Annotated in this window: 111 protein-coding genes and 3 pseudogenes (2 of these 114 cut by a window edge); 53 read left to right on the plus strand and 61 right to left on the minus strand. The window is 72.1% G+C overall.

Annotation, left to right across the window (positions count from 1 at the left end):
* A protein-coding gene (gene dop / locus FHU33_RS11870; RefSeq protein ID WP_142025549.1) for a depupylase/deamidase Dop crosses the window boundary here: on the plus strand, positions 1-1,207 show its 3' portion. It extends 299 nt beyond the left edge of the window; only the last 1,207 of its 1,506 coding nucleotides appear in the window; the start codon falls outside the window, past its left edge; its stop codon occupies positions 1,205-1,207.
* A gap of 69 nt (positions 1,208-1,276) precedes the next feature.
* Here the strand turns inward: dop and FHU33_RS11875 are convergent, their stop codons facing one another.
* Positions 1,277-1,909 (minus strand): hypothetical protein, encoded by a 633-nt coding sequence (locus tag FHU33_RS11875; protein ID WP_170182429.1) that lies wholly within the window; start codon positions 1,907-1,909, stop codon positions 1,277-1,279.
* Between the two features lie 329 nt (positions 1,910-2,238).
* Here FHU33_RS11875 and FHU33_RS11885 point away from each other — a divergent pair, with 329 nt between their 5' ends.
* The 7 genes from FHU33_RS11885 to FHU33_RS11915 all read left to right on the plus strand — a co-directional run bounded on the left by FHU33_RS11885 (position 2,239) and on the right by FHU33_RS11915 (position 8,183).
* Complete coding sequence (locus FHU33_RS11885; RefSeq protein WP_142025552.1) at positions 2,239-2,448, plus strand: ubiquitin-like protein Pup; 210 nt, start codon at positions 2,239-2,241, stop codon at positions 2,446-2,448.
* 22 nt (positions 2,449-2,470) lie between these two features.
* Complete coding sequence (locus FHU33_RS11890; protein ID WP_142025553.1) at positions 2,471-3,235, plus strand: endonuclease VII domain-containing protein; 765 nt, start codon at positions 2,471-2,473, stop codon at positions 3,233-3,235.
* Entirely contained in the window at positions 3,232-4,089 is an 858-nt protein-coding gene (prcB, locus tag FHU33_RS11895; protein WP_211355097.1) for a proteasome subunit beta, read from the plus strand. Before FHU33_RS11890 ends, prcB begins: the two co-directional genes overlap by 4 nt.
* A 3-nt stretch (positions 4,090-4,092) precedes the next feature.
* The gene (gene prcA / locus FHU33_RS11900; protein ID WP_142025554.1) at positions 4,093-4,947 is read left to right on the plus strand and encodes a proteasome subunit alpha; all 855 of its coding nucleotides are present in this window, start codon (positions 4,093-4,095) and stop codon (positions 4,945-4,947) included.
* 2 nt (positions 4,948-4,949) lie between these two features.
* Positions 4,950-5,300 carry a hypothetical protein gene (locus FHU33_RS11905; protein WP_211355098.1) on the plus strand — a complete coding sequence of 117 codons (351 nt, stop codon included), beginning with the start codon at positions 4,950-4,952 and terminating at the stop codon, positions 5,298-5,300.
* Positions 5,301-5,382: 82 nt separating this feature from the next.
* Positions 5,383-6,741, plus strand: coding sequence for a Pup--protein ligase (gene pafA, locus FHU33_RS11910; RefSeq protein ID WP_142025555.1), 1,359 nt, complete (start codon positions 5,383-5,385; stop codon positions 6,739-6,741).
* Between the two features lie 5 nt (positions 6,742-6,746).
* Positions 6,747-8,183 carry a hypothetical protein gene (locus tag FHU33_RS11915; protein ID WP_142025556.1) on the plus strand — a complete coding sequence of 479 codons (1,437 nt, stop codon included), beginning with the start codon at positions 6,747-6,749 and terminating at the stop codon, positions 8,181-8,183.
* A gap of 16 nt (positions 8,184-8,199) precedes the next feature.
* Here FHU33_RS11915 and FHU33_RS11920 read toward each other — a convergent pair whose 3' ends face one another.
* A complete protein-coding gene (locus tag FHU33_RS11920) occupies positions 8,200-9,336 on the minus strand; it encodes a DUF3866 family protein (protein ID WP_142025557.1) in 1,137 nt (378 codons plus the stop codon).
* A gap of 69 nt (positions 9,337-9,405) precedes the next feature.
* Here FHU33_RS11920 and FHU33_RS11925 point away from each other — a divergent pair, with 69 nt between their 5' ends.
* From FHU33_RS11925 to FHU33_RS26200, 8 genes are all read left to right on the plus strand, one after another.
* On the plus strand, positions 9,406-10,383 hold the full coding sequence (locus tag FHU33_RS11925; RefSeq protein WP_142025558.1) for a helix-turn-helix transcriptional regulator: 978 nt from the start codon (positions 9,406-9,408) through the stop codon (positions 10,381-10,383).
* The gene (locus tag FHU33_RS11930; RefSeq protein WP_142025559.1) at positions 10,380-11,357 is read left to right on the plus strand and encodes a helix-turn-helix transcriptional regulator; all 978 of its coding nucleotides are present in this window, start codon (positions 10,380-10,382) and stop codon (positions 11,355-11,357) included. The genes FHU33_RS11925 and FHU33_RS11930 overlap by 4 nt, the downstream gene beginning before the upstream one ends.
* 9 nt (positions 11,358-11,366) lie before the next feature.
* Positions 11,367-11,561 (plus strand): hypothetical protein, encoded by a 195-nt coding sequence (locus FHU33_RS11935; protein WP_211355099.1) that lies wholly within the window; start codon positions 11,367-11,369, stop codon positions 11,559-11,561.
* A 90-nt stretch (positions 11,562-11,651) separates the two neighbouring features.
* A complete protein-coding gene (gene tatA / locus FHU33_RS11940; RefSeq protein WP_142025560.1) occupies positions 11,652-11,987 on the plus strand; it encodes a Sec-independent protein translocase subunit TatA in 336 nt (111 codons plus the stop codon).
* Between the two features lie 25 nt (positions 11,988-12,012).
* Complete coding sequence (gene tatC, locus FHU33_RS11945; protein ID WP_246063536.1) at positions 12,013-12,903, plus strand: twin-arginine translocase subunit TatC; 891 nt, start codon at positions 12,013-12,015, stop codon at positions 12,901-12,903.
* A gap of 11 nt (positions 12,904-12,914) precedes the next feature.
* On the plus strand, positions 12,915-13,814 hold the full coding sequence (locus FHU33_RS11950) for a diacylglycerol/lipid kinase family protein (protein WP_142025561.1): 900 nt from the start codon (positions 12,915-12,917) through the stop codon (positions 13,812-13,814).
* A 115-nt stretch (positions 13,815-13,929) separates the two neighbouring features.
* Complete coding sequence (locus tag FHU33_RS11955; RefSeq protein ID WP_142025562.1) at positions 13,930-16,773, plus strand: DEAD/DEAH box helicase; 2,844 nt, start codon at positions 13,930-13,932, stop codon at positions 16,771-16,773.
* Positions 16,774-16,874: 101 nt separating this feature from the next.
* Positions 16,875-17,519 (plus strand): DUF4333 domain-containing protein, encoded by a 645-nt coding sequence (locus tag FHU33_RS26200; protein ID WP_142025563.1) that lies wholly within the window; start codon positions 16,875-16,877, stop codon positions 17,517-17,519.
* Here the strand turns inward: FHU33_RS26200 and FHU33_RS11965 are convergent, their stop codons facing one another.
* Positions 17,520-18,440, minus strand: a complete 921-nt coding sequence (locus FHU33_RS11965) for a 5'-3' exonuclease (RefSeq protein WP_142027117.1) — start codon at positions 18,438-18,440, stop codon at positions 17,520-17,522. It lies immediately after the preceding gene.
* A 177-nt stretch (positions 18,441-18,617) separates the two neighbouring features.
* Between FHU33_RS11965 and FHU33_RS11970 the strand changes: the two genes are divergently transcribed.
* The 3 genes from FHU33_RS11970 to FHU33_RS11980 are packed head-to-tail and all read left to right on the plus strand — an operon-like array spanning position 18,618 to position 22,449.
* Positions 18,618-19,772 carry a M24 family metallopeptidase gene (locus FHU33_RS11970; RefSeq protein ID WP_246063538.1) on the plus strand — a complete coding sequence of 385 codons (1,155 nt, stop codon included), beginning with the start codon at positions 18,618-18,620 and terminating at the stop codon, positions 19,770-19,772.
* On the plus strand, positions 19,747-20,229 hold the full coding sequence (locus tag FHU33_RS11975) for an Lrp/AsnC family transcriptional regulator (protein ID WP_142025564.1): 483 nt from the start codon (positions 19,747-19,749) through the stop codon (positions 20,227-20,229). Before FHU33_RS11970 ends, FHU33_RS11975 begins: the two co-directional genes overlap by 26 nt.
* Positions 20,230-20,271: 42 nt before the next feature.
* Positions 20,272-22,449, plus strand: a complete 2,178-nt coding sequence (locus tag FHU33_RS11980) for an intein-containing Rv2578c family radical SAM protein (protein ID WP_142025565.1) — start codon at positions 20,272-20,274, stop codon at positions 22,447-22,449.
* A 1-nt stretch (position 22,450) separates the two neighbouring features.
* On the opposite strand, the gene FHU33_RS11985 is transcribed toward FHU33_RS11980, so the two are convergent.
* The 3 genes from FHU33_RS11985 to FHU33_RS11995 form a co-directional block, all read right to left on the minus strand.
* Positions 22,451-22,945: an asparaginase domain-containing protein gene (locus tag FHU33_RS11985; RefSeq protein WP_142025566.1), complete on the minus strand. Its 495-nt coding sequence runs from the start codon at positions 22,943-22,945 to the stop codon at positions 22,451-22,453.
* Positions 22,945-24,477 (minus strand): pyridoxal-phosphate dependent enzyme, encoded by a 1,533-nt coding sequence (locus FHU33_RS11990; RefSeq protein ID WP_142025567.1) that lies wholly within the window; start codon positions 24,475-24,477, stop codon positions 22,945-22,947. The genes FHU33_RS11985 and FHU33_RS11990 overlap by 1 nt, the downstream gene beginning before the upstream one ends.
* A 113-nt stretch (positions 24,478-24,590) precedes the next feature.
* Complete coding sequence (locus FHU33_RS11995; protein WP_142025568.1) at positions 24,591-25,436, minus strand: hypothetical protein; 846 nt, start codon at positions 25,434-25,436, stop codon at positions 24,591-24,593.
* A gap of 328 nt (positions 25,437-25,764) precedes the next feature.
* On the opposite strand from FHU33_RS11995, the gene FHU33_RS12000 reads away from it, so the two are divergent.
* Positions 25,765-26,625: a lysophospholipid acyltransferase family protein gene (locus tag FHU33_RS12000; RefSeq protein ID WP_142025569.1), complete on the plus strand. Its 861-nt coding sequence runs from the start codon at positions 25,765-25,767 to the stop codon at positions 26,623-26,625.
* Between the two features lies 1 nt (position 26,626).
* Here the strand turns inward: FHU33_RS12000 and FHU33_RS12005 are convergent, their stop codons facing one another.
* Both FHU33_RS12005 and FHU33_RS12010 read right to left on the minus strand, forming a co-directional pair.
* The gene (locus tag FHU33_RS12005; RefSeq protein ID WP_142025570.1) at positions 26,627-27,160 is read right to left on the minus strand and encodes a GNAT family N-acetyltransferase; all 534 of its coding nucleotides are present in this window, start codon (positions 27,158-27,160) and stop codon (positions 26,627-26,629) included.
* A 48-nt stretch (positions 27,161-27,208) separates the two neighbouring features.
* Complete coding sequence (locus FHU33_RS12010) at positions 27,209-28,618, minus strand: KamA family radical SAM protein (protein ID WP_142025571.1); 1,410 nt, start codon at positions 28,616-28,618, stop codon at positions 27,209-27,211.
* A 123-nt stretch (positions 28,619-28,741) separates the two neighbouring features.
* Here FHU33_RS12010 and kdd point away from each other — a divergent pair, with 123 nt between their 5' ends.
* The 8 genes from kdd to FHU33_RS12050 all read left to right on the plus strand — a co-directional run bounded on the left by kdd (position 28,742) and on the right by FHU33_RS12050 (position 37,567).
* Positions 28,742-29,770, plus strand: a complete 1,029-nt coding sequence (gene kdd, locus FHU33_RS12015; protein WP_211355100.1) for an L-erythro-3,5-diaminohexanoate dehydrogenase — start codon at positions 28,742-28,744, stop codon at positions 29,768-29,770.
* Positions 29,767-31,293, plus strand: coding sequence for an amidohydrolase (locus FHU33_RS12020; protein WP_142025572.1), 1,527 nt, complete (start codon positions 29,767-29,769; stop codon positions 31,291-31,293). Before kdd ends, FHU33_RS12020 begins: the two co-directional genes overlap by 4 nt.
* Positions 31,294-31,327: 34 nt before the next feature.
* Positions 31,328-32,923 (plus strand): lysine 5,6-aminomutase subunit alpha, encoded by a 1,596-nt coding sequence (kamD, locus tag FHU33_RS12025; RefSeq protein ID WP_142025573.1) that lies wholly within the window; start codon positions 31,328-31,330, stop codon positions 32,921-32,923.
* Positions 32,916-33,710: a lysine 5,6-aminomutase subunit beta gene (gene kamE, locus FHU33_RS12030; RefSeq protein ID WP_246063540.1), complete on the plus strand. Its 795-nt coding sequence runs from the start codon at positions 32,916-32,918 to the stop codon at positions 33,708-33,710. The genes kamD and kamE overlap by 8 nt, the downstream gene beginning before the upstream one ends.
* On the plus strand, positions 33,707-34,096 hold the full coding sequence (gene kal, locus FHU33_RS12035) for a 3-aminobutyryl-CoA ammonia lyase (protein WP_142025574.1): 390 nt from the start codon (positions 33,707-33,709) through the stop codon (positions 34,094-34,096). Before kamE ends, kal begins: the two co-directional genes overlap by 4 nt.
* 525 nt (positions 34,097-34,621) lie before the next feature.
* Complete coding sequence (gene lnt, locus FHU33_RS12040) at positions 34,622-36,274, plus strand: apolipoprotein N-acyltransferase (protein ID WP_142025575.1); 1,653 nt, start codon at positions 34,622-34,624, stop codon at positions 36,272-36,274.
* Positions 36,271-37,056: a polyprenol monophosphomannose synthase gene (locus FHU33_RS12045; protein ID WP_142025576.1), complete on the plus strand. Its 786-nt coding sequence runs from the start codon at positions 36,271-36,273 to the stop codon at positions 37,054-37,056. The genes lnt and FHU33_RS12045 overlap by 4 nt, the downstream gene beginning before the upstream one ends.
* A complete protein-coding gene (locus tag FHU33_RS12050; protein WP_142025577.1) occupies positions 37,049-37,567 on the plus strand; it encodes an FxsA family protein in 519 nt (172 codons plus the stop codon). The genes FHU33_RS12045 and FHU33_RS12050 overlap by 8 nt, the downstream gene beginning before the upstream one ends.
* On the opposite strand, the gene FHU33_RS12055 is transcribed toward FHU33_RS12050, so the two are convergent.
* The 7 genes from FHU33_RS12055 to FHU33_RS12085 all read right to left on the minus strand — a co-directional run bounded on the left by FHU33_RS12055 (position 37,564) and on the right by FHU33_RS12085 (position 43,874).
* Positions 37,564-38,121 carry a dihydrofolate reductase family protein gene (locus FHU33_RS12055; protein ID WP_142025578.1) on the minus strand — a complete coding sequence of 186 codons (558 nt, stop codon included), beginning with the start codon at positions 38,119-38,121 and terminating at the stop codon, positions 37,564-37,566. The genes FHU33_RS12050 and FHU33_RS12055 overlap by 4 nt on opposite strands.
* Positions 38,122-38,213: 92 nt before the next feature.
* Positions 38,214-38,558 (minus strand): RNA polymerase-binding protein RbpA, encoded by a 345-nt coding sequence (locus tag FHU33_RS12060; protein ID WP_089336610.1) that lies wholly within the window; start codon positions 38,556-38,558, stop codon positions 38,214-38,216.
* A 191-nt stretch (positions 38,559-38,749) separates the two neighbouring features.
* A complete protein-coding gene (locus FHU33_RS12065) occupies positions 38,750-39,511 on the minus strand; it encodes a thymidine kinase (protein ID WP_142025579.1) in 762 nt (253 codons plus the stop codon).
* A complete protein-coding gene (locus tag FHU33_RS12070) occupies positions 39,508-40,881 on the minus strand; it encodes an MFS transporter (protein WP_142025580.1) in 1,374 nt (457 codons plus the stop codon). The genes FHU33_RS12065 and FHU33_RS12070 overlap by 4 nt, the downstream gene beginning before the upstream one ends.
* A 52-nt stretch (positions 40,882-40,933) precedes the next feature.
* The gene (locus tag FHU33_RS12075) at positions 40,934-41,836 is read right to left on the minus strand and encodes a lysophospholipid acyltransferase family protein (RefSeq protein ID WP_142025581.1); all 903 of its coding nucleotides are present in this window, start codon (positions 41,834-41,836) and stop codon (positions 40,934-40,936) included.
* Complete coding sequence (locus FHU33_RS12080) at positions 41,833-42,609, minus strand: glycerophosphodiester phosphodiesterase family protein (protein ID WP_246063542.1); 777 nt, start codon at positions 42,607-42,609, stop codon at positions 41,833-41,835. Before FHU33_RS12080 ends, FHU33_RS12075 begins: the two co-directional genes overlap by 4 nt.
* Before the next feature lie 68 nt (positions 42,610-42,677).
* Entirely contained in the window at positions 42,678-43,874 is a 1,197-nt protein-coding gene (locus FHU33_RS12085; RefSeq protein WP_142025582.1) for a MalY/PatB family protein, read from the minus strand.
* Positions 43,875-43,977: 103 nt separating this feature from the next.
* Here FHU33_RS12085 and FHU33_RS12090 point away from each other — a divergent pair, with 103 nt between their 5' ends.
* On the plus strand, positions 43,978-44,385 hold the full coding sequence (locus FHU33_RS12090; protein ID WP_246063543.1) for a hypothetical protein: 408 nt from the start codon (positions 43,978-43,980) through the stop codon (positions 44,383-44,385).
* 5 nt (positions 44,386-44,390) lie between these two features.
* On the opposite strand, the gene FHU33_RS12095 is transcribed toward FHU33_RS12090, so the two are convergent.
* Entirely contained in the window at positions 44,391-44,621 is a 231-nt protein-coding gene (locus FHU33_RS12095) for a hypothetical protein (RefSeq protein ID WP_142025583.1), read from the minus strand.
* Between the two features lie 488 nt (positions 44,622-45,109).
* Here FHU33_RS12095 and FHU33_RS25820 point away from each other — a divergent pair.
* Both FHU33_RS25820 and FHU33_RS12110 read left to right on the plus strand, forming a co-directional pair.
* Positions 45,110-45,343 (plus strand): annotated as a pseudogene (locus tag FHU33_RS25820) (VOC family protein); the annotation flags it as partial.
* Positions 45,344-45,567: 224 nt separating this feature from the next.
* Positions 45,568-45,762 (plus strand): hypothetical protein, encoded by a 195-nt coding sequence (locus tag FHU33_RS12110; protein WP_142025584.1) that lies wholly within the window; start codon positions 45,568-45,570, stop codon positions 45,760-45,762.
* A gap of 3 nt (positions 45,763-45,765) precedes the next feature.
* Here the strand turns inward: FHU33_RS12110 and FHU33_RS12115 are convergent, their stop codons facing one another.
* Positions 45,766-46,407, minus strand: coding sequence for a LysE family translocator (locus FHU33_RS12115; RefSeq protein WP_142025585.1), 642 nt, complete (start codon positions 46,405-46,407; stop codon positions 45,766-45,768).
* Between the two features lie 91 nt (positions 46,408-46,498).
* Here FHU33_RS12115 and FHU33_RS12120 point away from each other — a divergent pair, with 91 nt between their 5' ends.
* Positions 46,499-47,206 (plus strand): M50 family metallopeptidase, encoded by a 708-nt coding sequence (locus FHU33_RS12120; protein ID WP_142025586.1) that lies wholly within the window; start codon positions 46,499-46,501, stop codon positions 47,204-47,206.
* Here FHU33_RS12120 and FHU33_RS12125 read toward each other — a convergent pair.
* Together FHU33_RS12125 and FHU33_RS12130 are read right to left on the minus strand one after the other, a co-directional pair.
* Entirely contained in the window at positions 47,199-49,613 is a 2,415-nt protein-coding gene (locus tag FHU33_RS12125; RefSeq protein ID WP_142025587.1) for a glycoside hydrolase family 65 protein, read from the minus strand. The two genes, FHU33_RS12120 and FHU33_RS12125, sit on opposite strands and share 8 nt — an antisense overlap.
* 73 nt (positions 49,614-49,686) lie before the next feature.
* A complete protein-coding gene (locus tag FHU33_RS12130; protein WP_246063544.1) occupies positions 49,687-50,433 on the minus strand; it encodes an HAD family hydrolase in 747 nt (248 codons plus the stop codon).
* Positions 50,434-50,619: 186 nt separating this feature from the next.
* On the opposite strand from FHU33_RS12130, the gene FHU33_RS12135 reads away from it, so the two are divergent.
* Both FHU33_RS12135 and FHU33_RS12140 read left to right on the plus strand, forming a co-directional pair.
* Entirely contained in the window at positions 50,620-51,174 is a 555-nt protein-coding gene (locus FHU33_RS12135) for a YbhB/YbcL family Raf kinase inhibitor-like protein (RefSeq protein ID WP_142025588.1), read from the plus strand.
* Between the two features lie 89 nt (positions 51,175-51,263).
* The gene (locus FHU33_RS12140; RefSeq protein WP_142025589.1) at positions 51,264-52,166 is read left to right on the plus strand and encodes a serine hydrolase; all 903 of its coding nucleotides are present in this window, start codon (positions 51,264-51,266) and stop codon (positions 52,164-52,166) included.
* A gap of 29 nt (positions 52,167-52,195) precedes the next feature.
* Here the strand turns inward: FHU33_RS12140 and FHU33_RS12145 are convergent, their stop codons facing one another.
* Entirely contained in the window at positions 52,196-53,008 is an 813-nt protein-coding gene (locus tag FHU33_RS12145; RefSeq protein ID WP_142025590.1) for a GNAT family N-acetyltransferase, read from the minus strand.
* Positions 53,009-53,129: 121 nt separating this feature from the next.
* Here FHU33_RS12145 and coaA point away from each other — a divergent pair, with 121 nt between their 5' ends.
* Entirely contained in the window at positions 53,130-54,083 is a 954-nt protein-coding gene (coaA, locus tag FHU33_RS12150) for a type I pantothenate kinase (RefSeq protein ID WP_142025591.1), read from the plus strand.
* 215 nt (positions 54,084-54,298) lie between these two features.
* Positions 54,299-54,502 (plus strand): DUF5999 family protein, encoded by a 204-nt coding sequence (locus FHU33_RS12155; RefSeq protein ID WP_142025592.1) that lies wholly within the window; start codon positions 54,299-54,301, stop codon positions 54,500-54,502.
* A 200-nt stretch (positions 54,503-54,702) separates the two neighbouring features.
* Here the strand turns inward: FHU33_RS12155 and FHU33_RS12160 are convergent.
* From FHU33_RS12160 to FHU33_RS12225, 14 genes and pseudogenes are all read right to left on the minus strand, one after another.
* Positions 54,703-55,115 (minus strand): annotated as a pseudogene (locus tag FHU33_RS12160) (mycothiol transferase); the annotation flags it as partial.
* The gene (gene gcvP, locus FHU33_RS12165; RefSeq protein ID WP_211355101.1) at positions 55,021-58,017 is read right to left on the minus strand and encodes an aminomethyl-transferring glycine dehydrogenase; all 2,997 of its coding nucleotides are present in this window, start codon (positions 58,015-58,017) and stop codon (positions 55,021-55,023) included. The gene gcvP and the pseudogene FHU33_RS12160, both read right to left, overlap by 95 nt.
* 106 nt (positions 58,018-58,123) lie before the next feature.
* Positions 58,124-58,696: a MerR family transcriptional regulator gene (locus FHU33_RS12170; protein ID WP_142025593.1), complete on the minus strand. Its 573-nt coding sequence runs from the start codon at positions 58,694-58,696 to the stop codon at positions 58,124-58,126.
* A 264-nt stretch (positions 58,697-58,960) separates the two neighbouring features.
* Positions 58,961-59,449: a bifunctional nuclease family protein gene (locus FHU33_RS12175; RefSeq protein WP_142025594.1), complete on the minus strand. Its 489-nt coding sequence runs from the start codon at positions 59,447-59,449 to the stop codon at positions 58,961-58,963.
* A gap of 141 nt (positions 59,450-59,590) precedes the next feature.
* Positions 59,591-60,328 (minus strand): transcriptional regulator FtsR, encoded by a 738-nt coding sequence (gene ftsR / locus FHU33_RS12180; RefSeq protein WP_246063546.1) that lies wholly within the window; start codon positions 60,326-60,328, stop codon positions 59,591-59,593.
* 85 nt (positions 60,329-60,413) lie between these two features.
* Entirely contained in the window at positions 60,414-60,932 is a 519-nt protein-coding gene (odhI, locus tag FHU33_RS12185) for an oxoglutarate dehydrogenase inhibitor Odhl (RefSeq protein WP_142025596.1), read from the minus strand.
* A gap of 263 nt (positions 60,933-61,195) precedes the next feature.
* Positions 61,196-61,600 carry a glycine cleavage system protein GcvH gene (gene gcvH, locus FHU33_RS12190; protein ID WP_142025597.1) on the minus strand — a complete coding sequence of 135 codons (405 nt, stop codon included), beginning with the start codon at positions 61,598-61,600 and terminating at the stop codon, positions 61,196-61,198.
* Between the two features lie 76 nt (positions 61,601-61,676).
* Positions 61,677-62,570 (minus strand): DUF881 domain-containing protein, encoded by an 894-nt coding sequence (locus FHU33_RS12195; RefSeq protein ID WP_142025598.1) that lies wholly within the window; start codon positions 62,568-62,570, stop codon positions 61,677-61,679.
* A complete protein-coding gene (locus FHU33_RS12200) occupies positions 62,567-62,899 on the minus strand; it encodes a small basic family protein (RefSeq protein WP_097183245.1) in 333 nt (110 codons plus the stop codon). Before FHU33_RS12200 ends, FHU33_RS12195 begins: the two co-directional genes overlap by 4 nt.
* A gap of 6 nt (positions 62,900-62,905) precedes the next feature.
* A complete protein-coding gene (locus FHU33_RS12205; RefSeq protein ID WP_142025599.1) occupies positions 62,906-63,817 on the minus strand; it encodes a DUF881 domain-containing protein in 912 nt (303 codons plus the stop codon).
* Positions 63,814-64,497: a cardiolipin synthase ClsA gene (gene clsA / locus FHU33_RS12210; protein ID WP_142025600.1), complete on the minus strand. Its 684-nt coding sequence runs from the start codon at positions 64,495-64,497 to the stop codon at positions 63,814-63,816. The genes FHU33_RS12205 and clsA overlap by 4 nt, the downstream gene beginning before the upstream one ends.
* A 212-nt stretch (positions 64,498-64,709) precedes the next feature.
* On the minus strand, positions 64,710-66,779 hold the full coding sequence (locus FHU33_RS12215; protein ID WP_142025601.1) for an elongation factor G-like protein EF-G2: 2,070 nt from the start codon (positions 66,777-66,779) through the stop codon (positions 64,710-64,712).
* 12 nt (positions 66,780-66,791) lie between these two features.
* On the minus strand, positions 66,792-66,992 hold the full coding sequence (locus FHU33_RS12220) for a DUF1918 domain-containing protein (protein ID WP_142025602.1): 201 nt from the start codon (positions 66,990-66,992) through the stop codon (positions 66,792-66,794).
* A 163-nt stretch (positions 66,993-67,155) separates the two neighbouring features.
* A complete protein-coding gene (locus tag FHU33_RS12225; RefSeq protein ID WP_170182432.1) occupies positions 67,156-68,367 on the minus strand; it encodes an iron-containing alcohol dehydrogenase in 1,212 nt (403 codons plus the stop codon).
* A gap of 116 nt (positions 68,368-68,483) precedes the next feature.
* Here FHU33_RS12225 and FHU33_RS12230 point away from each other — a divergent pair, with 116 nt between their 5' ends.
* Both FHU33_RS12230 and FHU33_RS12235 read left to right on the plus strand, forming a co-directional pair.
* Complete coding sequence (locus FHU33_RS12230) at positions 68,484-69,125, plus strand: TetR/AcrR family transcriptional regulator (RefSeq protein WP_142025604.1); 642 nt, start codon at positions 68,484-68,486, stop codon at positions 69,123-69,125.
* Positions 69,126-69,184: 59 nt separating this feature from the next.
* Positions 69,185-69,976, plus strand: a complete 792-nt coding sequence (locus FHU33_RS12235) for an amidohydrolase family protein (RefSeq protein WP_211355102.1) — start codon at positions 69,185-69,187, stop codon at positions 69,974-69,976.
* A gap of 215 nt (positions 69,977-70,191) precedes the next feature.
* On the opposite strand, the gene FHU33_RS12240 is transcribed toward FHU33_RS12235, so the two are convergent.
* From FHU33_RS12240 to FHU33_RS12320, 17 genes are all read right to left on the minus strand, one after another.
* Complete coding sequence (locus FHU33_RS12240; RefSeq protein ID WP_170182433.1) at positions 70,192-71,313, minus strand: ABC transporter substrate-binding protein; 1,122 nt, start codon at positions 71,311-71,313, stop codon at positions 70,192-70,194.
* Positions 71,314-71,532: 219 nt separating this feature from the next.
* The gene (locus tag FHU33_RS12245; RefSeq protein WP_142025606.1) at positions 71,533-72,315 is read right to left on the minus strand and encodes an ABC transporter ATP-binding protein; all 783 of its coding nucleotides are present in this window, start codon (positions 72,313-72,315) and stop codon (positions 71,533-71,535) included.
* 3 nt (positions 72,316-72,318) lie between these two features.
* Positions 72,319-74,175, minus strand: a complete 1,857-nt coding sequence (locus tag FHU33_RS12250) for a branched-chain amino acid ABC transporter ATP-binding protein/permease (protein ID WP_142025607.1) — start codon at positions 74,173-74,175, stop codon at positions 72,319-72,321.
* Positions 74,172-75,053: a branched-chain amino acid ABC transporter permease gene (locus FHU33_RS12255; RefSeq protein ID WP_170182434.1), complete on the minus strand. Its 882-nt coding sequence runs from the start codon at positions 75,051-75,053 to the stop codon at positions 74,172-74,174. Before FHU33_RS12255 ends, FHU33_RS12250 begins: the two co-directional genes overlap by 4 nt.
* Before the next feature lie 58 nt (positions 75,054-75,111).
* Positions 75,112-76,449 carry an MmgE/PrpD family protein gene (locus FHU33_RS12260; RefSeq protein ID WP_142025609.1) on the minus strand — a complete coding sequence of 446 codons (1,338 nt, stop codon included), beginning with the start codon at positions 76,447-76,449 and terminating at the stop codon, positions 75,112-75,114.
* Positions 76,446-77,528, minus strand: coding sequence for a zinc-binding dehydrogenase (locus tag FHU33_RS12265; protein WP_142027127.1), 1,083 nt, complete (start codon positions 77,526-77,528; stop codon positions 76,446-76,448). The genes FHU33_RS12260 and FHU33_RS12265 overlap by 4 nt, the downstream gene beginning before the upstream one ends.
* Positions 77,528-78,349 (minus strand): enoyl-CoA hydratase/isomerase family protein, encoded by an 822-nt coding sequence (locus tag FHU33_RS12270; protein ID WP_170182435.1) that lies wholly within the window; start codon positions 78,347-78,349, stop codon positions 77,528-77,530. Before FHU33_RS12270 ends, FHU33_RS12265 begins: the two co-directional genes overlap by 1 nt.
* Positions 78,346-79,065, minus strand: a complete 720-nt coding sequence (locus tag FHU33_RS12275) for an SDR family NAD(P)-dependent oxidoreductase (RefSeq protein WP_170182436.1) — start codon at positions 79,063-79,065, stop codon at positions 78,346-78,348. Before FHU33_RS12275 ends, FHU33_RS12270 begins: the two co-directional genes overlap by 4 nt.
* 38 nt (positions 79,066-79,103) lie before the next feature.
* Positions 79,104-79,817: a 2-oxo acid dehydrogenase subunit E2 gene (locus FHU33_RS12280; RefSeq protein ID WP_142025612.1), complete on the minus strand. Its 714-nt coding sequence runs from the start codon at positions 79,815-79,817 to the stop codon at positions 79,104-79,106.
* On the minus strand, positions 79,814-80,062 hold the full coding sequence (locus tag FHU33_RS12285; protein WP_211355104.1) for a biotin/lipoyl-containing protein: 249 nt from the start codon (positions 80,060-80,062) through the stop codon (positions 79,814-79,816). Before FHU33_RS12285 ends, FHU33_RS12280 begins: the two co-directional genes overlap by 4 nt.
* Entirely contained in the window at positions 80,062-81,051 is a 990-nt protein-coding gene (locus tag FHU33_RS12290) for an alpha-ketoacid dehydrogenase subunit beta (protein ID WP_142025613.1), read from the minus strand. The genes FHU33_RS12285 and FHU33_RS12290 overlap by 1 nt, the downstream gene beginning before the upstream one ends.
* Positions 81,048-82,079, minus strand: coding sequence for a thiamine pyrophosphate-dependent dehydrogenase E1 component subunit alpha (locus tag FHU33_RS12295; RefSeq protein WP_211355105.1), 1,032 nt, complete (start codon positions 82,077-82,079; stop codon positions 81,048-81,050). Before FHU33_RS12295 ends, FHU33_RS12290 begins: the two co-directional genes overlap by 4 nt.
* A complete protein-coding gene (locus FHU33_RS12300; protein WP_142025614.1) occupies positions 82,076-82,528 on the minus strand; it encodes a hotdog family protein in 453 nt (150 codons plus the stop codon). Before FHU33_RS12300 ends, FHU33_RS12295 begins: the two co-directional genes overlap by 4 nt.
* 8 nt (positions 82,529-82,536) lie before the next feature.
* A complete protein-coding gene (locus FHU33_RS12305; protein WP_142025615.1) occupies positions 82,537-83,043 on the minus strand; it encodes an FAS1-like dehydratase domain-containing protein in 507 nt (168 codons plus the stop codon).
* Complete coding sequence (locus FHU33_RS12310; RefSeq protein WP_142025616.1) at positions 83,040-84,623, minus strand: AMP-binding protein; 1,584 nt, start codon at positions 84,621-84,623, stop codon at positions 83,040-83,042. The genes FHU33_RS12305 and FHU33_RS12310 overlap by 4 nt, the downstream gene beginning before the upstream one ends.
* 17 nt (positions 84,624-84,640) lie before the next feature.
* Complete coding sequence (locus FHU33_RS12315; RefSeq protein ID WP_142025617.1) at positions 84,641-85,786, minus strand: acyl-CoA dehydrogenase family protein; 1,146 nt, start codon at positions 85,784-85,786, stop codon at positions 84,641-84,643.
* Between the two features lie 42 nt (positions 85,787-85,828).
* Complete coding sequence (locus FHU33_RS12320; protein ID WP_142025618.1) at positions 85,829-86,608, minus strand: SDR family NAD(P)-dependent oxidoreductase; 780 nt, start codon at positions 86,606-86,608, stop codon at positions 85,829-85,831.
* Positions 86,609-86,767: 159 nt separating this feature from the next.
* Between FHU33_RS12320 and FHU33_RS12325 the strand changes: the two genes are divergently transcribed.
* The 3 genes from FHU33_RS12325 to FHU33_RS12335 all read left to right on the plus strand — a co-directional run bounded on the left by FHU33_RS12325 (position 86,768) and on the right by FHU33_RS12335 (position 89,405).
* A complete protein-coding gene (locus FHU33_RS12325) occupies positions 86,768-87,517 on the plus strand; it encodes an SDR family NAD(P)-dependent oxidoreductase (RefSeq protein ID WP_142025619.1) in 750 nt (249 codons plus the stop codon).
* Positions 87,514-88,473, plus strand: a complete 960-nt coding sequence (lipA, locus tag FHU33_RS12330) for a lipoyl synthase (protein ID WP_142025620.1) — start codon at positions 87,514-87,516, stop codon at positions 88,471-88,473. Before FHU33_RS12325 ends, lipA begins: the two co-directional genes overlap by 4 nt.
* Before the next feature lie 140 nt (positions 88,474-88,613).
* Positions 88,614-89,405: an enoyl-CoA hydratase/isomerase family protein gene (locus FHU33_RS12335; protein WP_142025621.1), complete on the plus strand. Its 792-nt coding sequence runs from the start codon at positions 88,614-88,616 to the stop codon at positions 89,403-89,405.
* A gap of 77 nt (positions 89,406-89,482) precedes the next feature.
* Here FHU33_RS12335 and FHU33_RS25825 read toward each other — a convergent pair.
* Together FHU33_RS25825 and FHU33_RS24985 are read right to left on the minus strand one after the other, a co-directional pair.
* Positions 89,483-90,013, minus strand: a pseudogene (locus FHU33_RS25825) (DUF2243 domain-containing protein).
* Between the two features lie 84 nt (positions 90,014-90,097).
* Positions 90,098-90,271, minus strand: coding sequence for a hypothetical protein (locus FHU33_RS24985; RefSeq protein WP_170182437.1), 174 nt, complete (start codon positions 90,269-90,271; stop codon positions 90,098-90,100).
* Positions 90,272-90,641: 370 nt separating this feature from the next.
* Between FHU33_RS24985 and FHU33_RS12345 the strand changes: the two genes are divergently transcribed.
* The 6 genes from FHU33_RS12345 to FHU33_RS12370 all read left to right on the plus strand — a co-directional run bounded on the left by FHU33_RS12345 (position 90,642) and on the right by FHU33_RS12370 (position 95,576).
* Positions 90,642-91,013, plus strand: coding sequence for an STAS domain-containing protein (locus tag FHU33_RS12345; protein ID WP_170182438.1), 372 nt, complete (start codon positions 90,642-90,644; stop codon positions 91,011-91,013).
* A 57-nt stretch (positions 91,014-91,070) separates the two neighbouring features.
* Positions 91,071-93,155, plus strand: coding sequence for a PEP/pyruvate-binding domain-containing protein (locus FHU33_RS12350; RefSeq protein ID WP_142025623.1), 2,085 nt, complete (start codon positions 91,071-91,073; stop codon positions 93,153-93,155).
* Positions 93,152-93,697 (plus strand): hypothetical protein, encoded by a 546-nt coding sequence (locus FHU33_RS12355; RefSeq protein WP_142025624.1) that lies wholly within the window; start codon positions 93,152-93,154, stop codon positions 93,695-93,697. The genes FHU33_RS12350 and FHU33_RS12355 overlap by 4 nt, the downstream gene beginning before the upstream one ends.
* Complete coding sequence (locus FHU33_RS12360) at positions 93,694-94,098, plus strand: hypothetical protein (protein WP_142025625.1); 405 nt, start codon at positions 93,694-93,696, stop codon at positions 94,096-94,098. Before FHU33_RS12355 ends, FHU33_RS12360 begins: the two co-directional genes overlap by 4 nt.
* An 81-nt stretch (positions 94,099-94,179) precedes the next feature.
* Positions 94,180-95,148, plus strand: a complete 969-nt coding sequence (locus tag FHU33_RS12365) for a metallophosphoesterase family protein (protein WP_142025626.1) — start codon at positions 94,180-94,182, stop codon at positions 95,146-95,148.
* Positions 95,145-95,576 carry a hypothetical protein gene (locus FHU33_RS12370; RefSeq protein WP_142025627.1) on the plus strand — a complete coding sequence of 144 codons (432 nt, stop codon included), beginning with the start codon at positions 95,145-95,147 and terminating at the stop codon, positions 95,574-95,576. Before FHU33_RS12365 ends, FHU33_RS12370 begins: the two co-directional genes overlap by 4 nt.
* Positions 95,577-95,667: 91 nt before the next feature.
* Here the strand turns inward: FHU33_RS12370 and FHU33_RS12375 are convergent, their stop codons facing one another.
* Positions 95,668-96,897 carry a cation:proton antiporter gene (locus FHU33_RS12375; RefSeq protein WP_142025628.1) on the minus strand — a complete coding sequence of 410 codons (1,230 nt, stop codon included), beginning with the start codon at positions 96,895-96,897 and terminating at the stop codon, positions 95,668-95,670.
* 136 nt (positions 96,898-97,033) lie between these two features.
* Between FHU33_RS12375 and FHU33_RS12380 the strand changes: the two genes are divergently transcribed.
* The gene (locus FHU33_RS12380; protein WP_142025629.1) at positions 97,034-98,617 is read left to right on the plus strand and encodes a phosphatase PAP2 family protein; all 1,584 of its coding nucleotides are present in this window, start codon (positions 97,034-97,036) and stop codon (positions 98,615-98,617) included.
* Positions 98,614-99,495 carry an alpha/beta fold hydrolase gene (locus FHU33_RS12385; protein ID WP_142025630.1) on the plus strand — a complete coding sequence of 294 codons (882 nt, stop codon included), beginning with the start codon at positions 98,614-98,616 and terminating at the stop codon, positions 99,493-99,495. The genes FHU33_RS12380 and FHU33_RS12385 overlap by 4 nt, the downstream gene beginning before the upstream one ends.
* Before the next feature lie 25 nt (positions 99,496-99,520).
* On the opposite strand, the gene FHU33_RS12390 is transcribed toward FHU33_RS12385, so the two are convergent.
* Both FHU33_RS12390 and FHU33_RS12395 read right to left on the minus strand, forming a co-directional pair.
* On the minus strand, positions 99,521-101,095 hold the full coding sequence (locus tag FHU33_RS12390) for a molybdopterin-dependent oxidoreductase (RefSeq protein ID WP_142025631.1): 1,575 nt from the start codon (positions 101,093-101,095) through the stop codon (positions 99,521-99,523).
* Between the two features lie 192 nt (positions 101,096-101,287).
* Positions 101,288-102,505, minus strand: a complete 1,218-nt coding sequence (locus FHU33_RS12395; RefSeq protein ID WP_142025632.1) for a phospholipase D-like domain-containing protein — start codon at positions 102,503-102,505, stop codon at positions 101,288-101,290.
* A gap of 777 nt (positions 102,506-103,282) precedes the next feature.
* Between FHU33_RS12395 and FHU33_RS12405 the strand changes: the two genes are divergently transcribed.
* Genes FHU33_RS12405 through FHU33_RS12420 form a run of 4 tightly spaced genes read left to right on the plus strand, consistent with a single transcriptional unit; the run spans position 103,283 to position 107,338 of the window.
* Positions 103,283-104,353: a M20 family metallo-hydrolase gene (locus FHU33_RS12405; protein WP_211355107.1), complete on the plus strand. Its 1,071-nt coding sequence runs from the start codon at positions 103,283-103,285 to the stop codon at positions 104,351-104,353.
* A gap of 11 nt (positions 104,354-104,364) precedes the next feature.
* Positions 104,365-105,591: an amidohydrolase gene (locus FHU33_RS12410; RefSeq protein ID WP_142027130.1), complete on the plus strand. Its 1,227-nt coding sequence runs from the start codon at positions 104,365-104,367 to the stop codon at positions 105,589-105,591.
* Positions 105,588-106,745 carry a pyridoxal-phosphate dependent enzyme gene (locus tag FHU33_RS12415; RefSeq protein ID WP_142025633.1) on the plus strand — a complete coding sequence of 386 codons (1,158 nt, stop codon included), beginning with the start codon at positions 105,588-105,590 and terminating at the stop codon, positions 106,743-106,745. Before FHU33_RS12410 ends, FHU33_RS12415 begins: the two co-directional genes overlap by 4 nt.
* A gap of 26 nt (positions 106,746-106,771) precedes the next feature.
* The gene (locus tag FHU33_RS12420; protein ID WP_211355108.1) at positions 106,772-107,338 is read left to right on the plus strand and encodes a peroxidase-related enzyme; all 567 of its coding nucleotides are present in this window, start codon (positions 106,772-106,774) and stop codon (positions 107,336-107,338) included.
* A 524-nt stretch (positions 107,339-107,862) separates the two neighbouring features.
* Here FHU33_RS12420 and FHU33_RS12430 read toward each other — a convergent pair.
* The 5 genes in view from FHU33_RS12430 to FHU33_RS12450 are tightly spaced (at most 5 nt apart) and all read right to left on the minus strand, a layout consistent with a single transcriptional unit that may run on beyond the window.
* A complete protein-coding gene (locus tag FHU33_RS12430) occupies positions 107,863-109,326 on the minus strand; it encodes an NADH-quinone oxidoreductase subunit N (protein ID WP_142027132.1) in 1,464 nt (487 codons plus the stop codon).
* A gap of 5 nt (positions 109,327-109,331) precedes the next feature.
* On the minus strand, positions 109,332-110,930 hold the full coding sequence (locus FHU33_RS12435) for a complex I subunit 4 family protein (RefSeq protein ID WP_211355110.1): 1,599 nt from the start codon (positions 110,928-110,930) through the stop codon (positions 109,332-109,334).
* A gap of 2 nt (positions 110,931-110,932) precedes the next feature.
* Positions 110,933-112,870, minus strand: coding sequence for an NADH-quinone oxidoreductase subunit 5 family protein (locus FHU33_RS12440; RefSeq protein WP_142025635.1), 1,938 nt, complete (start codon positions 112,868-112,870; stop codon positions 110,933-110,935).
* Positions 112,867-113,184, minus strand: a complete 318-nt coding sequence (locus FHU33_RS12445) for an NADH-quinone oxidoreductase subunit NuoK (protein WP_014375746.1) — start codon at positions 113,182-113,184, stop codon at positions 112,867-112,869. Before FHU33_RS12445 ends, FHU33_RS12440 begins: the two co-directional genes overlap by 4 nt.
* A protein-coding gene (locus FHU33_RS12450) for an NADH-quinone oxidoreductase subunit J (protein ID WP_142025636.1) crosses the window boundary here: on the minus strand, positions 113,181-113,464 show its end. The gene runs 298 nt beyond the window's last position; the window shows 284 of its 582 coding nt (coding positions 299-582); its start codon lies beyond the right edge, outside the window; the stop codon is at positions 113,181-113,183. Before FHU33_RS12450 ends, FHU33_RS12445 begins: the two co-directional genes overlap by 4 nt.

Below are 113,464 nucleotides of genomic sequence, written 5' to 3' on the forward strand. Positions count from 1 at the left end.
CGAGTACTCGACACCGGAGGTCACCAACCCGCGCGACGTCGTCCTCTGGGACAAGGCGGGGGAGCAGGTGATGGCCGAGGCGGCCCGACGGGCGGCGCGCATCCCGGGCCAGCCGACGATCCAGCTGTACAAGAACAACACTGACGGCAAGGGCGCCAGCTACGGGGCGCACGAGAACTACCTGATGGACCGCAGGACGCCGTTCATCGACATCATCCGCGGGCTGATCCCGTTCTTCGTGACCCGGCAGGTCTTCGCCGGCGCGGGGCGGGTGGGGATCGGCACGGAGGGACGCACCCAGGGATTCCAGCTGTCCTCGCGGGCGGACTTCTTCGAGGTGGAGGTCGGGCTCGAGACCACGCTCAAGCGGCCGATCATCAACACCCGGGACGAGCCGCACGCCGATGCCGACAAGTACCGCCGGCTGCACGTGATCATCGGCGACGCGAACCTGGCCGAGCTGTCGACCTATCTGAAGGTGGGGACGACGTCGCTGGTGCTCGCGATGATCGAGGCGCGGGCGCTGTCCCGGGACCTCGTGATCGAGGACCCGGTGGAGGCGCTGCAGGCGATCAGCCACGACCCGACGCTCAGCCACAAGGTGCGGCTGCGCGACGGGCGGCAGATGACCGCACTCGAGGTGCAGCGGACCTACCTGGAGCAGGCCGAGAAGTTCGTGGCGGCGCAGGGCGGGTCCGACGAGCAGACCGATGACGTGCTCCGGCGCTGGGCAGAGGTGCTCGAAGACCTGTCGATCGATCCCATGCGGTGCGCGGACCGGCTGGACTGGCCGGCGAAGCTGCGGCTGCTGGAGGGGTACCGGTCACGTGACGGGCTTTCGTGGGGCGACTCGCGGCTGCACCTGGTCGACCTGCAGTACTCCGACATCCGGCCGGACAAGGGGCTCTACAACCGCCTGGTGGCGCGCGGGTCGATGCAGCGGCTGCTCGACGACGACGAGGTGACCCGGGCGATGGTCACCCCGCCGGGGGACACCCGCGCGTTCTTCCGGGGGGAGTGCCTGCGGCGGTATCCGGCGCAGGTGGCTGCGGCGTCGTGGGACTCGGTCGTGTTCGACCTGGGGCGGGAGAACCTGGTCCGCATCCCCACCATGGAGCCGCTGCGCGGTACGCGCGAGCACGTGGGCGCGTTGTTCGAGGCATCTCGCACCGCGCAGGAGCTGGTCGACACCATCACCGGCAGCTGACGTCGCGTCGAGCAGACGGCTCGACCGGCCGCCTTCCCGTCAGCCGCCGGCAAACCGGCACCGCGCCCGCTACTGGCCGAACATCTGCTCGACGTCCTGGCGCAGGTCCGGCGGCAGGGAGGACACGAGGCTGGAGAACTGCGCGGTCCACGCCTCCACGTCGTCGCCGTAGTCGCCGCTCCGGGCCATCTGCATGATGTTCTGCAGCTGCTGCCTCCGCTCGTCGGCCGGCAGGTCCTGCAGGTCCTGCAGGTCCTGCCGCAGGTCGTCGGGCAGCCAGTCGGAGGCGTCCATCTCGGGGAGCTCGCCGACGAGGTCCTGGGCCCGCTGGCGGGCTTCCTCGAGGGCCTGCTCAGCCTCCTCGACGGCCTGCTGCGCTTCCTGGCGCGCCTCGTCGTCACCCTCGTCGACGGCCTGCTGAGCTTCCTGGCGTGCCTCGTCGGCACCCTCGTCGGCGGCCTGGCCGGCCTGCTGCGCGGCGTCGTCGAGAGCCTGCTCGACGTGCCTACGGGCTTCATCAAGGGCCTGCCGCACCTCGTCCACGGCCTGCTGGACCTGCTCCTGGACCGTGTCGGCGGCCTCCCCGACCTCGTCCGCCGGAGCGGCGGCCGCCGCCGGCGCCGCGAACACCGCCGCGGCCATCATGGCCGCGGCCCCAGCGCCGGCCAGGGCATGTCGTCGTCCTCGCGATCGCAACGTCACGGTCGGTCTCCTTCACGTGTGGACTCTCGGCTGCTGCAGCCGTTCAGCCCGGGCCGGGCTCCGCGGCCGGGAGCCTGTCTGCGACGGTCGTGGCTCCTCGTCGTTGTGTTCCCGCCGGAGGCGCCCGCCACGAGTCCGGGGCGATGACAAGGCGATGACGCTGTCGCGACATTCGTCCGACAGTTCGTGCGACGGCGGTTTCCGGTGACCCGCCCCGGTCGCACGGAGGAGGGAACGGCGGATGTGCACTGGCCCGGCGCCGCCCGACTGTCGGCCCCGACGAGTACGTTTCCCCCAAGCACCGGCACGAGCACACCTGGAGGGCGGCCATGGCCACGAGGGACACCGGCGGGCAGCAGAAGGCGACGCGATCGCGCGAGGAGACCGACGAGGTCGAGGCCTCGGTCGACACCGAGGTCGCCGAACGCCACAAGGAAATGACCGAGGACGTCGACTCCCTCCTGGACGAGATCGACGAGGTCCTCGAGTCCAACTCCGAGGAGTTCGTTCGCCAGTACGTACAAAAAGGGGGCCAGTGAGTAACTTCGTACAAAACCGACTATGAGTACGAAGTTCTGTCGAGACTGTGCCGACTACCGCCCTGTCTCAGAATTCACCAAAAATGCGCGATCAAGAGACGGCCTGGCCTTCTATTGCCGCACGCATCTCGCCGAGCGGTCGCTGCGCAGTCGAGAAGCGCGGCGTACCAAGCCGCGCCTCTACAGGCAGCCGCCGCAGGACCTAGTCGTCCCTGTGGGGTACAAGTGGTGCGCGGACTGCGACCGCGTTCTGCCACTGGAGGACTTTGTTCGCACAGTCCGCACGCGCTCCGGCTATCACGCCTACTGCAAGCCGTGCCATAACAAGCGTGGGCAAGCGTCGCGCGAGAAGGTGGGCGGTTCACGCACCTACCACTTGAGTCGGCGGTACGGAATTACGGCCGCTGAAGCGGACTACTTGCTCTCCAAGCAAGACGGCCTGTGCGCCATCTGCAAGAATGCAGCCGCCGTGCACGTGGACCACGACCACGCGACGGGCGCGGTGAGGGCGTTGCTGTGTTTCAACTGCAACGGCGGGCTGGGCCAGTTCAAAGACGATCCAAACGTGTTGCGTGCCGCGGCCGATTACGTTCGCTTCCACACCCTGCGCCAGCACGTGATCAATGCGTTCACGGCGGCTGGCATCGGACCGGTCCGGACCATCCGACCGGGGGAGCCGCCGGTAGGGTCGCAACGACGCCCGGGCGCTCGCAGCACCAGCACGCGGAGCACCGGGCGGAGCAGCGGTGCACGCCGGCGGACGCAGGCGGGAGAGGCGGATGGGTGAACGAGTTCTCAACTGGCCGGAGCGGGTTCACGCCCGCCTACCTGGACCGGGTGGGCTCCTCGTTCACCGACTTCCTCTCGACGGCGGCGCCTGACCTCCTGCCCGGTCGCCGCCCCGTTCCGACCATGCCCATGGGAGATCTCGCCCCCCACGGCACGACGATCGTCGCGGTCAGCTACGAGGGCGGCGTCCTCATGGGTGGGGACCGGCGCGCCACCATGGGCAACCTGATCAGCTCGCGCGACATCGAGAAGGTCTACCCGGCCGACTCCTACAGCGTCATCGGCATCGCCGGCGCTGCGGGCATCGCCATCGAGATGGTGAAGCTCTACCAGGTCGAGCTCGAGCACTACGAGAAGATCGAGGGGCTCACGATGAGCCTCGACGGCAAGGCCAACCGCCTCGCGCAGATGATCCGCGGCAACCTCGGCGCCGCCCTGCAGGGCCTCGCCGTCGTCCCGCTGTTCGCCGGCTTCGACCTCGACGCAGCGGAAGGGACCGCCCCGGGCCGGATCTTCAGCTACGACGTCACCGGCGGGAACTACGAGGAGCGCGGCTACGCCGCCGTGGGCTCCGGCTCCCTCTTCGCCAAGAACTCGCTGAAGAAGACGTGGCGCAGCGGGCTACCCGCCGACACGGCCACCCGCACCCTCGTCGAGGCGCTCTACGACGCCGCCGACGACGACTCGGCCACCGGTGGCCCCGACCCGGTCCGCCGGCTCTACCCGATCGTCTACCGCGTCGACGCCGACGGCGCTGTCCGCCTCACCGACGCCGAGGTCGCGGCAGTGGCCGACACGATCGTCACCGAGCGGGCCGAGGCCGACCGCCACAACGTGGACCGGGAGGCCTGAGCCATGACCATGCCGTACTACGCCTCGCCCGAGCAGTTGATGCGGGACCGCTCGGAGTACGCCCGCAAGGGCATCTCCCGCGGTCGCAGCGTCGCCGTCCTCACCTACGCCGACGGCGTCCTGTTCATCGCCGAGAACCCCAGCTCGACGCTGCACAAGGTCGGCGAGCTCTACGACCGGATCGGCTTCGCCGCCGTCGGCCGCTACAGCGAGTTCGAGAGCCTGCGGGTGGCCGGTGTGCGCCTCGCCGACGTCCGCGGCTACTCCTACAACCGCCGCGACGTCACCGGCCGGGTCATCGCCAACGCCTACGCCCAGACCCTCGGCGAAATCTTCACCCAGCAGACCAAGCCCTTCGAGGTCGAGCTGTGCGTTGCCGAGGTCGGCGACCGCCCCGAGAACGACCAGCTCTACCGGCTGACCTTCGACGGCTCGATCGTCGACGAGCCGGACTTCGTCGTCATGGGTGGTCAGGCCGAGGCGGTCACCGGCCACCTGCGGGAGCACTTCCACGCGGGCATGGGGCTGTCCGATGCGCTGGAGGTGGGCGTCCAGGCACTGTCCGCCGTCAGCCCGGTGACGGCCGGGTCCAGCAACGGCGGGCCCACCCGCCTCACGGGCGCACAGCTCGAGGTCGCCGTCCTCGACCGGCGCCGTCCCAAGCGGGCCTTCCGCCGGGTCACCGGCTCCGCCCTGCGCCGGCTGCTCGGCGACGAGCCCACGCCGGACGCGACGGCGGACGCTCCGCCCACGACCGTCCACACCCCGAGCGTGTCCGAGCCGGGGACCCCCGCGGGGCTCGGCGACCCGGCCAACCCCGACACCGCCGGCGGCCCGCCGCCGACGGAGGAGGACTGACCGTGCCGATCTACCGCGTCAATGAGGACGCCGTGAAGCAGGCCCGGAAGCTCATCGACGACGGCAAGGTCGACGTCGACACCGAGTGGTCCGACGCCGCGCCGTCGGCCGACGACGGGAACGCCGAGATCGAGAAGCACGGCTACGAGGGGTACGGCGCGTGGCACCTCGCGATCGACACCGACGCCTCCGAGGAGACCAAGGGCCGATACAAGTTTCCCTACGGCGACTTCTCCACGGTCAACCGGGCCGCGCTCATCCACGGCAAGCAGCGCGCCGCCCAGAACGACCACGACGCGATCGAGAAGGCGTTCGGCGACCTGTTGCAGCGGCTGGACGCGAAGCACTCCTGACGGGGACAAGGTTCACCTGCTCGTGACCGTTCCTGTGGCACGGGACACGCGCGCTGTCGCTCCCGGCGCCTAGTCTCGGATCGTGGACCGACGGATCTTCGGCATCGAGACCGAGTACGGCGTCACGTGCACCTTCAAGGGGCAGCGCCGGCTCTCCCCGGACGAGGTCGCCCGCTACCTGTTCCGGCGGGTGGTCTCGTGGGGGCGCAGCTCCAACGTCTTCCTGCGCAACGGCTCCCGGCTCTACCTCGACGTGGGCAGCCACCCCGAGTACGCCACCGCCGAGTGCGACGACCTCACCGAACTCGTCGTCCACGACAAGGCGGGCGAGCGGATCCTCGAGGGGCTCCTGGTCGACGCCGAGCAGCGCCTGGCCGAGGAAGGCGTCACCGGCGACATCTACCTGTTCAAGAACAACACCGACTCCGCGGGCAACAGCTACGGTTGCCACGAGAACTACCTGGTCGGCCGGCACGGCGAGTTCAGCCGTCTGGCCGACGTCCTGATCCCGTTCCTGGTCAGCCGGCAGATCGTGGTCGGCGCCGGCAAGGTCCTGCAGACGCCCCGCGGCGCCATCTACTGCGTCAGCCAGCGCGCCGAGCACATCTGGGAGGGCGTCTCGAGCGCCACCACGCGCTCCCGGCCGATCATCAACACCCGCGACGAGCCGCACGCCGACGCCGAGCGCTACCGCCGGCTGCACGTCATCGTCGGCGACTCGAACATGAGCGAGACGACGACGCTGCTCAAGGTCACCATGACCGACTTGGTGCTGCGGATGATCGAGGCCGGCACCCCGATCAAGGACATGACGCTGGAGAACCCGATCCGGGCCATCCGCGAGATCAGCCACGACATGTCCGGACGCCGCAAGGTCCGCCTCGCCAACGGCAAGGAGATGTCGGCGCTGGAGATCCAGTCCGAGTACCACTCCCGCGCCGCCGACTTCGCCGACCGCGAGGGCTGCAGTCCCGAGCACCGGCAGATGCTCGAGCTGTGGGGGCGGGTGCTCAAGGCCGTCGACACCGAGGACCTGTCCCTCATCGACCGCGAGGTCGACTGGGCGATCAAGTACAGCCTGCTCGAGCGCTACCGCGCCAAGCGCGACCTGCCGCTCAGTTCCCCCCGGATCGCCCAGATGGACCTCGCCTACCACGACATCAGCCGCCGCCGGGGCCTGTACTACCTGCTCGAGCGGGCCGGCCAGGTCGAGCGCGTCACCCACGAGCCGCGCATCTTCGAGGCCAAGAACGTGCCACCGCAGACCACCCGGGCCCGGCTGCGCGGAGAGTTCATCCGCAAGGCCCAGGAGAAGCGGCGCGACTTCACCGTCGACTGGGTGCATCTCAAGCTCAACGACCAGGCCCAGCGCACCGTGCTGTGCAAGGACCCCTTCAAGGCCGTCGACGACCGGGTCGACAAGCTCATCGCGAGCATGTGACCGCCATGCGCGGGGCTGTGCGCAGCGGGCGGCGGATCGCCGCCGTCCTGGCGGTCACCGTCCTGAGCGGCTGCGCAACGCCCGCCGGCTCTCCCGCGGTGCCGGTCGATCCGGGCCCGGTGCGGCCGGCCGCCGGAGGCGCAGCCCTCGTAGCGGAGGCGCATGCGCCCGAGCAGCCGGTGGTGCTGGACCGCTTCCCCGATGGCCTGCTCCTGCAGGAGCTCCGTCACAACGAGGCCGTCGCCCACCCCGGCTACGAGCCCGCCCGGGCCACCTTGTACGGCGACCCCACTCTCGCCGACACACTCGACGGGCCGGTCCTGCTCGTCGGCACCAGTTCCGGCTCGGCGTTCCTCGGCGGCCCACCGTGCTGCCTGCCCGGTGAACGCCAGGTCGACCTCGGCGGCCGCGACGGTCTGCTGGTCCACGACGCCGATCGAACGTGGGTGAACGTCGACCCCGGCAGCTTCTCGGACCATGTCCAGTTCGTCGTCGCCCGGGGCGTCAGTGACGACGACCTGATCGCCGCGGCCGCCACTGCGGACTTCAGCACCGCCACCGCCGCGCTCGCCGCGGACGCCGTGCCCGCCGGCCTCGCGCCGCTGATCGCCGGCAGCCCCGCCGACGGGCCGTTCACCGGCTCCGTGGGCGAGGAGTTCGTGCTGGCCGGGGAATCCGGCTGGGTGATCGTCTCGGCGGTCCGCGCCGACCCGCGGTTGGCCGCGCTCTGGGGCTTTTGGACCGATGATCCGGTCGGCACCGTCGTCCGCGGCCAGCCGGGCTCGCTGGGCGACATGCACGGCATCTACTACGGAGACGACGCGCGGGGCTACGTGTGGGCGGAGAACGGGCTGGTGCTGTCGGTGATCGGCCTGGGCGACGGCGACCAGTTCCTCGAGCAGGTGGTGCAGGACCTCCGCTTCGGTACCGTCGCCGACCTGGAGGCCATGCGGCATGGCGCCATCGACCGGCTCGCGACCCCTGAGGGCATCGGCTGCCAGGCCGGCACGCCGATCGTGACCGGCGGAGACGGCGATCTCCGCTGGGCGATCGGGGTGGAGCCCGGCCCTGCCGGCGGCGACCAGTGGGTCAGCTGCCTGCAACTGTTCACCCTCGACGGAGTTCCTCCCAACGGCTCGGGCCCCATCGACCTGCCGCCGGTTGGGCAGATCGCCGTCACGTCGGTGGGATCGGGAGAGGGCGTAGCGACCTTTCCCAAGGACGTGCTCATCGGCGGCGTCGCTCCGCCGGAGACGGCCCGGGTCGTCATCGGTGACGCCGACGGACGGACAGTCGACGCGGTGCTCGCCGAACCGGGGCCCCGGCCGGGGGAGGTGCTCTTCGGCACGTTCATCCAAGACGTGCCCGTCGTGATGAACGGCCCGCGCCTCGTCGTGACCGCCTACGACGCCACTGGCGCGGTTCTCGACACCGCACCCTGACCGGAACGTCGGGAGGTCAGGTGTCCGCGGGCTCGGCGGCCCCGGTCTCCGGGACGGGGACGCGGAGGGCGGCGTACCGGCCGGCAGCCGCGGAGGCCAGGAAGTACGCGCGCTCCTCGGGATAGCCGCGCCCCATCGTGCGCAGCGGCACGGGGGAGAGGACGAGTGCGTCGTCGAGGCCGTCGGTGTCCACCCAGACGACGGGGTTCCGGTCGGGCTGGCCCGCGAGGTCCTCGTCGACCTGCCCACCGAGCTCGGAGGAGAGCCCGCGCGGGGCGATCAGGGTGACACCGCCCAGCGCGACCCGGCCGAACGCCGTCAGCGAGTGGTGCGAGACGCCTCGGTGACGGGTCCGCGGGTCGGCGTCGGAGATCCGCAGGGCGCCGATCGCCTCACCGCCGAGCACGGTGACCGCGTTGCACGCCTCGCCGGCGGCCACCCCGGAGTAGCCCCACGGCGTCCCGGTGCCCAGGTTGCCCGGTCCCTGCGCGACGATCGCCAGGTCGGCGTTCAGCACGTGCCGGGCGGCCAGCAGGCCGGTGTGCACCGTGACCGCCTCGAGGTCGCCGCCGAACGCCTGCCCGACGGTGATCACGCCGGCGAGGGACTTCGCCAGCGCGTCGAGGGTCCGCGAGAACGCCGCGGGGAGCGCCCCGCCGTCGGTCATCACGTAGGCGACCTTCAGGTCCGGGTCGGTGGCCAGCATCCCGATGAGGATCGCCGGCAGGGCCGAGTGCAGGTCGGCGACGACCACGGGCATGCCGCCCAGGTCGTCGGCCTCGGCCAGCAGCGCGTGGTGCTCGGTCTCCTGCTCGTCCACGCCGCTCACCGTCACCTGCAGCGGCGTGTACCGGGCCTTCACCAGGTGACCCGGCCCCTCCGGGTCCGGCGGCAGCCGGTCCGGCACCGCGACGACCATCGCGAAGCCACCGGTGCCCAGCCCCTGCGCCAGCGCCGTCGTGTTGAGCAGGACGTCGTCCCCGATCTCTGGAACTCCCACCAGCGAGGGGTAGGCGAGCGCGGGCAGGGAGCCCTCGTCGGGGACCTCGACGGTCAGCTGGAGGGTGTCGCGGCCCCGGCGTCCGGTCTCCGTGACCCGTCCCCGCCGCCAGCGGATGCGCGAGGGCAGGGGAGGAGAGGAGGAGAAGGGCATGCAGGCAGGCTAGCCAGGGACGACGACACCGGCGCACCGGAGCCGAGCGGTCTGACTAGCCTGGGCGCCATGGCGGCCAAGCGGGCGGAACGACTGGTGAACCTGGTCATCGCCCTGCTGAGCACCCGGCAGTACGTCACCGCCGCCAGGATCCGGGCCACCGTGCCCGGCTACGAGGCCGACGACGGCTCCGAGCGCGCCGACGAGGCGTTCAAGCGGATGTTCGAGCGGGACAAGGCCGAGTTGCGCGAGATGGGTGTGCCGTTGGAGACCGGCCGCACCAGCGCCTTCGACACCGAGGACGGCTACCGCATCGCCCGGGCCGACTACGAGCTGCCCGAGATCCGCCTGACCGGCGAGGAGGCCGCCGCCGTAGGTCTCGCCCTGCGGCTGTGGGAATCCGCCCAGCTGGCCGGCGCGGCGCACAGCGCGCTGGTCAAGCTCAAGGCGGCCGGCATCGACGTCGACAGTTCCCGCGCCATCCCGCTCCAGCCGCGCCTGGACGCCGGCGAGCCCGCCTTCGAGCCGTGCTACGCCGCCGCCCGTGACCGCCGCGGGCTCGAGTTCGGCTACCAGCGCCCCGACGAGGACACTCCCGCCCGTCGTCGTGTCCAGCCCTGGGGCGTCGTGGCCTGGCACGGCCGGTGGTACCTCGTCGGCCACGACCTCGACCGGCAGGCGCCGAGGGTCTTCCGGCTATCGCGCGTCGTCGGCATGCCGAAGGCGACCGGCCCCTCGGGCGCCTTCGAGCCGCCGGAGGGTCTGGACCTCGCCGAGGTCGTCGCCGGCCAGGTCACCGGCGAGGAGCAGCTCGTCGTCGTCCGGGCCCGGCCCGGGACGGCGATCGGCCTGCGCCGGCACGCCACACCGCTGGGACCGGCCGACGACGGCGACGACCGGCTCCAGCTGCGCACCACCGAGCCCGGCAGGTTGGCCGACCAGCTCGCCGCCTACGGCTCCGACGTCCTCGTGGAGGCGCCCACGGAGATGCGGGAGGCCGTGATCGTCCGGCTCACCCGGCTGGCCGCGATGGGGACGCCGGCATGACCACCACCGGCAGCACCGACCGGATGACGCGCCTCCTCGCGCTCATCCCGTACCTCACCGCCCGCGGGGACGGGGTCGCCGTCGCCGAGGCCGCCCGCGACTTCGGGGTCAGCGAGCGGCAGCTGCGCAGCGATCTCGAGCTGCTCTGGATGTGCGGCCTGCCCGGCTACGGGCCGGGCGACCTGATCGACCTGTCGTTCGAGGGCGACCGCGTCCGCGTCACCTTCACCGCCGGCATGGTCCGCCCGCTCCGGCTGACCACCGACGAGGCGGTCGCCCTGGTGGTCGCCCTGCGCACGCTCCTGGAGCTGCCCGGCCTGGCCGAGCGCGACGCGGTGAGCCGCGCACTGGCGAAGGTCTCCGCCGCCGCAGGGCACGCCGCCGACCGGGTGACCCCGGTCGCGGTCAGCGTGGACGCCCGCGAGGAGGCACTCGCCGTCGTCCGGGACGGGCTGGAGCGCAAGCGGGCCCTGCACCTGCACTACTACGTCCCCACTCGCGACGAGCGCACCGAGCGGACCGTCGACCCGATGCGGCTGCTGCTCGTCGATGGCAGGTGGTACCTGGAGGCGTGGTGCCGGCGCGCCGAGGGCGTGCGGCTGTTCCGCCTGGACCGGGTCGACGACGTCGTCGTCCTGGAGGAGCGCGCCGCACCGCCGCCGCAAGCGCACGAGCGCGACCTCGACAACGGGGTCTACCAGCCGGACCCGGGATCACCGGCCGTGCGGCTGCGGCTGTCCCGCAGCGCCCGCTGGGTGGCCGACTACTACCCGGTGGACTCCGTGACGCCGGTCGAGGACCCCCCGGGCGGCCTCGCGGTGACGGTGCGGACCCAGGACCTCGCGTGGGCGCGCCGGCTGGTCGCCTCCCTCGGCGGCGAGGCGCTGGTCGACGAGCCGGCCGACCTGGCGGCACAGGTGGCCGCCGGCGCCCGCGCCGCGCTGGCGCGCTACGGGGTCGGCCCCACCGGCTAGGGTCGGCCCGTGCTGTTCTGGATCGTGCTGGCCGTCGTCCTCGTGCTGGCGCTCGTCGTCCTCGGCGTCGTCGGCTACGGCGTGTTCGGTGCGTTCGGCCGGCTGGGCCGGGAGCTGGAGGCCGCCGAGCGCGAGGTGCGGCCGCTCCTGGAGCAGGCGCAGGCCACCGCAGCCAGGGCGCAGGAGATCGGCGACCGCAGCTGACCGACAGCGGGACATCCGTGCAGACGCCCGGCTGCGAACGCCTGTCGGCGTAGGATCGTCCGCGAAGACCCCACCTCTGGAGGACCTGTCATGGGCGGACTCGGCCCGCTGGAGATCGGCCTGATCATCCTGGCCATCCTGCTGCTGTTCGGCTACAAGAAGCTGCCCGACGCCTCCCGCTCGCTCGGTCGTTCCCTGCGGATCTTCAAGGGCGAGATGAAGGGCATGAAGGACGACGACGTCCGCACCAAGGACGCCGCGCAGACGACCACCCCGGTCCGCGGCGAGATCGTGACGCCCCCGACGTCCTCGGCCGCCAGCGACCACACCGCCCGGCTGCAGGACGAGGCGCACCAGGCGGAGCTGCGTGCGGCGGAGGCGCGTGCCCGCGTCGAGCGGGCTCGCACGGGCGACGTCCCCCGCTGACGCACCCGTAGCAGGCAGGTCGACGGTGAGCGGTCCCCGGCTGCGTCGGCGCCGCGCACCGCGCGACGCCGAGGCGACGATGACGCTCGTCGCGCACCTCACCGAGCTGCGCAACCGCATCGCCAAGGCGTTGCTCGCACTCCTGCTCGCCACCGCGGTGTCGTTCTGGTGGTACGAGCACGGTCTGGGCGAGTTCATCCGGGCCCCGTACTGCGGCCTCGACGAAGACCTGCGCTACGAGGGCGACCGCGGCTGCGGGCTGCTGATCACCGACGTGTTCGGCGGGGTCTTCATCCGGCTGAAGGTCGCGTTCCTCGCCGGCGCGGTCCTCTCCGCACCGTTCTGGCTGTGGCAGCTCTGGGCGTTCATCACGCCCGGCCTCAAACGCAACGAGAAGCGTTACGGCGTCGGCTTCGTCGCCGCGTCCTCGGTGCTGTTCGCCCTCGGCGCGGTTCTGGCCTACGTCTCGCTGTCGGCCGGTCTCGAGCTCCTGCTGTCACTGGCCGGCGACGGCGTCGTCATCGCGCTGACCGCCCCCGACTACATCGGGTTCGTGGTGTCGCTCCTGGTGGCCTTCGGGGTCAGCTTCGAGGTGCCGCTGATCGCCATCGCCCTCAACCTGGTCGGAGTGCTCAGCCACGAGGTGCTGAGCAAGAGCCGGCGGTGGATCTTCTTCCTCACCATCGTCTTCGCCGCGTTCGTCACTCCCACCCAGGACCCGTTCACGATGCTCCTGATGGCCGGGCCGATGATCCTGCTGTTCGAGCTGGCCATCCAGGTCGCGCGGATCGTGGACAAGCGGCGGGCGAAGCGCGAGGCGCTGGAGCACTTCCACGACCTCGGCGACGACGAGGCGTCCCCGCTCGACCCCCGCCCGTCCGCCCTGGACGACGCGCCGTCGCCCACACACCGCTGAGCGGCCCCTCGATGGGCGCGGGGGACGTCGCCGTCCTCGTCAGTCCGGCGGCCGGCCGGGGCCGGGGTGCCCTGCTCGCGGTGGAGGTGCTCGCCGCGTTCCGCGCCGCCGGCTTCTCACCGGACCTGCTGCCCGCCACCAGCGACGTCGAGGCGGAGCGGCAGGCGCACGACGCCGTCGCGGCCGGCATCCGTGCGGTGGTCGCCGTCGGCGGTGACGGCACCGTGCATGCCGCCCTGCAGGCGGTCGCCGGGACGGCGACGCCGCTGGCGCTGATCCCGGCGGGGACGGGCAACGACCTGGTGCGGGCCCTCGGGGGCCTCGCCGACCCGGTGGCCGCTGCCCGCGCCGCCGCGGAGGACCTCGCGGCCGGTACGACGCGGAGCGTGGACGCCGGCCGCACCGGCGACCGCTGGTGGGCGACGGTGCTCTGCTGCGGTTTCGACTCCGCCGTCAGCGACCGCGCGAACCGGATGCGGTGGCCCCGCGGGCGGCGCCGGTACGACGTCGCCGTGCTGGCCGAGCTGGCCCGCCTCCGGCCGCGGGAGCTGACCCTCGTGCTCGACGGCGAGGCGCAGACGCTGCCGATCACGATGGTCGCCGTCGGCAACACCGCCTGGTACGGCGGCGGCATGAAGGTCTGCCCGGGGGCCGATCCGGCCGACGGGCTCTTCGACGTCACCGTCGTGGGCCCGTCGACGCGCCTGGAGCTGATGCGGCAGAAGCCCCGGCTGACCACCGGAACCCATGTCGACCACCCGTCGGTGTCGGTGTTCCGCGCGTCCCGCGTGGAACTGTCCAGCCCCGGCGTCACCGCCTACGCCGACGGGGAAGCGGTGGCGCCGCTGCCCGCCGTCGCCGACTGCGTTCCGGGCGCCCTGACCGTCATCGGCACCGCCCGCCGCCACTGATCGATGATCAGCTTCCCTGATCGTTCTGGGTCCTCCCTCACCGTCGACGGTGAGGGAGGACCCTCAGCGATCAGGTCACCTGATCGTCGCCGCGGCCAGCGCCTAACGTGGGGGCATGTCCAGCCCCGCTGAGCGGTACGCGGCTGCCCGGCGGCGGACCGCCCATCCCACGCTGTCGGACTTCACCGCCGAGCTGGGCTTCTCGCTGGACCCCTTCCAGGCCGAGGCCTGCGAGGCGCTGGACGCGGGCTCCGGTGTCCTGGTCTGCGCGCCCACCGGCGCCGGCAAGACCGTGGTGGGCGAGTTCGCCATCCACAAGGCGCTCTCCGAAGGCCGCAAGGCGTTCTACACGACGCCGATCAAGGCCCTCTCCAACCAGAAGTACGCCGACCTCGTCGAGCGGTACGGGCCGGACAGCGTCGGCCTGCTGACCGGTGACAACGCCGTGAACGGCGACGCGCCCGTGGTGGTCATGACGACCGAGGTGCTGCGGAACATGCTCTACGCCGAGTCGCCGGCGATCGACGGCCTCGGCTACGTGGTCATGGACGAGGTGCACTACCTCGCCGACCGGTTCCGCGGCGCGGTCTGGGAGGAGGTGATCATCCACCTCCCGCAGTGGGTCACCCTCGTCTCGCTGTCGGCGACGGTGAGCAACGCCGAGGAGTTCGGCGAGTGGCTGGTCACCGTCCGGGGGCACACGAAGGTCGTCGTCAGCGAGGTGCGCCCGGTCCCGCTCTGGCAGCACATGCTCGTCGGCAACCGCGTGTTCGACCTGTTCTCCCTGCGGCCGGCGGCCCATGCGGGGGAGCAGGGCGAGCACCCCCGTGAGCTGTCCACCCGCGAGCGCGGTTCCTCCGTCGTCGACCCCGAGCTGGTCCGTTACGTCCGCGAGCAGGAGCGCCGGATCGACAGCTGGGGCGGCGGCAACAGCAGCTCCCGCCGCGACTCGTGGCACAAGCCCCGCTACCGGCCGCCGGCGCGCCCCGACGTCATCACCCGGCTCGACAACGCCGGCCTGCTGCCGGCCATCACCTTCGTCTTCAGCCGGAACGGCTGCGACGCGGCCGTCCACCAGTGCCTGTTGAGCGGCCTACGACTCACCGACGAGGCCGAGCGGGCCGAGATCGCCGAGATCATCGATCGGCGGACCGGGTCCCTGCCGGAGGAGGACCTGCACGTCCTGGGCTTCTGGGAGTGGCGGGAGGGCCTGCTGGCCGGCCTCGCGGCGCACCACGCGGGACTCGTGCCCGCCTTCAAGGAGACCGTCGAGGAGTGCTTCGTCCGCGGCCTGGTGAAGGCGGTGTTCGCCACCGAGACCCTCGCCCTGGGCATCAACATGCCCGCGCGCAGCGTCGTCCTCGAGCGGCTGGTGAAGTGGAACGGCGAGGCGCACGTCGACGTCACGCCGGGGGAGTACACGCAGCTCACCGGCCGGGCCGGTCGCCGCGGGATCGACGTCGAGGGCCATGCGGTGGTGATCTGGGCGCCCGGGATGGACCCGTCGGTGGTCGCGGGCCTCGCCAGCACCCGCACCTTCCCGCTGAAGTCGTCCTTCCGGCCGAGCTACAACATGGCGGTCAACCTGGTCAGCTCGTTCGGCCGGGCGCGGGCCCGGGAGCTGCTGGCCTCTTCCTTCGCCCAGTTCCAGGCCGACCGGTCGGTCGTGGGTCTGGCGCGGGTGGCCGCCCGGCACGAGCAGGACGCCGCGAAGTACGCCGCCGAGATGCACTCCGACCGCGGCGACGTCGGCACCTACGCCGGGATCCGGCGCGAGATCGCCGACCGGGAGAAGGAGCTGTCGCGGGACTCGCAGGCCAAGCGGCGCATGGAGGCCGCCGAGGCGCTGGCCGCCCTGCGACCGGGCGACGTCATCCGCGTGCCGTCCGGGAGGCGGCAGGGGCTGGCCGTCGTCGTCGACGCCGGCATCACCGACCTCGCGGACCCGCGGCCGCTCGTGGTCACCGAGGACAAGTGGGCCGGCCGGCTCGGATCGGTCGACTTCCCGACGCCGGTCAGCGCGCTGGCCCGCGTGAAGGTGCCCAAGAACTTCAACCACCGCAGCCCGCACGCCCGCCGCGACCTCGCCTCCACGCTCCGCAACGCCCGCGTCGAGAACGACCTCGGCGCCCGGCGGATCAAGAACCGGTCGGCGGCCGCGGACGACCCGGTGCTCGCCGACCTGCGCCAGGCGCTGCGCAACCACCCGGTGCACCAGCTGCCCGACCGCGAGGAGCGCGTCCGGGTCGCGGAGCGGTGGCTGCGCGCGGTGCGGGAGGCCGACGCGCTGCAGCGCAAGATGACCGAGCGGACCGGATCGCTCAGCCGCCAGTTCGACGCCACCTGCGACGTGCTGGAGGAGCTCGGCTACCTCGTGCCCGAGGTGGTTCCGCTGGTGCCGGCCGACACGGCGGTCCTGGGCGCGGCCGACGACGTCCCCGTGGTCACCGACGACGGCCGCCGGCTGGCCCGGATCTGGTCTGAGGCCGACCTGCTGGTCGCGGAGTGCCTGCGGGCGGGTGCGTGGCGCGGCCTGAACGCGGCCGAGCTCGCGGCCGCCGCGTCGACCCTGGTGTTCGAGGCCCGCCGGGACAACCCTGCTCTTCCCGCCGTCCCCTCAGGGAAGGTGGCGGCGGCGATCGGGGAGATGCGCCGGATCCGGGCGCGGCTGCACGACGTCGAGGCCGACCACGGCGTCCGGGGAACTCGCGATCTGGATCTCGGCTTCGCGTGGGCCGCCTACCGGTGGGCCGACGGGCAGAACCTCGACCGGGTCCTGGCGGGTGCCGAGCAGGCGGGCACCGACCTCTCCGGCGGTGACTTCGTCCGGTGGGCGCGCCAGCTCATCGACCTGCTCGACCAGCTGGCCAAGGTCGCCGACGAGCCCGTGGCCGGTGTGGCCCGGGCCGCCGTGGGCCGGGTGCGCCGCGGTGTGGTGGCGGTCGCCGTCGGCGGGTGAGGTGACGTTCCACCGGGGGCCGGGGCGCCCCCTCGTAGGGCATCATTCGACCGCCCGCGTTCGGCGACGACGCGGGGAGGACGCCGGACCGGGGAGCGACCATGACCAACCCGCCGCAGGGCAGCGACGAGCCGGGCCCCATCGGTCCCGGACAGAACCCGGGAGAGCTGCCCGATCCCGACCGCCACCCCACCCAGCCGGTGCCGCCGGTCGGTCCCCCGCAACAGCCCTACGGCGACTACGGGCAGCCCCGGCCAGGGCCGGGCGGCGCCTACGGCCAGCCCTACGGCCAGCCGCCGTCCCAGCCCTACGGCCAGTACGGCCACCAGCCCTACGGGCAGGCGCCGCAGCACGGACCGGCGCCCTACGGGCAGCCCCAGTACGGGCAGCCCCAGTACGGCGCCGCGCCCGAACCGCACGGTCAGCCGGCGGCCTCGCCGAAGTCACGGGTCGGCCTGATCGCCGCGGTGACGGCCGGCATCCTCCTGCTCATCGCCGTCGGCGTCGTCCTGGCACTGAACATGTCCTCGACGGTGCTGGACCGGACCGCCGTCCAGCAGGACGTGGCGGTCCAGTTCGAGGAGCGCGAGGGCGTGGCCGTCGATCTCGAGTGCGCGGAGGAGATGAAGGTGACCTCGGGGGCGACCTACGAGTGCACCGGGACCACCGCGGACGGCGAGGACGTGACCCTGCAGATCGCGATCACCGACGAGCAGACCGCGGCCTACACGTGGACCGAGCCCTGATCATCGGCCGACGGCGTCGGCGGGCCACCCCAGGGCCGCGCCCAGCCGCTTTACCGAGTTCTCGATGCCGTGGCGGGCCGCCAGCTCCGCCAGCGCCTCCGGGTCGGCGGGGGAGCGGGGCAGGGCTCCCTCGATCGGCGAGAGGTCGATGGTCGTCGCGACCGCCACGACCACCGGGGCGGCGTCGAGGTAGTCCGCCGCGGCGTGCATCTTCCTGAGGACGGCGGCGGTCAGCGGCGGCCTGGGGACGACGGTCCGCCCGACGGCCGCCCGGATGCCGGCGAGATCGCCGAACTCGTTGATCAGCGCGGCCGCGGTCTTCGCGCCGACTCCGGCCACGCCGGGGAGCCCGTCGCTGGGATCGCCGCGCAGGACGGCGAAGTCGGCGTACGCGCGCCCGGGGATGCCGTACTTCGCCGTCACCCCGGCCTCGTCGACGAATTCGATGTCGGTGATGCCGCGGGCGGTGTACAGCACCCGGACGCCCCGCGCGTCGTCGACCAGCTGGAAGAGGTCGCGGTCACCGGTGACGACGTCGACCGGTCCGCGGGCGCGCGTGGCCAGGGTGCCGATGACGTCGTCGGCCTCGTAGCCGGAGGCGCCGATGCGGTCGATGCCCGCCGCGGCCAGGACGTCGATCAGCACCGGAACCTGCGGGCCCAGCTCGTCGGGCACCTCCTCGCCGCCCTCGGGAGCCACGCGGTGCGCCTTGTAGGAGGGGAGGGCCTCCACGCGGAAGGCCGGCCGCCAGTCGTCGTCCCAGCAGGCGACCAGCCGGTGGGGGGCGTGCGTGGTCAGCAGCCGCGCGGTCATGTCGAGGAAGCCGCGGACGGCGTTGATCGGTCGGCCGTCGGGCGTCGTCACGCTGGTGGGCACGCCGTAGAAGGCCCGGAAGTAGAGGCTGGCCGCGTCCAGCAGCATCGTGGTCACGAGTTCTCCTCGCCGTCCCCCGCAAGCGGGAGGTGCCCCCAGCGGGGCGTCCTCGTGCCCGTTGGTGCTGTGTTCCTGGCTGAACTCGCACGTTCGATCACGATGGCGGACGGTAGCGGTCCGGCAACGATTGCGGAAAACGGCGGTGCCCGTGGCTACTCTGCGCTGGTGGGAACCGCGACTGCACCGGCCGGAGCCGGCCCCCTGGTGACGATCGACCGGGTGCACGCCGCCCGGGACATCGCGGCCGAGACCGGCGTCGACCTCCTGGTGCTGACGCCCGGGTCGGATCTGCGGTACCTGTGCGGCTACGACGCGCACGCGATGGAGCGGCTGACGGCCCTGGTCGTGCCGCGCTGCGGGGATCCGTTCCTCGTCGTCCCGCGGCTCGAGGCGCCGATGGTGGACGCGAGCCCCGCCGGGAGTCTCGGCCTGGAACTGCTGGCCTGGGACGAGACCGACGACCCGTTCGCCCTGCTGGCGCGCGCGGCCGGTGCCCGCCTCGGGGCGGCGCCCGCACGGGTCGCGGTCGGTGCCCGGACCTGGGCGGAACACGCGCTCGGCGTCCAGCGGGCGCTGGCCGGCTCGGCGCTGGAGATCGCGAGCCCGGTCGTGGACCGGCTGCGGATGGTCAAGTCCGCGGCGGAGATCGAGGAGCTCGCGCTGGCCGGCGCAGCCATCGATCGCGTGCACGCCCGGATGGCCGAGTGGCTCCGCGTCGGGCGGACGGAGGCCGAGGTCGGCGCCGACATCGCGGCGGCGATCATCGCCGAGGGGCACACCGGCGTCGACTTCACCATCGTCGGGTCCGGGCCGAACGGCGCCAGCCCGCATCACGAGCTCTCCGGTCGGACCGTCCAGGCCCGCGATCTCGTCGTCGTGGACATCGGGGGCGAGACGGTGACCGGCTACCGGTCCGACTGCACCCGTACCTACGTCGTCGGCGGCTCGCCGGACGCCGAGGTGGCCGAGTGGTACGCCGTCCTGCAGGCCGCGCAGGAGACCTCCACGGCGGCGGTCCGCCCGGGCGTGACCGCCGAGGAGGTCGACGCCGCGGCCCGCCGGGTGATCGACGACGCCGGGTGGGGGGAGCACTTCATCCACCGCACCGGCCACGGCATCGGTCTGGACACCCACGAGGCGCCCTACATCGTGGCCGGCAACGACCTGCCGCTGGTGCCGGGGATGGCCTTCTCGGTCGAGCCGGGCATCTACCTCCCGGGACGGTGCGGCGCCCGCATCGAGGACATCGTCGTCTGCACCGAGGACGGCGTCCGCACGCTGAACGAGGGCCGGCGTGAACTCGTCGAACTCCCCGGCTGAGCCGGGCGCGGCAGTGCCCGCCGTGGACGTCGACCGTGCCCTGCTCGCCGCCCTGGCCCGTGACGGGCGGGCCAGCTACACCGAGCTCGCCGAGAAGGTCGGCCTGTCGGTGTCCGCGGTGCACCAGCGGGTGCGGCGGCTCGAGCAGCGCGGGCTGATCACGGGGTACCACGCATCCCTCGACGCGAAGACGCTGGGACTGCCGCTGACCGCCTTCGTCTCGATCACGCCGATCGACGTCGCCCAGCCCGACGACGCCCCCGCCCGGCTGGCCCATCTGAGCGCCATCGAGGCGTGCCACTCGGTCGCCGGCGTGGAGAGCTACGTCCTCAAGGTGCGGGTCGCCTCACCCGACGCCCTGGAGCACCTGCTCCACGACATCCGGGTCGCCGCGAACGTCACCACGCGGACGACGGTCGTGCTCTCCACCTTCTACGAGGACCGCCCACCCATCTGACGCCGGACTGGACAGGCGTTCGAACATGTGTTCGCATGAGGCATGAGATGGGACGCGCAGCGGCTCGACCTCGAGGACCCGACCACGCTGCCCGGCATGCCGAGCATCCGCGGACTGCTGCGCAGCGTCCAGGTGCCGGAGTTCCCCGGGCTGACGTTCCACGAGGTGCGCGCGAAGAGCGCCCTCAACCACGTGCCGGGCGAATCGGCCATGCCGTTCCCCTGGACGATCAATCCTTATCGGGGCTGCAGCCATTCCTGTGTGTACTGCATATCGGGGGATACGCAGGTTCTCATGGCCGACGGCAGCCAGCGACCCATTGCGGAGCTACGCGTGGGGGACCGCATCGTCGGCACCGAAAAGCGGGGCACATACCGCCACTACGTGATGACCGACGTTCTCGCGCACTGGTCCACGGTCAAACCGGCGCACCGGGTATCGCTGGCCGACGGAACGCAGATCGTCGCAAGCGGCGACCATCAATTCCTCACCGGTCGCGGATGGAAGCACGTCACCGGTTCGATGAGTGGTGCAGACCAGCGCCCCTATCTCACGACGAATGACAGCCTGCTCGGTTTCGGCAGGACCGTGGACACGCTCGCCGCATGTCACGAATACCGGCGCGGTTACCTGACCGGCATGGTCCGCGGTGACGCCGATCTCGGGGTCTACCGCTACGAGCGTCCGGGACGGGCGCCCGGGGACGTCCACCGGTTTCGGCTGGCCTTGGCCGACGTCGACGGGCTGCACCGCACGCGGGCCTACCTGGCGCAGGAGGGTGTCGTGACCGACTGGTTCGACTTCACCCTGGCTACCGAGAAGCGGCGCGCGATGACCGCCATCCGCACGTCCGCCGCAGCCAAGGTCGCTCGGATCCGCAGTCTGGTCGAATGGCCCCAGGACCCTGGGGAAGCGTGGCAGCGGGGCTTCCTCGCCGGCATCTTCGATGCGGAGGGATCCCGCAGCAAAGGCGTCCTGCGGATCAGCAACTCCGACGACGAGATGCTCCGTCGGACGGAGAAGGCATTCGCGACGCTCGGCTTCGACGCCGTGCTGGAGGACCGGCGTCTGCCCGATCGCGTACGGAACGTCCGTCTTCGCGGCGGTCTACGGGAACACATGCGTTTCGCGCACCTCGTCGATCCGGCGATCCGGAGGAAGTGTTCCGTCGACGGCATCGCGGTCAAGAGCGACGCGGATCTGCGAGTGGTCAGCATCCAGGCACTCGGCCTCGAGGTGCCGATGTTCGACATCACGACCGGTACGGGCGACTTCATCGCCAACGGGGTGATCAGCCACAACTGCTTCGCTCGAAAGACGCATGAATGGCTCGAACTGGATTCCGGGCGGGACTTCGACACGCAGGTCGTGGTCAAGACGAATCTGGTCGACGTCCTCCGGAGGGAACTGGCCCGGCCGTCCTGGAAGCGCGAACACGTCGCCCTCGGGACGAACACCGACCCCTATCAGCGGGCCGAGGGGCGGTACCGGTTGATGCCCGGCGTCATCCGGGCGCTGGCAACTTCCGGGACGCCCTTCTCCATCCTGACCAAGGGCACGCTGCTGCGCCGGGACATCCCGCTGCTGGCCGAGGCGGCAGAGCGGGTCCCGCTCGGCTTGGGCGTCTCCATGGCGATCTGGGACGACGAGCTGCACGCCGGCCTGGAACCCGGTGTCCCGACGCCGCGGGCCCGCCTCGACCTGGTGAGAGCACTCGCCGATGCAGGTCTGCCCTGCGGGGTGTTCCTCGCTCCGGTGCTGCCAGGGCTGACGGACGGCGTGGTGGAGCTGGACGCCGCTCTGGAAGCCGTCGCCGCCGCCGGGGCCTCCGGCGTCACCGTCATCCCGCTGCACCTGCGTCCCGGTGCGCGGGAGTGGTTCATGGCCTGGCTGTCCCGGGAGCACCCCGAACTCGTCCCGCGCTACCAGCAGCTGTACGCGCGGCGGGCGTACGTGCCGGCCGACTACCGCACGTGGCTGGCTCAGCGCGTGGCGCCCCTGCTCGCGAAGCACGGCCTGGACCGGCAGAGCGGGGGAGCGGCGCGCGGAGCCGACCCGGCCGTGGCCAGCGGCGTCCCCGGTGACGCCGAGGTGGGGTTTCCGGACGGCAGCCTGCCGACCGGCGGCCTGCCCGGAGCCCGGCCCGGGAGCACGTCGCCGGTGCCCCCGGTGCGCGCAAGCGCTCCGGCCACAGCAGCAGAACAGCTTCCCCTCCTGTGATCTACGGAGCGTCCCCATCGTCGGCGATGAACAGTCCACGGCGGCAGTCCTTGATCGTCGTGCCGGCGGGGAAGACCCGGCCGCTCATCGCGATGAAGATGCCGGCGGGAAGGAGCTGCAGGGCGCCGACGGCCAGACCCACGTTGAAGGATGCGTCGCTGTCGATCATCCGGGCCGGTTGCATGGCGCCGGTGAGCACGACGACCTTTCCGTGAACGCCCTGGAGGTGCGCTGCGGTGGTCGTCATCGAGTCGGTGCCGTGGGTGATGAGGACGTGTTCGGTGTCGGAGGTCTCGGCGCGGTGACGGATGAGGTCGCGGTCGTCGTCGTCGAGGTCGCGGCTGTCCTTGCGGCAGACGCTGTCGATGGTGACCTCGAGGTCGGTCCGAATCCGTTGGAGCAGGGTGCCGATCATCGGTGGTCCGGTGACCATCGTCCCCTGGAGGGAGTACTCGACATCGATGGTGCCGCCGGTCGTGATCACGTGCAGGCGCATCAGCCGGCCCGGGAGGCGATGACGTCGAGTTCGACCCGCGCACCGAAGGGAAGCTCGCCGACAGCGAAACAGGTGCGGGCCGGCAGGGGCTCGGGAAGGGTGGCCAGGTAGACCTCGTCCATTGCATGTCGGTCGGTCATGCTGGCGAGGTAGACGGTGATCTTGACGATGTCGGGGAACCCGAGGCCCGCCGTCGACAGGGTTGCGGCGAGGTTGGCGAAGGCCTGCCGGGTCTCGGCGAGGATGCCGCCGCGAACGATCTCGCCGTCGGCCACGCCGAGTTGACCGGAGACGAAGACGACGTCACCGGCGACGCGGAGCGGGCTGTAGGGGTGGGCGGCGTCGGAGAAGCGTTTGGGCGCGGACGGGGCAGTCGCGGTCACGCTGGTTCCGGCCTCGCGCAGCGGCAGTTCGTCCTCGGTCACGCCGAACACCTGACCCATGGCAACGGCGGCCTTCAGGCCGGTGCCGGTCAGGACGACCACGGTCGTCTCACCGGGGCGGATCGCCCCGCGGGCGGCGAAGACGTCGATCGCGGCGGCTGCCGACGCGCAGGTGGGTTCGGCGTAGAGGCCGATGCCGGCCAGGCGGCGGGTGGCGGCGACGATGTCCTCTTCGGGGATGGCGGCGGTGTCCCCGTCCGAGCGCCGGATCGCCTCGACGACCTCCGGTAGCCGGATCGGCGTCCTGATCGCGGTGCCTTCGGCGATCGTCGGTCCGAAGTCGACATCCGTGTGCCCCTGGAACGCCGCGTGGATCGGCGCGCACCGCTCGGGCTGAGCGACCAGCAGCCGGGGGAGGCGGTCGATGTGGCCGGCGGCGAGCAGCTCGCCGAAGCCGAGGTCGCAGCCCAGGACGATGCTGCCGGCTCCGGCCACGGTGACGATCGCGTCGGGGGCGGAGAACCCGAGGTCCTCCCACAGCTCGTAGGCGAGGGTCTTCACGCCCTGCAGGAACAGGGGGTGCCAGTTGTGGCTCGCGTAGCAGGTGGTGGCGGCCTCGCGGACGGCCTGGGCGCCGGTGGCATCCCGGTCGCCGGGCACGAGGGCGACCTCGGCACCGTAGGCGCGGGCCTGCAGCACCTTGGTTGGCGACGTCGATTCGGGGGCGAGGATGCGGGCGGCGATGCCGGCGGCGGCGCAGTAGCCGGCGACCGAGGAACCGCCGTTGCCGGAGCTGTCCTCGATGACGGCCTCGACGCCGACCTGGGACAGGGCCGAGATCATGACACTGGTGCCGCGGTCCTTGAAGCTGCCGGTGGGGTTGAACCACTCCAGCTTGAACCGCACGTCCTGCTGACCCCAGCGCGCTGCGACCAGCGGGGTGCACCCCTCGCCGAGAGTCACCGGCGCGGCGATCTCGCCGGGGAGGGCCCCCCGATAGCGCCACAGCGACCGCTCGACGGTGTCGATCTGCGCTGGTCCGATGCCTGTCCTGGGCGTCATCGTGAGCGGAGCGCCGTCCTCGCCACGCCAGCGCACCGGGTCGTAGGTGTAGGTCCGACCCGACCGAGGGTCGAGGAGAGCGTCCATGGACGCCTTCCTATCATCGGCCGGACGAGCGGTTCACCGTCGACGGTCTGTGCGCGTCGGCACGATCACCGGCACTACCTCGGCGCTGTCCCGGGGCAGGCGCGGTCCAGGTGTCAGCCCGCCAGGCGGGCTGACCGACCGGCTGCCCGTGCTGCGCGCACCACGCCCCGCGGCGAGACCGGCGGTGCCCCGGCGGCGAGGGCGAGACGCCGGTAGGAGTCGTAGGACAGCTCCCGGTACGCCACGGCCAGCTCCTCGGCCCACGCCTCGCGTGACGGGGCAGCGGTCGCCCGCAGGTGCTGCGCGGTCCGGACGGCGTGCTTGGTGAAGGTGGCTTGCAGCGCCTGGTTGGACAGCCGCCCGCCGATGCGCGAATCCAGTCCCGGACCGCGCCGCAGTGCGGGCAGCACCCAGGGGCTCTCCGCCAGCGCAGGGAAGCGCGAGCGCACCGACTCCCACGCGTGCCACGCGGTCGACGCACCCGAGAGCGACCACTCACCCTCGTCGGTCGACACGAGCAACCGCCGGCCACTCGGTCGCACCTGCTCGCGGCGCAGCGAGCGGAACGCCGCCACCGGCGCCGGCCAGCCGAGCGCGAGGGCGCACCAGGTCACCGATCGCAGATGCTCGGGGTCCTCGTTGCGGATCTGGGTCAGGGGGCGCAGGTCGAGCTCGGGCGGATCGGGCTCCGGTGTCGCGACCCGCGGCAGGGCCACACCGCCGTACCGGGCGACCTTGGTGTACAGCGCCACCGTCGCCGGCTTCCAGCCCCGGGCCGCCGTCAGCGGCTCGAGCCCTGTCTCGCCGAGCTGATCCGGGCCGAGCCCGAGTTCCAAGGCGGCGTCGGCCAGCCGGCGCCACTGCGCCTCGTACCCCGGGGGCGCGTCCAGTCGGCGCCAGGCGCGCGCCGGGGGAGGGGCCGGCATGTCGGGCAGCGGCTGCTGCCATCCACCTCGCATGACGGAACACTACCGTTATCCCCAACAAAAATGCATCTCTGTTTTGTGGTCACCTGCCGAACCCGAGGAACGACGCCCTCCGGGCGCCGCAGCAGCAATCGCTGGGGCGTCGGGGCCGGTTGCAGGGTGACCAGGAGGGATGGGGACCAGAGGTCCCCACGAATTGTCGTGACTGATGTTGGGGATAACGGATGTCGATGTCGATGTCGGATACGGGCTCATCGATGTGCTCTCGGCCGTGCCGGCTGAGCCGACGTCGCTATTCGCACCGGTCTCCCCGCGGGGCACCGCCCGGGCGGCACACAGCCGAACGGGCTAGATTCCGGCCATGTACACGGCGAGCTGGCGCGACGTCGTCCGCGGCAACCTGTTCGGCGCACTGCCTCCGCGAAGGGACCGGCCCTACCGGTTCATCATCCGGCTCTGCCTGGTCGTCTTCCGGCTCTTCCGCTTCCGCTTCGACGTCCGCGGCTCCGAGCACGTGCCCACCACGGGCGGCGCGATCATCTGCAGCAACCACGTCAGTTTCTTCGACTTCACCTTCCTCGGCCTGGGCGCGCTGCCCCAGCACCGGATGGTGCGCTTCATGGCGAAGGCCGCCGTCTTCCACCACTGGTTCTCCGGTCCCTTCATGCGCGCCATGCAGCACATCCCGGTCGACCGGAAGGCCGGTGCCGCCGCCTTCGAGTCCGCCGTCCGGGCCCTCAAGGACGGCGAGGTCGTCGGCGTCTTCCCCGAGGCCACGATCAGCACCAGCTTCACCGTGAAGGACCTCAAGGCCGGTGCCGCCCGGATGGCCGTCGACGCCGGCGTGCCGATCATCCCGGCAGCGGTCTGGGGCGGGCACCGCGTCGCCACCAAGGGCCACAAGGTCGACCTGCGCCGCGGCGTGGCGGTCACGGTCATCCTGGGCGAGCCCCTGGTGCCGGAACCGGGGGAGAAGCCACAGGCGCTCCTGCGCCGCACCCGCGCAGCCATGGAGGCCCTGCTGGACCAGGCGCAGCGGACCTATCCGCAGCAGCCGGCCGGGCCGGAGGACCGCTGGTGGCTTCCGGCGCACCTGGGCGGCACCGCCCCGACGCCCGAGGAGGCCGCGGTCAAGGACTCGCTCCGTGCCGCAGGCAAGGAGGTCACGGCCGAGCGGCCGCACCCGATCAAGCGGCTGCTGGTCCGGGTCCGCCGCCGCTGACTCACACCACGACGACGGGTGCCATCAGCCGGAACGTCTCCAGCTCCACCTCGTACCACCGGCGGAACCGGCCGATCGGCGCCATGCCCAGCCGGGCGCACACCGCCATGGAGGCCCGGTTTCCAGGCCGGACGACGGCGTAGACCTCGGGCACCCCGTCGCCGAACCCCCGGTCGATGACCGCGCGGGCCGCCTCGGTCGCGTAACCGTGGCCCCAGGAGTCGGGATGGAGGTGCCACCCCACCTCGACCTCCCCGACACCGTTGGGCAAGGGCTTGAACAGCACCGTGCCGGCGACGGTGGGGGAGTTGCGGATCTCGATGGCCCAGCACCCGTAACGCTCGTCGAGCGCGCTCACCGCGGCCCAACGGGACACCAGCTCCTCCGGCGGGATCGACGGCGTCCCGCCGATCCCGCGGATGATCTCCTCCCGGGAGTAGATGTCGGTCAGCCGGGCGATGTCCGCGGACGACGTGGTCCACGGACGCAGCCGCAGGCGCTGGGTCCGCAGTAGCACCTCATGCGTCGTCCCCACGGACGGTGGCTACCCGGGGCGGCCTCCCGGACACCCGGCGAGTGACGTTCAGCCGAGCAGGTCGGCCGCCGAGGCCGCCCGCGAGCTCGCGGCGCGCCGTTCGGCCGCAACCGGGTCCTGCTCCCGCTCCGCCCACCACGCCTGCCCGCTCGCGGGCAGGGTGCTGATCGGGTCGTAGTACGTGTAGCGGCGGTCCAGCGCCGCCTCGTCGCTGCGCTCGATGCCGGTGCGGTAGTTCTTCGTCCAGTAGCTGATGCCGCGCTCGCGGTCGTACTCGGCCACCTGGTGCACCCAGCGCTTGCCGACATAGGGCACGTCGCAGACGATCCGCGGCGTCGCGAAGCCGGGCAGGTACCCCATGATGTCGTGCTGCAGCGTCTGCGCCTGCGCCAGCGAGACCCGCCAGTGCTCGGCGCTGGGGATCATGTCGCACATGTAGAAGTAGTACGGCGTGATCGAGGCGCCGTCCTGGAGCGCGAAGCACAGGTCCAGCAGCTGGGTCGCCGTGGCGTTGACGCCCTTCAGCAGGACGCCCTGGTTTCGCACGTCCCGCACGCCGGCGTCCAGCATCGCCCGCGCCGCCTCGGCGACGAGCGGTGTCACCGACTGCGCGGCGTTCACGTGCGTGTGCACGGCGAGGGAGACCCCGCGCGCACGGGCGGTCGACGCCAACCGGCCCATGCCCTCGACCACGTCGTCCTGCAGCCAGTGCTGGGGGAGGCCCATCAGCGCCTTGGACGCCAGCCGGATGTCGCGCACCGACTCGATCTCGAGCAGCCCCGCCACGAACGCCTCGAGGTTCTTGAACGGCAGGTTGGCGACGTCGCCGCCGGACACCACGACATCCCGGACGCCGGGGGTCGCGCGCAGGTAGTCGAGCATCGCCGTCTGGCGGTCGACCGGCTTCAGCTCGAACTTCAGCTTCGGGACGGCGGGCGTCGAGTTGCCCACCAGGTCCATGCGGGTGCAGTGGCCGCAGTACTGCGGGCAGGTGGACAGCAGCTCGGCGAGCACCTTGGTGGGGTAGCGGTGGGTGAGCCCCTCGACCGCCCACATCTCGTGCTCGTGCAGCGAGTCCCGGGCCGCGTACGGATGGCTGGCCGCCGCACCGGGCAGCCGGTCGGAGGCCACGGGGAGCATGTAGCGGCGCACCGGGTCGGCCAGCATGGCCTCGGTGGACGGCACCGCACCCGGCACCATGGTGTTGAGCATCTGCGGCGGGAGGAGCAGCGACATCGTCGCCCGGCCGGCCTGGTCGGTCTCGACGTCGGCGTAGAAGGACTCGTCGAGCAGGTCGCCGTACACCGCGCGCAGCTGCCGCAGGTTCTTCACGCAGTTGACCCGCTGCCACTGGGCGCTCCGCCACTGCGCCGGCGTGATGTCGGCGAAACCGGGCAGCCGCCGCCAGTCCGGCTCGACGAGCTCGCGCGCCGAGTAGTCATAGGGCTGTTCGAGCACGGTGCCGCCTCCTGTCCCGCCACGGGGTTCCGCAACACGGGTGAGCCTACGGGAGAATCTTCGGCAGAACACTTGAGACGCGATAGGTTCTTCTGCGACAGACGGGTGAGGCGGGAGGGTCGCGTGCTGGAGACGATCGAACGGGCGCTCGGGGCGCACCGGGTACTCGAACCCCGCGGTGCGCTCCCGCAGGCGGCCCTCCGCCTGGACGCCGACCCGGCCATCGGGCCCGACGAGGTCCGGATCGCCGTCGAGCGGCTCAACCTCGACGCCGCCTCCTTCCGGCAGCTGTCGGAGTCCTGCGGCGGGGACGGCGAAGCCGTCCGGGCAGCGGTCCTCGAGATCGTCGAGGCGCGCGGCAAGATGCAGAACCCGGTCACCGGCTCGGGCGGCATGCTCATCGGGGTCGTGGACGCTGTCGGATCCGGATCACCGCTCGGTCTCACCGTCGGCCAGCGGGTCGCGACGCTCGTATCGCTCACGCTCACCCCGCTGCGCCTCACCGACGGCCTCACCGCCTGGGACGGCCGCAGCGAGCAGGTGCCGGCCGCCGGCACCGCCATCCTGTTCGCCCGGTCGATCGCCGCCGTCCTGCCCGACGACCTGCCGGATCCGGTGTCCCTCGCCGTCCTCGACGTGTGCGGGGCGCCCGCCGCGACGGCACGGGTGGTGGAGCGGACCGGTGCGCGTCGCGTCGCCGTCCTCGGGGCCGCGGGGAAGTCGGGCTCGCTCTCCCTCGCCGCCGCCCGGGCCGCCGGGGCAGCCGATCTCGTCGGGTTGGTCCGGAACGACGCCGAGGCTGCCGCGCTCGGTGCCTCCGGTCTCGCCGACCGCGTGGTGGTCGCCGACGCGACCGACCCCCTCGCCGTCGCGGCCGCCGCGGGAACCCCCGCCGACGTCACGGTCGTCTGCGTCGACGTGCCGGGCGCCGAACACGGGGCCGTGCTGGCCACGGCCGAAGGCGGCACCGTGGTCTTCTTCTCCATGGCCACGTCCTTCTCGGCGGCGGCCCTGGGCGCGGAGGGGATGGCGGCGGACGTGACGATGCTGGTCGGGAACGGCTACACACCGGGGCACGCGGCCCTGGCCCTGGACCTCTACCGGTCGAACGCCGGCGTGCGTTCGCTCATCGACCCCCGCGTCGAGGCATGAACCTCCTGCTGACCGACGTCACCGTCGGCGACCGACCGGGCCGCGCCGTCTCCGTCGTCGACGGCCGGATCGCCTGGCTGGGCTCCGCGACCGACGCTGCCACGGACGCCCCGCCCGCCGGCCGCGTCATCGCGGGGGAGGGCGCGCTGCTGACGCCGGCCTTCGTGGATGCGCACGTGCACGCGACCGCGACCGGTCTGGCGCTGAGCGGCCTCGACCTCCACTCGAGCCTGAGCCTCACCGATGCGACCGCAGCCATCCGTACCCACGTCGACCGCACGCCCGACGGCATCCTCCTGGGCACCGGCTGGGACGAGACCGGCTGGCCGGAGGGCCGTGGGCTGACCCGGCACGACCTCGACGCGCTCGTCGGAGACCGGCCCGCCTACCTCGCGCGGGTCGACGTCCACTCGGCGACCGTCTCGACCGCGATGCTCGACCGCATCCCCGGCATCACCGACCTGCCCGGTTACGACCCGGACGGGCAGCTGCGGCTGGACGCCCACCACGCCGCCCGGCAGGCCGCCTACGGCGCCGTCGGTCCTGCGCAGCGCCGGGCCGCCCAGCGGGCCACCCTCGACGCCGCGGCGAGGCTGGGCATCGGCAGCCTCCACGAGATGGCCGGGCCCGAGGTGTCCGGCGCCGACGACCTGGCCGGACTGCTGGCCCTGGCAGTGGAAGAGCCCGGTCCCCTCGTGGTCGGCTACTGGGGCGAGCTCGCGGAGCGCGGCGGGCTGGAGCTCGTCCGGGAACTGGGGTTGACAGGCGCCGGGGGCGACCTCTTCTGCGACGGCGCGTTCGGATCGCACACCGCCGCGCTGTCGCAGCCCTACACCGACCGCCCGGAGACCAACGGCGCCCTGCGCTTCGAGACGGCGTCCCTGGTCCACCACGTGCGCGCCTGCACGGAGGCATCGATCCAGGCCGGGTTCCACTGCATCGGCGACGCCGCGGTGAACCAGGTGCTCGAGGCCGTCGGCGTGGTCGTCGAGGAGCTGGGCGCCGCGGCCGTCCGCGCCTGCCGGCACCGGCTCGAGCACCTGGAGATGTGCGACGACGCGGTCATGGAGCGCATGCGTGCCTGGGGAATGGTGGCCAGCGTGCAACCGGCCTTCGACGCGGCCTGGGGCGGCGACGGGGGCATGTACGCCGAGCGGCTCGGTGTCCGGCGCGCCGCGGCCACCAACCCGTTCGCCGACCTGGCCGACGCCGGCGTGGCCCTCGCTCTCGGCAGCGACGCGCCGGTCACCCCGCTGGACCCGTGGGGCGGCGTGCACGCCGCCGTCGACCACCGCACGCCCGGCTCGGGACTGCGCCCGTTCGACGCCTTCGATGCCGCCACCCACGGCGGCTGGCACGCCGTCCGGGCCGAGCACGCCGCCGGCCCGCTCGCCGTGGGCGCCCCGGCCCACCTGGCCCTCTGGGCCACCGGGCAGACCCTCTCCGCCGTCCTGTCCGAGCGCGCCCGGCCCACGTGCCGGCTGCTATTCGTCGGCGGCGAGCCGATCGGAGACCTGCCGTGACAGTTATGGCCATAAACGCACCTGGGGGACGCCGATGACCGCGCTCGGCCTGGACCCCACGCTGGTGGCGGGGGCCCGGGAACTCGCGGCACGAGCGGCGCAGCCGGTGATCGACCTGGCCCACCGGCACACCACCGTCTCCGTCGAGCGGGCGGTGCTCCGGCTCGCCGGCCTCACCGGCACCGATCCGGTGACGGGGGAGGGGAGGCTGGAGGACCGGGTGCCCTGGGCGAACCGGATCGTCGACGCCGTCCGCGACCAGGTCGGCCTGGAGTCCGGCGTCTCCCTGCCCGTCTGGCACGCCCTGGCGTCCGGCCAGGCCCGCGACCTCCAGGACCTGGCCGAGCAGGTCGGCGCCGGGACGGCGCGCTTCGCCGTCCCCACCGGTGCCGACGCCGAACAAGCCCGGGCCGCGGCGCGGGAGGCTGCGGGCGCGGGCATCGCCCGCATCGACGCCAACCGGCGGCGCCGCGAGGAACTGGTCGCCACCCATGGGGACCCGCCGCGCCGGCCCTGGATCTACCTGATCGTGGCCACCGGCGACATCCACGAGGACATCCCGCAGGCCCAGGCCGCCGCCCGCGCCGGCGCCGACGTCATCGCCGTCATCCGCTCGACCGGGCAGTCGCTGCTGGACTACGTGCCCGAGGGCGCCACCCGCACCGGGTACGCCGGCACGTACGCCACCCAGGAGAACTTCCGGCTGATGCGGGCCGCCCTGGACGACGTCAGCGCCGAGCTCGGCCGCTACGTGCGGCTGACCAACTACGCGTCCGGGCTGTGCATGCCGGAGATCGCCGTCCTGGCCGGTCTGGAGCGGCTGGACATGATGCTCAACGACGCGATGTACGGGATCCTCTTCCGCGACATCAACCCGCGCCGCACCTTCGTCGACCAGCGGTTCAGCCGGATGGTGCACGCCCGCGCCGGGATCATCATCAACACCGGCGAGGACAACTACCTCACCACCGCGGACGCCGTCGACGAGGCGCACACGGTCACGGTCAGCCAGCTGCTCAACGAGACCCTGGCCAAGGAGGCCGGGCTCGAGGACTGGCAGCTCGGCCTCGGGCACGCGTTCGAGATCGACCCCGACGTCCCCGAGTCATTCCGCCTGGAGCTGGCCCACGCCCTGCTGGCCCGCAGCCTCTTCCCCGACGCGCCGCTGAAGTGGATGCCGCCGACCAAGCACATGACCGGCGACGTCTTCCGCGGCTACCTGCTCGACGGCTTCTTCAACCTGGCCGGGGCGCTCACCGGCCAGGGCATCCTGCTGGTGGGGATGATGACCGAGGCCGTCGTCACCCCGTGGCTGTCCGACCGCGATCTCGCGCTGCGCAACGTCGGCTACGTGCTGAACGCCGCCGGCAACCTGGCCGAGGACTTCGCCCCGCCGCCCGGGGGCTTCATCGACCGCCGCGCCGACACGGTGCTGCGCGAGGCGGTCGACCTGCTCGGCCGCATCGCCGACCACCCCGAGGGCCTGATCCAGGCCATCGCCGACGGCACGTTCGGCATCACCAGGCGCCCGGCGGACGGCGGCAAGGGCCTGGACGGCGTCGTCGTGACCGGCCCGGACGCCTACAACCCGGCGCTGGAGCTCCTGGAGAAGGAGGTCTCCCGTGCCTGAGAACGGCGATTATGGCCATAAACGCCCTGACGGCGGGAGCGTGATCCGGCCGTACGGCGACACGACCGGCGACGGGATGGTGCAGACGTCGTTCACCCTGCCCGTGCCAGCCGGACCGAAGGCCGAGGGCGCGGCGCTGCAGCTCGCGAACAGGATGGGCATCGAGCCGGCGATGGTCGTGCACAGCCACGCGATCGACAGCGGTTACACGTTCTTCGTCGTCTACGGCAGCGTGCGGCACCTGGTGGATCTGGACGCCGTCGTGGTGGAGGAGCGCGCCTACCCGCTGCTGTCGTCGTCAGAGATCAACGCCGCCATCCGCACCGGCCTGAACCGAAAGATGGTGGTCCTCGGCGCGTGCATCGGCACCGACGCGCACACCGTGGGCATCGACGCCATCCTGAACGTCAAGGGCTTCGCGGGGGAGAAGGGCCTGGAGTACCTCCGCGAGATGGCCGTGACGAATCTCGGCGCCCAGGTCACGGTGCCCGAGCTGGTCACCAGGGCGCGGGACACCCGGGCCGACGCCGTCCTGGTGTCGCAGGTCGTCACGCAGAAGGACGCCCACCTGCGCAACACCCGGGAGCTCGCCGCCGCCTTCCGTGAGGCGATGGGGGAGTCCCGCCCGCTCCTGGTGGTCGGCGGACCGCGGTTCGACCCGGCCATGGCCGCCGACCTCGGCGTCGACAAGGTCTTCGGCCGGGGGACGACGCCCGGCGAGGTCGCCAGCTACCTCATCCACGCACTCACCCCTGCCCGCCAGACCTCCGAGGAGAGCCCCGCATGACCGACCCACGGCTCGGCCTGACCGTCACCCACCGCCGCTACGTGCCGCACGCACACGCTCACTACGGCGGCGCCCTGGTCGACGGGGCCTACACCCTCGGCCTGTTCGGCGACGTCGCCACCGAGGTCGCCATCGTCATGGACGGCGACGAGGGCCTGCTGGCCGGCTACTCGGAGGTGTCCTTCCTGGGGCCGGTGCGCGCGGGCGACGTGCTGGAGGCGACCTGCGAGGTGGTTCGCATCGGCCGCCGCAGCCGGGAACTGCGGTGCACCGCCCAGGTCGTGGCCCGGGCCGAGCCGGAGCGCGGCCCGTCTGCCGCCGGCGTGCTCGACCCGCCACTCCCGGTCGTGGAGGCGACGGCGACGCTCGTCGTCCCGGGCTCTTGACGACGGGATAACGATTCAGCCACAGTAGCTCCCGCAGTCACCGTAAGTACGCGCACGGACGCGCGCAGTTCTTACAGTCGCTGCAGTTCCATCCGGGAGCACCGTGATGCGCTCCTCCGGGTCGAGCCGCGAAGCCCTCCGACCATGCCGGGTCGAGGGAGCGCGCGGCCTCGCGGAGTTGCGCGGACCGGCCACCCCGGCGGGGCCCACTCGGATCCGCGTCATCAGACAACGGTCGCGCCGCTCGCTGCCAGCGAACGGCCGTCCGGCCCGAAGACGCGGAGCCCGCGCGGCGCGCCTGCCGGCCGCTGAACCCTGATGGGGGAACGACCGGAGAAGGACCCCGTCCTCCCCACCCTTGGCGAAGTCAGGGTGGGACCCGGGACGGGGCCGTACCGGGATGGGATGCTGGGTCAGGACCGCGGCGACGGCGCGGCGGTCCGGACCCCGTCCGACCGGCTCGGGGTGCCAGGCCGGTACACGGGTGGACCACCCGGGCACCGGAGCGGTTCCGGGAGGCTGTGGGTGCCGGCAGGAGCAGGACGGCCGGCGGTCGGCACGCTGACGCGACCGGTCCCGCCGTCCGAGGAGCCGACGGAGCGCAGCGGACGCTCCCCGTGGCCCTGGCGCACCCTGCTCGCGGTCGCCGGCGGTCTGGTCCTCGTGCTCGCCTATCCCGGCTACGACCTCGTGGCCCTCGCGGTCCTCGGTCCGGCCGCCCTCGCCCTCGCCGTGCACGGACAGCGCGTGCGCTCCGGCCTCTGGCTCGGGCTGATCTTCGGGCTCGCCTTCTTCGTCCCGCTGCTCTCCTGGACCGGCATCTACGTCGGCGCCTTCCCCTGGCTCGCCCTGGCCGTCTGGGAGGCCGTGCACCTGGCCCTGCTGGGCGGTGCCACCGCGCTGACCTCCCGGCTGCGGTTCTGGCCGGTCTGGACCGCCGCCCTGTGGGTCGCCGACGAAGCCCTCCGGGGCCGGTTCGTCCTGGACGGCTTTCCCTGGGGCCGGCTGGGCTTCAGCCAGATCGAGGGGCCGCTGCTCGCGCTGGCCGCCTACGGCGGCGTGCCGCTGGTCAGCTTCGCCGTCGCGCTCACCGGTGCACTGCTGGCCGCGGCGACGCTCGCCCTGATCCGTGCCAGGCGGAAGGCGGCGGACACGGGGGAGCGGGGACCGGCGCTCCGGACGGCGGTCCTCCTCGTCGTCGCCGCGCTCGCCGTCCCGCTGGCCGGTGCCGTGGCCTGGCTGCCGCTGGCCGGGTCCTCCCTGACCGCGGGCGGCCCGACGTCAACGGTCGCCGTCATCCAGGGCGACGTGCCCCGAGCCGGGCTGGACTTCAACGCCCAGCGGCGCGCGGTCCTCGACAACCACGTGCAGCGGACCCTCGAGCTCGCCGAGGCGGTGGCAGCGGGGGAGGAGCCGCAGCCCGACGTCGTCATCTGGCCGGAGAACAGCTCCGACATCGACCCCTACACCAACGCCGACGCCGCGCGGCAGATCGACCGGGCGGCGACGGCCATCGACGCGCCGATCCTGGTCGGCGCGGTCGTCCAGGGCCCGGGGGAGTACCTCAGCAACACCGCGATCGTGTGGGACCCCGAGGACGGGCCGGGGGACACCTACGTCAAGCGGCATCCGGTCCCGCTGGCCGAGTACGTGCCGGCGCGGAACTTCTTCCGGTTCTTCAGCGACAAGGTCGACCTCGTGCGCCGCGACTTCATCGCCGGCGACGAGGTCGGCGTGCTGGATGTCGGGGGCATGCGGCTGGGCGACCTCATCTGCTTCGAGGTCGTCTACGACGGGCTGGTGCACGACGTCGTCGACGCCGGGGCCGGGATAATCGTCGTCCAGACCAACAACGCCACCTTCGGTCACACCGACGAGAGCGCGCAGCAGCTGGCCATGAGCCGGCTCCGGGCCGTCGAGTTCGGCCGCACCGTCGTGGTGGCGGCCACCAGCGGGATCTCCGCGATCGTCGCCCCCGACGGCTCGATCGTGCGCTCCTCCGAGCTGTTCACGCCCGACGTCTTCGTCGAGGACATCGCTCAGCGGAGCTCCGCCACCGTCGCCCTGCGGCTGGGTGCGGCCCCCGAGTGGGTGCTGACCGCCGTCGGCGTCGGCGCCCTGCTGGCCGCCGCCTGGCCGGGGCTGCGCCGGCGCCGGCAGCGGAGGACCGCACGGTGAGCGACCGGGTCCTGGTCATCGTCCCCACGTACGACGAGGTCGAGAACCTCGAGCCCGTCCTGGACCGGCTGCGCGCCAGCGTGCCCGGGGCGCACGCCCTCGTGGTCGACGACGGATCGCCCGACGGCACCGGCGAGCTCGCCGAGAAGCTGGCCGCGCTCGACGACCGCGTCCACGTGCTGCACCGCACCGCCAAGCAGGGGCTGGGCCAGGCCTACATGGCCGGGTTCCGGTGGGCACTGGAGCGCGGCTACGACGTGCTCGTGGAGATGGACGCCGACGGCTCGCACGCCCCCGAGCAGCTGCCCGACCTGCTCGCCGCCCTCCGGACGGCGGACCTCGTGCTGGGCTCGCGGTACGTGCCCGGCGGAGCGGTGACCGACTGGCCGGTGCACCGCCTGCTGCTCTCCCGGGCGGGCAACCGCTACACCCGCTGGGCCCTGCGACTGCCGCTCAACGACGCGACGGGTGGCTACCGCGCGGTCCGGGCGGAGCTGATCGACCGGTTGCCTTTCGACGACGTGTCCAGCCACGGCTACTGCTTCCAGGTCGACTGGGCCTGGCGCGCGGTGCGGGCCGGGGCCCGCGTCGCGGAGGTGCCGATCACCTTCACCGAACGGACCTCCGGCAGGAGCAAGATGAGCGGCTCGATCGTTAGGGAGGCATTGGTACGCGTCACCCTGTGGGGCCTGCAGGACCGGCTGGCCGACTGGCTGCCGGGTCGCGTGCGCCGTCCGGTGCCGGCGCGAGCCGGAGGCAGAGAGGCAGGACAGCATGAGTGACGCCGTCGGACGACGGGTCCGGATGGTCGCCGGCCTGCTGGTGCTGGCCGAGCTGGTCGTCTACGTCCTCGTGGCGCAGTGGATCGGGCTCGGCTGGACGATCCTGGCCACGCTCGCCACGACCGTGCTCGGCTGGATGCTGCTGGCCCGCCAGGGCACCCGTGCGCTGGCCGACCTGCGCGAACGCGCCCGCACCCGTCGGTCGCCCGGGGCCGAGCTGGGCAACGCCGGGCTGGTGGCCGCGGGTGGGCTGCTCATGGTCCTGCCGGGCTTCATCGGGGACGTCGTCGGCCTGCTCTGCCTCCTGCCCGGGACACGCTCCCTGGTCCGCGGCATCCTGACGCGGCTGGTGCTGGCACGGCTGCCGGCCGGCCTGCGCCCGCCGGTGCGGGTGGAGAGCGTCCGGACCGTCGAGGTGCCCCGCGCCGACGACGTCCGCACCGACCGTCCCTCGCCGCCGGTGATCGAGGGCGAGGTCGTGCGCGGCCCGGACGGTCGACCGCTCGCCTAGCGGAACACCCGGAACCGCAGGGTGGTCCGGGCGCCCTCCTCGTCGACGCCGAGCTTCTCCAGGCACACCGCCCCGGGCGGGACGCCGTCGAACAGCCGCCGCCCGCCGCCCAGGAGCACCGGCATCACGTCGATGCGCAGCTCATCGATGAGCCCTGCAATCAGCAGCTGCCGGGTCACGTCCGCCCCGCCGAGGACGGTCACCGCCCTGTCACCGGCCAGCTCGGTCGCCCGACGGACGGCGGCTTCGAGCCCCTCGGTCACGAAGGTGAAGAACAGTTGGTCGTTGCGCTTCGGCTGCCGCTCCGGGAGTCGATGGGTTACGACCACGATCGGCACCTGGAACTCGTAGCCCTCGGCGTACCCGTCGGGGTCAGGAGCCATGTCGAAGAAGCGCCGCCCCATGATGGCGGCGCCCGTCTCGGCCTGGGCCGCCTTCATGTACGCCGAGTCCTGGAGGTGGTCGAAGTCGGCGTAGAGGGGCGCGATGCTCCCGTCGGCGTCCTCGAAGAACCCGTCCAGGGAGACGGTCATCCCGCCGATCACGTGTGTCATGCCGGTAGGACCGCCGGCGGCACGGGAACTCATCGCGGACGCAGAACGGCCCCGGTGGAATCCACCGGGGCCGTTCCGTGTCGTGCTGGGGGTCAGCTGGCGCGGGTGCGCCGGCCGCGGAGCACGTCGAGACGCTCGGCCAGCACCTCTTCGAGGTCCTCCACGGAACGCCGCTCGAGCAGCATGTCCCAGTGGGTGCGCGGGGGCTTGACCTTCTTGGGCGCGGGCTCGGCGCCACCGACCAGCTTGGCGGCGGAACCGTCGAACTTGCACTCCCAGGTGTCGGGGAGCTCGGCGTCGTCGGCGAAGGGCACCGTGAACAGGTGACCCGACGGGCACCGGTACTCGGCGTACTGCCGGTCGATCGGCGCGGTGTTCCGCTCGGTCTCGTAGCTGACGCTGCCCAATCGGCTGCCGCGCAGGGAACGCTCGCCCATGGCACACCGTCCTCTCGTTCGTGGTGTCGGTCGCGACTCGATGTCCGGCGACGGGGGCATACCCACGAACCCGGGGAGTCACTGAGATGAACGACAGAAATCACGCGAGGATTCCGCCGAATCAGTTGTTCATCATCGCATGGGGTCAGAAAGCCGGACGCAGTGCCCCTCGGAGGGGTGACCCGCACGATTCAGGGCAGCGCCAGCTGACCCGGTCCGGCCGGTGTGGGGCCGAGTTCGCCGCGGACGTAGTGCCGCCGGCACAGCACCTGGTACCGGACGGCGGGGGAGCCGACGACCTCCCCGGGAAGCTCGGCGGGCGCGGTGTCGGCGACCACGACCGTCTCGCCCGAGCGCACCATGGCGCCGTCCACGACTCGTGCGTTCAGCAGCCCGGGCAGCCCGCACCAGCAGAGCACCTCGACCTGGACGCGTTGCACGTCGTCGGCGAGCTCCAGCAGCCGGTGGGTGCCGGGGAAGAGGAGGGTGCGGAAGTCGGTGGTCAGGCCGAACGCGTAGACGTCGACGTGCCAGTCGTCGACGAGGTGGGCGAGCTGGTCGACCTGCGGGCCGGTGAGGAACTGCGCCTCGTCGACGATCAGGTAGTCGACCCGCTGACCGTCGGCCCACCGGTCCCGGACCAGCGTGTGCAGGTCGGTGGCGGCGTCGATCTCGGTCGCCTCGCGGGCCATTCCCACCCGCGAGCTGATCCGTGGTGCGGTGGACCGGTCCCCCTGGGTGAGAAGGACGCCGTGCCGGCCCTGGCGGCGCTGGTTGTGGTCGACCTGCAGGGCCAGGGTCGACTTCCCGCAGTCCATCGGGCCGTGGAAGAACCGCAGGTGGGCCGGCGCCGGGTGCCGGCGGCGGTCGCCGGAGGCCGGCACGGACGACGGCTCGGGGAGGGCAGGGGAGAGGGCGGCCTCCGTGGCGAATCGGTCGCCATCGAGGCTCACAGGCGTTCCGGTGGCGTGTTGCCGGCGGCGAGGACCGCACGCCGTATCGGAAGGGCGGCGAGGGCGATGAACCCGGCCACGAAGAAGATGACGAGGCTGACGATCGCCAGCCGGTAGGAGCCGGTCAGCTGGTACGTCAGCCCGAAGGCCAGAGGCCCGAGCCAGCTGGTCCCGCGGTCGCTGATCTCGTAGAAGCCGTAGTACTCGGCCTCCTTGCCGGCGGGGATGAGCTGGCTGAACAGCGACCGGGAGAGCGCCTGGGTACCGCCCTGCACGAGCCCGATGACGGCGGCGAGGGCGTAGAACTGCGCGACCGCCCCGGTCTGCAGGAAGAACGCGGCGAACAGCACACCGATCCAGGCCACCAGGGCGCCCAGGACGACCCGCTTGGCCCCGTAGCGCCCGGCCAGGCGGCCGAGCCCCAGCGCGCCGAAGATGGCAACCACCTGCACCATCAAGATCGCGCCGGTGAGCACGTCCTGGGCCAGGTCCAGCTCCTCGGTCGCGTAGGTGGCCGACAGCGAGATCACGGTCTGCACGCCGTCGTTGAACAGCAGGTAGGCGCCGAGGAACCACAGGGTCAGCGGGAAGGCCCGCATCTCCCGGAAGGTCGTCGCCAGCTGCCGGAAGCTGCTGCCCGACCGCGCCGCGGAGGCGGCGACCGGGCGGTTCCGCAGCCGGGACACCGAGAACAGGGTGAACGCGCCCCACCACAGGCCCGCGGTGGCCAGGCAGATCCGCACCGCCTCACCGGTGGTCAGGCCGAGGTCCTCGGCGGCGACCACCAGCCCGAGGTGGACGGCGAGCAGCAGCGCGCCGCCGACGTAGCCGAACGCCCAGCCGCGGCTGGAGACCTTGTCCCGGTCGTCCGGGCCGGCCAGGTCGGGCAGCCAGGAGTAGTAGACGACGGTGGCCGCGCCGAAGCTGATGTTGGCGAATACGAACAGGACGGCGGCGAGCAACCACCGGCCGTCCCCGGCGAAGAACAGCGCGGTCGTGGCGATCGCACCCAGGATGGCGAAGCCGGCGAGCATCTCCCGCTTGCGGCCCGTGCGGTCGGCGACGGCGCCGGTCAGCGGGAGCACCAGCACCTGCAGGACGACCGACGCCGAGAGCACGTAGGAGAACCAGCTGCCGGCCGCGATCGACAGGCCGAGGAACGACAGCCGCTCGTCGGGACCGGCGGCGTCCCGCGCGATGGCGGTCAGGTACGGGCCGAGGAAGACGGTCGTCACCGAGGTGTTGAAGACCGACATGGCCCAGTCGTAGGAGTACCAGCCGAAGCGTTCGCGCTTCAGGGCCTTGTCGACGGACGGGCCCTCGGGCGGATCGGCGGGCCCGGCTCCGGTGGAGGGCGGCGCGGTGGTCACGGGCGCAGGTTCCCAGCCGCCGGACGGCCGGTCCAGCACCGGACCGTCGTCCTCACGGAATGTCCCAGGGAACCACACCACCGGGGTACGCGGCGACGGCGGTCGTCGGCCGGGTGGGGTCGACGAACGCCGGGCGGTCCGTCTCGTCGGCCCGCAGCGGCACCAGCCCTCGGGTGATCGCGGCCGCGATCCGGTAGCGGGCCCGGTTGGCGTCGCCGACGCGGCCCATCTGAAGGTCGTCGAGCTGCACGGGCGGGCCGATGTGCACCTTCAGCGCGGGCCGGCGCACGACCGCTCGGACGGCGGTGCGCAGCTTCCCCCAGTCGTTGCCGTACTGGAGCACCTCGTGCGCGCCCCACTGGCTGACCGGGATGACAGGCACGCCCAGGCCGAGCGCCAGCCGGGCCATGCCGGTGCGCCCGCGCTCGGGCCAGCCGTCGGCGGCCAGGCCCACCCGGCCCTCGGGGTAGGCGACGACGTGTCCCCCGGAGACGAGGGCGACCTCGGTGACCCGCACCGCGTGTCGGGCCAGCTCCGTCCCTCGCTCGACGCGGATGGCCCCGGTCCGCTCCAGGAGCGGGCCGGCGACCGGCGCGGACATGATCCCGCCGGTCGCCATGATGCGCGGGACCACGCCGACCTCGTGCAGGGCCACGGCCACGACGAACGGGTCGAAGTCGCCGATGTGGTTGGCGGCCAGCAGCAGCGGCCCGTTCCGCAGTTCCTCGGGGACACCGCCGGTGACCTCGACTCGGCCGAAGATGCTCACCAGCCAGGAGAAGCTGCCGAGCACGAAGCGCCAGACCCACCACGGGGGAGCCGCCGCGATCGCCATCTCGCGGGCGAACCATTCCGGGTCGTCGGGCTGGACCAGGCGGGCGAGGTCGTCGGGGAGCTCCGGCGGGCGGGGCTGCCAGGTGAGCAGCCGGGTGCGCAGCCGTGTCCCGAGGCTCACCGGTGGTACCACTGGCCGCGCTTCTCCAGCAGCTCGCGCATCATGGCCGGGCGGTCGGTCATGATGCCGTCGACGCCCAGGTCGAGCATCCGGGTGGCCTCGGCCTGCGTGTCCACGGTCCAGACGTGGACCTGCAATCCCCGGGCGTGGGCGGCGGCGATGAAGCGCTCGTCGACCAGGGCCCGCCCGCCGAGCTGCAGCGGCACCTGGGCGCAGCCGGCCTGGATGCGGACGAGCCCGGCCGCCTTGGGCGAGTACGAGGACAGCCGCAGCGCGGCCACGCCGCGGGGGCCCAGGGACGTGCAGACCGACGGGCCGAACAGCCGCCGGGCCGCCGCGATGCGGGCGTCGGAGAAGGAGCCGAGGCAGATGCGGTCGGCGACGTCCATCCGCCGGACCGTGCGGACCAGGGGGGCCAGCACGCCGGCGGCCTTGATGTCGAGGTTGAAGCGGATGTCGGGCCAGGCACCGAGCAGGTCCTCCAGGCGCAGAATTGCCTCCCGGCCGCCGATGCGGGCCTGCGAGACCTCCGACCACGGCAGGTTCTCGACCCGGCCGGTGCGGTCGGTGACCCGCTCCAGCGTGGCGTCGTGGAAGACGACCAGGACGCCGTCGGCGGTCACCCGGACGTCGGTCTCCAGGTAGCGGTAGCCGAGGTCCACGCAGGCCTGGAAGGCCGGCATCGTGTTCTCGAGGTGTTCGATCGCACCGCCGCGGTGCGCCATGGCCAACGGGGTGGGCCCCTCCAGGAAGGCGTGATGCACGGCGGGCACGGCGACAACGCTAGTGCCAGGCCGGAGCGCTCCCGCGGGGCCCCGGTGGGCCGCGCAGAGGTCCGGGATCAACCCCGCCGGACGGCGTCGGCCATGCGCTCGACGATCGCCGTCAGGACGGGCCGCGGGGTGGCGAAGTTCAGCCGGACGTGGCCCGCTCCCGGGGCTCCGCACTCCGGTCCGTCGACCAGTGCGACCCCGGCCCGCTCGAGGAAGAACTCGCCGGCCGACGTCGGCAGATCGAGCTCGCGGCAGTCCAGCCAGGCGAGGTAGGTGCCCTCGGGTGGGGTCCAGTGGACGCCGGGAAGGTGCTCGGCCAGCAGCCCGCCGAGGTGGCGCCGGTTCCCGTCCAGGTACGCCAGGACGCCGTCCAGCCAGACACCGCCGGCGTCGTAGGCCTCCGTGCTCGCCAGGACGCCGGGGGTGGAGGCGCCGTGGGCGTAGAGGAAGCCGACCCGCTCCCAGAGGGCGGCGTCCTCGGCGTTGCCGAGGATGAGCTGGGCGGCCTTGAGGCCGGGCAGGTTCCACGCCTTGGAGGCCGACGTCGCGGTGACCGTGTGCCCCGCGGTGACCGGGGAGAGGGACGCGTACGGGCGGTGCACCGCGCCGGCATGCACCAGGGGTGCGTGGATCTCGTCGGAGAACACCCGGGCGCCGGCGTCCTCCACCACCTCGGCCAGGGCCAGTTGCTCCTCGGCGGTGAACACCCGGCCGAGCGGGTTGTGCGGGTTCACGTGGACGAGCAGTCGGGAACCGCCCGCGAACGCCCGGGCGATGCCTTCGAGGTCGTAGGACGCCCGCCCGCCACGCTCGACCATCGGTACCTCGATCAGCTCGCGGCCGAGGAGCCCCGGGACCGAGAGGAAGGGCATGTAGGCCGGGGTGGGCAGGACGACGGCACTCCCCGGGGGCGTGAACCGCTCGATGGCCACCTGCAGGCCGGCGACGACGTCGGCGAGCGGCGTGATCCGGTCCGGCGGCACCTCCCACCCGTAGCGGCGCAGCTGCCAGTCCGCGCAGGCGCGGGCCATGTCGGCGGCGGCCTCGGGAGTGAGGTAGCCCAGACGGCCGCGGTCCACCGCGTCGTGCAGCGCTGCGGTGACCTCCGGGGCGGTGCCGAAGTCCATCTCGGCGACGAACGCCCCGATCGCCGGCCCGTACCGGGTCCACTTCAGGCTGCCCGCGGCCCGGAGGAACTCCTCGGTGCGGGTGTGCCAAGCCGCGGAGGAGTCCAGCGGTCCGCCGTCGCTGCCCTCATCTGTCATGGCCGCACCCTCTCCCGCCCGCCGCCCAGGTGGCGCGTTCCTCGCTGGTCATCTCTGGCGTGTCCCCGAAAGCTGTCGCCCCGGACGTCTACCGTGCGCAGACGTGGCAGAACGACACGCAGCCGGCACCACGGCGGAGCTTCCCGTGACGGCGATCCCGAACCGGGGGAGCGACGAGCAGCGGCGCTGCGGCTGGTGCCGGCGGGTCCTGCCGTCCCAGGGGTCGGTCGGGCGGCCCCGGCTGTACTGCGGCCAGGCATGCCGGCAGCGGGCGTACGAGCAGCGCTCCGCGACCGCGAAGGCGGGGTTGCCCGGCGACGTCGTCCTGGTCTCGCGCAACGAGCTCGACGGGCTGCAGGACCGGCTGTACCAGCTGCGCTGCGCCCTCGAGGACGCCCAGACGCTGCTGACCGAGAAGCCGACCAAGGCCGAGCTGGAACGGCAGCTGGCCGAGCTGATCCGCTCGACCGGGCGGCTGGACCGGCTCTGGGTGAGCGAGCGCGCCGGCTGAGCTACTCAGTCCGGGTCCATCGTGTCGTCGTCCAGGTCGTCCTGCTCCTGGTCCGGGTCCGAGGTGTCCGGCAGGTTCTCCCTGTCGGCCTCCTCCGGCTCCAGCTCGTCGACCTCTTCGTCCGTGGTCCCGTCGTTCTGGCCCTCACCGGCCGCTTCGCAGCCGGTCATCGTGGCGCCACCCCCGAACAGCGCCAGCGCGGTGAACAGGGCGGCGATCGGACGTCGGATGCGCATGTACCGACCCTACGAAGACGCGGCGGACGGCGCCCGTCGAACCACCGACATCGCCCTCATTACGTCACCGTGACGTAATGAGGCAGGGGTGCGTGGACCGGGGAAGTGGGCTCTCGGGGGTCTCCGGGACGTCGCGGCGGACGACGAGAGTCCAACAGGCCGGCGGCGAGGTCGGCTCAAGCACCAAGATCATCGGGAGCCGATCGGCGCGTGGGGGAGTCGGACGGGAAGGTCGGCGGGCGTGGTGCCCAGCATGGCACGGGGCGACGCATGAGGGCCTTCGGTCACGGCGCGGGCTCCATCGACACGCGTGCCGTTCATCCTGACGCGAGAACGCGTCGGCCGGCACGACCGGGCGCCGTCGCGGCCGTACGACGTGTCGAGATCGCGACGGAGTCGATCATGGCCCCGCCGGCCCCTTCCGGAGCACCTCAGGGCTGCGCCGATAATGCACATTATGTCAACTCACGGAGCGCGGACCGGCTCCCCACCATCCTCGGTACGTCCTGCACGGGAGTCGCCGTGCGACCGCCGTCACGCCCGGCGATCCAGGTCGCCTGCTGCTCAGCGTCGACGTCCCCGACGTCGATGCGCTGCTGCCGCAGGTCGAGGGGCTCGGCGGGACGGCGACCGGCGGGACGAACGACATGCCCTGGGGCCAGCGGGTGGTCCACATCAAGGACCCGGACGGCAACGTGATCAACCTGGGCCAGACGCCGTAGAGGTGCTTCGACGGCCTCGAGGAGTCGCGAGAGGTGAGTCTTGGCCTCATGCACATCGACCGTCGTAGACATGCAGACAAGCGCATGACTAAGTCGGACTGAGTCATAGGCGCCTGGTCTGGCGTCCTCCGTGGGGCGATGCCCGCCGAGTGCGCTCTCGCCGCCGCGCACATCCGCGGGCCCAGGAGCGCGTTTATGGTCGGGGTCCGGGTAGCTGCACGGACATGAGCGAGCAGCGCCCCGACACCGACGAGCGCGACGAGCCGGCAGGCACATCGTCGCCCGGCCCGGACAACCTGACCGCCAGGCCCGCGACCCCCGGCACGGACGACGCCAGGCAGGCCGCCGCGGTCCCCGGCGCCTACGAGGCCGACGACGCCGAGCGGAAACACGGCAAAGCGGTCAAGCCGGGCAACTGAGGATCAGCGGCTCGACAGCGCCACCCGGAGCCCCAACCCCACGAGCACCGTGCCGCTGACCGCCTCGAGCCGGGCGCGGATCCGCGGCCGTCGAAACCAGGTCCCGGCGCGCGCCACGCCGGCGGCCAGGGCCAGGTAGAGGCCGGTCTCCAGGGTGATCTGGACCAGCCCGAGCGCCGCCGTCGTGGCGAACACCGGGCCGTCTGCCGGGACGAACTGCGGGTAGAAGGCGATCATGAAGACCGCGGCCTTCGGGTTGGCCAGCTGCACCAGGAAGCCTTCGCCGAACGCACCCCACCAGCGCCGGCGGCCCACCGGCGGTTCCGGCTCCACCGGGAAGGTGCCACCTCTCCCCCGCCACGCCGCCCGCAGCGCCCGGAAGCCGAGGACCAGGAGCACGGCGGCACCGACGACCCGCAGCAGGAGATAAGCCACCTCGGACGCCGCCACCAGCGCCGCGAAACCGGCGCCGGCGAACAGCGCCCACACGTACAACCCGGCCTCGAGCCCGAGCACCGTGGGGACCGCGCCGCGCAGCCCACGAAGGGCGGCCCTCCGGAGGATCAGCGCCATCGCCGGCCCGGGCGAGGCGGAGATCAGCAGCACCGCGAGCACGAAGGCACCGAGAGAGGGGAGCACGTCCACACCCGGGATGCTGGCACTCCCCTCCCCCGACGTCGAACGACTACGGGCGCCGCTTCCCGGCGCACCCAGGTCCGTGCGGTTGACTCGGGGCGTGGAGGTCCTCGGTCGGTTCTGGACGCAGGTCACCGCCACCGTCCCCGACCTGTCCACGACCGTCCTGCTGGCGGCGGCGGCCGCCGCCGCGTTGCTGGTCCTCTCCCCCGCGCTCTGGCGGCCCGCCCGGCACGCCGTGACCATCGCCCACGAAGGCGCCCACGGACTGGTCGCCCTGGCCGCGGGACGCCGCCTGTCGGGCATCCGGCTGCACTCGGACACGTCCGGGCTCACCGTCTCGGCCGGCAAGCCCACCGGCCTCGGCATGGTCCTCACCTGCGCCGCGGGGTACACCGGCCCGGCGCTGTTCGGGCTCGGCGCCGCGGCCCTGCTCGCCGCGGGGCACGCGATCGGCCTGCTGTGGGTCCTGCTCGGGCTGCTGGCCCTCCTGCTGGTGCAGATCCGCAACTGGTACGGGCTGTGGTCGGTTCTGGTCACCGGCGCCGTCGTCTTCGCCGTGACCTGGTGGCTGCCGCCGGAGGGTCAGGCGGTCTTCGCCGCCGTCGCCACCTGGTTCCTGCTGCTGGCCGCCCCGAAGACCGTCCTGGAGCTGCAGGCCAAGCGCCGCCGCCGCGGTGGCGCGCCCGATTCCGACGCCGACCAGCTCGCCCGCCTCACCCGGTTCCCGGCGCTGTTCTGGGTGGGCGTCTTCCTGCTGGTCGACGTCGGCGCCCTGGTCCTCGGCGCCCGGTGGCTGCTCACCTGAGCGCGTCGGAGTCGTCCGCCGTCACGTGCTCCTTCGGCGTGGTGCCGGCGCGCGCGCGCCGCCGTGGCTCGCAGCCGACCGGCTGACGCACCGGATCCACCTGGGGCGCGGGCGGGATGTCGAGCACCAGGTCGGAGTGGTCGACGGTCACCTGCCGGCCGTGGTGGCGGATGTCGAGCGGCTCGCCGTCCTCCAGCCGGTACGTGGCGGAGTCGTGGGTCACCGTCACCGTCAGGCGCCGGCCGCGGTAGACGACCCGGAACCGCATCCGCGTGATCCGCTCGGGCAGTCGCGGGCCGAAGGTGAGCTCCCCGTTGTGGTCCCGCAGGCCGCCGAACCCGGCAACGGCGACCGTCCAGCCGCCGGCCAGCGAGGCGATGTGCAGCCCGTGCCCGGAGTTGTGGTGCAGGTTCTGCAGGTCGGTGAGCGCCGCCTCGGCCCAGTAGTCGTAGGCCAGCTGGAGGTGCCCGGTCTCGGCGGCGACCACCCCCTGCTGGCTGGCCGACAGCGACGAGTCCCGCGTCGTCCGCGCCTCGTAGTAGGCGAAGTTCGCGATCTTCTCCTCGAGGGTGAACGCGTCCCCGCGCAGGTGCAGCGCCATCACCAGGTCCGCCTGCTTCACCACCTGCTTCCGGTAGATGTCGAAGTAGGGGTAGTGCAGCAGGAGCGGGTAATCCTCCGTCGGCGTGTTCGCGAAGTCCCACTCCTCGTGGTGGGTGAAGCCGTCTGACTGCATGTGCACGCCGCGCTGGGTGTCGTAGGGGACGGCCATCAGAGCGGCGGCGCGCAGCCATTCGTCGACCTCGTCCCGGGTGACGTCCAACCGGCCGGCCACGTCGGGCTGGCGCGTCACCGCCTCGGCCGCCTCGCGCAGGTTCCGCTGCGCCATGAGGTTGGTGAAGACGTTGTTGTCCACGACCGCGGTGTACTCGTCGGGGCCGGTCACGCCGTCGATGCGGAACCCGTGCTCGGGGTCGAAGTGGCCCAGCGACGCCCACAGCCGCGCGGTCTCGATGAGCAGTTCGGCACCGAAGTCGCGGTCGAAGTCCTCGTCGAGCGTGGCGTTGTAGTAGCGGACGACGGCGTCGGCGATGTCGGCGTTGATGTGGAAGGCCGCCGTCCCCGCCGGCCAGTAGCCCGAGGTCTCCTCACCGCGGATCGTGCGCCACGGGAAGGCCGCCCCGCGCATGCCCAGCACCCGGGCGCGCTCGCGGGCCTTGTCCAGGATCGAATGCCGCCAGCGCAGCGCGTCGCGGACGGCGTGCGGCGCGGTGTAGGTGAGCACCGGGAGGACGTAGGTCTCCGTGTCCCAGAACGTGTGCCCGTCATACCCGGGACCGGTGAGCCCCTTGGCCGGGATCGCTTGGCGCTCCCCGCGCAGGCCGGCCTGCAGGACGTGGAACATGCCCACCCGGACGGCCTGCTGCAGCTCGTCGTCGCCGTCGATCTCGACGTCGGCCTCGTCCCAGTGCTGGTCGAGCAGATCCCGTTGCTCCCTGAGCAACCGCTCGAACCCGCCGAGCTTCGCAGTGGCCAGCGCCCCCTCGACCTGGTCACGCACCGCCGGTGCGGAGCGACGGGAGGACCAGCCGTAGGCCAGGAACTTGGTCAGCGTCAGGGACCCGCGCGGCGGGATGCGCGCGGCGAGGGTGTACCGGGCCAGGTCGCCGTTGGCCTCGATGTCCTCGGTGCTGCTGTCGGGGATCTCGACGACGTGGTCCATGCCGGCGGCGACCCGCAGGCGGCTGCGCAGCGTCCGGTGCACCAGGACGGCCCGCCGGCCCCGCCCGACAGCCAGCTCGCAGTCCAGGGGGCGGGCCAGGGCAGCCGCGCTCCGCGGGTCGCCGCCGGCGGTGGTCTCGCCCGCGGTCTCGTTGGCCAACAGGTCCGACTGCAGGGCGACGTAGAGGTCGCCGAGGTCGTCGATGAGCTCGACCCGGTACTCGATGGCCGCGATCGACCGGCGGACCAGCGAGACCAGCCGGGTGCTCGTGACCCGCACGGTGCGCCCGCCGGGTGAGCGCCACTCGGTCATCCGGCGCAGCACCCCGGCCCGCAGGTCCAGGGTGCGCCGGTGGTCGATGATCTCCCCGTAGTTGAGATCGAGGGGCGAGTCCTTCACCAGCAGCCGGATCAGCTTGCCGTCGGTGACGTTGACGACCGTCTGCCCCTGCTCGGGGAACCCGTAGCCGGCCTCGGCGTAGGGCAGCGGTCGCTCCTCGAAGAAGCCGTTGAGGTAGGTACCGGGGACGACGACCGGCTCGCCCTCGTCGAAGGAGCCGCGCATCCCGATGTGGCCGTTCGCGAGCGCGAACACCGATTCGTGGACCCCGAGCGAGTCGCGGTCCAGCCCCACCTCGGTGAGGCACCAGGGCTCGATCGGGAAAGTGGCCCGCCCCTCCGTCACCTGTCCTCCTCGCTGGCGCTCGTCGGCCACGTGACCGTGGTCGCTCTACCCATTGGTGACCTCGCAAGCTCGGTCACGCACCCTCCCCCAGCAGCTCGGCGAGGTCCTCGACGACGACGTCCGCGCCTTCGGCCCGCAACGCCTCGGCCTGCCCGACGCGGTCGACCCCGACCACGTAGCCGAAGCCGCCGGCTCGCCCGGCGGCGACGCCCGACAGCGCGTCCTCGAAAACCACCGCAGCCGCCGGTTCGACGCCGAGCAGTCGCGCGCCCGCCAGGAAGGTGTCGGGCTCCGGCTTGCCCCGCAAGCCGTCGCGCGCGGCGACCAGCCCGTCGACGCGGACGTCGATCAGGTCGGCGAACCCACCGGCGGCGATGACCTTCTCGCCGTTGGCGGACGCAGTGACCACGGCGGTGGGCATACCCGCCTCCTTCACCGCACGCAGGTAGCGGACCGACCCGGGATAGATCTCCACGCCGTGCTCGTCGAGTTCGCGCAGCACCATGTCGTTCTTGCGCGTCGCGATCGCCTGGACCGTCGCCACGTCGGGGGGATCCCCCGGAGTCCCCTCGGGAAGGGTGATACCGCGGCTGGCGAGGAAGCCGCGGACGCCGTCCGCCCGGTGCTTTCCGTCCACGTGGTTGTTGTAGTCGAGCTGGCTGAACTCGGGCTGCCCCGGCTCGAAGCGCTGGAGGAACTCGTCGAACGTGCGCTTCCAGGCGGCGAAGTGGACCGTCGCCGTCCGGGTGAGCACGCCGTCGAGGTCGAAGAGACACACGCGGACGGAGTCCGGGAGGCCCAGGGGCCCGGGAGCTGGCACGCCGGGAACGCTACCGGCGCACGCGCTCCTCGACGTGCCAGGACGGCTGCCGTCGCGTATCGGGTCGGCGCAGGCAGGTGACCGCCGCCGCCGACGGGCGGGCCGGGCGGGCCGTGCCTAGGGTCGGCCCAGCGCGTCTTGCGCACCTCCCGTCCCCGAGCCCGTCCGAGAAGAGGAGAGCCCGCGATGGCCGACCGGCCGCTGTCCTACGACCCCTACGCGCACCTGCCGCAGGTGCCGCAGGTGCCGAGCTTCACGGTGACCAGCACCGACTGCGCGGACGGCGACGTCCTGCCCACGCCGCACGTCAGCGGCGTGATGGGTGCCGGCGGCGAGGACCGGTCCCCGCAACTGACGTGGTCGGGGTTCCCCGAGGGCACCAGCAGCTTCGCGGTCACCGTCTACGACCCCGACGCGCCCACGGCCAGCGGCTTCTGGCACTGGGCGGTGGCGAACATTCCCGCCTCGGTGACCGAACTGCCCAGCGGGGCCGGCGACAAGGACGCGCCGCGACTCCCCGCGGGTGCCCACCAGCTCCGCAACGACGCCGGGTTCGCCGGTTACGTCGGTGCGGCCCCGCCGTCGGGACACGGCCCGCACCGCTACTTCGTCGTCGTGCACGCCGTGGACACCGAGACCCTCGACGTCACGGCGGACACCACGCCCGCCGTCCTGGGGTTCAACCTGTTCTTCCACACGCTGGCCCGCGCCACGATGGTTCTCACGTACGAGGAGAGCTGAGCGCCACCGGGTGGTCACGCCCGATCAGCGGCACACCGGGAGTGCATGATTCGTGAAGCACAGCGGTGCTGCAGGGGGACCATGGCGTTATGTCGCGCGCAACCGACCGCCCGGCCTGCCGGATCCCGTCGTTGCTGCGGCGGGTGCTGCTCCCCCTCGCCCTCCTCTCCCTGGTCGTCGGCGAGGTGCTGCTGCCCCCGGACCGGCGTGCCGTGGCCGGCGGCCCACCGGCGACCCAGGTGGTGCCGGCGGTCGTGGCGGCCTATCCCCCGGTCGGAACGCTCGCCGTCGTGGTGGCCCGGCAGCACGTGCCGGTCGCCGGGCTCTCGATCCGTGCGGCGGAGGCGCGCAGTGCGCGGCTGGCGGCCGCGACCGCCGGGAACGCCGCGGCCGACCGCCCCTTCCCGACCGCGTCCATGGTCAAGCTCTTCGTGGCCGCGGACGTCCTGCACCGCGCCCGCACGGGTCGCCTGTCGCTGCGCCCCGACGACCCGGTGCTCCTCCAGGAGATGATCCGCAGCTCCGACGACCCGGCCGCCTCGACGCTGTGGGTCCGCTACGGCGGCGGTCAGATGGTCACCGACGTCGCCCGCCGGTACCGGCTCACCGGAACCGCTCCCCCGGCGGTCCCCGGCCAGTGGGGCCAGGCGATGACGACGGCCCGCGACCTGGCGCGCTTCCTGGCGCTGCTCCCGACGGTGGCCCACCCCGACGACGCGACCGCGATCCTGTCGTGGATGCGCGGGGCCACCCCGCTGGCCGCGGACGGCTTCGACCAGCGGTTCGGCGTGTTCGGGACCGCACCCCCGCAGACCGCGGTGAAACAGGGCTGGATGTGCTGCGTGGACGGCAACCGGCACCTCCACTCCGTCGGTGTGGTCGGCTCGCGGGTGGTGGTCCTGCTCAGCGAGGTACCGCGCGCGACCGGCTACGACGCCGCACGGGCAGCGCTCACCGCGGCGGCCGAGCCGATCCCGGCGCCGGCTTCCTGAGCAGCGGGCGGGCGTTCCGGTGAGCGGGCTCAGGCGGGCGGGCGCAGGTCGGCAACGGCGGACGTCGCCAGGCGGGCGAAGCCCACGCGCTCGTAGACGCGGGCCACGTCGTCGTCCCCCGCGGCGAGGAAGACCATGCCCGCCGTCTCGGTGGCGTGCGCGACGAGCGCAGACGCCATGCCTGCGCCGACGCCCCGGCCGCGCAGCCGTGGGAGCGTCGCCACTCCCATGACCTCGCTGACCTCGGTGCCGTCGATGTCGACCGGCTGGTGCGAGCCGACCGCGACCGGCTCCCCCTTCTCCACCGCCACCATCATCACGGTGCGACCGGAGGCGATCCGCTCCCGCAGCACCTCCGTCCGCGCCCGCGCGTCGTCGGAGGTGTCCAGCGGGATGTCGGTCACGTCAGCGGGCCCACCGGGGTGCGCGAACGCCGTGGCCGCCACCCGCTGGTAGTGCGGCAGCTCCGGATCGTCGGCACCGACGACGTAGAGGCGGAGGCCCACGGGCAGCAGCAGCTCCACCGGGTCGACGGCGACCAGCAGGGGCAGCTCCTCGACGGTCAGGCCGGCGGTCCTCGCGGCGACCGTCGTCTCCGGCGAGCACTCCAGCACCCACTCCAGGGCGGCGGGCAGCCCGGCCTCCTGCTGCAGCGCGACGGCGGCGCGCACGTCCTCCGCGGTCACCGGGTCACCACCGGCGCGGGGACGGGCGGGGTAGGGCCAGGCAGGGTCGCCGATCGGCACGTCGAGCCCGCCCACGGGGAGGATCCGCGCGTCCGGGAGCGGAGCGGCGGCGAAGTAGCGCTCGATGCACTCGAGCAGTCCCGGACGGGTCGGCACACGCGAACCCTAGACGCGCGGCGCGTCTGCGTCCGCCTCCCGCCCTTCCCGGCGCCGCTCCCCCACCCGCGCGGGTGACCCGAACGAACGGGGCGGGAGGCACGGACGGCACGATGGGCCCGTGACGGTCGGTGCACGCGGCTCCATCTCGCCCTACGCGGTCTTCGACCGCGCGTCGTGGCGTGCCCTGGCCGCGGGGTCGCGCCTCCCGCTCGACGAGGCCGAACTGCGCGAGCTGGCCACCCTCGGCGACCGGATCGACCTCGACGAGGTGGCGACGGTCTACCTGCCCCTGGCGGAGCTGCTCGACCTGCACGTGGCCGCCAGTCAGCGGCTGTGGGCCGCGCAGAGCGAGTTCCTCGGCAACACCACGGCCAAGGTGCCCTTCGTCATCGCGGTCGCCGGCAGCGTCGCCGTCGGCAAGAGCACGACGTCCCGCCTGCTGCAGCGGCTGCTGGCCGCCGCGCCCGGCTCCCCGCGCGTCGACCTGGTCACCACCGACGGCTTCCTGCTGCCCAACGCGGTGCTCGAGAGCCGAGGGCTGCTGGGCCGCAAGGGCTTTCCGGAGAGCTACGACCGCCGGGCGCTGGTCCGGTTCCTCGCCGACGTGAAGTCCGGCCGCGAGGAGGTCTCCGCCCCGGTCTACGACCACCAGTCCTACGACATCGTCCCCGACGCCCGGCAGGTCGTGGACCGGCCGGACGTCCTGGTGCTCGAGGGACTCAACGTGCTGCAGGCCGGAGGTCGCTCCGACGGGACGGCGCCCCCGGTGTTCCTCTCCGACTTCTTCGACTTCTCCGTCTACGTCGACGCCGCCGAGGCCGACATCCAGCGGTGGTACGTCGAGCGTTTCCTGGCGCTGCGGCGCACCGCCTTCCGCGACACCACCGCGTACTTCCACCGCTTCGCCGACTTCACCGACGAGCAGGCCCGGGACACGGCACTGGGCATCTGGACCGCGGTCAACGGGCCCAACCTGCGCAGCAACATCGCGCCGACCCGCTCGAGGGCCCGGCTCGTGCTGCAGAAGGCCGCCGATCACTCCGTGCGGCGGGTGCTCCTCCGCAAGCTGTGAGGCCCGATCCGGCGGACACGCCGCCGTTCACCTGCGCACATCTCCCGGTGCCGGGGCGGCCCTGGCAGGACCTGCCGACTCCATCGGATGATCTGGTGATCCAGCTCACTTCCAGATGCTTCAGTCCGGGCGCACACTTGCCGAATCCAGTAATCAGACGAGCACGATACGTGACACCGGATCGTGTCGTGGATACCGAACGAAGAGGAACCGCCATGTGCCACCACGTAACGCCCTGCCCCGACGCGGCCAGCGAGGCGCGCGACCTCGCCGCCGTCCTCAGCAGCCACCCCGAGCAGGGATGGCGCCTGCTGTGCAACGGCGTCGTGCTCTTCGACGACGACGGCGAGCTGCTCCCCGACGGCCGGGCCGTGGGCGACCACCACGTCTGGCTCTCGCCCGAGCTGGTCGAAGCCTGACCCGGGGCCTGATCACCGGGCTCGGAGGTCAGCCTTCGCCGGCCTCCCGGGCGACCCGCTCCAACCGATCGCGATAGCTCCCCCACCAACCCGGGTCGGCCCGTCGGCAGGTTGTCGTTTCCCGCGCGCAGACCGGCCGCCCCGTCGATCAGCTCCCGCACGATGTCCGCATGACCGGCGTGCCGGTGGGTCTCCGCGATGACGTGCACGAGGACTCGCCGGCGGTGGCCCACAGGTCCCGGTTCGGCTCGCTGCCGTCGTCGATCCAGGCCTGCACGTCGGGAACGGGCCGGCCGAAGACACCACCGAAGTAGCCCGACCCCACGAACGCCAGGTGCTTGACCAGCCCGAGCAGGTTTCTGCCCGTCGGCGTCATCGGCCGCCGGACGTCGTACTCCGACAGTCCGTCGAGCGTCCAGAGCAGCGCGTCGCGTCCCGCCTGGAGATCGCGCCGCAGTTCGACCTCGCCGACCCATGGTCGCCGAACCTGCCACGCGGCGCCGACAGTCCCGTGACCGCTAGGCCTGAGCGCCCACGACGTCGGTCGTCGCGCCGAGGTCGTCGGGGTGGCCCTCGCCGCGGGCGGGAACCGCGCCGTCGGCCGGAAGCGCATGGCTTCCGAAGTCGTGCTCGGCGAAGGCCTCCGGCGGCGGGCACGAGCAGACCAGGTTGCGGTCGCCGTAGGCCTGGTCGATCCGGCGCACCGGGCTGAGGTAGCTGCGGCCCTGCAGGGCGGGCACCGGGTACACCGCTGTCGTCCGCGGGTACGGCCGCTCCCACTCCCCCGCCAGCATCGCCAGCGTGTGCGGCGCGTTGCGCAGCGGGTTGTCGCTGCGGTCGTACTCGCCGGTCGCGACCTGCTCGATCTCCTCGCGGATGGTCACCATCGCCTCGACGAAGCGGTCGAGCTCCGCCTTGTCCTCGCTCTCGGTCGGCTCCACCATCAGCGTGCCGGCCACCGGGAAGCTCATCGTCGGGGCGTGGAACCCGAAGTCGATCAGCCGCTTGGCGATGTCGTCGTTGGTGATTCCGGTCGCCTTGGTCAGCGGGCGGATGTCCAGGATGCACTCGTGGGCGACCAGCCCGTCGGCGCCGGTGTAGAGCACCGGGTAGTGGTCGCGCAGCCGGGTGGCCACGTAGTTGGCGGCGAGGATGGCGTGCTCGGTCGCCGTCAGCAGGCCGTCAGGCCCCATGAGCCGGAGGTAGGCCCAGGAGATGGGCAGGATGCCGGCCGAGCCCCACGGGGCACCGGACACTGCCGGTCCCTGACCGCCGGTCTCCACGAGCGGGTGGCCCGGCAGGAACGGCACCAGGTGCTCGCGGACCCCGATCGGCCCGACCCCGGGCCCGCCTCCGCCGTGCGGGATGCAGAAGGTCTTGTGCAGGTTGAGGTGGCTGACGTCGGAACCGAAGCGGCCCGGCTTGGCCAGCCCCACCATCGCGTTGAGGTTGGCGCCGTCGACGTAGACCTGGCCTCCGGCGTCGTGCACGGCACCGCAGATCTCCTGCACGTCGACCTCGAACACCCCGTGCGTCGACGGGTAGGTCAGCATGATCGCCGCGAGCCGGTCGGCGTGCTGGTCGACCTTGGCCCGCAGGTCGGCGAGGTCGACGTTGCCGGCCTCGTCGCAGGCCACCACGACGACACGCATGCCGGCCATGACGGCGCTGGCCGCGTTGGTGCCGTGCGCCGAGCTCGGGATGAGGCAGACGTCGCGCTGCTCGTCGCCGCGCGAGCGGTGGTAGCCCCGGATGGCCAGCAGCCCGGCGAACTCGCCCTGGGAGCCGGCGTTGGGCTGGACGCTGACCGCCGCGTAGCCGGTGACCTCGGCCAGCGCGGTGCACAGCTCGTCGATCAGCTGCGCGTACCCGCGGGCCTGCTCGGACGGGACGAACGGGTGCAGGTTCGCGAACTCGGGCCAGGTGATCGCGGCCATCTCCGTGGCGGCGTTGAGCTTCATCGTGCAGGAGCCGAGCGGGATCATCGTCCGGTCGAGCGCGAGGTCCTTGTCGCTCAACGACCGCAGATAGCGCAGCATCGCCGTCTCGGAGCGGTGCGCGGAGAAGATCGGATGGGTCAGGTAGGGGGTGCGGCGGCGCAGGTCGGCCGGGAGCGCGTCAGCTCCGTCGTCGTCCAGGGCGGAGTCGTCCACGGCGACGCCGAACGACTCGGCAACGGCCCGCAGGATCGCCGGCGTCGTCGTCTCGTCGCAGGCGACCGCCACGGTGTCGGCGTCGACGAGCCGCAGGTTGATCCGCCGCTCCGCGGCGGCCGCGACGATCGCGGCGGCGCGGCCGGGCACGAACACCTCGAGGGTGTCGAAGAAGTGCTCGTGCACGATCTCCAGCCCGCCGGAACGCAGCCAGCCGGCCAGCACGGTCGCACTCCGGTGCACACGAGCAGCGATCGCCGCCAGGCCCCCCGGCCCGTGGTAGACCGCGTAGGCGCCGGCCATGACGGCGAGCAGAACCTGAGAGGTGCAGATGTTGCTGGTCGCCTTCTCGCGGCGGATGTGCTGCTCACGGGTCTGCAGCGCCAGCCGGTAGGCGACGTCGCCGTCGGCGTCCACCGAGACCCCGACCAGGCGGCCGGGCAGCTGCCGGGCCAGACCCTCGCGGACCGACAGGTAGCCGGCGTGCGGGCCGCCGAAGCCCAGGGGGACGCCGAAGCGCTGGCTGGTGCCGCAGGCGACGTCGGCGCCCCACTCCCCCGGCGCCTCCAGCAGCGTGAGGGCGAGCAGGTCGGCGGCGACGACGACCGATGCCCCGGCCTCGTGCGCGACCGTGGCCAGTGCCCGGTGGTCGCGGACGGCGCCGCTGGCGCCCGGGTAGGACAGCAGGACGCCGAACGCGCCGGCCTCGGGCAGGTCGGAGGGCCAGCCGCCCGAGAGGTCGGCCACGTGCAGCCGGATGCCCAGGGGCTCGGCGCGGGTCTGCAGCACGGCGAGGGTCTGCGGGAGCGTGTCGGCGTCGACGACGAACACCGCCTCCGCCTTCGCCCGGCCGGCCCGACGGACCAGCGTCATGGCCTCGGCGGCGGCGGTGGCCTCGTCCAGCATCGAGGCGCCGGACACCGGCAGCCCCGTGAGGTCGGCGACCATCGTCTGGAAGTTGATCAGCGCCTCGAGCCGGCCCTGGCTGATCTCTGGCTGGTACGGCGTGTAGGCGGTGTACCAGGCCGGGTTCTCCAGCACGGTGCGCTGGATGACCGCCGGGGTCACGGTGCCGTAGTACCCCAACCCGATCATCGAGGTGTAGACGTCGTTGGCCCGGGCGCGTTCGCGCAGCAGGTCCAGCACGGCCGCCTCGTCCCGGGCGGCGGGCAGGTCCAGCGGCGTCCGGTCGCGCACCCCTTCGGGGACGCACGCGTCGACCAGCGACTCCAGGGTCTCGTGCCCGACGGCCGCGAGCATCGCGGCCGTCTCGTCCGGCCGGGGGCCGATGTGCCGGGCGGCGAAGGAACCCGCCGGATTCAAAGAGCTCAGTGACGGCAGGGATCCAGCACGGTCGGCCACTGGCCGAACGCTACCAGCGCCTGCGGAGCGCCCGGCGCCCGACGATGGGCGCTGACGGGTGATTCTGCGGCTCAGAACTACGCGTCAGCGCACACTGTCCGACCGATCACACTGCGGCGCGGCGGCGACGACGCAGGGACAGCTCGTCCTCCGCGGAGTGCACCGGGCCACCGTCGAGGCGCTCGGCAGGCAGCTCAGCCAGCTCACCGGAGAGCTCGCGCAGGGCGCCGGAGACCGCGATCCCGAAGACACCCTGACCGCCGGCGAGCAGGTCGACGACCTCCTCCGCCGAGGTGCACTCGTAGACCGTGGCGCCGTCGGAGAACAGGGTGATGTTCGCGAGATCCTTGATCCCACGCGTGCGCAGGTGGTCGACGGCCTTGCGGATGTTCTGCAGCGAGACGCCGGTGTCCAGCAGCCGCTTCACGACCTTGAGCACCAGGATGTCGCGGAAGGAGTACAGGCGCTGGGTGCCCGACCCGGTGGCGCTGCGCACCGACGGCGCGACCAGGCCGGTGCGGGCCCAGTAATCGAGCTGGCGGTAGGTGATCCCTGCAGCGGCACACGCCGTCGGGCCGCGGTATCCGACGAGATCGGTGTCGACCTCGTCGTACGGCGGGGCCCCGACAGCGGCATCGCTGAACAGCTGACCTTGAGAGCCGTCCCTCTGGTCGCTCACGTCCAGCGTCCTCCTCTGGTCCCGTGCCACTCGTGCGGTCCGGGTCGACGGTTTCGCACCTGTGATCCGATCTCGTGGGCGTTGCACCCACTGACCTCAGATGTCACACCGTTGTTGTTCGCAGACCGTAAGCCGGGCCGCGGACTCGGTCAACTGAGCGAGGCGGCGTGTCGCCTCGCTCATCATTTCGAGTGGAGCTCGGGTCCTCGTTGCCGATAACGACCGGTTGGCCGCGGCCGGCGCCCGGCAGGGTCCCGGCTGTCGTCAGGCGGTGCCGCCGGACCCGGAGCCGGCGCCGAAGTCCTCGGGCGAGATCTGGTCCAGGAACTCCCGGAACTTCTCGACCTCGTCCTCCTGCTCGTCGGGGATCTCGATCCCCACCTCGTCGAGCAGGTCGTCGGCGCCGTAGATCGGCGCACCGGTGCGGACGGCGAGGGCCACGGCGTCCGAGGGGCGGGCGCTGACCACCCGCTCGTCGCCGAACACGAGTTCGGCGATGTAGATGCCGTCCCGCATCTCGGTGATGTTCACCGCCTCCAGAGTGGCGCCCAGCGCACTCACGACCTCGCGCAGCAGGTCGTGGGTCATCGGCCGGGCGGGTCGCACCCCCTGCTGCTCGAACGCGATCGCGGCCGCCTCGACGGCACCGATCCAGATGGGCAGGTAGCGCTCGCCCTGCGTCTCCTTGAGCAGCAGGATCGGCTGGTTCCCGGGCAGTTCGACGCGGACACCGACGACTCGAAGCTCCTGCACGGTGCGACTCCTCGGCTGCGGCCCGGGGGGAGCGGGCGGCTCGGTCTGGTCAGGCGGCGGTCGGACGCCGGGAACGGGTCGGGGGCGTCGGGCCGTCCCGTCCCGAGGCAGGCGATCTGCCACGTCCACGGTACGCCGCAGTCATGGGCGCAGGAGTTCCCGGAGGCGCGCCTCCAGCAGTGCGGTGTGCAACTGCGCCGAGAGCGTCGCGAGCTCGCGCAGCTTCTCGGCGGCCCGGGTCCGCGCCTCCTCGGAACGGGCGCGCAGCACGGGCGCGACGAGCTGCTCGACGAGCCCCGCCTCGCGCTCGACCCCACTGCGGTAGACGCGAAGGTGCCGCGGTTCGATGCCGTGCCGGGCCAGGCCCGCGGCGGCCCGCGCGACCGGCAGGTCGGAGGCGGGATGCCGGCCATCGGCGTCGGTGGCCAGCAGGCCGAACTGCACGCAGTCGGCCAACTGCTCCGGCTCCAGGCCTGCGGCGCGGGCGAACTGCTCGGAGGTCAGTGGTGGCACCCCCGCCTCGGCGTCGACCTCGGCGGCCGGCGGTGGGGGGACCGAGCCGGGCCCGCCGGGGGCCGTCGGCAGCGGCTCACCGCGGTCGAGGGCCTCGAGGTGCTCCTTGATGACCCGCAGCGGCAGGTACTGGTCGCGCTGGGCGGCCAGGACGTAGCGCAGTCGGCTCACGTCGGCTCGCGAGAACTTCCGGTACCCCGACGGCGTTCGCTGCGGGTGGACCAGGTCCTCGGATTCGAGGTAGCGGATCTTGCTGATCGTCACGTCGGGGAAGTCGTCGCGAAGAACGGCCAGCACCTCGCCGATGGTCAGCCGTGGCGTGTGCTGATCGGCGGCGTCCCCGAGCGCGCTGTCGCGCTCGGGCACCGCCGTCACGTCCCTGTCTCGCCGACGCCCTGGACCGGGGCGTCGGATCGTGCCCCGCAGGCGCGGGAGCCCGCCGGTACGCCCACTAGCGAGCGGCCGGCTCGCCCGTGCGGGGACCGGTGAGGTAGACGAGGCGGAACTTGCCGATCTGGACCTCGTCACCTCCGGCGAGGTTCGCGACGTCGACCGGCTCGCGGTTGACGTAGGTGCCGTTGAGGCTGCCGACGTCGTGCACCGAGAACCCGCCGCCCTCGCGGTGGAACTCCACGTGCCGGCGGCTGACGGTGACGTCGTCGAGGAAGATGTCGCTGTCGGGGTGCCGCCCGGCGGTGGTCACGTCCTGGTCGAGCAGGAAGCGGCTACCGGCGTTGGGCCCCCGCTTGACGACCAGCAGGGCCGAACCGGCCGGGAGCGACTCGACCGCGCCGGCGTGCGCGTCGGCGGCCGACTCGGTGATCTCCGGCTGCTCCGTGGAGTCCTCGCCGCCGACCTTGGGGATGACGCTCGTCGACTCGCCGATCCGCTCCTGGGAGAGCGCCGAGCCGCACTGCGCGCAGAAGCGACTGCCCTCGGGGTTCTCGTGGCCACATCGAGTGCAGTGCACGTCTGTCTCCTCCTGTGCGAGGGGCCCCGCCGCGGGCCTCGGAACGGGCCGCGAGCGGCCGGCGGACGACGGACCGGACGGCCCGTCGTGGGTCGGCCGCCGCTGGAGCGGCGGACCGTGGGTCATGGAACCAGCCGGTCGGCCCGAGGGTCAACCGGACGGTCAGGGTCGTGGAACCGAGGTCCCCGTGCCGGTCACCGGCAACCGGTGGCCACACGCGATCATAGTGATCGCCGGGCCGCCGGGGCCCGGCGGCGGGGCCGTCACGACGCGTCGACCAATGCCTGGTAGGCATCGGCGTCCAGCAGCCCGCCGATGGGGTCCCCACCCTCACCGGGAACGCTGATCTCGACCAGCCACCCGGCCCCGTAGGGGTCGGCGTTGACCGTGTCCGGCGCGTCCTCGAGGGCCTCGTTGACGGCGGCGACGACACCGGCGACCGGCGCGTAGATGTCGGACACCGACTTGGTGGACTCCACCTCGCCGATCGGCGTCCCCGGGGCGACCTCGTCACCGACGGCCGGCAACTGGACGAACACGATGTCGCCGAGAGCGTCCTGGGCGTGATCGGTGATGCCGACCCGGACGACGGTCGACGTGCCGTCGGTGCCATGCACCAGCGCCCACTCGTGCTGATCGGTGTAGCGGCGGTCGTCCGGGGTGCTCATGCGGTGGGTCTCCAAGGGTTGCCATGGCCTCCCTGCAGGGGCCGGCCGCGAGCGGTCGTGGCAGGGAGGTCCTCGATCAGTCGTCGGTGTCGGGCGAAGCGTATTGAGGCGTGTCGAGCGGCCGCAACGCGTCCACCACGACCTGGTCGGACTGCTCGATCGTGACCGAGGCGCCCTGCCGGTTCAGGTCCTGCACCACTCCCCCGGGGATGTTCAGCGCGGTGTCCATGTTCTGCGGCGAGCCGATGACGACGAACTCGTAGGGTGAGGTGATGGGCCGGCCGTCGACCATCAGGTTTCCGGGCGTCCCGGTGACGGCGGTGGAGACGCCGACGCGCACCCCGTCGATCTGCATGGTCTCGGCACCCGCGCCCCGGAGTTCCTGGATCGCGTCGACGATGTCGCTGACGCGCACCTCCTCGTCGGCATCGCGGACGGTGATCACCAGCCCCGGACCCTGGGCCGAGACCGTGCCGTTGAGGATGCCGATCGCCTCGGCCCGGGCGCGCGCCGCCTCCAGCGCCGCCGCGGACTGGCTGTCGGAGCTGGTCAGCTGCTCCAGGGCGTTGCGCTGCTCGGCGATCTGGTCGCGCAGGCGCTCCTCGCGGGCGTTGAGGTCGTCGAGGATCCGGACCAGGTCCTCCTCGCGGGCGCCGGCATAGTCCTGCTCGTCCCCGACGGCCCGCACCTGGACGGCGAAGGCGAAGCCGAGGAGCAACGTGAGGACGCCGATCAGTGCGGCGGCCAGCGGGTCGCGGGTCCGGCGGGCGGGCGCCGCCGCCGGCTCCTTCGCCGACTCTTCCCCGGACGCCGTCTCCCCCGCGGCCTCCGGCGTCCCGTCGGCGCCCGTGGCGGCCGGCTCCGCGGCGCGCTGCCCCAGAGGGCCCGGACCGAACGGGTGTGGCACCACGACGTCGTCGTCGGCCGGACCGGGGCCCTGGTCCGGGCCGGGCCGCTGGTCGCCGCTCATGCGCGAAACACGTGTCGGCGGATGGCGGCGGCGTTGCCGAAGATGCGGATGCCGAGGACCACCACGACCGCGGTCGACAGCTGCGCGCCGACGCCGAGCTGGTCGCCGAGGAAGACGATCAGCGCGGCGACGACGACGTTGGACACGAACGAGATGACGAACACCTTCGCGTCGAAGATGCCGTCCAGCCGGGCACGGAATCCGCCGAAGACGGCGTCCAGGGCGGCGACGACGGCGATCGGCAGGTACGGCTGCAGCCACAGCGGCACGGTGGGGTCGAAGAAGAGGCCGAGGAGGACGCCGGCCGCGAGTCCGAGGATCGGGATCACGGGGGGTCAGCCTCCAGGCAGGGGGTCGGGGGCGGGGGCCGGTCCGTCGCGGCCTTCCGGTCGGGCGGAGTCGAGATCGAGGACGGTGCCCGCGGGAAGGGTCAGCTCCTCCTCCGCGGCGTACTCGAAGCGCAGTCCGAACGTCTGCGAGATGGCCGCCAGCGCGCCCACCTCGGGGCTGGCGAGGAACTTTCCGGCCAGCTCATCGGGATCACCGATGGCTCTGATCTCGTAGGGGCTGGTGACCGGGCGGAAGTCGACGAGCACCGCCTCGCCGGCGAACCGGATGGCCGTCGTGGGCCCGAGGCGCTGACCGTTGATGCTGATGGCCTCCGCGCCGGCCGCCCACAGGGCGTTGACGACCAGTTGCAGGTCGCCGTCCTGGACCTGTTCGCGGGGGTCCTCCTCGGTGGTTCCACCGCCCACGGGGTCCTCGTCGGCCGTCGGGTCGGCGTTGGCGAGGGTGACGAGCAGGCCCGGCCCGGTGACCGCCACCGCGGCGGCGGCCCGTTCGGTCCGTGCCAGCGCATCGCGGGCCCGCTGCCCCACGGCACTGGCGGCCAGCAGCTCGTCCCGAGCGCTGGTGACCTCGGCACGCAGGAGCTCGAGCTGGTCGGCCAGCTCGTCGGTGACGTCGGAGTCGCGCTGGATGTCGTCGACCAGGGCGGCCCGCACCTGCTCGCGGCCCTGGACACTCGCGGCGGCCTGCTGGTAGGTGATCGCCACCAGCACGCCGGCGAGGGCCATCGTCAGGGCGACGGCCACGCGGCCCCGGGTGCGGGACGGCCGCCGGCCGTCGTCGGCGGCCCGGGCCGCCGCCGCCTGGGCGTAGGCGGGGTCGAGCGTCTCGGCCAGGACGGCGTCGAGGAGGGACGCGCCCATCGAGCGCGGCCCGCCGCCCCGCGGAGGTGTGGTCACCGCGCCGTCCGCGACGCATCGGCGGCGCGCTCGGCGCGCACGATGCCGGTCACCTGGATCACGTAGAACAGCCCGGCCAGCACGTAGAGAGCGGTCCCCCAGATCGTGAACGCCCAGGCGAACGGCTCGATGGCCGTGGCCAGCCAGCCGCTGCCGTCGGCGAGCAGCAGACCGGGGAACGCGTAGAGCAGCAGCAGGGTGGCGGCCTTGCCCAGGTAGTGCACCTGCAGCGGCGGATAGCCGTAGCGGCGCAGCACGAGGAGTGCGACGCCGAGGACGAGTTCCCGCCCGACGAGCAGCGCGACCACCCAGACCGGGACGATTTCCCGCAGCGCGAGCGCGATCAGCGTGCTGACGATGTAGAGCCGGTCGGCCGCCGGGTCCAGCAGAGCTCCGAGCCTGCTGCTCTGATTCAGCCAGCGCGCGAGCTTCCCGTCGAGCCAGTCGGTGAAGCCGGAGACCATCAGGATGGCCACGGCCCAGCCGTCGGCCTCGGGGCCCAGCAGCAGCCAGAGGAAGACCGGGACACCGAGCAGCCGGAGCAGCGAGAGGGCGTTCGGCACGGTCCAGACGCGGTCGGGCAGGTCCTCGCGGTCGGTCACCGGCGGCGAGCCGGCGGTCCGGGGGCGCCCGGCCGGCGGAACCGGGGCAGCCGCCGACGGACCGTTCGACGACGTCACTGCTCCTCCACCTCGCCCGACAGCCCGCTGCGCACCGAACACGAGGCTAGTGTCCCGCGCCGCCGGCGCGGGATGCGGCGCACCGGAGCAAGGAGGGCCTGCGTCACGCCTGTTGTCGCCGACATGCGTATCACTGCGGTCATCCGGGTCGCACAACCGCAGTCATGCGTAACAGCGCGACTCGGCCGGGGCGGCGGCGCGACCGGCCGCGCTCAGGCCGGGACGGCGGCCGCGGAGGCCGGCGCCGGTTCGTAGCCGAGGGGGCGGCGGGAGAAGGAACCGGTGCCGTGGGTGACCGACCGCAGCACTCCCGGATAGGTCAGCAGCTCGACCTCGGGCACCTCCGCGCGCACCGTGGTCCGGTCACGGAGCGGGTCCGCCTCGCTGCCGGTCACCCGGGCCCGGCGCCCGGACAGGTCGCTCATGACGGCGCCGACGTACTCCCCCGGAACCACCACGTCCACCTCGCACCACGGCTCGAGCACCCGGGTGCCGGCGGCGGCCGCGAGCTCGCGCAGGGCCAGCGCGCCGGCGGCCTGGAAGGCGGCGTCGGAGGAGTCCACCGAGTGGGCCTTGCCGTCCACGAGGGTCAGGTGGACGTCGACGAGCGGGCGGTCACCGCTGATCCCCCGTTCGGCCTGCATCCGGATGCCCTTCTCCACGCTGCCGTGGAACTGGCTGGGCACGGTGCCGCCGACGATGCGCTGCTCGAAGACGATCCTCGAGCCCGGCGGTCCCGGCTCGGCCTCGATGACGACGACGGCGTACTGACCGTGGCCACCGGACTGCTTGACGTGGCGGCCGGTGACCCGGGCGCTACCGGCGAGCGTCTCCACCATGGGGACGCGGACGGGCACCGTGGTGACGGAGACGCCGTGGCGGGCGCGCAGTCGTTCCAGCAGGACCTCGGCGTGCGCCTCGCCGACGCACCAGAGCAGGAGCTGGCCGGTGTCGGGACGGCGGTCGAGGCGCACGGTGGGGTCCTCGGCCACCAGCCGGGCCAGCGCCGTGGCGAGACGGTCCTCGTCGGACCGCGAGGCCGCCTCGAGCGCGACCGGGAGCTGCGGAGTAGGCAGGTCCCACGGCGGGACCAGCCGGGGGTCCTCCGGCGAGGACAGCGTGTCCCCCGTCTCCGCGCTGGTGAGCCGGGCGACGGCGCAGATGTCTCCCGCCGGGCAGGAGGGCACCGGGCGCAGGGTTGCACCGAGGGGTGAGGACAGCGCCCCGATGCGCTCGTCGACGTCGTGGTCGGGATGACCGCGGTCGGCCATCCCGTGCCCGGACACGTGGACGGGGATGTCGGGCCGGAGCGTCCCGCTGAAGACACGGACCAGGCTGACGCGGCCCACGTACGGGTCGGTGGTGGTCTTGACGACCTCGGCGACGAGCGGTCCCTCGGGGTCGCAGGCCACCGACGAGACCGCTGAACCGTCGGTCCGGGAGACCGGCGGGCAGCCGTGTTCCAGGGGGCTGGGGAAGCCGGCGACGATCAGTTCGAGCAGGTCCGCGACGCCCACCCCGATCAGCGGGGCGGCGCACAGCACCGGGTGGAAGTGCGCGCGGGCCACCGCCGTCTCCAGGTCGGCGATGAGGTCGGCCTGGACCAGCTGGTCGCCGGCCAGGTACCGCTCCATCAGCGCCTCGTCCTCGCTCTCGCCGATGATCCCCTCGATGAGCTCGGAGCGGAGACGGTCGGCCTCCGGGGCGTCGGCGTCGGGCTCCAGGAGCGAGACCAGGCCCCGCACGGCCCCGTCCGGTCCGCGGTCGACCAGGTGCACGGGGTAGACGCCTTCCCCGAGGAGCAGCTGGCAGAGCCGGACGGCGTCGTCGACGTCGGCCCGCGCCCGGTCCAGCTGGGTGATGACGACGGCGCGCGGCATCCCGACCGCGGCGCACTCCTCCCACAGCTGCACGGTGGCGGCGTCGACACCGTTGACCGCCGAGACGACGAACAGCGCGGCGTCCGCGGCGCGCAGCCCCGCCCGGAGCTCCCCGACGAAGTCCGGCGACCCCGGGGTGTCCAGCAGCGTGATCCGGCAACCGGCGTGCTCGATCGTCGCCACGCCCAGGGACACCGAGCGCTGCTGACGGACCTCCACCTCCTCGGTGTCCAGACACGTCGTGCCGTCCTCCACCCGACCGGCCCGCGGCACGGCGCCGGTGGCCGCGAGGAGCGCCTCGGCGAGCGTGGTCTTCCCTGCCCCGGCGTGGCCCACGAGTGCCACGTTCCGCACGTCCGCGGCCGGTCGTGGTGCCGGCGCCGTCCCGGTGTCCTTCGCCATCAGGCCGGGCGCTCAGCCGTGCGCCGATTCGGCACGGACCACCGAGGCGGTACCGGCCGGGAAGAAGAGCGCCGTGTGCCCGTCGGGCTCCCAGCGCACGCGGTAGGGCGGCCCTCCCCCGGGCTCGGCGCACTCGATGACCTCGCCGACCCGATCGGGCTCTCCCTGATGGGTGGAGCGCACGACGATCCGGTCTCCGACATGAGCTTCCACGGCGTCCTCCCGGAGGTGCGACTGTGGCGTGGTTCACAGCCTGCCCGCGATCCCGGGGCCCGACAAGACCTGCACGGCCAGTTCTGGGCGACGAACCGGCCGGTCGAGCGACGGGCATCGGGGCGCGCCATGGCGCGGAGGCCGGGGACGATCCGGTCGGCGGTCAGTACGCGCGTTCGAGCAGCTCCAGGACATCTGCCTCTCGGACGTCGAGTGGAGCGAATGCCACGACCATGTCCTCCATGGCTGCTCGCGCCAGCGCCGGGAACTGCTCCCTCCTCACTCCGACCGCCGAGAGCGTGGTCGGCAGGCCCAGCCCCGAGATGAAGCTGCGGACGGCCTCCACGCCGACGGTCGCAGCCTCCTCCGGCGTACGTCCCGACACGTCCGCGCCCATCGCGGCAGCGATGTCGGCGAGACGCTGAGGAGCCACCTCCTTCACTCGCTCGAGAACGGCCGGCAGCATGACGCACGACGTCTCGCCATGCGGCACGTCGCACAAACCGCCGATCTGGTGCCCGATGCCGTGACTCAGACCGAGCGTGACGTTGGCGACGCCCAGCATCGAGAGCCAGCCCGCCACCAGGCAGTTGACGCGGGCCTCGTGATCACGCGGATCGCGGGACGCGGGCAGATTGTGTGCCAGCAGCTTGATCGCATGGAGAGCGGTGGCGTCTGTCACGGGAGTGGGCGAGCGGGACACGTAGGTCTCGATGGCGTGGTCGAGCGCGCGGATCCCCGTGCCCAGCCACAGGCGCTCCGGCGTGAGCACGGTCACTGCGGCATCCAGGACGACCACACGAGGAGTGAGACGCGTGTCCGAGTAGAGGTCCTTGACCCCGGCGGATGACGTCATGCCGAAGATGCCGTCGTACTCGGCCGCTGACAGCGTCGTCGGAACAGCCACGATGGGCAGGGGCGGGCCGGTGAAGGGGCGGAGGTCGACCGTGTCCGGGTAGGTGAAAACGATCCTGTGCCGGTACAGCGACTGGCCGTCCTCGTAACCCTCGCCGATACTGGCGCTCACCGCCTTCGCGGCGTCGGTGACCGACCCGCCGCCGAGAGTGACGATGAGATCGGGGGAATACCCGCGAGCCTTCTGGACGAGGACATCGACGGACGAGGTCGGGACGTGCTGGACGACATCGCTCAGTACCCCGACGCAGCGCTCCCCCAGCACCTCCCGTACGCGCGCCTCGAGAGCAGTGCCGAGCAAGGACCTCGTGGTGAGCAGCAGTACGCGCTCGCCCCCCAGCGTGTCCACTGCCTCGGCGAGGCCGGAGACGGCGTCCGGCCCGTATATGACCCTCTCCGTCGTCGGGTACTCGTAGACGAAAGCCATCGTTCCGCTCCTTCTAGCGCCGGATCTGCCCACCGTGGAACAATCCCGACCGACCGGTCGGTTGGGTGCCTCACGCGGCATGCTTCCCCTTGCACACCCTCTGGTCAACAGAAACAGGCCGGACCAGCTGAAAGACCGAGGAGACACACATGACGGCGGAGGCGCGGGTCAGTCGGAAGGAGCAGCTCATCGAGGCCGCAGCGGTCCTGTTCGACCGCCAGGGCTACTACACGACAGGCGTCGAGGACATCGCGCGCGCGATAGGGCTGAGCAAGCCGACGTTGTACCACTACGTCCGGACCAAAGGTGAGATCGTCGCGTGGATCCACGATGAGATCATGGACATCCTGCTCCGGCGGCTCGAGGAACGTGTCTCCTCCGGCCTGAGCCCCATCGAGGTCCTGCGACTCAACGTCATCGACATCATCGACGTGATGGACACCAAGCCCGGGCACCTGAGGGTGTTCTTCGAACATCACCGCGAGATCCCCGAGGCGCTGCGTCGAGAGGCGAAGGTGAAGCGGGACCGGTATCAGGCACTCATCGAGCTGACGATCGCGGACGGCATCGAGAAGGGCATGTTCCGCAAGACCGACGTCCGGCTCGCCACGCTGGCGCTGTTCGGTATCACGAACTGGTCCTACCAGTGGTATCGCCCAGCCGGCCCGGCGAAGTCCCAGGAGGTCGCCCAGCACCTGTTCGACGTCTTCCTGGGAGGCATATCCGCGACTGGGCCGGACGGCTCGGAGCCCGTGCCGGCGGTCCTCCACGGAGCTGACGGCTCGCCGTGATCGCGGACGTGTGGGCACAGCCGCTCTGGCACCGGCCAGGTCGTCTGGACGTCCCCGAAGTGCGGAACGTCTTCGTACGGTCCGGGCGGGCCGACGCGCTGGACAGGCCTGTCGAGCCGGAGGCTCTAGTCGAGGCCATGGACGAAGCCGGCGTGGACGTCGCCCTGCTCTCCGCCTGGCACCGTCCGGGCGGATGGGTCGTCAGCAACGACGACGTCGCCTCGTTCACCACGCGGCATCCGGAGCGCTTCGCCGGCGTTGCCAGCGTCGACCTGTCCGACCCGGTCGGTGCCGTCCGGGAGTTGCGGCGAGCCGTGGAGGACGACGGATTCGTCGGCCTGCGCCTGCTGCCGTGGCTGTGGGAGAGGCCGCCCGACCACGCCCTCTACTACCCGCTGTACGCCGCGTGCGTCGATCTCGGAGTCCCCTTCTGCACCCAGGTGGGGCACACAGGGCCGCTCCGCACATCCGAGACGGGTAGGCCCATCCCCTACATCGATCAGATCGCTCTGGACTTCCCGGAGCTGGTCATCGTCGGCGGGCACATCGGCTATCCGTGGACCGACGAGATGATCTCGCTGGCGTGGAAGCATCCGAATGTCTACATCGACACCTCTGCCTACCTGCCGAAGTACTACCCGCCACAGCTGGTCCACTACATCGAGACCTATGGACGCGACAAGGTCATGTTCGCCACGAACTGGCCGCAGCTGGACCATGTCCCCTGCCTTCAGCAGGTGGCAGGACTGGGCCTGAGCGACGCCGCGCAGGAGGCCTTCCTGGGTGGCAACGCCGCACGGGTCTTCCGGCTACCCGCGGGACCGGCGACCCAGCAGGGTGCCCATCCCTGAGCTCCGCACCAATGCCGCGGACAGCATCGGGAACGTCGTGCCGCGCCAGAACCGCGGATCACCGCGATCGGGCGGGGGCAGCGGACGGACTCCGCAGGCTGGATACCGACAGCTCGCCCCACCGATCGGACGGGCTCCGACGCGACCAGGCCGAGGACGGACGAGGGGGTGGCAGCGCCACCAGAGCGCTGCCACCCCCGACCGCAGGTCGTCGATCAGCCCTCCGCTCGTTCATAGGTGATCGCGCCGTCCGCACCCACGCGGTAGACCATGGGCACGAGGAAGTCCGTGGTCACAGCGGTGTGCTCGGTGTCCGAGAAGGTGTACTCGCCGCGGGCAGCCTCGAAAGCGTCTCCCGACTCGATCTGCTCGATGACCGCCTCGGTCTCCGTGCTGCAGCCGGCACGCTCGAACGCATCCAGCAGCACCTTCGCGCCGTCGTACGAGCTGGCGGGGGTGCCGCCGAACGCCGGCACCGGCCACTCGCCCTCGCCGTAGTACCGGTCGTTGCCGTACGCCTCGAGATACATCTGCGCGAAGTTGCGCGCCGACTCCGTCTCCGGCTCGCCGCCCGAGAAGGCCTCGTACTGCACGACGATGGTTCCGTCCACGAGCTCGGCGGCCCGCTCCTGGTAGGGAATCGTGCCGGCCCCGTTGCTGATGACGAACGGCGTCTCCAGCATGTTCAGCCGCGCCATGCCCTGCCGGATGGTCGCCGTGTCGGCGCCCAGGCCCACCATCGCGATCGCGCCCGGGTTCGCCTGCTGGATCCGTGCCAGCTGAGCGGTGACGTCCGTGGCCCCCTGGTCGTAGCTCTCCCGGGCGACCACCTCGACGCCTGCTTCTTCGAGGACCATCTCGATCTCGTTGAGCCCGGTCTCGCCGTAGGGAGTGCTCTCCGCGATCAGCCCCACGGTGTCGAAGTTCTCGCTGAGGTACTGGCCCATGAACTCCGCCTCGACGACGTTGCCCAGCGAGAAGCTGAACACGTTGTTGTACGGCTCGTCCTGGCCCTCCGGGGTGACGATCGTGGACGTCTGGGCGATCGTGTTCATCATGATCTTGTTCTCGGAGTTCACGAGCGGAAGGACCGCGAGGGTGGGGCCGCTGCCCGCCGGCGACATGATGAAGTCGACGTCGTCCTCGCCGAGCAGACGCCGCATGTTGGCCTGCGCCGTCTCTGCGACGAGCTGGTCGTCGTAGGCGATCAGCTCCACCTCCTGATCACAGGCTCCCGATTCGTTGAACTCGTCGATCGCCAGCCGAATGCTGTTCTCCATCGGCTCGCCGAACTCCGAGTACGCCCCGGTGAGCGCGGTGGTCAGACCGATCCGCACCGGGCCGTCTCCCCCGTCGCCGCCGCCGCCGTCTCCGCCGCCGCCTACGGCACTGCCACTGCATCCTGCAGTGAATCCGAGCACTGCCGTGGCAGCGGTCGCCGTCCAGATCCTGCGGGCCAAAGTGGTGCGCATGTCGTCTCCATTCATCGATCGTCTTCAGGGGGAAGTGCTCGCGCCTCTGTCCATCCGTGGGCGGTGGTCACCGCGTCGGCGCCGTCAGGAGAGAAGGTCCTCTCGTGGGCCCGGTCCGTCCTTCGTGAGCGACGGGTCGCTCGTCGCCGCACCGCCGAGGTAGGCCTCCTGAACGCTCATCTCTCCCAGCAGTTCGTGAGCGGGCCCCGAGGCGACGACCGATCCGCGCTGCAGGACCCACGCCTCGTCCGCCACCTGCAGAGCCAGTGCGGCGAGCTGCTCGACCAGCAGGATCGTCAACCCTTCCTGCCGCAGGGTGGCGATGAGCTGGAAGGTCTCGTCCACGAGCTTGGGGGCAAGGCCCAGGGATGGTTCGTCGAGCAGCAGCACCGACGGCTTCGACATCAGGGCCACCGCGGTCGCCAGCATCTGCTGTTCGCCCCCGCTCAACGTCGCGGCAGCCTGCCGACGCCGCTGCCCGAGGATGGGGAACCGCTCGTACTGCGCGTCGACGTCGGTGAGGACGTCCGCCCGCTTGGCTCTCGACCGGTACCGATCAAGGGCGCCCAGCAGGAGGTTGGCGTGGACGGACTGGTCGCCGAAAACGCGGTGCCCTTCGAGCACGTGCGCGACCCCGAGACGGACCCGCTTGTGCGCCGGGACCTGCGTGACGACGCCGTGCCCCTCGAACTCGACCTTGCCGGTCGACGGGGCGACGAGGCCGCTCAGCACTTTCAGCAGAGTCGACTTGCCGGCACCGTTGGCGCCGATGACCGTGCCGACGTGGCCCTGCTGCAGGTGCAGCGAGACGTTCCGCAGCGCGCTCACCGGACCGTAGTTGACGCTGACATCCGTGACAGTGAGCACCGATCACACCCCCGTAGCCGCGGCCGAGGCACCGAGATACGCCTCGAGCACCCGTTCGTCGCTTCGCGCCGCAGCCGGCGTCCCGTCGAAGATCACCTCGCCCTGGTCCAGTACCGTCACGGTCTCCACGAGCCGGAGCAGGAAGTCCATGTGGTGCTCGATGAGCAGGACCGTCATGCCGCCGTCACGCAGCGTCTGGAGCAGCGACGCCAGCTCGACCAGGTCGTCCTCGGCGAGGCCGGCGGCGGGCTCGTCGAGCATGAGCAGCAGGGGCTCGCCCGCCAGCGAGCGAGCCAGCTCGAGCAATCGTTGCCGGCCGAACGGCAGGCCTCCCGCCAGTGCCTCGCGGAGTTCCTCCAGCCCGACGCGCTCGATGGCCGCCTCCGCGGAGCGGACCATGCGACGTTCCTCCCGCACGGCGGCGCGGGTGCCGAACAGCAGCTGGACCAGGCGCGAGCGGAACAACCGCTCGGCTCCGACGACGACGTTCTCCCGGACAGTGAGCTCGTCGAAGACGAGGGGATGCTGGAAGGTCCGGCCGATGCCGAGCGTGGCGACCTGGTGCGGCTTGCGTCCGTCGGCACGCACTCCGCCGAAGGACACCTGCCCGCTGGTCGGCTTGTAGACGCCCGAGACCACGTTCAGCAGCGTGGTCTTGCCGGAGCCGTTCGGGCCGATCAGGCCGTGGATGCTGCCCTTACGGACCGAGATGCTGACGCCGTCCAGAGCGCGCACGCCGCTGAAGTTCATCACGACGTCCCGCACCTCGAGCAGGACGTCGCCCTCGGCGACCCCGGCTGCCGCGGCACCGTCACGACTCTGCTCGGCCGGCTGCACCTCGGCCGGCTCGGCCTTCTCGTCCCTCCGCCGGTCGACGCGGTGGTGGATGAGACTGGTCCGGTAAGGGAACAGCCCTGCGAGACCACGTGGCAGCACGATGAAGGAGAACAGCAGGATCAGGCCGTAGATGAGGTGCTGCCACTCGCTGAACGCCTGCAGTTGATCAGGAAGGTAGGTCAGCAGCGCGGCGCCGAGGAAGGGCCCTGCCAGCGTCCGCATTCCGCCCAGGACGGCGAACACGAGGATCGCGATGGACGCATTCACCGAGAAGGCGTCGGGACTGACGAAGCCGACGACGTGGGCGTACGTCACGCCGGCGATGCCGGCCAGCGCAGCGCTGAGGACGTAGGCGAGCCGCTTCCGGCGGGCCGGGTTCACGCCGAGCGTGGACGCCGCCAACTCGCTCTCCTGGAGCGCGACGAACGAGCGGCCGACGTGCGACTTGAGGATGTTGGCGAGCAACCAGGTCACGACGACGACCAGGACCACCGTGACGTAGAAGTACGACACCAGCCCCAGGGTGTAGCCGAAGACCGTGAGCGAGCCCAGCGGCGGTGAGGGGATGTTCCCCAGGCCGGAGAACCCGCCCGTGACCTCTCCCCACTGGCGGAAAATCGTGAAGGCCAGGATGCCCAGCCCGAGGGTCACCATGGCGAGGTAGAACTCGTGGACCCGGCCGGCCGGGATCGACACGAGCGCCCCGACGATGATCGCCATGACGATCCCGGCTGGTACCGAAGCCCAGAGTGGCCAGTCGTACTGCACGGACATCACCGCCGTGCCGTAGGCCCCGGTGCCGTAGATGGCTGCCTGACCCAGCGAGATCTGGCCGGCGTAACCGGTGAGGACGTTGATGCTCTGGGCCAGCAACGCGTTGATGCCGAAGATGATCGTCAGTTGCACCAGACGTGGTGGCGACGTGAACGGGATGACGAGCACCACCACAACCGCCGCGGCCGCGAAGGCCCACGGTGGCAGGGCGCCAGTGATCCGCCGGACACCGTCTCGAAGGGAGTTCATACCTTGAGCGCCTCTCGCTTCCCGAACAGGCCCGACGGCCGCACCATGAGGATGAGAATGAGAACCGTGAATGCCACGGCGCTCTGCGCGGCCGTCGAGATGTAGCCGCCGACCATCAGTTCCGCGACACCCACGGTGAGCCCGCCGACGAGGGTGCCGACCGAACTGCCCACGCCGCCGACCACGACGGCGGCGAATCCGTTGAGCAGCAAGGTGAACCCGAACGCCGGACTGATGCCGGTGACCGGGGCGATGAGGACGCCGGCCAGGGCGGCCAACGCGGCGCTGACGAGGAACGACGTCGTCACGACCGCCTCGACGCGAATACCCCGCAACCGCGCCGACTCCGAGTCATGGCTCGTGGCCTGCAGGACCATGCCCCAGGACGTACGCCGGACGACGAGCTCGAAGAGTGCCAGGACGACGAGGGCCACACCTGCGACGAGCAGCAGTTGCAGCGACATCCGCACGCCGAAGATGTCGACGTAGTCGCTGGCGCTGAAGATGATCCCAGGGAAGGACCGCACCTGCGGCCCGTAGATGTGGTCCGCGATCGCTTCGATGACGATCGCAGCCCCCAGGGTCGCGACGATCCAGCCCAGACCGCTGGCGTGCTTGATGACCGGACGTACCGCCACACGTTCGAGTACGACGCCCATCACCGCCACGGCCACGACCGCGATCAGGATCGCGAAACCGAGCGGGATACCGGCGGTCCACGCCGACAGCGCGAGGAACACGGCGATCATCAGGAAGGCGCCGTGTGCGAAGTTCACGACGCGAAGCGTCCAGAAGGTCACGTTCAGGCCCTGCCCGACAAGGGCGTACACGGCGCCGAGCGCGAGGCCCTGGAGAAGCAGTTGCAGGAAGAAGCTCACGGTCGCTCTCGTCTCCCGTCGCGGTCGGTACTGCGGGCTGAGCCGGACCCCACGGCGCTCATGCGATCGTCGCGGTGACGAGATCGCGGAGCGGCCGGTTCTCGATGTCGAGGACGACGTCGACGAACTCGTCCAGTCGGTCCTTGCCGAAGGGCATGTCGTCGACGATCGCGCTGAGCCGATCGGCCGTCTCCACGCGATCCCAGTTGAACGTCTCGGGCGTCGCGATGTACTCGGCCGTGAAGTCGCCCCGACCGGTGCGCACGCTCAGCCGGCACGAGTTCGCCGGCAGCTCCGGATCCGGCACGATCTCCACGCGACGCACCAGGGACATCAGCGTCTCGTCATCGAAGTCGCGCAGGTCTCCCAGGCGGACGGTCCGCTTGCGGATGGCCACTGCGAGGCAGTAGGGCGCGCTCATGAGGGAGCCCCCCACATCCGTGAAGGGGCCGTGCTCATCCGTGCCCGGATACGCCGCCTCGGCCGGGGAGAGTCGCAGCGTCACCGCCTCGACCTCGTGCTCGCCGACGTCGTGGCGGGACACCAGGTCGGTCAACACCGTGACCGGCACCTGGTTGATGGCGCAGATGGGGAACGGCTTGTAGGTCACGTCGAGGATCTGCCACCGGGAGCCGAGTTCGCGGCCGATCTCGTCCGCGCCGTCACTCGACCCGGCGAACGCGGCGAAGTGACCCATCACGCCCTCCAGCGCGTCGGGCGCCCCTGAGACCCCCTTCTGCGCGAGCAGCGCGGCGATCATCCCGTTCCTGCTGGCGGATCCGACCTGGTACTGCCACTCCTGCGTGCCGGCCACCCAGGTCTGGTTCGTGCCGCCTCCGAACGCCGCGGCCAGGCCGAGAGCGTTTGCGGTCTGCTCGTCAGTCAGCCCGAGCAGCCGGGCACAGGCCGCGGCCGAGCCGAACGGGCCGTAGATGCTCGTGGCCCGCAGCCCGCGCTTCGTCGACGTGGCGGCATGCTGCGCCGCGATGGCCGACGTCGCCTCGTAGCCGGCCACCATCGCGGTGAGGAAGGACCGGCCACTGGTGTCGGCACGGTCTCCCAGCGCGAGCAGGGACGGCAGCACCGTGCAGCCGAGGTGGGTCAGCACGCTGAGCTGGGTGTCGTCCTGGGTGCGAGCGTGCATGAGTGCGCCGGTCGCGAGAGCGGCCTGCTCGACGGTCACGCGCGTACCTGCGACAGGAAGCCGGGCGCCGTCCTCGCACCGCCCGATGTCGGCAGCGAGCTCGAAGGCGGGTCCCGCGCTCTGGTGGCCGGCCAGCGCGACACCGAGGTCGTGGAGGAGGGTGACCTTGGCCTTCTCGAACACTGCCTCGGGAGCGCTCGACAACTCGAACCCCGACACGAACTGCGCGACCCGCTGCGTTGCTGTCGTCATTCTCCTTGGTCCTTTCCGTGTGGGGCTGCTGCTATGGATTCGCTGTGCGTGTGCTCAGGCAGGAGCAGGACCTTTCCGAATACGGCGCTGTCCTCCAGCAGCTGCTGAGCGCGGGCGGCCTCCGCCAGGGGGATGCGGTCGTGCACCACCGGGCGCAATCTGCGCTGGCCGACGAGCTCGAGGACGTGGAGCAGATCCGACGTGGTACCGGCGAAGGAGCCGACGATCTTGTGTTCCTTCACGAAGAGCGACCAGAGGTCGATCTCGACGGTGAATCCGGAATGCCCCCCGCAGGTGACGAGAGTTCCGCCGCGGGTCAGCGCCGTCAGGCTGCCCGCCCACGTGGCCTGCCCGACGTGCTCGAACACGACGTCCACGCCCCGGCCGCCGGTCAGGCGCCGAACCGTCCGCGGCCAGTCCGGGTCGTAGTGGTCGACCACCTCGTCCGCCCCGAGTGCGAGTGCTCGTTCCCGCTTCTCGCCGCTCCCGGCCGTCGTGATGACCCGGGCGCCGGCGAGCTTGGCGATCTGGATCCCCAGCGCGCCGATGCCGGAGCCGCCCGCGATGACCAGGACGTCGTGGCCCACACGGACACCGGCCCGGGTGACCAGCATGTGCCAGGCGGTCGCTCCCGTCACCGCTACGGCGGCGCCGTCCTCGAAGCTGACGTCGTCGGGCAGCGGCAGCAGCCACTGGGCCTCGACGACGACGTGCGAGGCGTATCCCCCATCGGTCTGCACGCCGAAGATCCGGCCGCGCAGGCAGGCGTTGTCCCGCCCCGCCCGGCAGAACTCGCAGCGTCCGCAGGAGATGGTCGGGTTGACCAGGACGCGCATTCCCATCGGGAGATCGACGCCCGCGCCGACCGCGGCCACCTCTCCGGTCACCTCGGTCCCGGAGACGTGCGGCATCACGATCGGGGCCGGCGTCTGACCCTCGCGGGAGAGGATGTCGACCCGGTTCACGCCGCAGGCGGCGACCTTCACCAGCACCTGACCGGCCGCCGGTTCGGGGACCGGCAGCTCCTCCACCTGGAGGACCTCCGGACCGCCGTGCCGGTGGAACCGCACCGCCCGCATCACCCGCGCACCGTCCGCAGGGCGTCCAGGAAGCGCGCCTTCGCGGTCTGGAACTCCGTGGAGCCGAAGCACAGCGAGTTGGTGATCGCCTCGAGCTTGAGGCTGTCCTCGAGCGAACTGTCGGCGCCGTGTCTGACGACGTGCTTGAGCAAACGGGACGCGTCCGCACCGCGGACGCCGATCCCGGCCGCCAGGGAGTCGACGTGCGTGCGCAGGTCGTCCGCCGAGTCGAAGACCTGGTTGACGAAGCCCCATCGCTCTGCCGTGTCGGCGTCCACGCGCTGCCCGGTGAAGGCCATTTCCATGGTCCGCGAGGGCCCGATGACCCGCTGCATCAGCCACGTCAGGCCGAAGTCCTGCACGACGTCGACGCTCCCCGGGATCATCCAGAACCTGGAGCCGCGACGCGCGTAACGGAGGTCGCAGGCCATCGCGAGCCCGAGCCCGGCGCCCCCGACCGCGTTCCCCTGCAGGCACGCGATGGTGAGTTGGGGCAGCCGATGCACGGCCGAGATCAGTCGGTGCTGTTCGTCGAGCAGCCGCATCCCGGCGAAGACCGACGGGTCGTCGACGTGCTCCATGAAGAACGGCGTCCCGAGGTCCACCCCGGCGCAGAATGCCGGCCCCTCGGCGTCGATGACCAGGACGCGTACGTCGCCGTCCCGCTCCACGAGCGTGAGGGCGTCGAGCAGTTCCTGCAGCATCTGGGGGTCCAGCGCGTTGTGCTTCTCTCCCCGGGTCAGCGTGATCCTGGCCGCGCCGCCGGAGACGGCCAGCCGGATCCGGCCGGCGTCGAGAGCAGGGAACGCTCCGGCGCTCACGCGGCACCCCCGTTGACGTGCCAGACCTGGCCCGTGACGAAGCTGCCGCCGTCCGAGGCCAGGAAGGCGATCACCGACGCGATCTCCTCCGCCGTCCCGGCGCGGTTCAGGAGGCCGTAGTTGCTGGAGAGCCGCTCGAACCGCTCGCGGAAGTCGTCGTGGATCGCGGAGTCGACCAGGCCCGGCGCCACGGCGTTGACGAGCACGCCGTGCCGTCCGAACTCACGGGCCAGGCCGAGGGTCAACGTGTCGATCCCGCCCTTGGACACGGCGTAGTGCATGCTCTCGCCCGCTCCCCCGGTCCGGGACACCACCGAGGAGAGATTCACGATCCGGCCGCCGCCCGCAGCCACCATGCCGTCCAGCACGGCGCGGCAGCAGTTGACGGTCCCGACGATGTTCAGCTCCAGGGTCCGCCGCCAGAGGGCGTCGTCGATCTCCAGGAACGGATGGAGCTCCAGGAACCCGCCGGCGCTGTTGACCAGCACGGTCGGCGCGCCCAGTTCGGCGACCACCGTGCGGTACGCCCGTTCGACGGATTCGGTGGAAACGACGTCGAGCTGGACGGGCAGGGCGCCGCCCCCGGCGGAGCGGACCTCCTTCGCGACCTGCTCGGCCCGGTCGGCGCCCGACCGGTACCCGACCGCGACATCGAACCCGTCCGTCGCGAGCCGGACAGCGGTCGCGGCTCCGATGCCGCTGCTGCCACCCGTCACGAGCGCGACGGGCCGGCCGTGCCGTCCAGCCTGGGACATCATGAGCCCCCCGCCGCGGGGCGGTCGGGGCCGCCGGCCTCCACCTTGGCGACGAGCAGCTCCAGGAACCGCGCGGCCTGGACACCGTCCATCGCCGCGTGGTCGAAACTGAGGCTCAGGTACAGCACGGGGACGGCCACGGGCGAGCCGTTCTGGAGACGGATCTCGTCGCGGACGGCTCCGACGCCCAGGATCGCCAATTGCGGCGGATTGATGATCGGGGTGAAGAACTCCACCCCGTGGGCACCCAGTGTGCTCAGCGTGAAGGTCGCGTCGGCGAGGTCCGCGAGCTTGATGCGGCCCGAGCGGGCGCGGTCGCTGACGTCCACGATCGCCGCCCCCACGGCGTCGACGTCCATCTCCTGCGCGTCACGGAGGACGGGGACGGTCAATCCGTCCTCGAGTGCCACCGCCACGCCGAGGTTCACCCGTTTGTAGAGCCGGATCTCGCCTTCTTCGGTCCTGCCGTTCACCCGGGGGTACTCACGAAGGGCTTCCACCACCACGCGGGCGAGGACGGCGGTCAGGCTGAGCCGCGGCACGTCGGCGCGGGCGTTGAGGCCGGCCCGAGCTGCCACCAGTGCCGACGCGTCAGCACGCGCATGCAGCGTCACGTGGGGCATCTCGGCGACCGCCGCGCGCATCGAGCGTCCTACGGCGCGACGGTTCCGGTCGCTGGGCAGGACGTCGTAGAGCTCCTCCGCGCTCGTCAAGTCGGATCACCACTGGTCGCCTCGACCCGGGCGATGACCTGTCCTGCCTCGACCTGCGCGCCTTCCTCGACGAGCAGCTCGGTGATCCGGCCGGAGACCTGGCTGACGATCTCGGCATCGGCCTTGTCGGTCTCCATCTCGGCGACCGGCTCGTCCTCCGTGACGAGGTCGCCCACCTTCTTCAGCCACACCACGAGGTGCGCCTCGTCCATCGTGACGCCCCACTTCGGGACCACAATCTCCATCAGGCCGTCTCCCTGTCGAGCATCTGGCGCACGGTGGCGACCAGCTGGTTGGCGTCGTTGTAGTAGTCCGCCTCGAGGCCGGGCGGGAAAGGGGCCGGCGCGAACGGCGGGCTCAGGAGTGCCGCCCCGGCCCGCAACGAGCCGAACCCCTCGGTCGCGGCGACCCGGATGACCTCCGAGCCGACGCTGCAGGGCCCGTGCGCGTCCTGGATGACCGCCAGGTGCCCCGTCTTGGCCAGCGAGGCGAGCAGCCGCGGCTTGTCCAGAGGACTGAGCGTCCGCAGGTCCAGGACCTCGGCGTCGATGCCGTCGGCCTCCAGTAGCTCCGCGGCAGCCATGGCCCTCGCCACGGTTCCGCCCCAGCACACCAGGGTGACGTCGCTGCCTTCACGACGGACCAGTGCTTCGCCGATCGGCACCAGATGGTCCGGGTCGTCCGGCACCTCGCCCCGGACACCCCACTGGCTCATGCTCTCGATCACCACGACGGGGTCGTCGTCACGGATCGCCGACTTCAGCAGGCCACGGGCATCCGCCGGCGTGGCCCCCCAGACGACCTTCAACCCCGGGACCGACACCAGCCAGCTCTCGAGGCTCTGCGAGTGCTGCGGCCCGTTGCCCCGCTGTGCCCCGCACAGCGTCCGGAGAGTCATCGGGACGCTGTAGCTGCCCGAGGACATGTACGACATCTTCGCGGCCTGGTTGACCAGGGCATCCATGGCGAGCGTGATGAAGTCGAAGTACATGATCTCGGCAACCGGACGCAGGCCGGACATCGCCGACCCCACCGCCATGCCGCCGATGATCGCCTCGCTGATGGGCGTGTCCCGGACGCGCCATTCGCCGAACTTGTCCTGCAGTCCCCGTGTCGCCCCGTAGGGCCCCCCGGCAGCGCCGACGTCCTCGCCGAAGATGTGCACGAGCTCGTCGCGTTCCAGCTCCTCGCGCAGCGCGTTGTTCACTGCCTGCCAGTACTTCAGCTCGCTCATCGCGCTCGCTCCGTCGCGACGTCGGCTGCCTCGAAACCGGTCGGGTCGCGGTAGACGTCGGCGAGGATCGCCGACGTCTCGGGGTGCGCGTCGGCCTCGGCCCAGCGCACCGCGGCGTCGACGAGTTCCCGCGCCTCCGCTGTCGCCGCCTCCAGATCGGCGGCCAGCGCGCTGTCGTCGGACACCTCGGCCATCAGCCGCACCAGGGGGTCCTTCTCCCGCCACGCGGCCACCTCGGACTTCTCCCGGTACCGCTGCGGGTCCCCCTCGAAATGTCCGTGCCAGCGATAGGTCCTGCACTCGATCAGGGTGGGACCCTCACCGGCGCGGGCCCGGGCGACGGCCTCCTCGGCCGTGGCACGGACGGCCAGGACGTCGTTGCCGTCCACCTGCACCCCGGCCATCCGGTACGGCGCCGCGAAGTCGACGACGTCCTGCGCCGACAGATGGACCGACACCGGGCTGAGCTCCGCGTAACCGTTGTTCTCGCAGACGAAGATCACCGGCAGCTTCCACAGCGCCGCGATGTTCATCGATTCGTGGAAGGCGCCCTCGGCCACTGCGCCCTCCCCGAAGAAGGCGACCGCGACCTGGGTCGTGCCCCGGGCCCGAGCGGAGAAGGCCCCCCCGACAGCGATGGGGATGCCTGCTCCCACGATCGCGTTGGCCCCGAGGATGCCGAGCTTGGGATCAGCGATGTGCATGGAACCGGAGCGGCCGCCGCAGTACCCGCCGCTGCGGCCGAAGAGCTCGGCCATCATCGGCTCCATGCCGCCGCCCTTGGCGATGCAGTGCCCGTGCCCCCGGTGCGTGGAGGTGATGAAGTCGTCGGGCTCCAAGGCGTCACAGATGCCGGCGGCCACGCCCTCCTGGCCGATCGACAGGTGAACCGATCCAGGGAGCTTTCCCGAGGCCATCAGTCGCGACGCCGTGGTCTCGAACTGCCGGATCAGTGCCATGGTGCGGTAGAGCCGCCGGACGGTCTCGCCGTCGTGGCGTACGGCAGATGCGGTCGCAGGTGTGCTCACGCGGACTCTCCCTGCGTCAGGGGAAACCCGATGACGGCCCATCCGGGCGCGCAGAGTTTCCCGTCCTGGTTGTGCTCGAACAGCTCGCACTCGACGACGCCGAACCCGTCCTCGGTACGCGTGGCGGTGACCCGCCCGTCGCACGTCAGCACGTCGCCCGGGACGGCGAGATGCCGGTTCTCCCACCGGAAGCGGCGCAGCCGCGCCCCGGGGCCGGCCCAGTCGAGGGCCGCCTGGATCAGGAAGGCCCCGTGCAGATGGGACTGGACGAGGACGGCCGGATAGCCCTCGCTCCGGGCATAGGCGTCGTCGTAGTGGATGAGGTGGGCGTTCCAGGTGACGGCGCTGTAGCGGAAGAGTTGGAGGCCGGTCGGCCGCTTCACCAGCGCGGGGATGGCCTGGCCGACGGTGATGTCGGCGAATCGGGGGGGCGTGGTCTGGGTCGCCATGGAACTCCTCATCGGGCGATGAACGACTCGCGGCAGGTGAGGACCTCTCGGCCCTCACCGTCGACGTAGCGCCGGAGGACCCGCACCAGGAGCAACGTCCCGCTGCGGCCCTGCTTCAGGTCGACGCCGTCCAGGCTGATGTGGGCGACGATGTCCATGCCGTCGACCACGTCGTGATGCAGCTCGATGTCCTGGCCGGCGCCCATCAGCCGCAGCCCCTCGAGCGGCAACCCGACGGTCTCGCTCTTGCCGGTCCCGTCCGGCCGAAGGTCCTCCTCGGCCGGCCCGGGCTCCCATCCCATGACCCCGGACAGGAACAGCGGGGGTGCCACGGCCTCGGGGAAACCCTCGGCGCGCGCAGCGTCGTCGTCCACGTAGCGCGGGCTGACGTCCCCGCAGGCGTACGCGAACCGCTGGAACTCCTTCTTCGACATCCGCCCCAGCGGCAGCTGGTGCACCTGACCGACGACCGCCTTGGCGCGCTCGTACGTCTGCTCGAAGAGGTCGCCGCTCATGATCCGGCCCCGCTCTCCGCGCTCCACTGACGCAGGACCTTCTTCTCGATCTTGCCGATCGAGGTCTTCGGCAGACCGTCGATGATCTCCACGACGGTCGGCACCTTGAAGCCGGCCAGGTGCTCACGGCAGTGCCGGAGCACCTCGTCCACCGTCAGATCGACACCCTCGCGTGCGACGACGAACGCCTTCACGGCCTCGTCGCGAATGGGATCCGGCACCCCGATGACCGCGGCCTCGGCGACGCCCTCGTGGGTCAGCAGCGCCACCTCCACCTCGCTGGCCGAGATGTTCTCCCCGGACCGCTTGATGACGTCCTTCTTGCGATCGAAGAAGTAGACGTAGCCGCGCTCGTCGAAGTAGCCGTTGTCGCCGGTGTAGAGCCACCCGTCGCGGAGGGCGGCAGCGGTGGCGTCCGGGTCCTTGAAGTACCCCTTCATCAGGGTGCGGCCGGGGATGCCCCAGACGATGATCTCGCCGGGGCTGCCGAGCGGGACGTCCTCGCCCCGCTCGTCGACGATCCGCACGATGCGGTCGTAGGCAGGGAGGCCGATGGAGGGCCACCGCTTCTCACCGAACACCGGGGCGACGGTGACGATCGTCATCGCCTCGGACAGTCCGTAGCCGTTGACGAGCTCGACACCGTACCGGCGCTCGAACTCTTCCTTCTCCGAGTCGAGCACGTTGATGGCGTAGAAGTTCCGGCGCAGGTGGTGCTGCCGGTCCTCGTCACGAGGCGGCTGCGCCAGCAGCGTGCGCACCTGCATCGCCACCAGGCTCACCGACGTCGCACGGTGGCGGATCAGCTGCGACCAGAAGATCGAGGCGCGGTACTCCTCGAGCAGGATGCAGGTGCCACCGACCGTGAGCGACGCCATGATCGTCATCGACTGGGCGTTGACGTGGAAGGCCGGGAGCGCGGTCAGGAACCGGTCCTGGTCGTCCGCCGCCGCTGAACGCGATGCGCGCTCACCGGAGCGGAGACAGTTCGCATGCGTGAGCATGACGGCCTTCGGCCGGGACGTGGTCCCCGACGTGAAGATCATCTGGGCGACGTCCTCGCTGTCCACCTCCACCACCGGCGGTTCGGCGTCGGCAGCCAGGAAGTCGGTGAACAGCACCGCTTCGCCCATGGCGGTGGTGGTACGAGCCAGGACGCGATGCTTCACCGTCGGCGCCCCCTGGACCGCCCGGTCGATGACCTCCCAGTGGTCTGCGGAGACGACGACGGCCACGGCCTCCGAGTGACCGAGCACGTGCTCCATCTCGGTCGCGGTGTTCGCCGCGTTGGCAGGCACGGCGACCGCACCGATCCAGGTCAGCCCGAACCAGCTGAAGAGGAACTCCGGGCAGTTCGGCAGATGGATGACGACCGCGTCGCCCTTGCCGATGCCCAGGCCGGCGAAGCCGGCCGCAGCCCGCTGCACGTTGCGCAGGAACTCGCTGTAGGTGAACTCCTGAACATCGCCGTTCCTGCCCTCGAACACGAGGTACGGCTTGTCGGGCTGCCTGTCCACACGCTCGGTGAGCAGGTTCCGCAGATTTCGCCGACCGACGACGTCGACGCTGAGAGCAGTCATGTCCATGCGTCTCCTCCTCAGTCGCGCGAGGACAGACCGAGCATGTTGCGCGCGATCATCCAGCGGTGGATCTCGCCGGTCCCATGGCCGATGCGCCAGACGCGGACCTGGCGGTAGAAGCTCTGGATCGGGACCTCCTTGCTGTAGCCGAGCCCGCCGAAGATCTGGAGGCAGCGGTCGGTGACCCGCTGGGCCATCTCGGTCGCGTAGAGCTTGGCCATGAAGGCCTCGTTGCGGATGTGCTGCCCCTCGTCGGCCATCCAGGCAGCCCGGTACACGAGCATTCGGGCCGCATCGAGCTCGACGGCCGAGTCGGCCAGCATCCACTGGATGGCCTGGCGGGTGGCGATCGGCTTGCCCCACGTCACGCGCTGCTTGGCCCACTCCACGGCCAGGTCGATCGACCGCTGTGCGATGCCCAGCTGGTACGCGGCGATCTTGAGACGGCCGTGGGTGAGCTGCTCGGACGCGAGCTCCCAGGCCCCGTTCACCTCGCCCAGCCGGTTGGCGTCCGGGACGACGCAGTCCTCGAAGGTCAGTTCGTAGGGCTCCCACGCGTCGCCCATCGTGGGGATCGGGCGGGACAGCTCGAAGCCCGGTGTGCCGATGTCGACCAGGAAGCAGGTGATGCCGCGGCCGCCGAGGGCCGGGTCGGTGGTGGCGAACAGGATGCAGAAGTCAGCACGGTCGGCCTCGGAGATGAAGGTCTTGCGGCCGTTGATGATCCAGTTGTCGCCGTCCCGCTTCGCCTGCGTGGTGATGCGGGCGAAGTCGGAGCCACCTCCCGGCTCCGTGAAGGCGTAGCAGCTGCGCTTGCCGTCATCGATGACGCCACGCAGGTACCGCTTCTTCTGATCCTCGTTGCCCTCGTAGAGGGCGGGCTCGGGGCTCCCGCCGAAGTCGAACATGGCCGGGTGCTTGTAGAGCTCCTCCGCCACGAGGCACGTCGCCAGGGTCCCCATGCCCTGGCCGCCGTACTCCTCGGGCACGTCCAGCGCCCAGAACCCCAGCTGGCGGGCGCGCTGCTCGAGCTCCGTGCGCTGTTCGTTGGTGAAGTTGCCCTTGAGCAGGAATTCCTGCTCCAACGGCATGAGTTCGCGCTCGCGGAACTGCCGGACCGAGTCGACGAACTGCTTGAGCTCGTCGGGGATGCTGAAGTCCATAGGGACGCTTGCCTTTCGCTGCGATGAGGAGGGATCGAGCCTTCAGATGCGGTAGGCCCAGGTGTTGCTGAAGCCGCCGTCGACCACGACCGTCGTCCCGGTCACGTAGCGAGCGGCAGGGGATGCCAGGAAGACAGCCGGCCCCGCCAGGTCGTCGGGCTGACCCCAACGTGCCTGTGCGATCCGGCCTCTGACGGCCTCGTAGAAGGCCTTGTCCTTGCGACCGTTGGCGTTCATCTCGGTCTCGATGAACCCCGGCGCCAGGGCATTCACCGTGATGCCGTGCGGCGCCCAATCTGCGGCTAGGCACTGCGTCAGGGAGCGGATCGCGGCCTTGCTGGGTGAGTACGGGATCGAGCGCGAGATCCCCTGCTCGGACAGCACCGAGGTCACGTTGATGATCCGCCCGTAACCGCGGCTGATCATGTGCGTGCCGACCGCCTTGATGAGGGCGAATGTGCCTCGCACGTTCACGTCCATGACCCGGTCCCAGTCCTCGACGGACAGCTCCTGGGCCAGCCGGGCGAAGGGGCTCGTGGCCGCGTTGTTCACCAGCACATGCAGCTGCGAGAACTGCTCGCGGGCCAGCTCGGCGACGTGCACGGCCTGGTCGGTCTGGTTGATGTCGGCCACGAGCGGCAGAGCTGCCCCGCCCTGGGCCTCGATCTCGCGGGCGACGTCGTCGAGGGTCTTCTGCTCACGCCCCAGGAGGACGACGTCCGCGCCGGCGCCCGCCAGCGCCAAGGCGATCGACCGACCGATTCCGCGGCTGGCGCCCGACACCACGGCGGCCTGCCCGTCGAGGCGGAAATCTGGCCCCATGTGCGCCTCCGGAGATGTTCGACCGACCGGTCGGTTGGCTGATACGGTGAGGACTATCACAGCGGCTGCCGCGAGCTGTCAAGAAGTCATCTCGATCTCGCCCGTGGTTCGGTCGACGACTCGGCACGTGGCCAGAAGGCGTGTTCCAGGAGGGGTCCAGTGACGCCGAGACTGATGGGAAAGACGGCTCTCGTCGCCGGTGCGGGCGGCGCCTTGGGAGCGGCGATCGCGACCGCTTTCGCCGCCGAGGGCGTGCGCGGGCTGTTGCTGGCCGATCTGGCACCGGACGGCCTACGGCCGCTGCGCGACCGGCTGGCCGGCGCAGGCCACACGGTCGTCACCGCGGCCCTGGACGTCACCGACGGAGAGGCCTTCGACGAGGTAGTCGCCGACGCGGTACAGCGCTGGGGCCGGCTGGACGTGCTGGTGAACAATGCCGGGGTCGTGCCGCCGAACGCCCGGCTGCACAACCTCTCGACAGAGGCCTGGTCCTCCTGCCTCGCGGTGAACCTGACGGGCACCTTCCACGGCATCCGGGCGGCCGCCCGCGTCATGCGCGAACACGGGGGTGCCGTCGTGAACACCGCATCGGTGAGCGCGGTGACGGCCTGGCCCCATGCGGGGCCCTACGGCGCGGCGAAGGCCGGCGTGGTCCACCTCACGAAGGTCGCCGCACTCGAGTACGCGAAAGAGAGGATCCGGGTGAACTGTGTCTGTCCCGGCGCCTTCCCGTCGGCCATCCACGACGGACTGCCGGCCGGCGCTCTCGAGTCCATCGCGTCCCGGCATCCGCTGGGCCTGGGCCGCCCCGAGGACGTCGCAGCGGCAATCGTGCATCTGGCCAGCGAGGAGTCACGGTGGACGACGGGTCACGCACTGATCGTGGACGGCGGGTACTCACTGCCATGACCGACGTCCACCCCGAAGGTCGGAGGCTGCTGCGCGTCGAGGTCCGCAACGCGCGCGTGCCCGTCGAGAAGAAGCCACCCTGGATCAAGGTGCGGGCGGTGACCGGGCCGGAGTACGTCGATCTCAGGTCGCTGGTGCGCCGCGAGGGCCTGCACACCGTCTGCGAAGAGGCCGGCTGCCCCAACATCTACGAGTGCTGGGAAGACCGCGAGGCCACCTTCCTCATCGGGGGCGACCAGTGCACCCGACGCTGCGACTTCTGCCAGATCGACACCGGCAAGCCCGCTGACTTCGATGCCGACGAGCCGCGCCGCGTCGCCGAGAGCGTGACCACGATGGGCCTGCGGTACGCCACGGTCACCGGCGTCGCCCGCGACGACCTGCCCGACGGCGGGGCCTGGCTCTACGCCGAGACCGTGCGGCAGATCCACGCCCAGCTCCCCGGCTGCGGCGTGGAGCTGCTGATCCCGGACTTCAACGCCGACCCCGACCAGCTCGCCGAGGTGTTCTCCTCCCGTCCCGAGGTGCTCGCGCACAACGTCGAGACCGTGCCGCGCATCTTCAAGCGCATCCGGCCCGGCTTCCGCTTCGACCGCTCGCTGGCGGTGATCACCGCGGCCCGCGAGGCCGGCCTGGTCACCAAGTCCAACCTGATCCTCGGCATGGGCGAGGAGCCGCACGAGGTCGCGCAGACCATGCAGGCCCTGCACGACGCCGGGTGCGACCTGCTGACCATCACCCAGTACCTGCGCCCCTCGCCCCGGCACCACCCGGTGGTCCGCTGGGTGAAGCCCGACGAATTCGTCGGCTTCCAGGCCGAGGCCGAGCGCATCGGCTTCCCGGGCGTGCTCGCCGGTCCCCTCGTGCGCAGCTCGTACCGGGCCGGGCGGCTCTACCAGCAGGCCGTCGAGGCCCGCGGCCTCACCCGCCCCGAGTTGGACCCAGCAGGTCGTTGACGGCCCGTCAGACTCCGACCGACAGCGCGCGTCGACCTGCACGTCCGGCTCCAGGTGCGACCCCAGGAGCCGTGAGGGCCCGCCGAACTCCCCTGACCGTGCTCTGGCCGAGACGCCCGTTCGAGAAGAGGTAGCGCCCCGTGAACTCCCTGCCCGAGCTGCAGACCCTCCACCTGGAAATCGAGGAGGACACACTCACCGCGATGATCAACAGGCCGCGACGCGCCAATGCGGTCAACCGGCAGCTGCTGCGGGACCTGATCAGCATGGCGGACTGGCTGCGGGACCGTAGCGACGTCGGCTACCTGGTGCTCGCCCACCAGGGCGATGTCTTTTCCGCCGGTGCCGATCTGCAGGAACTTCACGACGAGCTCTCCGACGAGGAGAACCGGCGTTCGAAGATGCGGTCCCTGCAACACCTGGCACAAGAGATGATGGTCAAGCTCGAAGGACTCGAGCAGATCTCGTTCGCGGCCATGAGCGGATCGGCGTACGGCGCCGGATTGGCCATCGCCATGACCTCCGACTTCAGGGTCATGGCCGAGAACGCGGTAGCGAACCTTCCCGAGAGCAGGCTCGGGATGTTCCTCACGTACGGAGCCACCCCGCGGCTGGTGGGCACCGTCGGGCTGAGTCGCGCCAAAGAGATGATCATGTTCGCCGAGGACGTGTCCGCCCAGGACTGCCTCGAGTGGGGCATTGCGCAGCGGGTCGTGCCCCGAGACGAGGTACTGCCCGCAGTTCGAGACATGATCGCCCGCCTGCGCATCAACGACCGCACCGCCATCAGGATCGCCAAGCAGATGGCCAATGCTTCCGCCGCTGTCGCCTTCGGTGACATGGTTCGCGCCGAGCCGCAGCTGGTCGGTAGCACCCTCGGCGACGGCAGCGTACTCACGCACCTCTCGGCCTTTCTGAACCGCACGCCGTGACGCGGGGGCGTCGCCGGCCCGCTGGGCCGTACGGGTGCTGCGGCCCCACCTCGACGGCAGCGCACATGGGCGTGCGATCACGAAGGTCCTGAGTGGACACGGGACGGTATCTGCCGTCGGGCCCGTCGCTCCAGTACGCGCGCGCCGCGGCGGTGCAGCAGCCGGCCGCCGGCGATCAGGAGCACGCCGGACGCCAGGAATCCGAGGTCCCAGCCGAGCCGGCCGCCGAGGTCGTCCCGGACGTGGTGGACGCCGAGGATCTGGTGGTCGATCAGGCCCTCGACGAGGTTGAAGATGCCTCAGCCGGTGAGCACCAGGCCGAGGTGGAAGGAGAAGTTCGGCGCCAGTCGTCCCTGCTGCCAGGCCCGGATGGAGGTGATCGACGCGGCGACGACGAACAGCCAGGTGGCCAGGTGGAAGAAGCCGTCGGCGAGCGTGTTCACCTCCAGACCGGCGAGCGTGGTCGGCGGCCGTTCCGCACTGATCATGTGGTGCCACTGCAGGATCTGGTGGAGCACGATGCCGTCGACGAAGCCGCCGAGGCCCAGCCCGAGCAGCAACCCGGACGTCCGGGGAGGCGGCCGGCCGGCCGAGGGGTCGCGCGCCATGCGGCTGACCTACCCGGCCCCGACATCGCCATTCCCGTCAGCCGGCCACTGCGTCGGTCGCAGTGCGGCGGCATCGCGGAGGATTCAGCGCTGACCGGTGAGTCGCGCAGCTACCCGGTCCACCTGCCGCCACTGCTTCAGTGTGAGCCGGACCCTGGGGCGGTGAGCCGGGTTGAGCTCCAGCAGTTCGATGACGTCGGCCTGGGCAGGGGTGGGCTCGCGCGCGTCGGTGACGTCGAGGGCACTGTCGTGGATCACGGGGACCTCCGGGGACTGCGACTGCCGATCGACCGTTGCCCGCCGCCGATGGCCGGAAAACCGCGGGCTCCGGCGTCGTAACCGGACTGCAAGCAAGCGGTCCGCCGGCCCGATGACGGGATGTCCTCGCGCGGTAGCCGCTGCGCAGGCCGCCATGACGGTTGCGTGACAGACCGTCCGCGCACCGGGCTCCGGCCGGCAACCCCGCTCCATGCTGGACCGGGAGGGGAGCACGCCGCGGCGCGTGCCCCACGGCGAGGGGAGACGACGGACATGTCCGCCCACCAGGCCGACCAGTGCTGGCCGTCGTGCTCAAGCCCGCGCCGTGACCGGACCTGCGCACCCGGCCACAGCGAGACGGAGACCCGACATGACCGAGAACCGCCCGTTCAGAAACGCACCTCTGCGCGATCGCATGTGGCACGGCGCGCCCCGTCGTCCTGACGCCGGTGCGCGAGATCGCGGCCGCACCGCAGCGGCGAGCGGCCCGTTCACCCAGACCGTCGACGGGCGACTGGGCATCGTCCGACCCGGTGGGCGCCTCACGGCGCAGGCCGGCGAACTCCTCAGGGAGACCGTCGAGGCGCTGCACGGCAGCGGCCACACGCGGGTCCGCCTGGACCTCGGCGGCCTGGACGGCGCTGACGACGGCGGACTGGACGCGCTCTGCGCCCTGCAGAGCTCGACGGCGGCCCCGGGGCGCTCGCTCGTCGTCGTCCGCCGGGTCGAGCCGGTGGACTGACGACGGCGACGTCTCATTACGGTTCCCCGACAGAACGCCCGCCCATGCCTCACCGGCGTGGCCGGTGGCAACCACGTGATCATGCACGTCGCCTCGACCGATGACGGATCCCAGCCCTCCCCCGTGCCGGCCGGGCCGTCCGTGGTCTCCCTGGACGACGAGACGGCCGTCCGGCCGGAGCTGACCGGCGCGAAGGCGGCGGCACTCGCCACCGCCCGCCGTCACGGCCTGCCGATCGTCCCCGGTTTCGTGATCACCACCGCAGCCGTCGAGCGGGTCGCGGCCGGCACACCCCTGGACGACGTCCTGGCGGCCTGGCGGGAGCTCTCCCAGGAGGGTCGCCACACGCTCGTCGTCCGCAGCAGTTCGACGGTCGAGGACCTCGGCGACTCGTCGATGGCCGGCCGGTTCGAATCGGTGGTGGGGGTGACCGGACCGGAGGAGTTCCGTCGCGCCGTCGAGGTCGTCGTGGCCTCGCGTCAGCAGGCCGCCACCGGCTCGGACACGCTGACCGGCCGGGAGCCCCTGGCCGTCCTCGTGCAGCCGCTGCTCGACGCCCGCGGCGGCGGTGTCCTGTTCGGGATCGACCCGGTCTCCGGCCGTGAGGACCGGCTGGTCGTCGCCGCCGTCGAAGGCGGACCCGACCGGCTCGTGAGCGGTGCGGTCGACGGCGACCGGTACGAGCTGGACCGGTCCGGCCGGCGGACCGAGGTCACCCGCGGCGACGGTGGTGTCCGCCTGCGCCGGTCGCAGCTGCGCGCCCTCGCCGAGCTCGCGGCGCGGACGGCGGAGGTCTTCGGCGGACCGCAGGACGTCGAGTGGGCCATCGACGGTGCGGGGCGGTTGCGGCTGCTGCAGAGCCGGCCGGTCACCGCCGAGCCGCGAGGCCGGCCGGTCGGACCGGTCCTCGGTCCCGGCCCGGTCGCCGAGACCTTCCCCGAGGCGCTCCAGCCGCTGGAGTCCGATCTGTGGGTCGTCCCGCTGCGCGAGGCGCTCCGGCAGGCCCTCCTCCTCGCCGGCACGGCCGACGAGACCGCCGTGGACGCGTCCCCGCTGGTCACCGTGCTCGGCGGACGGGCCGCCGTCGATCTCGACCTGCTGGAACCGCGGCAGGAGACCCCGCGCGTGCGGGAGCGACTCGATCCCCGCCCACGGCTCCGTCGGCTGCGGGCGTCGTGGCGGGTGGGCCGACTGCGCTCGGCGCTCCCCGCGCTGGCCCGGGACGTGATCGAGTCCGCGGATCAGGTGCTGGCCGGCGTCCCGGTGCTCTCCGAGCTCACCGACCGGCAGCTCGCGGCCGTGCTGCACCGTGCCCACCCGGCCCTGGTCTCGGTGCACGCGCACGAGGTCCTCATGGGCATGCTCGTGGACCCCGCTGCGCCCCGTCTCACCGGGGTGAGCGCGGCGATGCGCGTCCTGGCGCGGTCGCGGCAGGCCGGATTCCCGGACGCCGAGATCGTCGCCGCCAATCCGGTCGTGCTGGCCCTCGCGGCGCCCCGGATCTGCCGCTTCCCCCAGCTGCCACCCGATGTCGAGGCGCCGGAGGGTGCGCCGCCGGGCGACGCGGGCGATGCCGGGCTGCTGCGGGAGGCACTCCGGCTGCGGGTCCGCTGGCTGCAGGAGGTCACCGCCCGCGTGGCCTGGATGCTCGGCGAGCGGCTCGCCGCGGGAGGCCGGCTGCCCCGTCCCGACGACGTCCGTGGGCTCCGGCTGGCGGACCTCTCGGCCGCGGTCCGAGACGGCGACCGGACGCTGCGCCCGGAGTTCGTCGACGAGGGGGAACCGCTGCCCGCCCGCTTCCGCATGGGCGACACCGGGCGGCCCGTTCCCGTGGTGGGCACGTCCGGTGGGACGGGAGCCGGCGGCGGGACCGGCGCGGGCCCCGTGCACCACGGGGCCGACCCGCCCGCCGGGGCGGTACTGGTGGTCCGCACCCTGGACCCCCCGCTCGCGCCCGTGCTGCCGCGGCTGGCCGGCCTCGTCGCCGAGACGGGCAGCGTCCTGGCACACCTCGCGATCCTGGCTCGGGAGTCCGGCGTGCCGACCGTCGTCGGCTTCTCCGGGGCGGTTGACCGGTTCGCTCCGGGAACCACCGTCCGGGTCGACGGAGCCAGCGGGGCCGTCGAGGAGGAGACCTCGTGAAGAAGCTGAGCTGGATCGTCGCCACGGCCGGGCTGATCGCCTCCGGCGCCTACCTCTTCGTCTACATCTACCGCTGGGAGTGGCACCGGGCCCTGCTGGTCGGCATCCTCTTCGTGGCCACCCTGGTGGGGCTGTGCACCGCCCTGGTCCTGCGCCGGGTCACCGCGCTGGCGGACCGCTCGCCGGCGGGCGACGACGGTCCGTCCGGCGCGCTGGCGCGGCTGCGCGCGGCGCCGGTGGAGACCAAGCCGTTTCCCTGGCTGCGGCCCGACGCCCTGGACCGCACCCACATCTTCATCCCGGTCCTGCTGGGCGGCGGCTTCGTCGTGTCCGGCATCGCCTGGGCGATCGAGCGGGTGGCCGGGAGCTCCGCCCGCTCCGGGGTCGAGCAGCAACTGGCCACCGACCTCGAGGGCATCGCCTTCCCCACCACCCCGCTCGTGCCCACCGATGCGGAGCTGCTGGCGTCCGGCGACGACTTCGCCCACGACTCGGCCCTGCGCATGCTGCTCGGTCCGGCCGCGAGCGGGGCGCAACGGTGAAGCGCGCCGCCGTCGGAATCCTCGTCGTGGCCCTCGCGGCCTTCGGCATCATGCTGCTCCGAGCGGAGCTGATGACCGTCGACGTGGACCAGCCCGAGGGCTCCTACACCGACGCCGTCGTGGCCGCGTCGACGGTGCGCGAGGACCCTGCCGTCCAGGAGGAGATGACCAGGGGGCTGGTCAGCACGTGCCGGTTGCTGGTCAACGCCGACGTGGCGGAGGACTCCTTCGTCCAGGTCGACGACGGGGTCTTCGCCTTCCGGCTGAGACCCGGGCTCGACGAGTTCGACCGACGGGAGCTCCGGGGCTGCCTGAGCGACCTGCGGGTGCAGCACCTGCTGCTCGACGTCCGCCGGCTGACGACCGTCGTCCCTGACCAGGAGGCCGGGGACCGGCCCTGACGGCCGGCGGAACGAGGCTCGCCCGGCCCGTGTTGGAACCGATGACAACGCACGCGCCTGCATCGGAGGTGGACGGAGATCGTGGCGGAACTGAACCGACGGCAACTGCTCGGGGCCGCGCTCGGCGCCGCCGGGACGCTGGCGGCCGGCTCCGGGGTCGCGGGGCAGATCTGGCCGCTGCTGGGCCGGGAGGACCTCGTCCCGGGCCGCGCACCGCAGCTCGCCCTCCAGGAGGCCGCCTGGACGCGGGCGGCCGACCGGATGAGCTTCGCCGCGGTCGGTGACACCGGCAGCGGGGGCCGGCAGGCCATGGCGGTGGCGCACCGGATGGCGGAGGGCTATCGCCAGGCGCCGTACGGGCTGGTGACCCACCTGGGCGACCTCTGCTACTACGGGAGCGTCGAGGACCGCTTCGACGACGTCTTCACCCGGCCGATGCGCCCGCTCATCGACGCGGGCGTCCGCTTCGAGCTCGCCATCGGCAACCACGACGGGGCTTTGCACCACAGCGACGCCAGCCTCGCGGAGATCGACGCGGAGCTCCGGCTGCTGGGCACCCCGGCCCGCCACTACACGACCAGCCACGGGCCGGTCGACTTCTTCTACCTCGACTCCAGCGCGCCCGGGCTCTTCGGGGAGGACTCCTCGGAACAGCTGGAGTGGCTCGACGACGCCCTGGCCAGCTCCACGAATCAGTGGAAGGTCGTCTGCATGCACCACCCGGTCTATTCGTCCGGATCCCACGGGTCGACCCCGGGGGCCGACGAGGTGCTCGAACCGCTGCTGGCCCGCCGGAAGGTGGATCTCGTCCTCTCCGGGCACGACCACCACTACGAGCGCACGCGGCCGCAGCACGGCGTGACCTACGTCGTCAGCGGTGGCGGGTGCAAGACCACGCCGGTGGGGCGCAGCCGCTTCACCGCGTCGTCGGCGTCGGCACTGCAGTACCTGCACGTCGACGTCGTCGACGACCGGCTGACGGGGCGGTCCGTCCGTGCCGACGGACGGGTCCTGGACCGGTTCGAGCTCCGCGCGCGGGAAGGCCGGTGATCGTCTCCCGCGCTCTCGCCCTCGGCCACTCCGTGCTCGTGCTGGGTGCCGTCGTGACCCCCGCGCTGGTCGTCGAGCACGCAGGTGACCGGGGCGGGCTGCGTGCCCCGGGCGATGCGGACCTCATCGTCGCCAGCGTGGCGGTGGGCGTCCCGGCGGCCGTGCTGGCCTGGCGCCGCCTGCACCCGCCGGCGTCGCGGTGGCAGTCCCGCACCGACGTCTGGATCGCCGCCCTCACGTCCTTCGGCGTGCTGGCGGGGGCCGCGTCCGCGCTGCCCGCCGTCGTCCTGCATGCCACGACCGGCCTCGCTGCGCTGGATGCCGACGCAGGCTGGCGGGTGCCCGCCGTCTGGGCGGGCTCCCAGCTGGCGGCCGTGGCGGCCGGCGAGGCGACCCACCGCGCGGTCCTGCGCTGGCTGGCGCGCTGACCGGCCGGCCGGCGCCCCGATGTCCGACGGTGGCGCGTTCCGGACCGTGAGGCGGGACGTCGCTCTGCCCACGGCGCTCGATCCGGCCCGGTCATGGATGCGGCGGCTCGCGGTGCGACCCACTGCCCGGCACGATCGTCTCGCCTCCGGCGCGCTGCTGCCGTGCCTCGGCGCGCGCGAAGGCGTGGGCGATCGGCACGTCGGTCGACGAGTGCGCCAGGATCGAGGCGACGATGACCAGCGCCACGAGATGGAACATCGCATCGGCCCCCGGCACACCGGCGTCGAGGATCAACAGGCCGTAGACCACCGAGGCGAACCCCTTCGGCCCGAACCATGCGGCGGCGGCGCGCTCCGGCCGGGGCAGCCCGCTGCCGAGCAGGGAGATCCCGATCGCGACCGGCCGCGCCAGCAGCAGGGCCAGCACGGCGAACACGTAGCCGGTCACGGGGATCTCCCCCAGGAACGCCGGCGAGATCAGCGCACCGAAGACGAGGATCGCGGCCAGTTTCAGCAGCTCGGTGACCAGCTCCCCGAACTCGGCGAAGGACTCCTCGACGTCCCGGGCGAAGCTGGCGATGGTGATGCCTGCGGTGAACGCGGCGAGGAACAGGTTGGCGTGGGTCAGGTTCGCGGCGCCCAGCACCATGAGTCCGATGGAGAGGCCGCTCAGCGACGCGTACAGCGGCGTGGACGAGGTGAAGCGGCTGCGGAGCAGCAGCACCGCCACCGCCGGGACGGCGAATCCCAGGGCGATGCCCAGCGCCAGCTCGGTGGCCAGCGCGGAGTAGGAGACCCCGTCGCGGGAGAGCACCGAGATGAGGACCAGGACCACGGGCAGCGCCAGCCCGTCGTTGACCCCGCTCTCCACGTTGAGCAGTGACCGCAGCCGGCCCGGCACCTCCGGTCGCCCGACGATGGCCGAGGCGAAGACCGGGTCGGTGGGGGCGAGCACCGCCCCCACGAGCATCGCCTCCGTCCACGACAGCCCGGCGACGACGTAGGCGAGGACCGCGGTGACCGCGAAGGTCAGGGGCATGCCGAGGACGAGCGCCCGCCCCGGCAGCCGCCACGCGGACCGGAGATCGGAGAAGCCGACCCGCATCCCGTCCGTGTACAGCACCGAGAACAGGGCCAGTTCGGCGAGCCCCACGACGATCTCGTCGTCGGGACCGAGCGCCAGCACGCCCGTCACGCCGTCCCCCAGCACGAAACCGGCCACCAGGAACAGCACGGCGGTGGACAGGATGGTGCGGTGGGCGAGGCCGGAGATCAGGACCGCGACGAAGAGCAGGACGGCGAAGACGAGCAGCAACTCCACCGGGGGCTCCTACCCCCACGTCGACCCACCGGCCTCATGACAGTTTGCCGACGGGACGAACGGCGCCGGCGTTGTCACACGATCGTCGGGGTCGCCCACCGTTGGCCACCGACGACGACGGGTACGCCAGCTACCCATGAACCGGCTCCCACCCCACGCCTCAGCACCGCCCCCGGAGCAGGAACGCACCGCCGGGATGGGCCGCTTCGGCTCGCGGGCGGCCCTGGGGCTCGTGGCGCTCCTGGTGGGCGCCGTCCCCTTCCTCCTCCTGATGCTCCTCGTCCAGGCGAACTGGTCGCCGCTGGCCTCGCTGGACGGTGAGGTCGGCGCGGAGCTCAACGCGGTCGTGAGCGGGAACCCCACGCTGGTCGGGGTGCTGCGAGGCGTCACCGATCTCGGCGGCAACGGGGCCGCCATCCTCGTCTTCACGCTGACGACCGTCTTCCTGCTCATCCGGGGCCGGCGCCGGCTCGCCGCCTTCGCGGTGGCCACGGGCGTGGGACTGGCCGTCCTCGTCCCGGTGACCAAGGCGCTCATCGGGCGGGCGCGGCCGGTGGTCGAGTCCCCGGTCAGCGACATCCCCTCCAACGCCAGCTTCCCCAGCGGGCACGCCATGGTCTCGGTGGTCACCTTCGGCATGCTCGCCCTGCTGGTGCTGCCCGCCGTCCGTCGCCGGGCGCGGCCGTGGGTCGTCGTCGCCGCCGTCCTCGTCGCCCTGGTGGTGGGCTTCACCCGGCTGGCGCTCGGCGTGCACTTCGTCTCCGACGTCCTCGCCGGATGGTTCCTCGGGGCCGGCCTGCTGGCGGTGACCACGGCGGCGTTCCGCGTGTGGCAGCACCACCTCGGGCACCGGACGGCCGAGCCCCTGGACCCGCTGGAGGTCGAGGCACGGGACGCGCCCCACCTCGCCCTCCCCGGGCGGCGCGTCCTTCCGGACGGGCGGCGCACCGTGCTGGCCCTCCTCGGGTGGGCGACCGCCATCGCCGTCACCCTCATCGTCCTCGGCCTGCTGGTCACCGGCGCGCTCACCGACACCGTCGTGGGCAGGTTCGACCGGGCCGTCGTGCGCACCTTCCTGGAGTGGCGCGGTGAGACGCTGACCGACGTCGCCACGCTGGTCGGCACGCTGTCGGGGACGCGGATGGTGATCGCGGTGTCGCTGACCCTCGCGGTGGTGGCTCTCGCGGTCACGGCCAGCTGGCGGCCGGTCGTCTTCGTCCTCGTCAGCGTGCTCGGCGAGGTCGGGCTGTACGTCGTCGTCTCGCGGCTGGTCGACCGCGTTCGGCCGACGGTGCTCGACCTGACGTCCGGGCTGCCCACCGGGGCGAGCTGGCCGTCAGGGCACTCCGCGGCCGCGGTGGCGATCTACGGGGCGCTGGCCGCCCTGGTGATCGCCTGCGCCCGCGGCCGTCGGCGCCGGCTGGTGCTGGTCGTCCCGGTGCTGATCGCGCCGGCGGTGAGCCTGTCGCGGATCTACACGGCCGCCCACTACCCCACGGACGTGCTGGCCGGGATGCTGCTCGGCACTGCCTGGGTCCTCGTGTGCGCCCACTACCTCCTCCCGGGGTCGCCGAGCAGGTGCGCTACCCGGCGCGCGCCGGGGCCGGCCGGGAGGACGCCGTGCCCCGATCGACCGGGCAGCCGGTCCCGCGGCGCACGGCAGCTCGGACACGGGTCCGGCAGAGTGCCGATTCGGGCCGCGGGTAGCCCTCCCGCATGACCGACGTGACCTCCTTCGACGGCACCCGCCTGGCGCTCAGCTCCTGGGGACCGCCCGACGCTCCCCCGCTGCTGCTCGTGCACGGGCTCGGGCTGTCCACCGAGTCCTGGGGGGCGGTGCCGGAGCGGCTCGCCGACCGCTACCGGGTGACCGCCTACGACCTGCGCGGTCACGCCCAGAGCGGCGACGCGAGATCCGGTGGCTACACCATGACGGCCCACGCCAGAGACCTCGGCGCGGTGCTCGACGAGGTGGTGCCGGACGGCGCTCGGGTCGTCGTGGTGGGGCACAGCCTCGGCGGCGGCATCCTCCTCACACATCTGGACGCCGAGGCCGACGACCGGATCGCAGGTGCGGTGCTCGTGGGTTCGGGCGCGTCGGGTGTCACCGCGCCGGGGTTGCCGGCCCGGAACCTGCCGCGCTGGGCCCGGCTGCGGCTCCGTTCGGGCTGGTGGACGCTCCTGCGCTCGGCCGTCCGGATCGGCCGGCGGATCAAGAGCGTCCAGCCGGTGTCCGACCGGCTGATCCGCCGGGCCGCGTTCGCCCCGGGGGAGCCTCAGGAACTGGTGGCCCGTGTGCGGGACAGCTTCTTCGGCAGCCGTCCCCTGGCACTCGCCGGTACGACGATGGCCAGCCTCAGCCACGACGGCGTCCAGCTGGCACCGGCGATGCGCGTCCCCACGCTGGTGGTGCACGGCAGTCGCGACCCCGAGGTCCCCGGTGAGGAGGTCGAGGAACTCATGTCCGTGCTGCCGGACGGCGAGCTGTTCACCATCCCGGACGCCGGTCACATGCTGCCGCTGACCCATCCCGACGTCGTCGTCGCGCAGGTGCGCCGATGGATGGACCGGCTCACCACGGGCACCGGTCGACCGTGATGGCCGGCCGGTCGGCCGGTCGCGCTCAGGCCTGGACCTCGACCTCGATGATCGGGTAGCCGGAGGCGCCGTCCGGTGCAACCGGTGTCCGCTCGTCGGTCTGGACCTCTCCGCGTCCGTCGGTGGCCCGCGCCCGGATCACGTGCCGCCCAGCCGTGGCGTCCCAGGGCAGGTACCACTGCCGCCAGCAGTCGACGTCGAGCCGCTCGGCCAGCTCGGCCGCCCGCCACGGGCCGTCGTCGACGCGCACCTCGACCCCCTCGATCCCGCGCGTCGGCGCCCAGGCAACGCCCGCGATCGGCTGCCGCCCGGCCGCCACGGTCGCTCCGGGCCGGGGGACGTCGATCCGGGACTGCGTCTTGATCGGCCCCTCCTTGGCCCAGCCGCGGGGGATCCAGTAGCCGTCGACGTCCCAGTCCGTGAGCTCGATGGCCGCGAGCCACTTGGTCGCCGAGACGTACCCGTACAGCCCCGGCACCACCAGACGAGCGGGAAACCCGTGCTCGGCCGGCAGCGGCTCGCCGTTCATCGCGACGGCGACCATCGCCTCCTCCAGATCCAGGGCGGTGATCGTCGGGAACCCGGCGGTGAAGCCGTCCACCGACCGGCCGAGGAGCTGGGTCGCGCCCTCCTGCACGCCCGCCCGATCCAGGAGGGCGCGCAGCGGCACGCCCTGCCAGCGGGCGTTGCCGACCAGGTCCCCGCCGACCTCGTTGGACACGCAGGCCAGCGTGATGTCGGCTTCGATCTGCGGCAGCTCCATGAGCTCGGCGTAGGTGAGGGTGAACGGCTCGTCCACCATGCCGCGTACCTGCAGCTGCCAACTCTCGGTGTCGACGATCGGGACCCGCAGCGCCGTGTCGATCCGGTAGAAGTCCTCGTTCGGGGTGAACAGCGGGGTGAGGCCGGGGATCTCGAGGTCCGCCCCCGGTGGAACGGGCTCGGCGCGGCGCACCGGGACGGGCAGCCGGATGGATGCGATCAGCTCACCCAGCCGCTCGCGCCCGGAGAGCAGGAAGCCACCGACACCGGCCAGGACGGCCAGCGCGGTGGTTCCACCTGCCACGGTGAGAAAACGTCTGCGGCCGGCGTCCACCGTGCCCGCCCGCTCGGCGACGCCCTCTGCGCGGGCTACCGGAATGGCCTCGCTCGCAGCCCGTCCCGGGAGGCGCCCCGTCCGGGCCACGCCCATCAGCAGGAACAGCACGCCGATGCCCGTCGCCGCCCCGAGGACGCCGACGAGCACCGTGAGCAGGACCGCGCCGCGAGGATCGGCCTGCGCCGCAGCGATCCCGAGCCCGGCGAACAGTGCGATGCCCGCGGCGGCCAGCACCTGCCGCCGCCGGGCCAGGATGCCGAGGCCGGCGGCGATCAGGGTCGAGACGACCAGGATCCCGGCGAGCAGCACCGGCTTGTCGGCCCGGCCGAGGGTCGCGATCGCCCAGCGCTCCAACCACCCGGGCACGCTGTCGATGACGACGTCCCCGACGGCGATGATCAGCGACGGGGCACGCTGGAGCACTCCGGCGACCAGCTCGGCCACCCCGAGGGCGGCCGCCACCGACGCGATCCCGGCCAGCGCGGCGGTGCCACGGCTCACCGGTCGCGCCTGGACCGCGCGGTCAGCCGACACTTCGGATCTCTGCGTCACACGGGTGGCGATGTCCGGCAGAACCGGCCGGGACACGAGCCGTCGCGATTCGACTCGGGATCGTCATGCGGCGCCTGGCGGCCTCCCCCTCGGTCCGGCGACGGTGGACGTGAGCAGAGCGCTGCACTGGCGGCCGGTGACTCAGGGGCGCCGGTCGGCCAGCCCGATGGATCCCCAGCCACGGATCGGGCGGCCGACCACGTCCGAAGCGAGCTCCAGCGCGCGACGCCGTATCCCGCGCGACCGCCACTCCTCCGGCAGGACGCGTCGGCTGAGGCTCAGGTCCTCGTCGAAGTGCCCGTCCAGCACCGCCAGGACCGCCCGGTCCTCGATCACCAGGGCCACCTGTTCGTTGAGGGCCAACGAGCGGACGTCGAAGTTCGTCGTGCCCACCATGGCCACGGCGCCGTCGACGGTGATCGCCTTGGTGTGGAACAGCGAAGGCTGGTAGCGCCAGATCTCCACGTCTGCGTCGAGGAGGGGCTGGAAGTCCACCTCCCCCTGCAACTGCACCCCGGGCCGCTCGACGTGCGGCCCGGAGACGAGCAGCTGCACCTGCACTCCACGTGCGGTTGTGGCCTGCACGAGGTTCAGGAGCCACCGGGGCAGGCGCGCGTACGGTGTCGCGATCCGCACCCGCCGGCGGGCGGTGTGGAGGAGTGCCGCGATGGCGATCGCCGCCTCGCTCCAGCCGGGCTGCGACGGCGGCCGGAGTACCTGGACCGCGACGTCGCCCACCGGTGCCAGCGGCGGAAAGCTGTCGCGGTCGGACAACAGCGGACCCGGGAGGCGGACCTGCGCCTGCATCCACGCGGACACGAAGGCCGAGCGCAGTCCGGCGACCGCGGGGCCCTGCACGCGATAGGAGGTGTCCCGCCAGTCCTGCGGCCGGCGTCCGTCCCCGTCCCAGTTCGGATCGATACCGGTTCCTCCGGTGAACGCCACGGTCTCGTCGCACAGGAGCACACGGCGGTGCGAGCGCATGTTCCACACCGTGGGTCGCCAGCTGGGCACCTGCCGGTAGTAGAAGGTCAGGCAGCCGGCGTCCCGCAGCTGTCGGAGTTGCGCGGGCTCCATGTCCTTGGACCCGAAGCCGTCCAGCAGAACGCGCACCCGGACCCCGTGACGGGCACGCTCGGCGAGAGCTTCGGTCACCTGCCGGCTGACCCCACCGCCGGCCCAGGCGAACCAGAGCATGTCGATCGTCCGGCGGGCTCCTGCGATGGCCTCCAGGAGCGCGGGGAAGGTCTCGTCGCCGTTCTTGAGGACGTCGACACGGTTACCCTCGGTGAACGGCGTCCCGACCACCGCCTCGAGCACCGGGCGGGCCGAGATCGCGGCCGTGCGCTGATCAGTCATCGCCTATCCAGCGGCCCACGGAGGGTCATCGCTGCGCTCCTCTCAACGCAGGGCTTCGGGGCCCGCGTCCATCCGGTGGGGAGCCGACCCGCAGCCACGCGGTATCCGCTCCTCGGCGACGGTCCGTGATCCGCTGCCCGCCGGGCCGGACCCGAAACGCCCGACGGGACCCATGACACGCACATGACATCGGCATTCGAGTGGCGAGGAAACCTGAGGGCCTCGACCTGGAGAACTGCTCGACATCATCGAGGCCGAGCTGCGAGACGCCGCGGATCGCGTGCAGTGGGCGATGAACCACTGCTGGCTCAGATCGGGATCGGGACAACTGCTGGGAGACCGTCGGACGGGCTGTAGGACAACGCCTGCGGGACAGCACCCAGCGTGCCGCGGTGCGCGAGCTCGCGCAGGAGCCGGAGTCTCCGCAGGTCCAGCACGTGGCCCACCACCTCGTCGTGCACATCATTCGATGAGGCCGAACGGTGATCGTCGAGGACATTCGCTGGACGGATGGATCGCTGGGCCCGACTGTGGTCGGGAACATGACGACCGTGCCGAAGGAGACACCGTGACCCGTCCTCTGCTGCGGATCAACCGCGAACGGCTGTGGGCGAACCTCATGCAGCTCAAGGACATCGGGGGCTACGACGACGCCTCGACGGGCCTGCGCGGGGTCCGGCGGCTGGCCCTCACCGACGAGGACGCCGAGGCCCGCCGGCTGGTCGTGTCGTGGATGCGCGAGGCGGGCCTCCGCGTGCGGGTGGACCGGATGGCAACGTGTACGCCGAGCGCGCCGGGGAGGACCCGTCGCTGCCCTGCGTCCTCATGGGCAGCCACATCGACACCGTCGCCACCGGCGGCGCGTTCGACGGCACGCTCGGCGTGCTGGGCGGCATCGAGGTCATGCGCGCCCTCGACGAGGCGGGCATCCGCACCCGGCGCTCGATCGAGGTCGGCTTCTTCACCGAGGAGGAGGGAGTGCGATTCGGCACCGACATGCTCGGCTCGGCGGTCACGGCCGGGCGACTCCCCCTCGAGTACGCGCACAACCTCACCGACGCCGACGGTGCCAGGGTCGAGGACGAGCTCGTCCGGATCGGCTTCGACGGGGACACGCCGGAGATCCGGCCGGTCCCCCACGCCTACATCGAGTGCCACATCGAGCAGGGCCCGATCCTGGCCAACGCGGGCGTGGACGTCGGGATCGTCACCGGCGTCCAGGCGATCTCCTGGCAGCGTCTCACCATCAATGGGGCCGCCGCGCACGCCGGCACCACGCCGATCGAGGCGCGCCAGGACGCCGGCCTCGCCGCGGCCGAGGTCGTCGTCGAGATCCGGCGGATGTGCGACAGCGGACGGTTCGGCCGGCTGCGTGGCACCGTCGGCAACCTCGCCGTGCAGCCCGCGCAGACCAACGTCATCCCGTCCGAGGCCGTCCTCACCGTCGACCTGCGCAATCCCGATGACGACCTCATGACCGCCGCCGAGAAGCATCTCGCCGCGTTCGTCGACGACCTGCAGCGGCGCCACGGGGCCACCGCCACGTGGGAGCGGATGGCGAAGACGGGCATGGTGCCGTTCTCCGAGACGATCCAGGACGTCATCGCGGCCAGCGCCGAGCGGCTCGGCCTGCCCTACGTGATGGCGATGTCCGGCGCCGGCCACGACGCCCAGGAGATCGCCGCCACCTGCCCCACCGCGATGGTCTTCGTCGCCGGCGAGCACGGCGGGATCAGCCACACGCCCCGCGAGTACTCCCGACCCGACGCGTGCGGAAACGGCATCGACGTCCTCGCCAATGCCATCCTCGCCCTCGCCGAACCCGTCGACACCGATCCCGCCGCATGAGCCCCACCCCCATGAGTCAGGACCTCGCCGCACGAGTGCGCCGCTGGCGCCACGACCTGCACCAGATCCCCGAGACCGGTCTGCAGGAGCACCGCACCGGCGACTACCTGGCCACCGAGCTGGAGGCCATGGGCGTCGAGGTCACCCGCGGCATCGGCGGGACCGGCCTGGTCGCCACCCTCCGCCGCGACGAGGCGGGCACCACCGGCCGGCCTGCGATCGCCCTGTGCGCCGACATGGACGGGCTCCCGCTTGCCGAGCGCGGCGACCGCCCGTACCGGTCGCGGCACGACGGCGTCATGCATGCCTGCGGCCACGACGGCCACATGGCCATGGTCCTCGGCGCCGGGCACGTCCTGGCCGCCGAGGGCGGCTTCACCGGTGCCGTCCACCTGGTGTTCCAGCCCGCCGAGGAGCACGGGCTCGGAGCCGAGGCGATGATCGCCGACGGGCTGTTCGACCGGTTCCCCGTCGAGGCCATCTTCGGGTTGCACAACATGCCCGGTCATCCCGCGGGCCGGATCAGCACCCGCGCGGGCGCCCTGATGGCCGGCGAGGACAACTTCGAGATCCTCGTCACCGGCCGCGGCGGGCACGCCGCCCGGCCACAGATGGTCATCGACCCCATCGTCGTCGCCGCCCAGATCGTGCTGGCGCTGCAGACCGCCGTGTCCCGCAACCTCGACCCCGCCGACCCCGCCGTCGTCTCGTGCACCGAGATCACCACCGACGGCGCACGCAACGCCATCCCCGGGGAGGTCGTCATCCGGGGCGACACCCGCAGCTTCACACCCGGCGTGCGTGCCGTCCTCGAGCAGCGCATCCGCGAGATCTCCGCGGGCATCAGCGCCGCGCACGGAGCCAGCTGCGCGGTCACCTACACCCATGAGTTCGAACCCACCGTCAACGAGCCGGCCGCCACCGTCCTGGCCCTCACCGCCGCCGCACTCACCGTTCCCGACGATCAGGTCGATCCCGACACCGCACCGTGGACGGCAAGCGAGGACTTCGGCGCCTTCCTCCGCGAGGTCCCCGGCTGCTTCGCCCTCCTCGGCACCGGCGAGGCCGGCGCCGCCGGCGGCACCCCGCTGCACAGCCCGGACTACGACTTCAACGACGACGTCCTCGAGACCGGTGTCGCGTACTTCGTCAACCTCGTCCGCACCGCCCTGCCCACCGGCGGCCCGACCGGTACGCCCGTCCGTCCAGAGCCGCCCGCCCCCCAGGGACCCCGATGACGACCTCCGAGCCCATGTCCGCGTCGAGCGACGACCCCGGAGACGGGACGTGGTTCCTCAACCCCGGCCGCTACCCGGCCTGGACATGCCCGGCCCCGCCCCCCGACGTCCGGGACTTCCACCGCACACTGCCGGGCTACGCACCGACCGGCCTGGCCGACCTGCCTGCCCTCGCCCGGGAGTTGGGAGTGGCCCACGTCGTCGCGAAGGACGAGTCCAACCGCCTCGGATTGCCGGCGTTCAAGGGGCTGGGCGCGTCCTGGGCCATCCACCGCGCGTTGAGCGGCCGCACCGGAAGCGGCGCGGGTGAGCACGTCACGATCGTCACCGCGACCGACGGCAACCACGGCCGCGCCGTCGCCCGGTTCGCACGACTGTTCGGCCACCGCGCGGACGTCTTCGTGCCCGACGGCGTGCACCCGGCGGCGGTGCAGGCCATCCATGACGAAGGCGCCCAGGTCAGCCAGCTCGCCGGGACCTACGACGAAGCCGTGCACGCGGCGGCCACCCACGCGGCCCAGCACGACGACCGTCTGCTCGTGCAGGACACCGCCTGGGACGGCTACGAGGACGTCCCCAACTGGATCGTCGACGGGTACTCCACCCTCTTCGCCGAGATCGACGACCAGCTCCGGGCCCGCGAACTGACCCGGCCCGACCTCGTCGTCGTCCCCACCGGTGTCGGCTCCCTCCTGCAGGCGGCCCTGGCCCACTACCGCAGCAACCCGGACCTGCTCGCCACGTCGGTCGTCTCGGCCGAACCCGTCCACGCGGCCTGCGTCCTCGCCAGCGTCACCGCCGGCCGGCCGGTCGCCGTGGGCACCGGACCGACCGCCATGGCCGGCCTCAACTGCGGCACCGTATCCACGCTCGCCTGGCCGTACATCGCCCCGGGTCTCGACGCCTGCGTCACCGTCACCGACGCCCAGGCGGCCCGGGCCGCCCGGGACCTGCAAGCCCTCGGCGTCCCGACCGGCCCCTGCGGGGCCGCACCGCTGGCCGCGGTGCGGACGCTCAACGCCGTCGCAGGGCAGGGACGCAGCAGCTCCCCCGGGAGGTCGCTCGACCTCTCCCCCACCGCCACGGTCGTCCTGCTCGTCACCGAGGGCACCGCAGCCAATCCGGGACTCCTCCCCACCGGGAGCGCCGAATGATCCCGTACCGAGAAGGAAGACATGCGATGTCGCGCGTGATGTGGTTCTTCACCCCTCCGGAGGAGTCATCCCTGCCGGAGCGCCTGCAGGGCTTGTTCCAGAAGGCGCGCGAATCAGTGGGCTTCGTCCCCAACGTCTTTCGCGCATACAGCTACCGACCAGAGCGGTTGTCAGCGTGGTTCGGCCACTTCAAGCAGCTGCACGTGTCCACGGAGCATCTCGACGAAGCCGACCGGGAGATGATCGCGGTCGTCGTCAGCGCCTGGAACCGGTGCTCCTATTGCATCGTCGCCCATGGGCACGCTCTCCGCGTCGCTCTGGACGATCAGGTGCAGGCCGACCTGATCGCGATCAACTGGCGCCATGCGGGCCTCGACCAACGCCGCACCGCCATCTGCGAGTTCGCCGAGAAGCTCACCGCGACCCCTCACGAGATGGCCGAAAGAGATCTGCACAGGTTGCGCGACGTCGGGCTGACCGACGAAGAGGTGTGGGACGTCGCGGAGATCGCATCGATGTACAACTTCACCAACCGCATGGCGCTTGCCCTCGACCAACGACCGAACGAGGAGTACCACCGGCTCGACCGCTGAGATCGCGGTCCGGGCGTGTGATCGCCTTCGCCGAGCATGGCTCTGCAGCGAGGCGCTGCCCATCACCCACGTCTCCCACGATGGCGCCCGCCACGCCATGGACGCGCTCGCCGACCGAGAGCCCGTCCGGTGCCGGCAACTGCCGCTCTTCCGCTCGCTCGCAGACGCGGCGGCGGCGTTGGACGACCCCCGTCAGCTTTCCGGCACGCTCGCTCACTCGGTCGGCGGCCTTCTTGTGCTCGTCGTGGTCCCCTCGGACGCGATGGACTCCGAGTTACTCGAGATCCCGGCGTGGGGAGTCGACGCTCGCCTCGTGGAGGGAACCTCCCGGGTCACCGTCGCATCGACAGGCCCGCTTGCCGAGCATGACGTCAGATCTGCCATCGAGCAGGCGGGCTACCGCCTCGTTCGAGCCGGGTCCCGGAACCGCGCCCGCGCCTCACGCGCACGCCACGCAGCTCACCGCCCCGGTCGGCGAGCCGTGCTCCGCAACGGACCGCGGACCGGGGCGAGCGCACCGCAGCTCATGTTCCGCTCGTCGCCACACCTACCCACATGCCAGCCCCCAGCCCCAAGAGCAGCGAGACCACGGCGGCCATATGAAGGATGATCACAGGATGGCGTTGGAGCCTCTGTGCCGTGCCGGCAGCGGTACGCGGACCGCTGCCGGGCGCTCCCTCCCCCGCCGAGGGTGCGGCAGGTATCCCGGCGAACGCCGGGGCGATCCACCGCAGGTAGTAGAAGAGGCTGGCGACGGTGTTGATCGCCGCGACGACGACCAGCCAGATCAGATCCCCGTCCCACGCCGCAACGAAGACGGCCAGCTTGCCGATGAAGACCGCGGTCGGTGGCGTCCCGACCAGGCCCAGGAGGCACACGGCGAGGCTCACCACCAGCCAGCGGTGGCGCCCGACCGCAGTGGCCCAGTCGGTGATCGTGCGCGCTGCGGGGGTGGCCGCAACGGCGGCGAACGCGCCGATGTTGGTCACGGCGTAGCCGGCCAGATAGACCGCCAGGGCCGGGACGGCGAGGTCGGTGCGGGCTGCTACGGCGACGACCATGAACAGGTAGCCCACCTGGCTGACCGTCGAGTAGGCCAGCAGCCGCAGGACGTCGGTCTGGCTGAAGGCGGCCAGGTTGCCCAGGGTCATGCTGACCGCGGCGATGACGGCGACCAGTAAGGGCACGTCGAGCGGGACGCCGGCGAAAAGCTCCGCGAGCAGCCGGAACGCGGCGGCGACCGCGCCGATCTTGGGAATCGTGGTGATGTAGGCGGCCATCGGCGGGGTGGTGCCGGCCGTGACGTCGGGAACCCAGAAGTGCACCGGGACCGCACCGGCCTTGAAGGCGACCCCGGCGAGCACGCCGAGGACGCCCACCGCGAGCAGCGCCGGCGATGCCTCCGGGAGCAGCGCGGCGAGGTCGAGGTAGCCGGTCGTGCCGGCGGCGAGCACCAGGGCGGCGACGCCGACGAGCATCAGCACGCCCACGAAGGCACCCATGAGGTAGTACTTCATCGTCGCCTCGACACCGGCGGAGTCCTTGGCGAAGCCGGCCAGCGCATACAGCGGGACGCTGGCCAGCAGGTAGCCGGCGACCAACAGCAGCAGGTCGCCGCTAGCGGCCAGCGCGATGCTGCCGAGCCCACCGAGCAGCATGAGGACGTAGGCCTCGGTCTCCCGCGGATGTCCGGCCAGCGAGGCCGACGCCAACCAGACCAGGACAGCCACACCGAGAGCGACCACGATCCGGACGACGCCGGTGGTGGTGTCGACGACCCAGGTGCCCTCGAACACCCGCTCCGCCGGCTCGAACAGCGCGACAGCAGCGGCGATCGCACTGGCCAGGCACGCTGCGGTGACCAGGAGCCGGACCCGCCACTGCCGGTGCTGCGGCGTCCAGAGGCCCAGCAGCAGGCCGCCGACGGCGCCGAGAAGCAGGAGCAGTTCGGGAAGCAGGGCGAGCACCCGCTCGCCGCCCCCCGACATGCCGGTCACCGGCCCACCAACTCCACCACCGCCATGGCGGCCGGCTCCAGCACGTCCAGCAGAACCCGCGGAACCAACCCGAGAATCACGGCGAGTACCAGCAGCGGGACGACCGAGGCCACCTCGTGGCCGCGCAGGTCCTGCATCCGGGTCGCCGTCCGCGGCCGGATGGCGGTCGCCGTCGTGCCGTCCGGCCGGTCCAGATCCGGGCCCTCCTCCGTCGTGTCGGGGTCTGCCTCGGATGGGACGGCGGTGTCGCCGGCGAGCAGCCGCTGCAGCGCCAGCAGAAACAGCCCGGCGGTCACGAGGATGCCGATGACGGCGATCACCGTGGCCACCGGCGCCGCCTGCAGCGCGCCGGTGAACACCTGGAACTCGGCGATGAACCCGGAGAACCCGGGCAGCCCCAGGGAGCCGAACGCGGCGACCGCGAAGCAGGCGGCGAACACCGGCGCGGGACGAGCCAGACCGCCCCAGCGGTCGAAGGCGTAGGTGTGTCCGCGGGACCACAGGACGCCGCTGAGCAGGAAGAGCGCGCCGGTGAGCAGGCCGTGGCTGACCATCTGGTACATCGCCCCGACCGTGGCCACGATCCGCGCCTCCTCGTCGGCGGAGGCGACCAGGCCGGCCGCGCCCAGGCCGAGCAGCACGTAGCCCATGTGGTTGACCGACGTGTAGGCGATCATCCGCTTGACGTCGGTCTGGGCCAGCGCCACGAAGGCGCCCCACAGCACGCTGATCACCCCGACGACGACGGCCACCATGGCCCACCGCTGCCAGGCATCGGGGAGGATCGGCATGGCGATCCGCACGAACCCGTAGGTGCCGAGCTTCAACAGGATCCCGGCCAGCACAGCCGACCCGGCGGCCGGGGCGTCGGTGTGCGCGTCGGGCAGCCAGGTGTGGAACGGGAACAGCGGCGTCTTCACCGCCAGCCCCAGGCCGATCGCCAGCAGGACCAGGCCGCCGGCGACCGGTGAGTCCGCGAGCGGCGGGTTCGCGGCCAGCGCCACCATGTCGAAGGTGCGCTCCTCACTGCCGAGGAACAGCCCGATGAAGCCCACGAGCAGTGCCAGCGACCCGATGAAGGTGTAGAGGAAGAACTTCAGCGCGCTGCGCCGGGCGTTGCCGTGCCCCCAGCCGGCGATGACGAAGTACATCCCCACGATCGACAGGTCGAAGAAGACGAAGAACAGGATCAGGTCGAGCGAGGCGAACGTGCCCAGGCAGGCGGTTTGGAGGAAGAGGAACAGCGCGGCGTAGGTGTGCGGCCGGTCCGGCTCACGCAGTGAGTAGATGGCGCAGGCCAGGAACAGCACCCCGGTCAGGGCCAGCAGCGGCAGCGAGAGCCCGTCGACGCCGACGTGGTAGCCCGCATCGACGGTCGGGATCCACTGCAGATTCACCTCGTACGCCAGGCCGTCGACGACTCCCGAGGCGCCCTCGCCGGGCTCGAAGCGCCACGACATCCAGCCGACCAGCGCCAGGTCGACGGCGGAGGCAGCCACCCACACCCCGATCGCCGCGCGACTGGGGATCCTCGGGACTGCCAGCAGCACACCAGCAGCCAGCAACGGCAGGAAGATCACGACGGTCAGCAGCACGACTACCTCACCACGAGCAGGAGGACGAGCAGGAACCCCAGACCGACGACGGCCTGGGCGTAGTACTGGTGCAGCAGCCCGGTCTGTGGGCGGCGGGCGGCGCTCCCCGCGCGGCGGAACGCCCTCGCCGTTGCACGTACGAGGCCGTCCACCACGCCGGTGTCGATCCGCGCGGAGCCGGCCGCGGTGCGGCGGGTCGCCGCGGCGACGCCGGACACCGCGCCGTCCAGGACGCCGTCATCCGCCCGGCCTGCCATGCCCGCAATCCGCCGGGCTCCGACGGCCACACCCATGACCGCCCGGTCGATCAGCATGTCGTCGATGACTGCCAGGGTGCGGGCGACCGCCATGGCCGGCCGGGGCGACAGCAGTCGTCTCAGCCCGGCCCACGACGCGAGCGGACTCCGGGACAGCTGCTCCGCGACGGCGGGGCGGGCCCCGACCACCGCGACGGTCAGTCCCAGCACCACCACCGCCAGAACCGCGGAGAACACCAGCTCCCCCAGCCCCGGAGACGGCTCCCCTTCCACGCCCAGGACCGCCTTGACTTCTTCTGCCACGGCCGGCAGCGCGAGCACACCAAGCCCGGCGGCGAACACGGCCAGCACGCCGGCGACGACGCTGACGGCGCCGGGCACGCGCCGGGTGCCCGGCTCCTCTGCGTCGAACGCCTCGTCCCCGGCCGGTCGGGCGAGGACGATGGCGAGGATCCGTCCTGCGTAGACAGCCGACACCGCGGCGGCGGCCAGGCCGACCACGTGCAGCGCTGTTCCGTCGACACCGGCGAGTACCTCGTCCTTGGTGGCCCACAGCGACAGCGGCGGCACGCCGGCCAGGGCGAGGGCGGCGACGGTGGCCGCTGCCCCCATTCCCGGGTACCGGCGGGCGGCGCCCCGGAGACCGGCCAGTTGCTTGGTGCCGAGCGCGGTGAGCCAGGCGCCGGCGGCGACGAAGAGTCCGGCTTTGACCGCGGCGTGCGCAACCAGCTGGGCGGTGCCGCCTGCGGTGGCGCCCACCCCGGCGGCGAGGACGACGAAGCCGATCTGCGCGGCGGTGCTGGCCGCGAGCAGCTGCTTGAGGTCGGTCTGCGCCACGGCCACCGCACCCAGGACCAGGGCGGTCAACGCCCCCGCCCACGCCGCCGCCGTCGCGGCCCAACCCGTCGCCGCGAGCAGCGGCTGCATCCGGATGAGCAGGTACCCGCCGGCGGCCACCATCGTGGCCGAGTGCAGCAGCGCGCTCACCGGGCTCGGCCCCTGCATCGCGGCCGAGAGCCAGGCCGAGAAGGGCAGCTGCGCCGACTTGCCCAGCGCGGCGATCAGCACGCCGGCGGCGGCCAGGTCCGCCCAGCCGCCGTCCGCGCTCTCCAGGTCAGTCAGCACCAGGCTCCCGGTCGCGGCCAGCGCCGCCCCGGCGGCGACGTACAGGCCGAGGTCACCGGCCCGGGTGGTCACGAACGCCCGGGTGCCGGCGGCCAGCTTGCCCGACTCGTCCCAGTGGTAGGCGATGAGCGCATAGCTGGTCGCCCCCATGACCTCCCAGGCCAGCAGAAGCGTGGGCAAGGTTGCCGCGGTGACCGTCGCCAGCATGGCCGCGACGAACAGCAGCAGGTAGCCGAAGAACCGCCCCCGAGCGGCATCCGCCGGCAGGTCCACGACGGCGAACACGGTGACCAGCAGGGCGATGCCGGCCACCAGGACGACGAGCACGGCGGAGAGCCCGTCGACGACCAGGCGCAGATCCCCGCCTTCGACGATCCCGAGGAACGGCACGGACAGGCGCGGCCGGGTCCCGGCCATCAGCGCAGCCACCACCACACCTGCCGCGGTGACGGCCACGGCCAGCGGACCGGCGACGCGGTCGGCCCCCCGCCCGCCGACAAGCAAGGCGGCCCCGCTCAGGGCGGGGAGCAGCACCAGGGCGCCGAGGACGGCGCTCATCCGCGCAGGTCCGACGCCATGTCGATCATGTCGAGCTGCCGAGCTCGATAGAAGGCGACGGTGACGGCGAAGCCCATGGCCATCTCCACCGCCATGACCACCAGCGCCACGACGACCAGCACCTGGGCGTCGGGCAGCTCCGGTGCGAGGAAGTACCAGGCCGCTCCCCCGGCCAGCAGGACGCCGTTGAGGACGAGTTCAAGGCCCATCATCACCATGACGATCGTCTGCTGGGACAACGCCCCGAAAAGCCCGACACCGATCAGGCCGGCGGCGACGGTCAGCACGATCTGGAGCACCATCTCGGCGGTCATCGGGGCAGTCCCCCGGCCACCGGGTCGTCGGGACGCTGCGCGTCCAGACCCGGGCCGAGGCGATCGTAACGGCCACGCGCGGTGGCCAGGACGGTGCCGGCCAGGATCGTGGCGAACAGCCCGATGCCGATCACCAGCATGACGAGCATGTGGCTGCCCATTATCGCCTCGCCGAGCTGGCGGGTGCTGTCAGCCGGGCGGGAGGTGTTCCGCGTGGGCCAGTCGATCGTCCAGATGCCGGCGACGAGGACGACGAACGCACCCGCACCCGTCACGGCCG

Origin of the sequence: Blastococcus colisei (genome assembly GCF_006717095.1) — a bacterium.
Lineage (GTDB): Bacteria > Actinomycetota > Actinomycetes > Mycobacteriales > Geodermatophilaceae > Blastococcus_B > Blastococcus_B colisei.

What these genes read in the sequence shown, in the direction of transcription:
- FHU33_RS11885 (WP_142025552.1), top strand. Translation starts at nt 2,239, where the DNA reads ATGGCCACGAGGGACACCGGCGGGCAGCAGAAGGCGACGCGATCGCGC.
- FHU33_RS11890 (WP_142025553.1), top strand. Translation starts at nt 2,471, where the DNA reads ATGAGTACGAAGTTCTGTCGAGACTGTGCCGACTACCGCCCTGTCTCA.
- prcA (WP_142025554.1), top strand. Translation starts at nt 4,093, where the DNA reads ATGACCATGCCGTACTACGCCTCGCCCGAGCAGTTGATGCGGGACCGC.
- FHU33_RS11915 (WP_142025556.1), top strand. Translation starts at nt 6,747, where the DNA reads ATGCGCGGGGCTGTGCGCAGCGGGCGGCGGATCGCCGCCGTCCTGGCG.
- FHU33_RS11920 (WP_142025557.1), bottom strand. Translation starts at nt 9,336, where the DNA reads ATGCCCTTCTCCTCCTCTCCTCCCCTGCCCTCGCGCATCCGCTGGCGG.
- FHU33_RS11925 (WP_142025558.1), top strand. Translation starts at nt 9,406, where the DNA reads ATGGCGGCCAAGCGGGCGGAACGACTGGTGAACCTGGTCATCGCCCTG.
- FHU33_RS11930 (WP_142025559.1), top strand. Translation starts at nt 10,380, where the DNA reads ATGACCACCACCGGCAGCACCGACCGGATGACGCGCCTCCTCGCGCTC.
- tatA (WP_142025560.1), top strand. Translation starts at nt 11,652, where the DNA reads ATGGGCGGACTCGGCCCGCTGGAGATCGGCCTGATCATCCTGGCCATC.
- FHU33_RS11950 (WP_142025561.1), top strand. Translation starts at nt 12,915, where the DNA reads ATGGGCGCGGGGGACGTCGCCGTCCTCGTCAGTCCGGCGGCCGGCCGG.
- FHU33_RS11955 (WP_142025562.1), top strand. Translation starts at nt 13,930, where the DNA reads ATGTCCAGCCCCGCTGAGCGGTACGCGGCTGCCCGGCGGCGGACCGCC.
- FHU33_RS26200 (WP_142025563.1), top strand. Translation starts at nt 16,875, where the DNA reads ATGACCAACCCGCCGCAGGGCAGCGACGAGCCGGGCCCCATCGGTCCC.
- FHU33_RS11965 (WP_142027117.1), bottom strand. Translation starts at nt 18,440, where the DNA reads ATGCTGCTGGACGCGGCCAGCCTCTACTTCCGGGCCTTCTACGGCGTG.
- FHU33_RS11980 (WP_142025565.1), top strand. Translation starts at nt 20,272, where the DNA reads ATGAGATGGGACGCGCAGCGGCTCGACCTCGAGGACCCGACCACGCTG.
- FHU33_RS11985 (WP_142025566.1), bottom strand. Translation starts at nt 22,945, where the DNA reads ATGCGCCTGCACGTGATCACGACCGGCGGCACCATCGATGTCGAGTAC.
- FHU33_RS11990 (WP_142025567.1), bottom strand. Translation starts at nt 24,477, where the DNA reads ATGGACGCTCTCCTCGACCCTCGGTCGGGTCGGACCTACACCTACGAC.
- FHU33_RS11995 (WP_142025568.1), bottom strand. Translation starts at nt 25,436, where the DNA reads ATGCGAGGTGGATGGCAGCAGCCGCTGCCCGACATGCCGGCCCCTCCC.
- FHU33_RS12000 (WP_142025569.1), top strand. Translation starts at nt 25,765, where the DNA reads ATGTACACGGCGAGCTGGCGCGACGTCGTCCGCGGCAACCTGTTCGGC.
- FHU33_RS12020 (WP_142025572.1), top strand. Translation starts at nt 29,767, where the DNA reads ATGAACCTCCTGCTGACCGACGTCACCGTCGGCGACCGACCGGGCCGC.
- kamD (WP_142025573.1), top strand. Translation starts at nt 31,328, where the DNA reads ATGACCGCGCTCGGCCTGGACCCCACGCTGGTGGCGGGGGCCCGGGAA.
- kal (WP_142025574.1), top strand. Translation starts at nt 33,707, where the DNA reads ATGACCGACCCACGGCTCGGCCTGACCGTCACCCACCGCCGCTACGTG.
- FHU33_RS12050 (WP_142025577.1), top strand. Translation starts at nt 37,049, where the DNA reads ATGAGTGACGCCGTCGGACGACGGGTCCGGATGGTCGCCGGCCTGCTG.
- FHU33_RS12055 (WP_142025578.1), bottom strand. Translation starts at nt 38,121, where the DNA reads ATGACACACGTGATCGGCGGGATGACCGTCTCCCTGGACGGGTTCTTC.
- FHU33_RS12060 (WP_089336610.1), bottom strand. Translation starts at nt 38,558, where the DNA reads ATGGGCGAGCGTTCCCTGCGCGGCAGCCGATTGGGCAGCGTCAGCTAC.
- FHU33_RS12085 (WP_142025582.1), bottom strand. Translation starts at nt 43,874, where the DNA reads ATGACAGATGAGGGCAGCGACGGCGGACCGCTGGACTCCTCCGCGGCT.
- FHU33_RS12095 (WP_142025583.1), bottom strand. Translation starts at nt 44,621, where the DNA reads ATGCGCATCCGACGTCCGATCGCCGCCCTGTTCACCGCGCTGGCGCTG.
- FHU33_RS12110 (WP_142025584.1), top strand. Translation starts at nt 45,568, where the DNA reads ATGAGCGAGCAGCGCCCCGACACCGACGAGCGCGACGAGCCGGCAGGC.
- FHU33_RS12135 (WP_142025588.1), top strand. Translation starts at nt 50,620, where the DNA reads ATGGCCGACCGGCCGCTGTCCTACGACCCCTACGCGCACCTGCCGCAG.
- FHU33_RS12140 (WP_142025589.1), top strand. Translation starts at nt 51,264, where the DNA reads ATGTCGCGCGCAACCGACCGCCCGGCCTGCCGGATCCCGTCGTTGCTG.
- FHU33_RS12155 (WP_142025592.1), top strand. Translation starts at nt 54,299, where the DNA reads ATGTGCCACCACGTAACGCCCTGCCCCGACGCGGCCAGCGAGGCGCGC.
- gcvH (WP_142025597.1), bottom strand. Translation starts at nt 61,600, where the DNA reads ATGAGCACCCCGGACGACCGCCGCTACACCGATCAGCACGAGTGGGCG.
- FHU33_RS12195 (WP_142025598.1), bottom strand. Translation starts at nt 62,570, where the DNA reads ATGAGCGGCGACCAGCGGCCCGGCCCGGACCAGGGCCCCGGTCCGGCC.
- FHU33_RS12215 (WP_142025601.1), bottom strand. Translation starts at nt 66,779, where the DNA reads ATGGCGAAGGACACCGGGACGGCGCCGGCACCACGACCGGCCGCGGAC.
- FHU33_RS12230 (WP_142025604.1), top strand. Translation starts at nt 68,484, where the DNA reads ATGACGGCGGAGGCGCGGGTCAGTCGGAAGGAGCAGCTCATCGAGGCC.
- FHU33_RS12250 (WP_142025607.1), bottom strand. Translation starts at nt 74,175, where the DNA reads ATGAACTCCCTTCGAGACGGTGTCCGGCGGATCACTGGCGCCCTGCCA.
- FHU33_RS12260 (WP_142025609.1), bottom strand. Translation starts at nt 76,449, where the DNA reads ATGACGACAGCAACGCAGCGGGTCGCGCAGTTCGTGTCGGGGTTCGAG.
- FHU33_RS12265 (WP_142027127.1), bottom strand. Translation starts at nt 77,528, where the DNA reads ATGCGGGCGGTGCGGTTCCACCGGCACGGCGGTCCGGAGGTCCTCCAG.
- FHU33_RS12285 (WP_211355104.1), bottom strand. Translation starts at nt 80,062, where the DNA reads ATGGAGATTGTGGTCCCGAAGTGGGGCGTCACGATGGACGAGGCGCAC.
- FHU33_RS12290 (WP_142025613.1), bottom strand. Translation starts at nt 81,051, where the DNA reads ATGAGCGAGCTGAAGTACTGGCAGGCAGTGAACAACGCGCTGCGCGAG.
- FHU33_RS12300 (WP_142025614.1), bottom strand. Translation starts at nt 82,528, where the DNA reads ATGGCGACCCAGACCACGCCCCCCCGATTCGCCGACATCACCGTCGGC.
- FHU33_RS12305 (WP_142025615.1), bottom strand. Translation starts at nt 83,043, where the DNA reads ATGAGCGGCGACCTCTTCGAGCAGACGTACGAGCGCGCCAAGGCGGTC.
- FHU33_RS12310 (WP_142025616.1), bottom strand. Translation starts at nt 84,623, where the DNA reads ATGACTGCTCTCAGCGTCGACGTCGTCGGTCGGCGAAATCTGCGGAAC.
- FHU33_RS12315 (WP_142025617.1), bottom strand. Translation starts at nt 85,786, where the DNA reads ATGGACTTCAGCATCCCCGACGAGCTCAAGCAGTTCGTCGACTCGGTC.
- FHU33_RS12320 (WP_142025618.1), bottom strand. Translation starts at nt 86,608, where the DNA reads ATGGGGCCAGATTTCCGCCTCGACGGGCAGGCCGCCGTGGTGTCGGGC.
- lipA (WP_142025620.1), top strand. Translation starts at nt 87,514, where the DNA reads ATGACCGACGTCCACCCCGAAGGTCGGAGGCTGCTGCGCGTCGAGGTC.
- FHU33_RS12345 (WP_170182438.1), top strand. Translation starts at nt 90,642, where the DNA reads ATGACCGAGAACCGCCCGTTCAGAAACGCACCTCTGCGCGATCGCATG.
- FHU33_RS12380 (WP_142025629.1), top strand. Translation starts at nt 97,034, where the DNA reads ATGAACCGGCTCCCACCCCACGCCTCAGCACCGCCCCCGGAGCAGGAA.
- FHU33_RS12385 (WP_142025630.1), top strand. Translation starts at nt 98,614, where the DNA reads ATGACCGACGTGACCTCCTTCGACGGCACCCGCCTGGCGCTCAGCTCC.
- FHU33_RS12395 (WP_142025632.1), bottom strand. Translation starts at nt 102,505, where the DNA reads ATGACTGATCAGCGCACGGCCGCGATCTCGGCCCGCCCGGTGCTCGAG.
- FHU33_RS12410 (WP_142027130.1), top strand. Translation starts at nt 104,365, where the DNA reads ATGAGTCAGGACCTCGCCGCACGAGTGCGCCGCTGGCGCCACGACCTG.
- FHU33_RS12415 (WP_142025633.1), top strand. Translation starts at nt 105,588, where the DNA reads ATGACGACCTCCGAGCCCATGTCCGCGTCGAGCGACGACCCCGGAGAC.
- FHU33_RS12420 (WP_211355108.1), top strand. Translation starts at nt 106,772, where the DNA reads ATGTCGCGCGTGATGTGGTTCTTCACCCCTCCGGAGGAGTCATCCCTG.
- FHU33_RS12430 (WP_142027132.1), bottom strand. Translation starts at nt 109,326, where the DNA reads ATGTCGGGGGGCGGCGAGCGGGTGCTCGCCCTGCTTCCCGAACTGCTC.
- FHU33_RS12440 (WP_142025635.1), bottom strand. Translation starts at nt 112,870, where the DNA reads ATGAGCGCCGTCCTCGGCGCCCTGGTGCTGCTCCCCGCCCTGAGCGGG.
- FHU33_RS12445 (WP_014375746.1), bottom strand. Translation starts at nt 113,184, where the DNA reads ATGACCGCCGAGATGGTGCTCCAGATCGTGCTGACCGTCGCCGCCGGC.